Origin of the sequence: Methylobacter sp., from assembly GCF_036845245.1 — a bacterium.
Taxonomy (GTDB): Bacteria; Pseudomonadota; Gammaproteobacteria; order Methylococcales; family Methylomonadaceae; genus Methylobacter_A.
Map to the genome: position 1 here is coordinate 1 of NZ_DAIUEH010000024.1, position 82,810 is coordinate 82,810.

Sequence of the window (82,810 nt, forward strand, 5' to 3'; positions counted from 1 at the left end):
GCCAATAGCTATATCACAAATTATCGCTTCGCTTCAATATGACTGACTACTAGGCCGTTTATGTTTATTTTGATTACTCATATCCACCTCTGATGACATTATAAATCTATCTTTAGAAGTGTCCGGTTTAATTAAACCATTTCACAGAACTGACGCCTCAGCCGTTTAATGATTTCAATTCCTGTTATTAAGCAGTTAAGACTATAAACCGGCAATCACCCAAAGTAAGCGCTTTACGACCTGTACAGGCAGATTTTTCGCTCCAATTTACATAACTAAAGCGCTATAAGACTAATACGACTTTTCCGATGCTATGACCGGTTTCCAGCAATTGGTGCGCTTTGGCAGCCTCTGCCAATGGAAACTGTTGGCTAATATGAGTTTTTAAAAGCCCTTTATCAATCCATTCCGCGCATTGATTTAGGATTTCAACGTGTTTATCCCTGACGTCAAGTAAATCTCTCAACATCGGGGTTAACATCAGTTCAAAGCCTATCAATAAATTACGCATTCGAGCTTCAGCCAGACTCAATTCACCCGGATCGAGTAAGGTTACGAGGCGGCCGAAATGCGCTGTTGCCGCAATACTTTCTTTGAATACCGCAGCGCCCACTGTATCGAAAACCAGGTCCGCGCCTTTGCCGTCGGTCAATTTATTAACCGCATCGGCGAAACCGTTTTGTGTATAGATGACCGCTTCATCGGCGCCCATCGCTTTGGCAAACTCCGCCTTTTGCCCGGAACTCACCGTAGTAATAACTCTCGCGCCTTTTAGTTTTGCCAATTGTATTGCTACATGTCCCACACCTCCGGCTCCGGCATGGATAAGCACGGTTTGCCTGGCTTGCAATCCGCCGCGATCGTACAGTGCGCCCCATGCGGTAATCAACACCAGCGGCAATGCGGCGGCCTCGACAAACGAACAAGTCTTTGGCATCAAGCTGACCCAGCGTTGATCAAGCACCGTGTATTCGGCGTAATTACCCTGTTCCCGGCCTAGCCCGCCATTACAAAACCAGACTTTATCGCCCGATTTAAACTGGCTGACTGCACTGCCTGTTTCGATAACCTCCCCTGCCCCATCACAGCCCAATACCGCGGGCAAGGGGTTGTCATAAAGCAAGCCGTTACGCCTGACTTTAGTATCGACAGGGTTGATACCTGCGGCTTTCAGCCTGACTTTAATTTGCGTAGCTGTAGAAATTTCCGGCTCGTCAATATCGTGTAATTCCAGAACGTCAGGATTCCCGATTGCTGTCATCGTTATTGCTTTCATGTTTTTTACCTTGTTGTAAATAAATGAATGTTCCTTACACCGCCGATCTTTAATCAACCAGCCATTGTTGTCGATAATCCTGGTAATCGTAATGTTTCAATTTTTTTACCAGCAGGGAATTGCTCATGTAAATATCCGGCAGGTTATAGCCATTAAATCGATTCGCCTTAATCAGGGTGTAAGCGCCGACATTTTTAAAAACCACTCTATCTCCTATTTCCAAAGGTTCTTTAAAACAGTATTGACCGAATACATCGCCGGCCAGACAGGTGCAGCCGGCCAGGATAGCGGTGTATTGTCCATTCGGGTCATGTTCATGTAATTCAGGCTGACGCTGGTATTCAAACACTTCGGGATTATGGTTGACCGAGGTATCCAGTATGACTACGGTTTCACCGTCGCTGACAAAACGATCAAGCACAGTCGCCACTAAATATCCGGCTTGACCTACGATCGCTTTGCCCGGTTCGATGTAAACCTCAAGGCCAAAATCATGAGTTAGTTTATTGACCAGCTCAACAAATGGGCGATGATCATCAATTTGACCAAACAAGTAGCCGCCACCGATATTCAGCCATTCAAGTTGAGCCAATCCTGGCCCCAAATATTGCTGAAGCTTTTCGATAGTTTTAATAAGTGGGCTGAAGTCTGTTGCGGAAAATATGTTGTGAACATGCAATCCTTCAATTTGATCCAGGCAAATCGAGCCACTCAATTCATCAATAGCCACGCCCAACTTTGAATATTGGCGACAAGGATCGAAGCGCTCGTCATGCAGAAAAGACAACTTTGGGTTCACTCTTAAGCCGATTGAAAACTGCGCCCCGACCGCCTCTGAATACCGTTGATATTGGGTCAAGGAATTAAAGCTAATGTGCGAACACAACAAGCTTAATTCATCCAGCTCATCGTGCCTTATACCGGGCGTGGTCAAGTGAATGCTGCCCTGACCTGCCAAAACCTGTGTTGGATCCTGTCGAAGCATCTCATCGGCCAGCCGCGCTTCAAATAAGGAACTGACTGAAAAACCATCCACAAAAGGTTTCGCGATGTCCATGACGGCTGAAAAAGGCAATGATTTTATCGAATATAAAACCTTGCAGCCGCATTGGACTCTCAGCTCGGCTAGCGTTTCCAGGGTTTTGGTGATCTCTATTTCATCGAAAACAAAAGCCGGAGAGGAATAGATACTGTCTTTCAGTACTTGAAAATCCATCAGTTAAAAAACTGCCGTCCTTTACCGGCATAAATCGTTTTTTCCGTCATGACCATATCCATAACCACATCATGAGCATCCATAGCGACTTGCTCAACCAGCTGCGATTCAAAACAAACGCCGATTAATGTGGCGTCGGTTCTGACACTCTTCAATAAACGGTCATAATAACCGGCTCCATTACCCAAACGCCCCCCATTCCGATCAAATGCTACACCCGGCGCCATGATGCAATCGAGCTGTTCCGGGGCAACTTCTTTCCCCAACTCGCCCCATCGTTGTTTGGGCGGCTCTAAAATTCCCCATGTTCCCGGAACCAATTCTGCAAAATCCTCCAACCGCCATAAACCCAATTTATTGTCTCCTTGTTGATCTTTAGTGCAGTATGGAATAACTACCTGCTTACCGGCTTCCAGTTCGCTTAATAATGCCGCTTGAGTTCTTACTTCCGAACGGCAATGGATATACCACAGCACCATTTTGGCCTGCCGGTAAGCCGGTTGCGCTACAAATTGTTCGCAAATGATCAGACTCATAGCATCCTTATCGACTTGTCGATTGCGCGCATCATAAGCTTTGCGTCGTTGCCGATCTTTTGAGTCATTCATGTGCACCAACTTTTAACTAAAACAATATGCATTGCAACCCCAAAAACATAAAACCATTTCAATAATACACAGGTTCAACATTGGTTTAAAACTCAAATATGCAAGGGTATTTTTATTCTGAGGTGTTTTCTTTTATACTTGTCGGATAAATAAATAAAGGAGATACCATGGAAAAGCCATTCATTTTACATATGCTAACCACAGCTAAAAATCTTAGCCCATTTGATGTCAACATGGCATTGGATGCAGGCTGGGTTTCCGCATTACCCTATATCAATGTTGAGCCCAGTGAAGTTCAAGGCTTAGTGCAGGACGCTATTTTTTCCCGCAGCCCTAAAAATCTAAAACGTACAGGGATATTCATCGGCGGGCGTGATACAAAACAGGCCATGGATATGCTGAACACGGCCAAACGTTCAATGTTCGCACCTTTTGAAGTGTCCGTCTTTGCTGACCCTAGCGGAGCTTTTACCACAGCGGCCGGTATGGTTGCTGCTGTTGAACGTGAATTAATGACCAAATTCGACACGACCCTGGAAGGAAAAAATATTCTGGTATTGGGTGGAACCGGCCCTGTCGGCCAAGTGGTCGCAGTAATCGCCGCTCAAAACGGAGCACACGTCAAACTCATCGGCCGTCAACTCGATAAAGCTCAAGCTATTGCCAACATGTGCAACATTGAATTTGGCGAAGGTAAAATCACTATTGAAGCCGGCGCAGATGCGGATAAAGCGGAATACATCAAAACAGCCGATGTTGTCTTTGCAACCGGCGCCGCAGGTATTGAATTATTAAGCGCAGAACTTATCGCATCGGCCTCGCAACTCAAAGTGGCTGCCGACGCAAATGCCGTACCGCCGGCAGGTATCGCAGGTGTTGACGCTTTCCATAACGGCACACTGATTGAAGGCTCAAAAAGCGGCGCTGTCGGCTTGGGCGCCATGGCAATCGGTAACATTAAATTCCAGACTCAGGTTCTCTTGTTGAAAAACATGATCAATACCGACAAGCCTGTTTATCTGCATTTCGAACATGCTTTTGAAACCGCAAGAGAATATATTAAATCAAACTCTTGAGTCTAAATTTTCGGATTAATCTGCATAATAAACAAGGAACTCTAATGGCAAAACGCAGCATTCTTCATATGCTTGACCCCATGCCGAACAATAGTCCATTCGACATTAACATGGCTCTGGATGCAGGATTTGACGTGCTTATTCCCTATAACAACGTCAAATTGGATAGTGTTTATGGGCTTACTCAAGATGCTACTTTTTCGCGCAGTCCATCGGGTGTTAAACGTACCGGAATTTTTATTGGCGGCCGTGATTTGGGCCTAGCCATGGACATGCTGAACACAAGCAAACAAGCCATGGTTTCGCCTTTTGAAATCTCAGTTTTTGCTGACCCCAGCGGCGCTTTTACTACGGCTGCGGCGCTAGTTACTTGCGCTGAGAAAGAACTGAAAACAAAACATAAAAAAGAACTGAAGGACTGCTCAATTGTAATTTTTGGCGGAACAGGTCCTGTAGGTATCGCTACGGGTGTTATTGCTTCATTAGCCGGCGCGGATGTGACATTAACCGACCACTTATCAGCTGATACAGCTATGGATGTGTCTAAAGCATACAATCGTCGTTTTAATTGCACGCTTAAAGGAGCCTTGGCTCATTCTGAGGCAGACAAAACACGACTGGTGGCCAATGCTGATATTATTTTCTGCACAGCCAAAGCGGGCATTCAGGTTTTAAGTGCAGGCGTATTAAAAGGGGCGACACAACTGAAAGTGGCCGGCGATGTTAATGCCGTTCCACCTTTCGGTATAGAGGGTGTCAAAAATAATGATTGTGGCGCGCCATTGATCCATGCAGTTAACGCGCAAGGCGCAGTAGGTATTGGCGCTTTAGCAATCGGAAATGTTAAGTTTCAACTCCAACATGAGTTATTAAAAGCGATGTTGGGGCCTGGACAGCCTCTGTTTATTGACTTTAGATATGCATTTAACAAAGCCAGGGAAATGCAGTTCGGTTCTGGAGTGAACTAAGATAATACGCCCGTGTGAAGTCAAACTTCATTTCCGATTCAGGTTTCCGCAATCTAATGTGGGAATCTGAACCTCTCCTTCCTTGTTAAATCAAGGCATTATCAATATAGCTGAATTTAATCGCCAGGCGGATTAATTCAACATCATTTTTTACATGCAGCTTGCCGTAAAGACGATAACGGTAAGTGTTGACTGTCTTGTCACTCAAAACCAACATTTCCGACATTTCCTTGATAGTTTTTCCCTGAAGAATTAGAGTAACAACTTCCGCTTCTCTCTGGGAAAGCAATGCAAATGGCGATTCATTACTTCCAGGCAAGCCTTGGAAAGCCAGGTTATTAGCGACTTCGGAACACAAATAACGCTTACCCTCCATTACTTTCCGAATTGCATGAACCATCTCATCTACCGGAGATCCCTTAGAAATAAAGCCTAACACACCAAGCTTGAGTAATTGATGGGGAATAGGGCCGTCGTTGTGAACGGATATCGCAATGATTTTGACTTCAGCATTCTGCTGCAGGATTCTACGACAAGCTTCTACACCACCGATCCCTGGCATGTTAACATCCATTAATACAACATCTGGTAACAGGGCAACAACTGTATCAACAGCTTCTTCACCCGATTTAGCGACACCGACAACCGTAATATCTTCAGCATCATTCAATAATGATTCAATCCCGGTTCGAACAAGCTCATGATCATCAACAAGCAGAACACTAATCATAACTTTTTTCATCCCTTTATCGGTTAATTATAAAACAGCCAGTTACAAAAAACTGTCACATTACTACTTTCAAAGCTTGCTAATATACATTATATATCCGTATTTATACATAAGTAGATTTACCTGTATTGATGTAATATGATTTTATTAAACAGCAAGTCATCAACATCCACATAATCAGCATGTTCCGATATTTTTCTAAAATGAAATTCAACAAGCCATTGATAAAAGCGTTGCCAAAAAAAGTGAATTACTCAACAGCCTTAGGTATTTTGCTAAGCATCATGTTATTCATTTTTATTATTATATTCGCTGCAAATGATCCGCTTTCATTCATGAATCCAACAGGACTTGTGATTGTCATTGGCGGTACCATTGCCGCTATTTTTTTAAGCTACCCTTTAAGAGATATCAAACATAGCTTGAAATCACTTAAGCTTATTTTCTTTTATGAAAGCTTAAATCCACAAAGGGAAGCTAACGAAATTATCGCAGTTTCTCAAATGTGGTTTAACAAGGACAAGCTTGCAATAGAAAACATTATCGATAATATCAATAACCCCTATTTAAAAACAGGCTTTCAGCTTGTCGTAGACCATACGCCGGTAGAAGATATTTTGTCGTTACTTAAATGGCGTATTGCTCGTTTAAGGGCAAAAGAAAAAGCCGAAGCGAATATATTTTATAGCTTAGCCGCATATTCCCCTGCATTTGGCATGCTCGGCACCCTGATAGCCATGATAAACATGCTACAAATCATTGAACTTAAAGATATAGCAGGCATAAGCTACAGCATGGGCACCGCCCTAATTACAACCTTTTACGGCCTGATCATGGCTAATCTTATCTTTAATCCTATTGCTATAAAATTGGAAAGACGCACTGAACAACGCATTATGATCATGAGCATGGTCATGGAAGGCATTACGCTGATAGCAGATCGTCGCAGTCCGTCATTTATCCGAGAGACACTCAAGTCATTCATTATGCACTATGACAATGAATTAAAAGATTAAAGAGGCAAGCCTTTTTAATCGAGTCTACATATAACTCTCAACAAGCCGATCAAACACTGCGATGAGTAAAGATCCATTTTTAAAATTACAATCCTCTCTGTCTTTAGAGGATTTACTTGCCCAACCGAGCACACGCAACTCACAAAACTGGCTATTAACCTATCTTGACGTATTTGTGCTGATCGTTATGCTGGTAATCACATTAATTACTGTAAGCGATATAAATACGGAACAGCAACAAACAGCCAAATCTAAGAAAGCACCCGCCGCTATATGCCCTCCCGCTACCCCAGCTGCTGTCATAAATTGTCCGCCGCCTGTTGTTGTTAAAAATGAATCCGTACAACAAGCCACACCTAACGAGCATAAAGTCGAAATCCCCTCCGACATATCTAACATTAAAGCTGACCCCACAAAAACCAACAGCATGACCCCTACTGCAACAGAAATTAAAGCTACGCCCGAAACAGTTGTTAATTCGACCGACACCAATCAGGCTGCGGTCAACTCAACGGAAGAAAACAAGTTACAACAACAATTAATAAAAGCAATTGATGAATTTGGTCTTAATAAAATCGTTAACATAAAAGTTGCCCAAGGTTATACACAGCTTGAAATTCAGGACAAAGTACTGTTTAAATCTTCAGAAGCTGGTCTAACAGCCTCCGGCGGAGCTTTACTAAAGCGTCTTGTACCCTTATTAAAACAATCTGTAGGCCTCGTTCTGATTGAAGGACATACAGACAATATCCCGATCAAAACGCCCCAGTTTACTTCCAACTGGGAACTGGGAGCGTCGAGAGCAACTAGCGTTTTACACTTTCTTGTCTTGCAACAACTAGACAGTAACCGTTTGCGTGCTATCACTTACGCCGATACCATGCCTATTGCCGATAATTCAACGCAAGAAGGAAGAGAAAAAAATCGGCGGGTTAATATCTTAATAAAACTATCCGGACAATGAACCTCATTTTTTGAAAACCGAAGAACCATTTTCTCGATTATTTAACAAGTCTGTGCCTGTGATGTATCATAAAACATCAATAACTTAAAAAACGCCTACTTTTTACCCTTTAAGTCAAAAAGAGGCTATATCCTAAATAACAAATAATCGGGGGAAATTAATGACTGTTGGCGTTGATGATTTTAAAAAGGCTATGCAACTATGGGCCAGCGGTGTCACCGTTGTTACGACAAATTCTGAAAAATTCGGTCTTCAAGGAATGACAGTAACCGCATTTTCAAGCGTTTCAGTTAGTCCACCACAAATATTGGTTTGTATTAATGAATCTGCTGACACCGGCACCGGAATTCAGGAAAGCCACTGCTTCGCTGTTAACGTTTTAAATTCAACTCAACAAGATGTGTCCAACCAATTTGCCGGCGGCAGTAGTCAAAAGCAACGGTTTGAAAATACACCATGGACACCAGGTATTACCGGTTCCCCTATTTTGGACAACAGCATCATGTCTTTAGAATGCAAAGTCGTAGAAAAAATTCACGCCGGTACGCACTGGATCATAATTGGCGAGGTACAAAACAGCGTTTGTCGGGCGGGAGAACCGCTTTTGTATTTTCAAGGCGCTTACCGCAACTTATAATTTAGATTAAAGACCACTTAACGCCTTTCACCTCACTATATCGCATTAATAAACCAAATAAGTTTTGCAATAACTCCCTCTCGCTTAAAGCTTTTTTGGTTTTAGTATTATGGTTGTGATGGAATTATCTTTGAACCTAGTTGAAATATTTTGCCCTGCTCACATTTTTAATGCTATTATCTGCCACAGTTAAAAGTTTGAGCCGGCTTTGTTATAAAGCTGGGATTTGTAACGCCGACAAAAATTGGCGAATTTTTTTAAGTAAGAGTGTGATATGTCAGAGCAAGTTGTAGGTACCGTTAAGTGGTTCAATGATGAAAAAGGTTTTGGATTTATTGAACAAGAAGGTGGAAAAGATGTTTTTGTTCACCATAGTGCAATTAACGGCTCCGGTCGCAAGACCTTAAGGGAAGGCCAAAAAGTTACTATGGAAGTGACCCAAGGCCAAAAAGGTCCGCAAGCCGAGAATGTGACCCCAGCGTAACAAACTCATAATCTTGATCCAAAAGTCGATGATTTTTGGATCAAGCTCATTTTTAGTTAACCTCATAATAAAGAGTTTTCTTAAACTTATTGTTTGAGTGTTCGCTTAATTTAAGCGTATCGATTGTATACAGCGTATAGTTAGCTTTAGCTAATCCCGTCAATGCAAGTTCTGATTAATGATTTTGATCGACTAGCGTTAAATTATTATGCAAAACTCAAAATAGGATTTTCATACACAGGGCTAGCCCGGAGCCTTTTACATCCTATGCTCTCATTTTCTTCGTTTTATTATTAACTTCTTCCAACACCTTTGCTAATAAATCTGGCTGACCGGTCTGGAAACTTGCTGCATCGATTTCCTTACGCAACCAAGTAAACTGACGCTTAGCCAGTTGCCGGGTGGCGATAATGGCTTTGTCTATCATGGTTTCGAAGTCGTACTCACCCTGTAGATAAGACCAAGCCTGCCTATAGCCGACAGCCCTGATCGACGGCATTTTTCCGGTCAAATCCCTGCGATTATAAAGCGCTTCCACTTCATCAATAAATCCCTGCTCCAGCATTTGTTTAAACCTCCAAGCGATTATGTCGTGCAATACAACCCGGTCTTGCGGGGCAATAATCAATTTTATTTTTTGATAGGGAATATCTTGCGTCTGAGCTGCCGTAAAAAAAGACGTTAACGGCTTGCCGCTGATTTCATAGACTTCTAAAGCCCGTTGTACGCGCTGAGGATCATTCGGGTGAATTCTCGCCGCCGATTCGGGATCTATGTCGGCCAATCGCTGGTGCAGCGCTTCTTTGCCTAATTGCTCCAAATCCTGGTCGAGTTTTGCCCTGATGACAGGGTCGGCCTCTGGCAATACTGCAAGACCACTATTCAGGACATTAAAATACAACATCGTGCCGCCGACCAGTATCGGGATTTTTCCGTTTCGGGTTATATCGTCCATTAAGGCCAACGCTTGCTTCCTGAACTGACCGGTAGAGAAAGATTCTGCGGGGTCGAGTATATCTATCAAATGATGCGGAATACCGCCTCTTTCTTCCTGCGTGGGTTTAGCCGTGCCTATATCCATGCCTTTAAAGACAAGAGCTGAATCAACACTGATAATCTCGCCGTTAAGCGCTTGAGCGAGCTGCACGGATAAAGCTGTCTTTCCCGAGGCAGTGGGACCCATCAGAAAAATAGCGGGGGGATTCGGTCTATCTAACATATTTGAAATAATTTTATTATAGAAGCGGCGACTAAAAGATCTCGCTTACAAGAGTATAAGTTTATTGGCCGCGCAGAAAGAATTTATCGAGCTCATTAGTCGATAATTCTACCCAAGTGGGTCTGCCATGGTTGCATTGCCCTATTCTTTCGGTTTTCTCCATGTCCCGCAGCAAGGCGTTCATTTCGTCGATGGTCAGGCGGCGATGCGCGCGCACAGCACCATGGCAGGCGACCGTAGCTAATATTTCATTGGTTTTTTCCTGAATACGCTGACTCATGCCATGCTCGGTTAGGTCCGCCAGCACATCGCGAATCAGGGTTTCCATATCGTTATTGCCCAATAAAACCGGTATTGAACGCAGAACAATGGTTTCCGGCCCGGCACGATTGATTTCAAATCCCAATGTATTAAAAAACTCATGCTCATCTTCGGCCAAATCCGCTTCCGCAACGCTGACCTTTATCTTAATCGGCAACAATAAGGGCTGACTGGGCACCGCGCCATTTTGGTATTGTTGCTTTAAGCGCTCATAAGTGACCCTTTCATGCGCGGCATGCGCATCGACCAGGATGATACCGTTGGGGGTTTCTGACAAAATGTAAATATTATGCAGATGCGCAATCGCTTGGCCTAAAGGCCTTACTTCCGATTGCGTCGGTTGTAATATTTGCTCGGTTTTTGGATACAACGACGCATAAGCTTGTATGGCTTCTTCTACATGCAGAGGCAGTGATGCTTGCTGTGGCGGCCTTGAGTTGTACGTCGGTTTAGCGCCAAAGTCAGGCTTTGATTGCGTGGCTTCACTATCGTTTAGCCAAACCACATTGTTTGGTTTTACGTCCGAAGCGGATGGTGTCTGCGGCAACGATTCGGGTTCAGATTGCTGGGTTACGCTATCGCTAACCCAGCCTACAGGTCGAACATTGTGCCCAGGCCTTAAATCGGCGAGCGAACGATGCAGCGCCGAGAACAGGAAATCATGCACCAGACGGCCTTCCCTGAACCTGACTTCAAGCTTTGCCGGATGGGCGTTGACATCGACCAATGAAGGGTCGAGCGTCAGGTACAAGACAAAAACCGGATGCCGCCCATGAAACAAAACATCTTGATAGGCCTGTTTGACAGCATGAGACACCAGCTTATCCCTGACCAATCTGCCGTTGACATAGAAAAACTGCATATCCTGTTGACTGCGCGAAAAGGTCGGCAAGCCGACCCAGCCGGTTAATTGCAGACTTGATGCCGCAAAATCGATTTTTACCGAATTCTCAATAAAAGCCGAACCGCAAATACCGGCAACTCTTTGCTCCTGCTCAGCGTCCGTGATCGCAGGCTTCAGGTTGAATATTTCTTTTTGATTATGTGAGAGGGTAAAACCTATATCAAAACGGCTCAACGCCATACGTTGAATTAAAGTTTCTATATGCGAAAACTCGGTCTTTTCGGTTTTTAAAAATTTGCGTCTGGCAGGAGTGTTGTAAAACAAGTCACGCACATCAACCGTGGTGCCTTGCGGATGCGGATCGGGTTGCGGATCAAAATCCTGCTCGGAGCCGTCAGCATTAACTCGCCAAGCGCAATCGGCATCGCTGATGCGTGAAATCAGTGTGAGCCTCGAAACAGAACTGATGCTCGGCAACGCTTCACCGCGAAAACCCATGCTGACCACCTGTTCCAGATCTTTTAAGCTGGCAATCTTGCTGGTTGCATGCCGGGACAAGGCCAACGGCAAGTCTTCTTTGACGATGCCGCAGCCGTTATCCCTGATTTTTATCAACCGAGCGCCACCCTGCTCTATCTCGATACTGACTTGACTGGCACCCGCGTCAAAACAATTCTCAACCAGCTCTTTAACTACGGACGACGGTCTTTCGACTACTTCGCCTGCGGCAATCTGATTAACAAGTTGAGTGGGAAGTGAATGAATACGCATCAACAGACCTAAAGCAAAACACGTATTTTATATGACTGGAAGTAATTAATCATACTTCGTTACGGAACGCGACAATCTGCCGCCTCTGCAAAATCGCCCTATATCACATTTCTAAAGCCGCCACCTTGCTTTCCGTAGGAATATCTTTACTGAAATAACTTCGCACGCCATTAAAAATAGCACCGGCTATTTTCGCCTGGTGTGCGGTATTAACTAACTTAAGCTCTTCCGACGGATTGGAGATAAATGCCGTTTCTACCAGAATAGACGGCACATCAGGCGACTTCAACACCAAAAATCCGGCTTTTTGCACTGAGGCGTAATGCAACTCACCGATCTGTTCAAAATTTCTCAACACTTTCCTGGCCACATTCACACTCGCATCTTGCGTAGCGGTCTGCGATAAATCCAGCAATACCGAAGCCAACACATCTTCTTTATCATTAAGGCTGACACCGCCAACCAAGTCCGATGCGTTCTCGCTATCCGCCAACCATCGCGCGGCCTCGCTGGTTGCCCCCTTGTTAGATAAAGTAAACACCGAAGCGCCTTTAACTGTTGAATTCTGAAAAGCATCGGCGTGAATTGAAATAAACAAATCGGCCTTGGCTGCTCGGGCAATTTGCATTCTTTTTCTAAGGTCCACATAATAGTCGCCCTTGCGAACCAAAACAGCCTTCATTCCAGGCTGTTGATTGATTAAATCTGCAAGTTTCTTGGCAATAGCAAGAGTGATCTTTTTTTCCTCGGTACCATTTTGTCCATGAGCACCGGGATCGTCGCCACCGTGTCCAGCATCAACAGCAATAACTATATCTTTGTCTCGTTTGGCAACTTTTGTTGATTCAACCGGACTGGCCGTAACTTTTCTGGTAGCTATTTTTGGGGATTCTTTAACGGATTTTTCTGTATTGGATTTGCTGTCGACCATTTTGGCAGTAGCCGTTTTATCGCCCGTCGTTTTAATCTCCGCCTTCTCTGCAACTTTTGCAGATGTATTCGATCCTTTGTCCAATAATTCGATAACCAAGCGATGACCATGGCTACTCATGGTATTGGTTCTTAATGACATGCTTTGAGGGCTAATATCTCTTTTTAAATCAACTACAATTCTTATATCGGTTTTATTTTTTGCTGCAACACGTACTTGGGAAAACAGCGGGTGAGACGGCGCCGGCTGGCTTAATCCCTGCTTTACGTTGGTGTTGCGCATGTCAATCACTAAGCGCGACGGATTATTCATCAAAAAAACCCGGTGTTCGGGTGAGGATGTCACATCAAACAGCATTTGCGTTTGATCAGGCGTATTCCAATAACGCAATGCACTAATATTGATCTGCTCCGCATAACCGGGTACAGCTAAAAACTGTAATCCAATAATAAACAAGACCTTCCAATAATTTCCCATCGGCGCAACTCACAAAGTGATAATCTGGTTTAGATTATAGCAGTATGTAATTGTTTTTGTAGGGTGGTTTTATAACTATTTTCAACATTTAAGGGGTAATAAGTATTTCTACTGATCGACCGACTCCATCCGTAGCCAAACTGATGATCCTATCCGGTTCGGGTAGAAAGCCTTTGCCCATATCGGGCCACTCGATAAAGCAGATGCAATCCTGGTCGAAATAATCTCTTATGCCTATCCATTCCAGCTCTTCGGGATCCGAAACCCGATATAAATCAAAATGAAATATCTTGCGACCGTCTATCGTATATTCTTCGACCAACGTATAGGTTGGACTTTTAACCGCCCCGGTGTAACCTGCCGCCCTGAGAAATCCTCTGACCAGCGTTGTTTTTCCTGCGCCCAGATCACCGTGCAAGAATATCAGACATTTTGACGGCAACTCTGCCCAAAGCTTCGCACCAAACTGCTCGGTCGCGTCTGTGTCCTTTAAATATGTCTTCATTAATTTACCAATTGTCTAAGATAAGGCATTAAATCACTGGCCAGCAAGCCTCTTTCCCCGTCTTTTTCTACGGCCAAATCCGCCGCCAGACCATGATTATAAACTCCTTGTTGCGCCGCATCCTGCATAGATAAACCCTGGGCCAGCAAACCGGCAATCACACCGCTAAGTACGTCGCCCATACCGCCGGATGCCATGCCTGGATTGCCGGTGTTGGAAACCACAAGCTGACGCCCGGATGCAATCAAAGTCCCTGCACCTTTAAGAACGGCAACTCCGCCATAACCGGCCTGAAGCGATAAGGCAGCCGCAAACCGGTCTTGTTGTATATCAGCAGTAGAACATTTTAATAGCCGTGCCGCTTCGCCGGGATGCGGCGTTAAAATCCAGTCCGGCTTTGTTGTCTGTGCGGAGGCTAAAAGATTCAAACCGTCCGCATCGATTACCATGCGTTTCCCAGCACTTATCACAGCATTAAATAAGGCTTTTGCCCAATCGCTTTGCCCTAATCCAGGCCCTACAACAACAACATCGACTTTTGCCAGCAACGTGATCAACTGTTCCGGAGTTTCCACGCCATGACACATTAACTCGGGCCTGTTCAGGTTCATCAGCCCGGAATGCCCAGCCCGTGTTGCTATAGTGACCAAACCGGCTCCCACGCGCAAAGCCGCCTCGCCTGCCATCCTGACGGCTCCGGAGTAGCCTAGCTCACCGCCTACTATCAGCACATGACCGCAGTTACCTTTATGTGCATCACGGCTACGACGCGGCAACGGCACTTTGACGACTCGTGTCGCACTAGCTTCAAGGCCTTTATACACATCATCAGGCACGCCCAGTTGAGCATAAAAAATCCCGCCGCAATATTCGGCCGCCTGTCCGGTAAACAAGCCTTGCTTCAAGCCGATAAACGTAATCGTACAATCGGCTTTTACCGCGCAACCCATTACGTTGCCGGTATCGGCATTTAAACCGGATGGAATATCCACGGCAATGACCGGGGCCGAATGGGCATTAATGGTCTGTATAGCCTCCGCGTAAAGCCCGGCTACCGGCCTATCCAGCCCGGTACCCAACAACGCGTCAACCAGCACATCGGCATTGATAACCTGCTCGGCCTGAAACGGAATAACAGCGCCGTTGTAATGTCGATATGCCGTCAATGCGTCGCCTTTGAGCTTCTCAGGCTCTGAAACTGTATAAACGCACACGTTTAAACCCGCGTCCATTGCCAGCCCGGCAATAATATAGCCATCGCCTGCATTATTGCCGGAGCCGCAAAACACCGCCACAGACCGGGCATCAGGCCATTGCTTTTTCAGGCGTAAGAAAACCTCATGCCCCGCCCTGCTCATTAACTCAAAACCGGGGATACCGCGTTTTTGAATAGCGATTCGATCCAGTTCCCTGACCTGTCCAGCGCGATAGAGTTTTATTGGTAAATTTTGCATGGTATTGTGATGTCGTTCCTCCTTACTTAATAAACACATTATATCCTGTCATCAGCTATGGACATAAGCAGTCAAAAAATGGCCAGCCTCGCCGTGCAAATTAAACAGTGGGGGCAAGAACTAGGCTTTCAACAAGTCGGCATCACCGACACTGCTTTGCCTGAGGCGGAAACTCATCTGCAAAACTGGTTGGACAATAATTTCCACGGTGAAATGGACTATATGCAGCGCCACGGCCTTAAACGCAGTAGGCCCGAACTATTGCATCCGGGCACTATGCGTATTATTTCGGTGCGCATGGATTACCAGACCGAATCGACCGCTGCAATGAATCAATCTTTGGCTGATCCAACTTCCGCCTATATTTCCCGCTATGCTTTAGGACGCGACTATCACAAACTGATGCGCAACCGCCTGCAAAAACTGGCCGACAAGATTCAATCCGAAACCGGCTCCCTGCTCCCGGACGCCATGCGGGCTTTTGTCGACAGCGCCCCGGTTCTGGAAAAAGCCTTGGCCGAAAAAGCAGGTTTAGGCTGGATAGGCAAGCATTCCAATGTCATTAACCGCAAAGCCGGATCATGGTTTTTTCTGGGCGAGCTGTTCATTAATCTGCCGCTACCCATCGACAACCCTGCCACAGCCCATTGCGGCGACTGCCGCGCCTGCCTGGATATTTGCCCGACCCAGGCCATTATTGCACCTTATCAAGTCGATGCCAGACGTTGCGTATCCTACCTGACTATCGAACTGCACGGCTCGATTCCGGAGAACTTAAGGCCGCTGATCGGCAACCGCATCTATGGCTGCGACGATTGCCAGATCATCTGCCCGTGGAACCGTTTTGCCAAAATAACCGGCGAACAAGATTTCAATCCCAGGCATCGGCTCAATACTCAACAATTACTTGAGGTATTCGCTTGGACTGAAGCGGAATTTCTGGCAAAAACCGAAGGTTCGGCAATACGCAGAATCGGCCATCAGCGCTGGCTCAGGAATATCGCCGTGGCTCTGGGCAATGCGCCTGCCTCGGCGCTTATTATCGATGCTTTAAAGCCTATGCTCGATCATGACTCCGATATGGTTAGGGAGCATGTACGATGGGCTTTGGCTCAACAAAGTGCCGCAACTTGAAATAAAGCCATTTATATGAAATCGAGCTTGCGTTCCCAATATTGCGAAATAATCGGGATTATTTGTATCATCCTTTTAAAGCACACTGATCGGGTATTCAATTATGAAAAAAATATTTTTTATTCTATTGATCCTACTCACTGCGTCAGCCCAAGCTGAGGTTTTCAAATGCCAGCTTAAATCGGGTAAAACGGTTTACCAATCTACGCCATGCGAATCCGCTGTAAAACAGAAAAAAATTGAGATTCAGAAAGTTGATCCGCGCAAAGTTGCCGAAGAAGCCGCAAAGCTAAAGGCCTGGGAGGAAGATTTTGCAAAACGGGAAGCGGAAAGAGCCGAGACCGAAAAAGAACTTCAAGCCGAACAGGACAGAAAAGCGTCTATCGAGGCGTTGCAAAGAAGCGCGGAATATCAACAACAGCAAGCCTATGAAGCAAAGCGGCAGGCAGATGCACTGGAACGGCAAAATATGTCGGGACCATTGCAATATCAGTTTCCTTCCTATTACCCGACTTATCAATCGGTTCCTGCTTTCCCTCTTTTTCAATCATTCCCTGCTTATCCGCCGGTAGTGCCTCATCAGCATAATTTTAAGGATAGAACCCAACAACCGAAATGAAATCCGGTAAAGATCGAGCTGACGACAATGACCGTAAAAAATTTATTTTTAAATTGAGATAGGTCGCCGAAAGATATCATCCTGATACCAAAATCATTAAGATGGAGCCCTCTCTGTAGATTACCCTAAATGAACTACAATAGGCGCAACATAAACCACCCAGCAGTGACCGGAAACGATGGAAGCTAATACAAAAACAATAAAATCTTTGGCTGTACTGTGCAGCGGCGGCGATAGTCCGGGCATGAACTCGGCGGTACGATCGGTAGTCAGAACGGCTATAGGCCTCGGCATTGACGTTTACGGTATTTATAAAGGTTATTCAGGCTTGCTTGAGGGCAATATCCATAAGCTCAGCCTGTCGTCGGTCGGCAATATCATCCAGCGCGGCGGAACCATTCTCGACACATCGCGTTGCCTTGAGTTTCATACCCCTGAAATCAGGCAGGAGGCCGCACATATTCTAGCCAGGAAACATATTGAAGGCTTGGTTGTGATAGGCGGCAACGGTTCTTTCGCCGGTGCGATGACGCTGCATCAGGAACACGGCATTCCGGTAATCGGCATTCCCGGCACCATTGATAACGATATTTCCGGCACCGAATACACGATCGGTTTCAATACCGCAGTACAGACCGCCGTCAACGCGGTAGACAACATCAGGGATACCGCTTCGGCGCATGCGCGAACTTTCCTGGTCGAAGTCATGGGCCGCAAATCGTCTTTCATTGCCCTGCAAGTCGGCGTATGCACCGGCGCAGAGCATGTTGTCCTGTCAAACCAGACCGTTGATTACGAAAAAATCGTCAACGGTATCAACAAAGGCACGGAGCGGGGTAAAACATCATCGATTATTATCGTCGCCGAAGGCGAAAAAGCCGGTTTATCCTACGAAATTAAAGACACGCTTATGAAGCAATACAACCTTAGCGTCCACGCCTGCATTTTGGGACATATCCAACGCGGCGGCAGCCCTACCGCAACGGATCGCCTGATTGCTTCGAATATGGGTTATGCCGCGGTACGAGGCCTTCATCAAGGATTACGGGCTCATGTGACTGCTTTTAATAAAGGCGAAATTGAAATGGTTCCCTTGTCTGCATGTTTGGAAGGAAAAAATGAGTCTAATGATGCGCAGCTTGAATTAATCCGGGCTCTGGCTATCTAGCGATTTCAAGATGAAAGCGCAACTAGGCCAAAAAGCCCCGTTATTATCCGTTTCCGACTGGGTTCAAGGAGCTGAGTCAAATTTCGACCGCTTATTAGGCCAAGTTGTGCTGGTCGAGGTATTTCAGGTAAATTGCCCGGGCTGTTTTTTATACGCTTTGCCTCAAGCGGTAGATTTATTTCGCAAGTACTCAGAAAACGGCTTGGCGATATTGGGCGTCGCCACTGCGTTTGAGGATTTTGATAAAAACAATCTGGAAAATCTAACCCGTCTGGTTGAAAACGGCGAAGTGGTAGGCGAAACGCTACGTGTGTTAAGTCAACAAGGCCGGCTAAACGCAGGCCGCCTGCCCTATCCCATTCCGTTCCCTCTGGCGATGGACCGTTTAAACAAACGCCGACATGAAGTGAGCGATGACGTTATCGCAAGCTTTATCAAAGACCGCATCCCAAATTTCGAACAGCGGCCGGAAGCCGATCAACAACAGATCAGGCAGCAAGTGCAGCATTATTTTCAGTCGCTTGATTATCACGCAGAAACATTTGAACGTTTCGAGTTAAAAGGCACACCCTCGCATATCCTGGTGGATAAGCAAGGCATACTCAGGGATTGCGCATTTGGCGCTTATCCCGATTTAGAAATGCGGATATTGGGGTTATTACAGGAATAAATGCGCAGTTTAAAACGGGACCCTGGCGATGACAAAACAAACCTGAGCCAGGATTTGATAAAACAATCAATAAGGACAATAAAATGCCAATCCATGTCAACATACCCGAACTATCGAGCCGCAAGACAAAAATCATTGCCACGCTAGGCCCGGCTTCAGATACGCCCGAAGTTATCTATAAACTTATTAAGGCCGGCGTGAATGTTTTCAGGCTGAACATGTCCCATGGCGAACATCAAAGCCACCGCGAGTTGTACCGGATAATCAGGAAATCGGCTGAAGCATTGCATCAGCACATTACTATTTTTGCCGATCTGTGCGGCCCCAAAATCAGGACCGGACGATTTAAAAACGGCTCCATTATCATTAAAACCGGCGACCAAGTGATAGTAACGACCCGGAATATTGTTGGCGAACAAAACCTTATCCCATGCCAATATCCCGGCTTGGCTGATGACGTTATAGCCGGAGACCGCATCCTGCTGGACGATGGAAGATTCGAGCTCAAAGTTATTGAAAAAGCAGATCAAGACATTACCTGCAAAGTCATTTACGGCGGCGAGTTAAAAAACAACAAAGGCATCAACTTACCCGGCGTCAATATATCCAGCCCTTCATTAACCGACAAAGACCGGGCAGACGCCCTGTTTGCATTGGATTTGGGTGTCGATTACCTGGCGCTGTCATTCGTAAGAAAAGCCGAAGACATTACCGACCTGCGCCAATTAATTACCTCCAACGGCTACGACACGCACATCATTGCCAAAATTGAAAAGCCGGAAGCCTTGATTAACGGTCAGGAAATTATTAACGCCTCCGATGCGATCATGATTGCCCGAGGCGATCTGGGTGTAGAACTGAACCCGGAAGATGTGCCGATTGCCCAGCACCAGCTCATTAAAAGCGCCAGGGCATTGAATAAGCCGGTCATCGTCGCCACTCAAATGCTCGAATCGATGATAGAAAACTCCAGGCCCACGCGCGCCGAAGTAACCGATGTTTCCAACGCGGTTTATTGTTCTACCGACGCGGTGATGTTGTCCGGCGAAACGGCAGCCGGGCATTTTCCGGTCGAAGCGGTTGAAATGATGTCCCGAGTCATCAAACAAACCGAGGCATTCATGAGAGAACAGGATGTTTTCGGTAAATTGGCGCACCGGGATAATCAACAAAAACCGCTGCCCTTCGGTGACGCAGTTGCCGATGCGACCGCCCAGCTTTGTTTTGACCTGAATGCAAAAGCAATCGTCAGCCTTACCAGCGGCGGAATGTCGGTGGCTACTTTGAGTTCTGCAAGACCCGCTGCGCCGTTGATAGCCATCAGCGCCAACAAATGGGTTTGTCAGCGAATGAATTTGTATTGGGGCGTTATACCGATACATGCAGAAGATGCCGGTCATGCCCATCCCAATAAACTGGCCCGTCATCATGCAATTGAAACAAAGCTGGCAAATGAGGGCGATAACGTCATTGTTGTCCGGGGATTTCATCAGGACGACCAGCTGAACTCACCGACCATCACTATGCTGACGCTTTAATTGATATTTTCATCTAGCCGCGCCGGAGATGCTCCTTGCCATTTTACGGACTATGTATAAACAATCCTGGTAAAAATCCGGCATTAATATTCTTTTCAGATTGCCTCAAATCCATTCGTCCTTAGCAAAAAACAATCTCATCAATAAGCGACTCAAGGCTTATCTCTGATGCAGAGTTCCATGAAGAACTTGTTCTCAAGCGACTGGATTTTTATTGACTCCAAAATATCCAAATGTAATATTGTCTATATGTATAAGTTGTGAGGATTAAGGGTTTGAACCCATTTTTTTGACGGAGGACATGGATCATGAGCAAATCGACAGGAACTTTAACGATCGTAGTTATTCTCGTCTTTATAATCGCATGCGTATTTTTTATCTGGTTTGTCCGGAATAAAAACGTAAATGCATTAAACGAAAATACATTATATGTTGCCAATAATGGTATAGACAGCAACACCTGTGGCGATCGAAACAGTCCTTGTCGCTCGATCAGTCAAGCAATTGCTCGCGCCAACGCCGGCTATACAATCGAGGTAGGACCCGGACGCTATGGCGACCTGAACAAAAACAATATATTGGGAGAGCCCGGCGAAGAGTTCACACAAGGCTTCAGTATGATCAATGTAGACAAACCTGTGACGATTATCTCAAGCGACGGGCCTCTTATGACAGTGCTGGACGCGAATAACTCCAGCCTGATGGCGGTATCCGTCTCGGCTAGCAACGTCATATTCGGCCAGCCGAAGCACGGATTCTTGATTATCGGGGCAAAGACCAATGGACTGAGTACCGGTATCGCCACCGTATCGAATATAACCGTGGCAGGCAACATTGCCCTTGCCAACGGACAGGGCGGTCTCGTTGTCAACGGCAGCGCCAGTCTGATTCAGGATAACTTCGTCAGCGGAAACCTGGCCGCCGGGATTGCCGTGTTCGGGAATGGTAACGAAGTCAGTAATAATGTGGCTAACAGTAACGGCTCTCAAGGCTTCGTTATAGTCGGAACCAAACACCTTATACGCGACAACGTAGCCGGCAATAACGCCACCGGTTTTGGTATTCAAGGCACGGATATCAAACTCTTACAAAATGCCGCGCTTGGCAATAAATTCTTTGGAATTAGTGTCGATATCGCAGGAGCCAGCGCCACCATCAGCAATAACAATATCTACGGCAATAATAGCGTTCCGCTTAATGGCGTGACCAATTGCGGCATTCAAAACGCTTCGGGAAACACGATCGTGGCTAATGACAACTTTTGGGGCATGCCTAGCGGTCCCGGCGCTGATCCTGCCGACAATGCCGGTAAGGACAGTGGCTGTGATACTCAAGGAAGCGACACAACCGTTATACCGTTTGCCAAAAAAACTTTTTCAATATCCGGCAATCAATAGCAGAGCCGGCGCAATTACTTAAAGCGATAACCCCGCCAACCATAATAAGCGATATAGCAATAACAAAGAACCGGGATAAAAAAAGCCTGTTGAATGCCTATCCTGTCGGCGAACAGTCCCTGCACAACCGGCAGGATAGCGCCCCCGACTATGGCGGCGCACAATATCCCCGAACCTTGCCCCGTGTGCTTGCCCAAGCCGCTAACCGCCAGTGAAAAGATGGTTGGGAACATAATCGAATTAAACAGCCCGACCGCAAGAATCGTCCACATTGCAACATGACCGCTGCCGATCATAGTCATTAAAACCAACACAGCCGCCGTTACCGCGTTAAAAGTAAGCACCTTACCGGGCCGGATTTTTTGCATGACTGCCGCGCCGATAAAGCGCCCGATCATAGCGCCGCCCCAATAAAACGATACATATTTTCCGGCATCTTGTTCCGCCAATCCGGCAATCGAAGGCTCACCCAGAAAATTGATCAGAAAACTGCCTATCGATACTTCACCGCCGACATAAACAAAAATACCGATAGCGCCTAATACCAAGTGTTTATAACCCCAGGCGCTATCATATACATCGTCTTCAACACCTTGAACCTGGGCTTTTTCAACTTCAATTTTTGGCAATTTGATCAGGGCAAAAATGACCGCAATAAAAAATAAAACCGCAGCCAGCAACAAATAAGGATTCTGCACGGCTGCGGCTTGCGCCGCTTGGTATGCTGATAATTCATCGGCATTGAGCAGCTTAATTTCATCCGCCGTTTTAACAGCAGCTGCAAGGATAAATAACGCGCCCAAATAAGGGGCGATAGTCGTGCCCAGCGAATTGAACGCCTGAGTCATGGTCAATCGACTGGAAGCGGTTTCCGGATTGCCCAAAATAGTGACATACGGATTTGCGGCAACCTGCAATAGAGTAATACCTGAAGCCAGCACAAAAAATGCCGCCAGAAATAAAGGATAAGAATGCAAACTTGCGGCCGGGTAAAACAGCAAGCAACCAATGCCTGCAATGGCTAATCCGGCAACGATGCCGCCTTTGTAATCTATTTTTTCAACCAGATATCCGCTGGGAATCGAAACGACAAAATACGCGGTAAAAAAGCAGAACTGGATCAACATTGCTTCCGCGTAATTCAGCGTAAACACCGATTTCAAATGCGGGATTAAAATATCGTTTAAAGAGGTTATAAAACCCCAGATAAAAAACAGAGAAGTTAATATCGTTAACGAGCCGAGATAAGGATTCTTATCGGAACTATTTGTCGAGCCGGTTACATTGATCATAAATTTATCGGCATGTCAGTTTGAAAAATTAAAAGATTATTACCACGAAGACACGAAGAGCACGAAGAAATAAAACTTCGTGCTCTTCGTGTCTTCGTGGTGAAAAAGGCTTTCAATCGTCTGTTTATGTTGTTATTTCGCCACCGTAAAACCGACTATTTCATTGCCGACCATCACCTTAAAATCTCCCGGCTCTACAATCCGCTTAAGATCAACGCCAATAAACGACAAATCCTGCGGCGTTAAAGTAAAGTTTAAGCTCTCGGTTTGCCCCGGATTCAGCTCGACTTTTTTAAAGGCTTTAAGTTGCTTGTTGGGACGCGTCACCGAAGCCGCCACATCATTGATATAAAGCAACACAGATTCCTTGCCTTTTAACGAGCCGGTATTTTTAACATTAACGCTGACATTGATATTTTCGTCCATCTTGATTTTATCTTTTTCCACCTTCAAGCCGCCGGTTTCAAACGTGGTATAGCTCAAACCATGACCAAACGGATAAAGCGGGTTGTACATATTCAGTTCAAACGACTCCATAGGTTTGTAATCATACGGAGTAATACCGTTGGTATTTCTGGGATAGGAAATGGGCAGTTTACCGTTGGGGTTATAATCGCCGTACAAAATATCGGCAACAGCCTCGCCGCCTTCCATACCCGGCAAAAAGCCCAAAATAACGCCGGAAGCCCGTTCTGCAATTGACGTGATAATTCGCGGACGGCCGCCGAAGGTCAGTAAAACTACCGGTTTCCCGGTTGCAATCGCGGCATTGGCAAGATCGACTTGGGCCTGATCGAGATTTAACGACTCAATATTGCCGATAGTTTCGGTATAAGGATGCTCGCCCAGGCTGAGCAAAATAACGTCGTGGTCTTTAGCCTCATCGACGACTTTTTGAATATCGATTGGGGTAAAAAAAGAATTTCCTCCGACATAAGTCACCTTGCCGGTGGCTTTTTGCTGTATGGCTTCAAGAACCGTTAGTTTTTCCTGCGGATATAAGTTTTCCGCTAAACCTTGCCAGGTAATCGTCCAGCCGCCATTCATTACGCTCAACAAATTCGCGGTAGGCCCGGTCACCAAAATATTGGCGTCTTTTTTTAGCGGCAGGATGTTGCGGTCGTTTTTGGCAAGAACAATCGACTCCCGGGCCGCTTGGCGATTGGTTTCTATCGCTTCCGCAGTAGCAAAATTGCCTTCTACAGCAGGCAGCGGTTTAGGATCGAATAATCCGGCCTGATACTTGACCGTTAAAATCCTGGTCACCGCTTCATTGATCCGTGATAACGGCACTTCGCCGGATTTGACCAAGTCGATCAATAAGTCATAAAAAGAAAAATCGAACGGCACCATGCTCATGTCGATACCGGCCATCACCGCAATTTTTACCGCTTCTTTGGGTGAGGCGGCCATCTTGTCGCGGGTATAAAGACGTTTGATGTCTTCCCAGTCGGATACGGTAAAGCCTTTAAAACCCAGTTCGCCGCGTAAAATAGTGGTCAGGTAGTAATGGTTGGCGTGTCCGGGAATCCCGTCAACTTCCGCCGAATTGACCATCACGGTCGGCGATCCGGCTTTTATGCCAGCTTCGAATGTCGGCAGGAAATATTCGCGCAGCATTCTTTCGCCAATCCAGGCCGGTGTCCGGTCTTTGCCGTTAAGGGGATAACTGTAACCGACATAATGTTTCAAACATGTCGGCAGTTTATCGGCAGCGGAAAAATCATCGCCCTGATGGCCTTTAATATAAGACGTACCCATGACCGTCGCCAAATGCACATCTTCGCCGAAAGTTTCCCATAAGCGTGACCAGAGCGGCTGACGGCCGATATCCATTACCGTGGAAAAATTCCATTGCAGACCGGAAGCGCGCACTTCCCTTGCGGTGATTTCACCTTCCTTGAAAGCCAGCTCCGGATTGAACGTTGCCGCCATGTTAATGGCCTGCGGAAACAACACCGAGTTTTGCGTGTAAGTTGCGCCATGAATCGCATCAATCCCGTACATGACAGGGATTTTCAAGCGGGTTCTTGCCGCCGCATCCTGCACGGTGCTCGTCAATTTGCGCCATGTTTCAATCGATTGCGCCTTGTTTTCCGGCGTAAAAGGCGTGTTAAGGATAGAGCCCACATGATGATTTAATATCGCATCTTCGAGCTTGGCCTGATCGATTTGTCCCTCAGCGTTTTGCTCTTTCGGAATACCGATAACCGTAAAATCAACCTGCGTCATTTGCCCTATTTTTTCTTCAAGCCTCATTTTGGACAGCAGATTTTTGACTTTATTTTCTATTGCTTTGCTAGTTTCTTGTGCACTCACAGAACGCTCCGCCATGAAAGATAAGATAATAATTAAAATGATATGTTTTGCTCGCAACTTAATATCCCGTATGTTGGTTGTTTAAGACTCATGGTTCGTCAGGCACAGCCGAAAGGTAGCCACGAACGGTATTGAATTTAAACCTGGCTGTATTTTAAGCTGCACCCGAGCTTTTCCATAAAAAACATTATCGATCAGGTTTCCTGTAGCTTGCTATCTTCAAATTGTAGATCTGGAAATATAGCGATGATCACTGATTGCCTCAAGGTGAGTTCATCCATGTCTACGAATTAATCATTTGACATATAGACCTTTGCAGCGTAATTTTTTGACTAGGAAGTGGAGTTGAAAATTTTCATTCATTAACAAGGCCTTTAAGGAGGAACTGTGAGCTTTACAAAATTAATCGTATTAATGGTGATTTATAGCGCGGGCTTGCTGGCTCCTGCAATGGCGGTTGCAGATACTGATTCGGCTGATTTTCAGGCGGATAAAGATCGCCAAATAGCCAATGTTGTGGAAAAGGTGCAAATTGCTCAGAAACATCTAAGTTGTTTGCAAGCCGCTCAAGATCATGCGGCTTTAAAAACTTGTGATGAGGCCTTTAAACAAGAACAGGATGATTCAGATACAAAAGTAAAAGCACAGACCGCAGATAAAAAAACGCAAAAAGGTGTAAAAAAATAAGGACTAGCGGCAACGTCCTCAGTGACTAAAGTTCCGCTGACTCCCGTTATCTCTAAACCATCTAAAACACCAGTCGTTCACACGGCTGGTGTTTTATAGCTTTACCGCTAAGCAGTGTACATAGACTTACCGTCATTAAGCCGCAGCCACCCTTTAACAATACGGTAGATAATCCAGATACCGTTAGCTGCAAGTATCAACCAGCCGATCATGAATACCATCGTGATTGTTCCCAGCATGCCCCACAGCACTCCGAACCAGAACGTCCTGATTTGCCAACGAAAATGACTTTCCAGAAAGGTTCCGGCCACATCATCCTGTTTGACATAGTTCATCACAATAGCAACGATGGCGGTGACACCGACAAAATAAGACGCGGCATATAGCGCGTAAATAACTGTGGTCAGGGTTATGGCTGATTTTTCAGTTTCTGTGGTTGCTATGTTATTCATCAATGTTCTCTCTTTTAAAATTATTATTTATCGTTCATGCTTCGGAATAGAGACGATATATTGTACTGGTTCCCAATCTCCAGATTGGAAGCCGCGAAGGCGAAGCTCTTGCTTCTCAAACCATATTCCCAAGCTTGACGAGGGAACTCATAGTACAGACAGGAGCCATAATGCAAGACCGAGGATTAACAGAATTCAAATCATTCACGGGCCATCTTCAGGCAGGTGGCGACATCATGCCTATAACTTTCCTCACTCTTATCGATATGTCTGGCGAGGTCAAGTTTGATTTTAGCGCGATTGCTTTGACGAAGGAAACCAGCTTCATAATGAAATACTGGGACGGCGAAGGATCGCGTCCCGGATACTTCTCTCTTTCTGGAAAAGCGGAGGATGGTACTGAATTCAAGACCGAAGACCTACACTTTATTAGCCTATCGACAGAAAGTAATGAAGAAACAGGGAGTCGAATGATTCCTATCGGAGGCTGTTTGCGAGCTGAATTTCGCCGCAAGCTAGCGACACCGACTCCTAAGCCATTGCTTCGTATGTATATAAAAGGATTTCAGAATTTTGGACAGCTAAGCTCTACATGCTGCCTCGGAAGAGTCGAAATGGACGGATATAAAACAATCGAAGACCCTGATTTCATCACTGGATATATCACAATACAGTCCGATAATGAACCTATCGGTCTAGCAGTATGGCATGCGGAGGCTGATAAGCTGCTTGAGCACATTCGGCGGTTGATGTCCTTCGCTTCGGGAGTAATGCTCCTCAGCCCTATTATCAAGTTTTACTCGGGAGATCACTTGGAAGTAATCGCTTTGTCACAATCTCGTCAAGCATCAGCACATTCCTCCACTTTCCATTATCTCAATCAGCAACCTATTTTCGATGCGGCTGTTGCCTCCTTCTATAACCCTCCATTCGAAATAAAAAACCTTTTCTTCGCTATCGAATGGTTTGCCATGGAATCTAGCTATAACGAAATTCGTTTGATAAATGCTATGACTGCACTTGAAAACCTTATCGCATCTAATCTTGAGAACAACGACAAATTTATTCAGTCAGAAAAAGAATTTGAAAAGACTAGAAGAAAGCTTCGTACTGTAATTAGACAATGTATTGAAAAATGGCAGACGGATGATAGTAATACGATTAGTGAAATTGTAAAGGAACTTAATGAAAAGCTTGCCGACTTGAATCGACGATCAATCCGCCAAAAGCTCAGTATTCTCGTCGGGCATTGGCAGATACCTCTCGACGGGATTGATGAAGACAAGATCAAAGCGGCCATAACTGCTCGTAATCTCATCGTGCACCGAGGACACTACTACGATGCGGACAAAGAGAGTAGCGGTGATGATCTATGGGATCACGCCACAGTCGTACGGGAAATCGTAGTTCGATTCATATTGACGGCTATCGGTTATCGTGGTGATTACATTTCATATGTCGGTGGGTATCACTACGCGCAGTTTCCTCCGCAATCGGATGTTAGTGATGCAAATTAGATAGGCTCAAAAAACCATAAACCGGAGTTGTTCTGTTTTTTTTAACTGTGTATGTTATTTTGTTTCCATTCCCCTAGTTATTAACCCATCAATCCCCATGAAAGCAAAATATCGACAGTTCAGTTTATTACTGTTACTGCTTATATTAATAGGCTGTAGCAAAACCATCACCTCGGCGCCGGATGTAACTTTCACCACCCTCACCGGCCAAAAAATCGCACTAAAAGATTTACGCGGCAAGCCGGTTATCGTCACGTTCTGGGCGACTGACTGCCCCGCTTGCATACAAGAAATCCCCGATTTAATCGATCTTTATACCCAGTATCATGCATCGGGTCTTGAGATGATTGCCGTTGCGATGTATTACGATCCGCCGAATCACGTCGTCGATATGACTAAGGCCAAACAACTGCCCTACAATGTGGCTCTGGATGTAAATTCGGAACACGACCACGCTTTCGGCGGCGTCATGTTTACGCCCAGCACATTCTTAATTGCCCCGGACGGTTCGGTTGTTAAAAAAGAAATCGGCCTTTTTGACTTGGCAAAAATGAAAACGACGATTGAATCACTATTAAAAGGCTAGCCCATGCTCTGGTTAAAAGCGTTACACCTGATTTTTATGGTCACTTGGTTTGCCGGTCTGTTTTACCTGCCGCGCCTGTACGTTTATCACGCGATGAGCGATGATGAGATTAGCAACGAACGCTTTAAGGTGATGGAGCGCAAATTGTTCTTCGGCATTATGACGCCGGGCATGATAGCGACTTTTTTATTCGGCATCTGGATGCTGGTTACTTATGACTGGGCTGTTTACGGTCATTCCGGCTGGCTGCATGCAAAGCTGGCGCTGCTGGCGCTGACGCTTGTTTATCACTATTTTTGCTATCTGTGGCTGCTTGATTTTAAACATGACCGCAACCTGCGCAGCCATGTGTTTTATCGCTGGATGAATGAAGTGCCGGTTTTGTTTTTAGTTGGCATCGTAATTCTGGCCGTTGTTAAGCCTTTTTGATACATTTTGAATTAACCGACAATCAAACAAGACTGACTCCATACTCAAGAACCCGGCTATTTAAAATACTCAACATCTAAAAAACATGAATCTATCCGACTTCATCCAAAGTTCCTATATTGCAGGCCTCTCCGGCGGCTTATTGATCGGCATAGCCGCGGCAATGTTTGTGTTATTGAATGGCCGAATCGCTGGCATTAGCGGAATCTTGGCCGGTCTGATTGATGCCGACAAGGGCGATAAAATCTGGCGCGTGCTGTTTCTGCTCGGCTTGATGATTTCACCTTTTGTTTATCAAATTGCCTTCGACCTGCCGGCTGTGACTATCGATGCGGGAACCGGGCAATTGATCATTGCTGGTCTGCTGGTGGGCCTGGGTACCAGCTATGCGTCAGGATGCACCAGCGGCCATGGCGTCTGCGGCATTTCCCGCGGATCAATGCGATCCATTGCCGCTACACTGTGCTTCATGCTGGCGGGCTTTATCACCGTTTATCTGACTCGCCATTTGTTGGGACTTTAACCATGTTGAATATTAACGCATTTATTGTTGGATTATTGTTCGGCTTGGGCCTCATCGTCTCCGGCATGACCAATCCGGCTAAGGTGATCGGCTTTCTGGACTTGGCCGGAAACTGGGACCGGTCTCTCGCATTCGTCATGGGAGGCGCTATCCTGATTGGAGCAGGAGCCTTTGCTATCGCTAAAAAACGTCAGCGCAGTTTGTTGGGCACGCCTATGCAACTGTCCTCAATAACCGGTCTTGATAAAGGTTTGATAATAGGCAGCCTGGTTTTTGGAATCGGTTGGGGACTTTCAGGTTTTTGCCCAGGACCGGCTGTTGTAAGTGCTGCCGCAGGACAACCCAAAGCATGGATATTTTTTGTGTCGATGATGGCTGGGATGACTATATACAACATGATCGAGCGGCGCGGGAAATGACGGCGATTGTAATCAGCTACGAACAAACTTTTACAAATGAACACATGGGATCAAATCATGACCTTTAAAAAAAACCTCCTAAGCTTGGCATTTATTCTTTTAAATCTTTTTAATATTCCGGCACAAGCCGCTCCGTCTGCGTTTATCTCGGGAAGTTATCAGCAAATACTAGCCGCCAATGCCGATCGGCCATTCATGTTGGTGGTCTGGTCTATAAACTGCTCCTCCTGCCTGAAAGATATGGAGCTGTTAAGTAACATCCATAAGAGCAGGCCTGAACTTAAAATGATCATGCTGGCCGCGGATGAGCCGTCCGCAACCGAACAAATCCAGCAAATCCTGGATAAAAACCAATTATCCGGCATTGAAAACTGGGCTTATGCCGATGACAACACCCAAAAACTGCAATTTGAAATCGATCCCAAATGGTATGGCGAATTACCAAGAACCTATTTCTTCGATAAGGCGCATCAACGCACCGGAGTCAGCGGCGTATTGTCAAAAGACGATTACGATGCGATGTTTGCCAAAATCCTGAACTAATTCATTATCTATTACTTCACCACGAAGACACGAAGGGCACGAAGTTTTTTTCACGTCCTGGGGTCACCGCTCTCAGATGGATAATGTGCGGCAGAACAAATACGGGAGCAAAATACCTTCCTATGCATTTGTTTTATTAGCGGAGTTACATTTTTAACCCCCAGACAATAAAGTTACGTTAAAATGGCCGGTATGTGTAGAAACTACAGGTCATTTTTTATGTTTAAAAAAATATTCCCCGCTTTGGTCACAGCTTGCCTATTAAGTGCCTGCATCACTAGCCCTACAGGTAGAAGCCAACTTGTTTTCATGCCTGATACTCAAATCGATCAGATGGGCTTACAGGCTTTTGACGACTTAAAAAAACAAAAACCTATCAGCACCAACAGCAAATACAATCAAACTGCAAGCTGCATTGCCGGGGCAATCACCCAGCAAACAGGCGGCAACTGGGAAGTTGTGGTCTTTGAAGATGCCACGCCTAACGCTTTTGCCTTGCCTGGCAATAAAATCGGCGTGCATACCGGAATGCTCGCATTGGTCGACAATCAGGATCAATTGGCTGCGGTCATCGGACATGAAGTCGGGCACGTACTCGCCAAGCACAGCAATGAGCGGGCATCGCAAGAATTCGCGGTCAATCAGAGCATGAGCATCATCCAAGCGGTCAGCGCGCCGCAAACCGCGCTTGGACAAACAGCGCTAGGCATGCTCGGCGTCGGTGCGCAGTACGGCATATTGATGCCTTACAGCCGTACCCATGAAAGCGAAGCCGACACGATCGGCGTGGATTTAATGGCGAAAGCCGGCTTTGACCCACAACAAAGCGTTACTCTGTGGCAAAAAATGGAACGGGCTTCGCAAGGTCAGCAGCCGATAGAATTCATGTCGACTCACCCTTCGAATGCCACACGTATTCAACAATTGGAACAACACATGCCGCAAGCACTGGCTTTATTCCAACAAGCCCAATCTGCGGGTAAACAACCGCATTGCAACTAATCGATGACCCCTAATTTAAAACACTTACATCCCTACCCGTTTGAGAAACTGGCGCAGCTTAAGCAAGGCATCGTTCCGCCCGCAAACCAGCCGCATATCGCCCTGTCTATGGGCGAGCCGACGCATGCCACGCCGCATTTGATTCAGGAAGCACTGTTAACTCATTTGCATGGCTTGGCTAACTATCCAACCACTAAAGGCATACCGGAACTTCGGCAAGCGATAGCCGGATGGATCAACCGACGTTTTCAGATTCCGGCTGATGCGGTTAATGCTGAAACCCAGGTTTTACCGGTCAACGGTACGCGCGAGGCGTTGTTTTCGTTTGCCCAATGTATCATTGACCCGACCAAGGCCGCGCCTGCTCCCGACAGGCTTGCGGCATACACACCATCCCTGGCGATACCCACGCCTGTCGTGATCATGCCGAATCCGTTTTATCAGATTTATGAAGGCGCGGCTTTGCTGGCAGGGGCTGAACCCTATTTTCTGAACACATTGGAAGATTCCGGCTACTTGCCGGATTTTGACGCGGTGCCGGATGAGATATGGCAACGCTGCCAGTTGATTTACATTTGCTCGCCCGGCAACCCGACCGGCTCGGTGATCGATCAAGCGAGCCATGAAAAACTGCTCAATCTGGCCGAAAAATATGATTTTGTGATTGCCTCCGACGAGTGCTACACCGAAATCTACGACGACGAAAGCAACCCGCCGCCGGGCTTGCTGCAAACGGCTTATAACATGGGCAACACGGCTTTCAAACGCTGCGTTATTTTTCACAGCTTATCCAAGCGCTCCAACGCGCCGGGTTTGCGCTCGGGTTTTGTTGCAGGCGACGCCGAAATTTTGAAACATTACTTTCAATACCGGACTTATCACGGCTGCGCTATGCCTTTACCTACCCAGCATGCCAGCATTCAGGCTTGGCAGGATGAGCATCACGTTGTCGAAAACCGTCGTTTATACCGTGAAAAGTTCGCGGCGTTCATCGATATTCTTGGCGATGTTTGCACTGTTATCAAGCCTCCAGCCAGTTTTTACGTCTGGTTGAAAACGCCGATTTCAGACACCGACTTCGCCCGGCAGCTGTTTGCCGAGCAAAACATCACCGTGTTGCCCGGCAGTTATCTGTCCCGCGATTTTGGCGACATCAATCCCGGCCTTAACCATGTCAGGATTGCGCTGGTCGCGCCATTGGATGAATGCATAGAAGCCGCGCAACGTATAAAAAATTTCCTTAACTCTTTATAAAAAGAAACCATGTCACAATTAGAAAAAATCATTAACGACGCCTTTGAAAACCGTGCCGACATCTCACCAGCCAGCGTTTCCGCTGAAGTGCGTTCAGCTGTTGAAGAAGCGATCAATTTATTGGACAGCGGCAAAGCCCGTGTCGCTGAAAAAACCAGCGGCGAATGGGTCGTTAACCAATGGTTGAAAAAAGCCGTATTATTGTCGTTCAGAATCAACGAAAACCGCGTCATGGAAGGCGGCAACACCCGTTATTACGATAAGGTTGAAGCGAAATTCAGCACCTATTCGCCCGACGATTTCGCCCAATCCGGCGTGCGCGTTGTGCCTAATGCCGTTGTCCGTCACGGTGCTTACGTTGCACCCGGCGCTATCCTGATGCCTTCATTCGTCAATATCGGCGGCTATGTCGACAGCGGCACAATGGTTGATACCTGGGCCAGCGTCGGCTCTTGCGCGCAAATCGGCAAGAACGTGCATCTTTCCGGTGGCGTCGGCATCGGCGGTGTTTTGGAACCTTTGCAAGCAGGCCCAACGATTATTGAAGACAACTGCTTTATCGGCGCACGTTCGGAAATCGTCGAAGGCGTTGTCGTTGAAGAAGGCTCGGTTATTTCAATGGGCGTTTACATCGGCCAAAGCACCAAAATCTACAACCGCATGACCGGCGAAATTAGCTACGGCCGCATTCCGGCAGGTTCGGTTGTTGTTGCCGGCAACCTGCCTTCAGCAGACGGCAAGTACAGCCTGTACTGTGCGGTTATCATCAAACAGGTTGATGAAAAAACCCGTAGCAAAACAGGTATTAACGAGTTGTTGAGAGATTAATTATTGCAGGGTGCAAAAGCCTCGCTGATGCACCCTTCTCCCACTTCTCTCGAGGATGACGCAAGTATCATCCCAACAGTAACCCAATCAATGACAAACAATGATTAACAATGATGTATTACGCCGAGTACGCTACGCTTTAGAGCTTAAAGATCCGACCATGATCGAAATCTTTGCATTAAGCGGCGTAGAAATGAGCCGGGACGAGTTGCTCAAGCTGCTGAAAAAAGATAATGAAGCCGATTTCGTCGCGCTTAACAATAAGCTGCTGGAACAGTTTTTAGACGGCCTGATTATCTATAGAAGAGGCCGGCAGGAGAATTCGCCCGCACAGGAAAAAAAGCCGGAGCCGTTAACCAATAACACCATACTCAAAAAATTGAGAATTGCGCTGGAATTTAAAGAAGAAGACATGCTTAATACCTTGAAACTGGCTGATTTTGAATTATCCAAAGGCGAACTCAGCTCTTTTTTCAGGCAAAAAGGCCATAAGCATCACCGCGAATGTGGGGACCAGATTTTAAGAAACTTTTTACAAGGTCTTACCATTCGTTTTAGAGAACAGGACTGATAGCAGTTCTTTTATATTCTTCCAACAACTTAACGAGGCCAATACCATGAGCGACACTATATCAAACAATGCAATCATTTATGCCACGCTCGCTTTAAACAGCGAAGTCGCCCTGCAACACGAATACTTGGATTCCCCCGACGTTCCCGATGATGAGCGTGAAAACGAAGAAGAAATCCTGGCCGACCTGGAACAAGCTTTTATGGAGTTCGTCGATCTTTATAAAAACCGCTGCAAAACAGATAAACAATTACCCAGCATTGACGAACTGCTGAACAGCCAATTGTAAAATCACTATAGAGCCAACGATGCCGATCGTCAGAATACTGGCTATTTCAGGTAGCCTTCGCGCCGCATCGTTGAACTCTGCACTGCTGAGAGCGGTTGCTTGCCTGACTCCTTCCGATATTCGCGTCGAGCTGTTTACCGGGTTGGGTAATCTGCCTCTGTTCAACCCCGACCTTGAAATAACCGATTCACCCGCAGTTGCTGATTTTCACGCTCGTCTTGTTGAATCCGACGGCGTCATTATCGCCAGCCCGGAATACGCGCATGGAGTAACAGGCGTTATGAAAAACGCCCTGGACTGGATGGTCGGCAGTGAAGCTTTTGTAAACAAGCCGGTTGCATTGCTCAATGCGTCACCACGAGCCACTATTGCTCAAGCGTCTCTGAAAGAAACGCTGACCGTTATGTCGGCTCAAGTTGTTGAAGCAGCCTCAATCACTTTACCGATTATCGGCTCCAACCTTGATGAACTTGGGATTGTTAACCACCCTTCCATTTCAACATCCATTCGCGAGGCGTTATGCGCCTTTTATACGGAGATTGTAAATTTGCAAAGTTCAAAAACCCATACGCTTTACGGTATAAAAAACTGCGATACCGTCAAAAAAGCGCGCAACTGGCTGGATCAAAACGGCGTAACCTATCAATTCCATGATTTTCGTACCGACGGCTTGACGCCTGAACTATTACAGCATTTCGTCGATCACTTGGACTGGAGCAAACTGCTCAACCGCAGCAGCACAAGCTGGCGGCAACTCAGTGCCGAGCAGCAAAGCGACCTGACTCAGGAAAAAGCCCTGCAACTGATGCTGACCACCCCTACCCTGATTAAACGCCCGGTTTTAGACACCGGTGACAAGCTGATTCTTGGCTTTAATGCTAAGGATGGTGGATATACCGCCGATTTGTCCGAACAGGCGTGACACAACCTGCGCCACTGCCATTGAAATAGTTACAGTTGAATGCCGTGGGCGCGAATTTATTCGCGCAACAGAAACTAAAAAGCGCGAATAAATCCGCGCCCACGGCAAGCTTCAAGAAATAAATCATAAACACGGAACGCAACGCGTCAACCATGACATTCTCATACGATATGAGGGAACGAGAACATTATTATGAGCGATACACTAGAACTGCTAAAAGACCTTATCAGCCGCGAATCGGTAACCCCAAAAGACGCCGGCTGCCAGGATGTGCTGGCCGCACGTTTAACCAAACTGGGCTTCAAAGAAGAACGCCTGGACTTTGACGACACCCAAAATATCTGGCTGAGACGCGGCGATCAAAAGCCGCTGCTGACCTTCCTCGGCCACACCGATGTCGTGCCTACCGGCCCGTTGGAGGCCTGGGTTTCACCGCCATTTGAACCGACCATTCGTGACGGCAAGCTTTACGGCCGCGGCGCCGCCGATATGAAAGGCGGCATCGCCTGTTTTATTACCGCCGTCGAGCGCTTTATTGCCAGGCATCCGGACCATCAAGGCTCTATCGCGGTGCTGATGACCAGCGACGAAGAAGGCATCGCCACCAACGGAGTAGTTAAAGTCGTTGAAGTGCTGGAGCAGCGCAACGAGAAAATAGACTGGTGCCTGGTCGGCGAGCCGTCCAGCGATAAAAAAATCGGCGACGTGATTCGCGTCGGCCGTCGCGGCTCTTTATGCGCTAAACTGACCATTGCAGGCATACAAGGCCACGTCGCTTATCCCGAACTTGCCGACAACCCGATACACAGTTTTGCCCCGGCGTTAAAAGACCTGACCGAAGAAGTCTGGGATCACGGCAATGAGTTTTTCCCGCCGACCAGTTTGCAGGTCTCCAATATCAATGCCGGAACCGGTGCGGAAAACATCATCCCCGGCAGCGTAAACGTACAGTTCAACCTGCGTTTTTGCACCGAACTGAACGAAGAAACTATCAAGCTACGCACCCACGCAATACTGGACAAATACGATTTTAAATACGAACTGGAATGGCGCTTGTCCGGCAATCCTTTCTTAACCCAACCTGGCGCATTAATCGATGCAGCCCATGCCGCAATCAAAACCGTAACCGGCGTTGAAACTTTGGACGACACCGGCGGCGGTACCTCGGACGGACGCTTTATCGCGCCAACCGGTGCACAGGTCATCGAACTCGGCCCGTTAAATGAAAGCATTCATAAAATCAACGAACATATCGGCGTTGATGACCTTAAGACTTTGTCCGATATTTATGAACAGTTGTTGGTTAATTTGCTGGTGTAGGTTGAGTTACGACTGCATGGATGCAGAGCAATTGCCGAGGCGCTAGCCGCCGCCCAACACTGCACTCGAAAAATATTGGGTTACACTACGCTAACCCAACATATGACCTTACCTGCAGCCCCGAATTTGTAAACAGGAACCTTACCATGCTTGAGCATTTACGCTTATTGAGTCGTTACAACCAATGGATGAACGACAAGCTCTACAACACCGTAGCCCAATTGCCTGCCGATGCGCTTGCCAGGGATCGCGGTGCGTTTTTCGGCTCGGTGCTGGGTACCTTGAACCATATCATGGTGGCCGATATTATCTGGCTGCAACGCTTTTCCGAGCACCCTTCTCAACATCCGGCGCTGGATGAGGTTCGTTCAATGCAAAAACCGCTGGCTCTGACGCAAACCCTGCTTGATGACTTTACCGTATTAAGCGAGGAACGTCGAAAATTGGACATCACGATAATAAACTGGTGCGAACAACTCGACGCATCCGATCTGAACCATAAACTCGCATATCGCAATATGAAAGGCGAAGCAGCGGTAAAAAAATTCGCCAGCCTGATGCTGCATTTCTTTAATCACCAGACCCATCACCGGGGTCAAGCGACGACTTTGCTGTCGCAACAAGGATTAGACGTTGGCGTCACCGATTTGGTGGCGCTGATAACGTCGGAGTGACTGGTAACGGTTTACTAAGAATCTGTATTCTCTTGATTACTGTATTTGCGGGTTAATACGGTAATGCCTATAGCCGTCAACACCGCCACGGATATGACAAAAAACAAATACTTACCCCATGGGGTTTTCGCTTCTTCAGCGCCCACGACAAACGGTAAATGCGTATCCAATTTCTCTCCGTCATGACCGATAGTCACATGCGCAAGATAATCCCCGGCACCGTATTTGGAAAAATCGATATCCGCTTTAATTGTTCCTGTTTTAGTTTTTTGCGGCTCCAGATAAAAAATGCGCGTCCCTTCGGGCTCTTTAGTTACTTCAAACTCTACTGAGACATCCCTGAGTTTTTTGCCCTCATAATCGAAAACCAGGTTGGTCAAACCCACATTCCGGATAAAGCGGCAATAGCCCTCGCTTTGGGTAAATGTCGGCGTATAAGCGGTAAAGTGGATTTTTCCGGTACCAACCCTGATGCGGCAAACATCGACCTCATCAAGCGCTCCTCTGTGGCTGTAACTTGGTGCGGAAAACAACAGCGTTAAAAATAACGCCGATAAAACGGTCCAAAACCGGGATATTTTAGTTGTTGAACGTTTATTGTTGTTGTGAATCTTATCGGGTAAAGCTGATAGAAATTGTGTCTGCATTTCTAAATATCTCTCTTTTAACCGGCCGGAAGATAGCGTAAAAAAACGCTGTGAATAAAGGCGAAATAAGCGAAAAGGTCACATTAAACGTTATAAAGGGTTTATCGTCAAATCGTAGTAAACTTAGCCAGCGGAAAGAATATACTCATTCCCACGCGCTGCTTCTTAAGCGGATTTTGCTAGGAAATGGCAAGACACTCTCTACATTCATGCTTCTTTTTATGCTCAACCCAATTCAAAGGTGGTAACACCAAAAAGCCTGTTTAGCGGCAAATCAGGAAAGGCGCCTGTATACATTCTTGCTGTTTCAAAAACCAAATGCATATTATGCTTTTTAGCCAAGGCAACCGCATCCTGATTCAATTCAGAAACATCCAAATATATTGGTTTTTCCGGCTCAACCCTGGATTTTAAAACACTAAAAAGAGCTTCCGCCAACTCCGGGCTGTCCGCAAAAAGCGGTCCGATTTTATATCCCGACCGACAAGGTCTAACCACTCCATAGCCTGAAAGCTTACCTTTTTGCATGATACCCAATGCAATGCTCTTGGGTTGATTTAGCCATGGTTTAAGAAATTGAGCTCTTTGATCAGGAAAAAATGGCTGATCATAAGCTTTGACAGTGTCAAAAGACAGGTGTGACAAATCAATAATTTCCGGATTTACAGTTTGGCCGCCCCCGCTCAGCCCTTCGTAGCGCATGTTTCGATACGCGAGTTCAAAACCTGATTTTTTATAATTGTCCAATTGCGCAACAACGCCATCAAGCCCAACATTTCGTCCTGATAGCCGTTCAAGACCGGCATTCCATATTTGAATGCCATAGCCTTGTCCGCGATACTCAGGCTTAACAATATAAAACCCCACAAAGCCGAATGTCTGACCGTATTTCACTGAGGAAATAGTTGCAATCGGTTCATTATTGAGTTCCCCCACAAGAAAGCCTTCCGGGTCTGTTGCATAAAAGCAGTCGGCATCATACAAGCCCGGATTCCATCCTTCGGTTGCCGCCCAATCAATAGCCATATTGATTTCGTCACGGGACATTGTTCTGATTTTGTAATTGGGTGATGTCATAAAATGGCCTCATGCTTTACGATCAAATAGTGACTCACTTGGAGCGGTCCAGTCGAAGGCCCAATCAAGAACAGCTATGCCGCCTTGCACAAAAGGATGGCGATATTCGCCGTAGCCGGCATGAGCGCCTGTTCTGCATTGGCTTCCATCTCGACACAAAAACTGGTTTCATCTACCGCTTCCAGACCTTCGAAAACGCTGGGCGTCATCCATTTTTCAAGTACCAGCCATACGCCCAGATTAACGCCACGTAGTTTTTTGCCGCATTTATTAGCAAAGTCATGCTTTAATTTTATCCTTGTTAAGCAGGCTGGGACAATTACAGTACAATCCGCCGCTGATGAAAGCCCTCAGCCATAGGTTCGTTGGTAATCGTCAGTATCGCCGCATCAGGAAGTTTTTGGGCGATCAATCGCAGCATTTTCATTTCGCATGAAGAATCAAGCGAGTCCATCGACTCTTGCAACAAGATCCACTTGGGTTGCTGTAACAACAATCGAACTACACCCAGGCGCTGTTGTTGCTCACGGGAAAGCGCTCCCGCCCAATTATCTATATGATCGAGTTGCTCCTGCAATTCTTCCAAATCTACCAGCTTAAGCGCCTCCGCAAGTGCAGAATCGGTATATTCTCCATGGGTTGACGGATAACAGATTGCCGCTTTCAAGGTTCCAGTCGGCAAATAAGGTCGTGGCGGCATAAAAAATACAGGATCTTGCGGTAACTCAATAACACCTTCTCCCCAAGGCCAGAGACCGACTATCGCCTTAAACAACTTGGAGCCGGTAAAGGCATTGCCGGTAATCAGTACGCGCTCTCCCGGCTTAATTTCGGCATTAATCGAGTGCACGCACACCACGCCGTCCAGCCTGATAATACACAGATCGGAAAAACGTAAAACAGCCTGTTCTGTTTTTTTCAGATGAATTCGATGCGGATCATGAAGGGCGATTTCCTGTTCCAGTCGCTCTAGTCCGTTAGACAAGCCCAATACCCGCTCGACTGAAGCCCTCCATTCTGCGACTCTGGCCATATTATCAACCGGCCAGGACAATGCTCCAGCCATTTGCTGGAATGCCTGAGCTGATTGCATCAACGCGCCGAGCGGGATACTACCTAGAATATAGCGAGGCGCAGACACCAGAATGGGGAACGCCATCGACAACACCGAATAGCCGGAAGTCAGCATGAATAAATGCGACCAAGCAAGGGTTTGCCGTTGCCAGGCGTGGACAATATCTTTAAAAAGAATGACAAAACGACTCTGCTCATTGGCCTCACCATGAACCAGGGCAATCGCAAGGGAATTTTCTCTGGCAGTTACCAAGCCGAATCTGAAATTAGCTTCTACGGTTTGTCTGGCATCAGTGGCAAGCGTATAGGGCCGACCCAACCACCACCCCAAAGCGGAAGCACAAGCCGCATAGATAATAGCCAGCCAAACCAAATGCCCGTGAATCGGAATCTCAATAAACCACAAATTGAGGGTAACGGTGCCGGAAAGCGTCCAGAGAATTTTGGTAAAACTGATCAGCACCAGCGAGCAATAAATTAACGAGTGAGAAAGTTCGATAGCGGATTCAGTTGCAATACGGATATCTTCGGCGATTCGGCCATCAGGATTATCATGCGTTCCTTGAATATGGGTAACCAGGTAATGGCGGCCATCGGTCATCCATTTACTGATCAAATGGTGCGTTAACCAGCTCCGCCAGTCGAGTTGCAGGCGCCGCTTGACTTTAAAATGCGCGGTGGTGACCGCTATATTGGCTGCAAAAATCAGTACGATAAGGCCGATCTGTGTAAATAACCCACTCATTGAGCGTTGTTCAAGCGCATTAAAAAGATCGGCACTCCATACCGTGATAACGACAGCAATGCCGATCTGCATCACGGTGAGCATAAATAGAGCCAATGCCAGACTGCGAATAGCGGATTTATTTTCAGAATGCCAAAAAGGCCCCGCTAACCGAATGAATTGAATGAAAAACCCGTTTGAAAATTGCAAAGGAAAACTCCGCGTTAGGCTGGAATTAATAACACATCAAGACGCGGCTTTTTATTTTTATAGTATGCCTCGTCTCTACCAGCCGACAATTCTAGTGGAATTTTTCCGGTTTTCACAATTTTGTAACTTAATTAATGTCCGCGGTAATTCATAACCCGTGAAGATATGATGAATACAAAGCTTTTAGCCTGGCTTTTTTCATGGTTTGACTCTTTAAATTAGCGCTTAGGAGCGTCGGTTGTTAAACCGATCAGATTCATGTAATACGACGCCCTATTCAGTTGCACTCCATGCAGACCATTTACTATTAATAAAATACCGCACCACTGTTTTTAGCATTAACAAAGTCAATATAATCCTGCTTTACCTGTGCGGTATAACTCAAGGCATAGCTCAGCGTTTCCGCTTTTAAGCCGGACACGTCACCATTGATAACATCGGTGATTTCTTTGTCCATACTGTACGGAATCAATACGGCGTCATAATCCTTATCGGCCAAAGCGTGGTTTTTTGCCACAATCTTACCCATGTAAACTACTGCATCATTGAACTTGGTATAGCCGGTCAACAGCGTGTAGTCAAAATCCTCCTGATAAGGTGAACGCTCATGCAAGAAAAACGATAAGCCATTCAAAGGCGTATAACCGACTAAAACATCAGTATTATTCAGCATAGCTTTCATGCTTTTAGTAACGCGCGAACTATTATCATAATCATAAGTCCAGGCCGGCATGTTGCCCGGCACGGCGATAGCAACCGCACTATCGGTTTCTTGTTTCATTTCCAGAATAACATCGTCATTGATATCTGTTGACGGGCCATCAATCAACAGATAATAACGATAACGACCTAGACTGCCGGTGCCGGAGCCTAAGCGCAATGCGGCATCTTTCAGTACATAATAACCGTTACTTTTACGTTTGGATGAAGCGATGGAATTGATATAACCGGGCATTGCGGCATTAATGGCTGTCAAGGTAGTGCTATTTACAGGTTGCAAAGAACCGCTGATCGCCGAAAAATAGCGTTGATTACCACTGACCACCGTGTATTTGGATAGCAGGCTGGAGCGCGTTTTATCGTCAGCGGCCTGAATAGTATCTTTAACAACACCGTTAGTATTGCTGGTAGTCAAACGATAGCTTAGTTCGTTATCATTTCCTTTAAACGCAGCAATCTGACTTGCATAGCTATCGATAAAGTTTTTTACCAACGATTGGCGATCCGTGCTGCTGATACCGTTTTCCTCGGCAGCTAACAGAATGGCAACCGCCATACGGCGCAAATCCCAAGTATAAGATCCCCAGTAACCTTCATCGAAGTCGTTGGTATCAAATACCGCATTATCATTGGCATCGCGTAAGCCGCCCATGTTTTGCATGTGCATATCGCCCTCTAGCCAGACACTGTTGGTAACGGCATTGGTATACCAGGAAACGGGCCATACCGCCGTATTCTTGACATCTTGGTAAAACAGATGCGCCGTACCCCGGTAAAAATAAAAAGCGCTGGTGGCCATTTTGGTCATTTTAGTGGCCAATTCACCGGGAAGATTTGCCGCAAAGGGGTGATTGTAATTATAAATTTGTTGAACCAGCCAAGATTGACGGCTGGTCGCCGCTTCAGCCGAAGTAGTTGTCATAGTTACTGAAAAAGCTGACAGGACAAGACCTGTAGCGAATATTGTGCGTAATTTCATGGGAATATCCTTTCGCAATTGTATGACTGTCAAAATTGTACATCACGCAGGATTATAGTCAGGCTGTATGATTATATGATGACAGTGCAAACACGGCACAGACTAACTGACACATCTTTTTCATACTGTTGCAATTTTTAGCCACGCTTGCCATACGGCCAGCAGGACGGCCAGAATCACCGGCCCCAAAAAAAGCCCGACAGCGCCGAAAGCTGAAAGTCCGCCAAGAACGCCGAATAATACCACTAAAAAAGGTATCTGCCCTGCCCCGCTTATAACCAACGGCCTGATCACATTATCTACCGTACTCACTACCAAAAAACCCCAGAGCAAAAGCCCTATGCCTTGCCAATGCTGATTTGTCAGTATCAGCATGATACCTAAAGGCATCCATACCAATGTTGCCCCCATCGGAACCAGCGCTAACAGCGCTGTCACCGCACCGAACAGCACGGGCGCTTTGATACCGGCAACGTAGTAACCCAATCCGGCCAGCATGCCCTGCCCCAATGCGGCGAGCACCAGACCGTAGACCACGGCCCGGGTAGTGTTTCCGGCCGCTTGCAGATAGATATGTTGATATTTGCCCAAAAATCGCACCAAACCTTGATGCAGCTGCCTCACCGCCTTGTCACCGTCGCGCAAACAAAAAAACACCGTAACCAGGATAACGCCCAACTTCATAATGTAGCGGCCGATACCGCCGAGGAACTTGGCAAACTCACCTGACCATTGCTGCGCCCAGCCCGCAAACTGCGACATCACTGCCGCTTGGTCACCCGATAACCTGTTCAGCCATTGCTGCGCCGTATCGCCCAACCAGGGAATGCGATTGATAAAATCCGGCAAACGATAAGGATCCTGACCAAAGCCGCTCACTAGCGTTTGATAAGCGATTCTCAGCTCATCTTGCAACATCGCAACCAGCCAGAAGACTATCAGGAAGATCATCACTGCAATAATCGCTGTCATTACCGCTGCGCTGAGCGTTGCATTACCTTTGAGTTGCTGCCTTAAGTAACGGTAAGGCGGCCATACTACATAGGCGATAATCAGCGCCCAGGTCAAGGTAAGCAAAAACTCACGCAGTACCATAAAGCCGAGCAATAAAAGACCGACCAATAAAATACCGGGAATAAGCTGTCGTATTTCTGTATTACCTAGATAATTATTCATGTCTGCGACTCAAAAAATAAAAGTAATGATCAACACGATATTTAACCAACATTGTATGCCGTAGTCGTTTAATTATCAGCAATATACGTAATAAGTTTTATCCTGATAGATTGTAATTATTCAGTTCTGTCATTATGGACCGTCTGCTATATAATGAAATGGTTGCATTATCGGCAACAGAACATATCAACCTACATCGCTACACCTTCATAGGTCGGCAACTTATGCTGGAAATACGCAACACCTTGTGGCACCGACCGTAATTAGGATTATTGTGCACATTCAATTTAAGATTTCCGCTAATTATCGGATGACGTAATGAATCTCGACTCTCGCACGATGTTGGTGATGATGTCCGCGCTGATCCTGCTGTTTTCCGGTCTGTTGACATTAGCTGGACTGCATGCCGGCAATACCCGCGGAGTTCAGCATTGGGCAATAGGCGGTTTATGCATAGGTCTGGGTTTGGGCTTTTCCTATTTTCAACAGGAATTACCCGGTAGTACTTGGGTTCTAGTAATCGGCTCTACGTTGGCAGCAGCAGGGATGGGCTTGCAATTCAACGGCATTCAAGCTTTCAAGACCGGACTCTGCAACAGGTACATTCCATGGTCGTTGGCCGGACTGGTGTTTATTCAAAGCGTTTGGTTCGTCGCCCTTCATCCTGATATTCATGCTCGAGTCGTCTCCAATTCGTTCGTGTTCGCCTTATGCAATGCAGCCTGCGCCCGTGCCTTGTTCATCCGCATAGAGCAACCGTTACGTACCGCGTATTGGTTTACCGGTGCATCATTCGCGGTGGTTGCGGTGACGCTACTGTTAAGAGGGATAATCGTTTATCTCGCTCCGGCCAATAGCTATGGTCTTTATCTGCAGATTCCCATCAATCCGGCAAGTTTTTTTATTGGCAGCATGGCGCAAATGTGTCTGGCCTTCGGCTTCGTGCTGATGCTGAATTACCGGCTTTCTGCGGATCTGCAAAAATTAGCATTAAGTGATGCGCTGACCGGAGCACTGAATCGACGAAGCCTGGAACAGGAAGCGGCCCGCTTGTCCGCACGATGTACCCGTACCGGAGATGCGCTGGCAATCATGATGATTGATGTCGACCACTTCAAATCTATCAATGACCGTTACGGTCACCCGGTGGGAGACGAGGTATTGAGGCGTCTGGCTACAGTGGCGCAAAAAACCATTCGTATCGATGACTACTTTGCCCGCTACGGAGGTGAGGAATTCTGTATTTTGCTGCCGTCCACCATCGAAAAGGATGCCTGGATACTGGCTGATCGCTTACGTCAAAGCTATGCTGCGCTGGTAATGGAATTCGGCGGGGAAACCCTGCATAGCACCATCAGCATCGGGGTGTCTGATTCAATATATGCCGGAGTGGAATTCGACTCGCTAGTAGCCGCCGCCGACCTGGCAATGTACCGTGCCAAGCAGGAAGGCCGCAACCGGGTAGTCATGCATTCATCTTGCTTAAATCAGGTTAATGTCTAGCTTTCCAATAAGCAGGCTTTTTGTATTAGTTTTTGTTCCGCTAATAATCGCAACTAACGGCATGAGCATTTTTCAACAAAACCGGATTCCAATGCTCAATCGCCCAGCCAAGTAACTCTGTTACCGGGGCTTGTTGTAGTTCAATCGGTGGATTTTGTTTTAATAAAACCAGCAACTCAAAAATAACGCGATCAGGCGAAGTTAAGTCAACCGCCATTGCCTGTGTCTGTTTGCTGAGCTTATAGCCTTGTTCGTCAATAATAACAGGAACATGCATATAGCCCGGTGTAGGAAATCCCAGCAGTTGTTGCAGGTAAATTTGTTTAGGTGTTTCATCCAGCAAATCAAAGCCGCGGACGATATGATTGACGCGCTGCAAGTCATCATCAATCACCACCGCAAATTGATAGGCAATAATCCCGTCTTTGCGCTTTACGATAAAATCGCCATCTTGCTCGGCAAGATTATGGGAAATACGGCCTTGCAGTTCATCCTGAAATGTAATGATGCAATTATCGGCTTTAATGCGCAGTGCATGAGGGTCATGTCTGGGCAACTGCTCCCTGAGTTGCTCTACCTCCTGCATCCCTACAGTTGTACCGATTGCGGCGCTTCCGTCATTTCTGGCAGCCGCAGGAAGGGTTTGTCGGTCTCTACAAATACCGGGGTAGATACCGGACTGCGATTGCCCTCTATTGCTAGCTGCCAGCGTTTTTCTGCTGCATGTGCAAGCATAGATCAGTTTATTATTTTGCAAGCCGTTGATAATATCGTTATAAATATCGATATGTCTGCTTTGATAATAAACCTCACCGTCCCAAAACAGGCCGAAAGACTCCAGGGTTTTTAATATCCCATCGGCAGAGCCTTTTACGTTTCTGGGGATATCGAGATCGTCAATGCGTAACAGCCACAAACCTTGCTGTGAGCGAGCGTGAAGAAAACCGGCAAGAGCCGTATAAAGCGAACCGAGGTGTAAGGGGCCGGTAGGCGAAGGTGCAAACCGGCCAATGGGGGGGTATTTATCCAGAATTAACCCATTTGTTTTTCACGAATTTCATCGAGCGTCTTGCAGTCGATGCACAAGCTGGCAGTGGGTCTGGCTTCCAATCGACGTATGCCGATTTCAATGCCGCAAGACTCACAATAGCCATAATCCCCTGATTCAATTTCTTTAAGGGATTCATCAATTTTCTTAATCAGCCGCCGCTCACGATCACGAGTTCTTAACTCCAGACTGAATTCTGACTCTTGAGATGCTCGGTCATTAGGATCAGGAAAATTAGATGCATCATCCTGCATATGGTGCACGGTGCGATCTACTTCATGCATTAATTCGCCTTTCCAGTTTTTAAGAATAGTCTCAAAATGCTCTAATTGAGCACTATTCATATATTCTTCGCCCTCTTTTTCTTGATAAGGCTTAAAACTGAAAGGTGATGCGCCAGTTTTAGAATTTTCGGTCATCCATTAACTCCTAAGACAAGATTAAATAAAACCGCGCATTTTTAGCAGAATAGCAACCGGATAGCAAGGTTTATTGGTATGATTCTGCTCTTTTGTGATTAGTGTCAATTTTATGAGCGTACGACTGGCAAAACGGACTCAGGGAATTTCACCCTTTTATGTGATGGAGCTACTGCGACGCGCAAAACAATTGGAGATGCAGGGTAATGATGTCATTCACATGGAAATCGGCGAACCTGACTTTGCTACACCGCAGACCATTGTTGAAGCGGGCATCAGACAGCTTGAAACCGGTGAAGTGAAATATACCCCGGCAGCCGGATTACCGGAGCTGCGAGAAAAAATAGCGGAGTTTTATCAACAGCGTTACGCGGTGACGGTAGACAAAAAACGTATTTTTGTCACGCCGGGAGCTTCCGGGGCGTTTTTATTGGCGCTTGGCGTCAGCCTTAACCCAGCCGAAGAACTGCTGATGGCGGACCCCTGTTATCCGTGTAACAGCAATTTTGTTAAATTGTTTGACGGTAAAGCCAGAACCGTTCCGGTCGATGCCACAAGCCGCTATCAGCTGACAGCGGCGCATATCAGACAACATTGGACCCAAGCCACTAAAGGCGCGTTGATTGCATCGCCGTCAAATCCTACCGGCACCATCATCGCTCCGGATCAATTAAATCAGGCCATTCACACCGTGAATGAATTAGGCGGCTGTTTTTATTCCGATGAGATTTATCATGGACTGGTTTACGATGAAAGCGCCTCGACCGCACTGGCTTTTAGCGACAATGTATTTGTTATCAACAGCTTTTCCAAATATTTCGGCATGACCGGCTGGCGCGTCGGCTGGGTGATAGTGCCTGAGGAATTTGTCGAGGCAACCGAAAGACTGGCGCAAAATATATTTATCGCCACCGCAACCCATTCGCAATATGCCGCATTAGCAGCATTTGATGAGAGTACGTTAGCCGAGCTTGAACATAGGCGTACTGAATTTGAAGCCAGACGTAATTTCCTTTATGACGCATTGTTGCGCCTGGGTTTTGAAATCCCCATTAAACCAGATGGCGCATTTTATATTTATGCCAACTGTTCCAAATTTACCGATGACAGCTATCAATTCGCCCTGGATTTATTAGAGGCTGAAGGCGTTGCGATAACACCGGGCAAGGATTTCGGCACCCATGAAGCTAATCACTATATCCGCTTTGCTTATACAACATCCATCGATAGAATGGCGGTCGCCATGCAACGTTTAGAAAAATTTATTAACAAAGGATAAGCCATGTCCATAAGACAAATATCAGCGACAGAATTAAAAGCCAGAATTCAAAATGAAGAACATCTATTTTTGCTGGATGTCAGGGAACCCAACGAGTTTCAATACGCCCGCATAGAAGACAGTGTTTTAATTCCGCTTAATCAGATTCCGGAAAGACTCAGTGAGCTGGACCCGCAACAAGAAATGGTAGTCATTTGCCATCATGGCGTGCGTAGCCGGCAAGCCTGTATGTATCTTGTTAATTCTGGATTTAAGAATGTTTTAAATTTAGAAGGCGGAATCGATGCATGGTCATCTAATTGCGATAATTCGGTGCCGCGATATTAAATAGCGGCTTTGTCAATTAACAAAAAACCGCATAAGCGCAAAAACCGCACTTTTTGTTTAATTCACAGTTGTTGCGATGAATTTAATCAAACTTCATCGCAACCAAAAATAAAGCAGTCCGACGATTACCTTGGATAACCGTATCATCAAATATTGAGCTACTGACGTAGCGCTGATCCGTGATATTTTCAACTTTTAAACGAAAGTCGATCTGATCAAATTGATAATGGGCAACAAGGTCTGGCCTCACATAGCCGGGCACTTCAAAACTATTCGCATCATCGCCAAATCGTCTGCCTACAAATACCAAACCACCTCCGATCTTAAACTGACCAGGCAAACCGACGATAGGTAATTGATAATACCCCCATAGAGTACCGCTATGCTTTGGGGTGCTACGAAATACATTACCTTGATAGACTGGATGCCGAATGAGCTCAGTATCCATCAAACTGTAGTTGGCGACTATTTGCAAACGCTCAGAAACTTGCCCGCTGACATCCAACTCAAAACCGCGACCGCGTACCGCTCCATTAGCAATCGAATAATCAGGGTCAAGCGGATCGCGAGCAGGAAGATTATTTTGAGTCAATTGGTATACGGCTGCAGACAGGTTCAAACGCTTATTGAGCCATGCCGATTTGACACCAAACTCATACATATCGCCTTGTTTGGCAGGTAAAAAATTGAGATTCCGGTCTGTTCCCGAGTTGGGTTGAAACGACTGACTATAACCAAAATATCCGGCAACATCATCAATTGGAGTAAACGACAGGCCAGTATTATAAGTAAATGCATTCTGGTCGGTTACAGGCACAAATAGATCATTTTGAAAGCTGTTACCATTAAACGAGCTATAACGCATGCCACTCGTTACATGCCAAAACCGGGTTATATCAATCTGGTCGTTTAAATAAAAGCCGTATTCTAACTGAGTTAAATCTTTATCTAACCGGGTCGTTGCCGGAATGGGATAATTGAAAACAGGATTATAAACATCGAGTGTATAGCCTCCAATACGACGATCGCTGTTCAGGCGATCGTCAGAAGCATTCCGCTCGACACCGCTAATCAAATGATGCTGGCTTCCCCATATTTCAAGCTGGCCATGAATTTCGGTGCGCAAACTATATTGATCGTAATGATCATGAATATTACGATAATAACCGCTAAGCGTCGTTGGCGTTTCAAAGGTAAAAAACCCGAACAATAAGTCTTCACGCTCAACATGAAAGTAATGGCTGGTAAAATGCAATGACCAGTTATCCGACAACGCTTGTTTTAGCGCGGCACTAAAACGCCAATAGTGCCTGTCTGAACGAGTGCGTGGATCGACATATGACCGGTCGTAAACCACATGATTCTGAGTAAAAACATTGTCGAACCGATAAGGTTGATTTTGATTACTGTACTCAAAACCAACATCCAGAGAACTGCCCGGCTGATAAATCCAGGTTAACGACGGCGCAACAGTTACCCGGTCATTAGTGATATTTTTACGGAAATCATCGGCCAACTGTCCGGCGGCAATAACACGATAAAGCACTGTCTTATCTTCATTCAATGGACCGGTGCTATCGGCGACCGCACGATTAAAATCATAACTGCCAGCCTCATAACTCACCGAATGTTTAAACTGCTCCAGCGGCTTTTTGCTGATGTAATTGACAGTGCCGCCCGGCGAACCGGAACCGTACAATACCGAAGAATGGCCTTTTAAAATCTCAATTTTCTCAACCAAAGCCATATCCCTGACTTGAAAATGCTGGTTATCCAGCACACCATCGAGATAAGCGCTACCGGCGGTGGTAAAACCACGTATCCGCAAATCGGTATTAAACCCGGAATCGGCAGAACTTGGTTGAACTCCACTGAAAAACATTGCAGTGTCTTCCAGCCGCAAAGCCATACTGTCTTGCAACAATGCTTGGTTAACCACGCCTACTGAAAATGGGGTTGCCAGTGTCGATGCTTGGGCTCGGGTAGCTGTATCGGCAGTCGCGTTGTAATACTCTGAAATACGTGGCGCTGTAACGACCAAAGAATCTAACGTCAGCGTGGATTCAGCCGCATAAACCGGACAGCTCAATAACGCGCACAGAAAAAATAAAAGTTGGAACATCAGAAAAATTATTAATGGATCAGTTTTCAAGCTCCAGCTTGAAAGTTTAAATGTGCTTTGTCGCAAGGCTGCAATTTCCTATTTCGCGAAACTATAAGCTTCGCCTTCAAAATTCCCCTTCTGGAAATTGGAGAACCAACAATAATTTACAAACTAACCACTCGCACCATACAAGACAGACCCTCGGTTTCTGGAAAACAAATTGCCTCATGTTCATCGGTCATTTTCCAATAAGAAAGTACTGAACACGGATAAGAAGGCGCCTTAAACTCCACACTTAAAATCACGGAATCGCCCGGCAACGTTTCGGGAATATCGATAACACGCCGACTGGGTATTAACCCGCGTCGGAGTTCAGGAGCAGAAATATGACCGGGAACAGAAGGAACATTCACCATCTGATCCATGCAAACCAATTTCCGCCCCACCCAATCGACATGACCGATATTCTGGATCTCCCACACCTTGGTAAACACCTGATCGGTCACCACCGTTGTGTTATCGGGAATCGTCACATCCTGTACAAAGCCGCTAGCGTCAAATTGATACTTCGCCCCAGTCGTGGAAAACTTAGACAACTCCAGTTGATGCATCAAATGCCGAAACAACACCATTGGATGCACCTGCAGAGCCTTTGCCAAAGCAATCAACGTTGAAATTTTTGCCTGTCCTGTCGTTCCATTCAACATGCTATACAAGCCTTGTCGGGATATACAAGTTTGTCTAGCCAGTTCGGACATGCTCAGGCCAAGTGCATCAGCACGTTGTTTAACATATTCAGAAAATTCGTAAAGAGACATGAAAAATAATTTAGGTTAATAACGCAGCACAAAAAATTCTATTTTAGATCAAAAACTTAGCATTAAAAATTAAAACCTACTCCAACAAAGAGATCCTCTAAAACCATCTCGCTATAAATGTCTTACATTCATTTAGGGAAGCGCTGATTAAATTACCCCGTGCATTCTAAGCCTGTCGAATTTCTTTTTAAGTTACTTGTTTAATTGGATTTATTCCGATCATGGTTCGACAAGCTCACCACGAACGGAATAAATCAGCGATTCCTTAGCGACTTAAAAAATAAGCTTTTACCTCACCGCCCTGCAATTCGATCTCAATTAACCAAGAGAAAATATAGAACAACCATGAACCTGTCAACCTAACTTGACAGATAAGCTGCCATAATAGCGCTCAATATTGAAACAATTGCTACTCGATTCGAACAACTAGTGTTCCCCAATAACATTAAAACTGAATCGAATTCACTAAAATGTAAGAAGTGGCGACATCAACTACTAAATTTTTTAACTCTATATTTCAAACAAAACTGCTCAAATACTCAGAGGCATTACCATGACGACTCAAACCAATACCTTCAGCTTCAACGCCGACAACCTTAACATGTGGAATTCGGATAAAAGCAGCTGGCTTTGGAAACTTGGCGATCCTTATTCGGTGAGCGGCAGCATAGACACAACCAGTTTCAGCGCCGATTACACACTCTCGGCGACCGCCACCATCGGTGCAAATTTAACCGCCACCGGCGGCTCGGTAGACTACGGTTGCGATATGACAGTCAACGCCTCCCTGCCTAGCGTGGTGCGTAGCGGCGAATGCTTCGTCATCGACACCTCTCAATGGACTGCCCATAGCCAGCTCAATACCGTCAGTCCCAACCTAAGCGCCGAGTTTTATGCCGCTTTCGGTGCCAACGCCAGCCTGAGCAATATACAAATCGGCCCCATGGGCGTTGCTTCCACCGATTTTTCCTACAGCCTTCCTACTCAAAAATATAACTTCCTGGACATTAGCTCGTCGTCTCCCGATACAACAACCAGCTATGGACCGTTCACTGTTTCCGGCCGTCTACCGGTCGTCAGCGCCTCCGGAACCGGCACCACATCCGTCACCGCGCAAGATCAATCCGACTCGCCAATATTATCCGCCTCCGCCGACCTGGACCGGCTTGTCGCCATGCTTGCCGCAAAGCAAAGCCTCGCGCCTCAAGCCAAAGCCGCCGGTCTGGCTTATTTACTCGGAGACACGAACGGCAATAAGGATATGCTGGAAAACACCCTGGGCAGCGAAGACGGTATACATCTAGATTACACCCTGTTTGATACGGAACTGACGGCGGCGCTGTACGCCATGCAGAAATTCACCTTCGACATCACCTCCGTCGGCGTTACCATGGTATCGAGCTATAACGGCGAAACCGTCACCGGCCAGCTCGGCGACGCCTTTATTTTCTCCACTCCCGCCACCGGCAATGGCGCCATCAACATCAATGCGAGCTATACCCTCAACGGCACGCTACGCAACGATACCGGCATCGTCGGCAACTGCACACTGGATTTAACCGCGCTGAACTTCGATTTAGCCGGGGCCGGCCCATTCAACACCACCATCCCCGGCTTTACTACATCATTTGGCGAAGACGCATACACTGATCTGTACTCACTGTACGACAACACGCAAACCTACAATGCCTTGGCTAACGCCACCGGCAGCTACATCGTCAACTATTCAACCACGGCCACCGCCGCCGGCGCCGGCACTTTAACCAGCCGGCCCAGCCAGGAACAAATCGAATTCAACGGCACCAGCGGCAACGATTATCTCTATGGCAATGCGTTGAACAATACGATCAATGGTTATAGCGGCAGTGATGTTATTTTTGCGGGAGATGGCAACGACACCATCACCGTGGTGGCGAACTGGAATGAAGGTAGCGGGGACACAATCAATGGCGGCGCAGGCACGGACAGCCTGACGGTGGATGCTTCAACTTATAACGATCCTTTTTACCATGCCAATGCAATTTACTGGAACGGAGTTGACGCGACCGGTAAGGAATTAACGGCTGTTAGTACTGGTAGCAGCTTGGCACAAATCCAGACTTTACTGAGTAATGCCGTAAAGCTTGGGCTAAGAGGGGTAGGGGCTGGCGTTACTTTCAGCGACATTGAGAACCTGAACATCATTGCATCGGCCGCCACTTCTCACGATAACAGCGTTTACAATTCTAATGATCTGCTGATTGTGCGCGGCACCGGAAGCTATAACGGCAGCATCGGTACAGACACCTTGTACGCCGACTGGAGCGCAGCCACTCAAGCGATCACCTGGAATAACACTGCCAACACCACCACGCAAACCGTCAATGGCTCCAGCATTACCGGCATCGAACGCTTGCTCATCCTATCCGGCAGCGGCAACGACAATTTCAGCAATACCGCCGTCAGCACTAACGACGAATTCATCACCGGCGCCGGTAACGACACCATTAACGCCGGCGCCGGCAGCGATGCTGTTGACGCGGGAAATGGCAACGATAGCATCACCGTGGTGGCGAACTGGAATGAAGGTAGCGGGGACACAATCAATGGCGGCGCAGGCACGGACAGCCTGACGGTGGATGCTTCAACTTATAACGATCCTTTTTACCATGCCAATGCAATTTACTGGAACGGAGTTGACGCGACCGGTAAGGAATTAACGGCTGTTAGTACTGGTAGCAGCTTGGCACAAATCCAGACTTTACTGAGTAATGCCGTAAAGCTTGGGCTAAGAGGGGTAGGGGCTGGCGTTACTTTCAGCGACATTGAGAACCTGAACATCATTGCATCGGCCGCCACTTCTCACGATAACAGCGTTTACAATTCTAATGATCTGCTGATTGTGCGCGGCACCGGAAGCTATAACGGCAACATTGGCACAGATACTTTGTACGCCGACTGGAGCGCAGCCACTCAAGCGATCACCTGGAATAACGCCGCCAACACCACCACGCAAACCATCAACGGCTCCAGCATTACCGGCGTCGAACGCTTGCTGATCCTGTCCGGCAGCGGCAACGATAATTTCAGCAATACCGCCGTCAGCACTAACGACGAATTTATCACCGGCGACGGTAACGACACCATTAACTCCGGCGCCGGCAGCGATGTTATCAACGGAGGCGAAGGCATTGACACGTCGATTTATGCAGCCGCAGCGGCAGACTATACCATCCGCCATACAACCACAGCCTGGACCGTGCAAAGAAATGCGGAAGGTCAAGACACCCTGAGCAACGTCGAGCGCCTGAGCTTTTCCGACACTCGTCTGGCCTTGGATCTTGATGGCAGCGCCGGAGCAGTCGCCAAAATATTGGGCGCGGTTTTTGGTCGTAATAGCGTGAGTAATACTGCCTATGTCGGTGCAGGATTAAACCTGTTAGACAATGGCATGAGCAATGCCGACCTCATGCAACTTGTCTTAAAGACCAAACTTGGCGAAGGCTTCTCGACCACCGATGAAGTTGCTCTACTCTATCAAAACCTGTTTGGGCAACAGCCAACGACCGGCACTATTTCCCAACTATCCGATTTGGTCAACTCCGGTCAATTCACCCAAACTTCTCTAGCTATGCTGGCGGCCAACCAAGACGTCAACATTGCAAACATTAATCTTGTCGGTTTGGCGCAAACGGGATTGAAATATATTCTTGTGTAATTGAATGAAAGAAAACGGCGTCTCTAATTTTGCGAAAATCTATCTTGAACAAAGCAAGATTAAGGCGCGGCTTGTCGACCGGTTTCATGACACAACAAACCACCAGCAGAAAAAAATGACTAACTATTTGATCGGTAAAAAAATCTTGTTTAGTAACTTGGATAATAAAATGAATGAAAAAAGCACAACTAAAAGGTTAATCGCATTCTTAACGGCCTGTATTTGCCTTTCGATTTCATTGCCTGCGCTTGGCGCAGCTCCAACGCATTCAATCCCCATCACTGCATATAACAAACCTGTCAATCAAGTATTGGCTGACGGAAATACGCAGTGGTACTCAATGAACCTGTTATCGGGACAGGGGATCAGCATCGCATTAACGGAACACCTGAGTTTCGGGAGTTTATCCATCTATTTAACCGACAGTGTGGGAAATACGCTGAAAGAAGCATTGAACCAAACCGGCCATGCGGAGATAGAGCACACGGCCCAGACGGCCGGGGTGTATTACCTGAAGGTGGTCGGGTCGCTCTCGGCTTCCGGAAATTTTGATGTAACGATTTACAACGCCTGGTTTAACGCCGGGGTTAGCGATACCAACCGGGATTACTACACAACTCGCTCGACAGCGGCTTACCTGCAAAATGGCAATTCAGTATTAACGCCGGGAGCGACAAAATGGCTGCGGTTTTCCGCAGCCGCTGGTTCAGCATTAAACTTCAACCTGACCGGTCACTTGAACTCCGGAACTTTGAATAGCTATTTGACCGACAGCGCCGGAAATGTATTGAAAGAGGCTCTGGGCTATAGCGACGGGCAAACCGCAGCGATAGAACATACCGCCGCATCGACCGGAGTCTATTATCTGAAATTGACAGGGTCGCCCTCCGCTTCCGGAAATATTGACCTGACAGCCAGAGGATTCGCCGCCGATACCGATACCGATGGCGACGGTCTTTTCGATGCGGCGGAATATTATCATGGCATCGATATAAGCAAGCCGGATAGCGATAGCGACCAAATCAAGGATAACGACGAACTAGCCCAAGGACTTGATCCAAGGACCAATCAAGCATACAGCTATACGTTGAAACAACTTACCAAAGCCGATACACCAGCCGCCTCCCTGGCCCTGCCGGTCTACGATCAACCGGCCAATCAGCCGCTGGTCAGCGACAGTGCGACCTGGTACTCGATGAACCTGTTAAAAGGACAAGGGATCAGCATCGCGCTGACGAGCCGCTTGAATTCCGGAAACTTGTACAGCTATTTGACCGACAGCAAAGGCAACACGCTGCAAGAAGCCGTAGGCGACGGTCAACGCTCGGAAATAGAGCATACCGTCTCGGCAGCCGGCGATTATTACCTGAAAGTAGTGGGATCCGCGGCGGCTTCCGGCAACTACGATATGGCGGTTTACAACGCCTGGTTCAATGACGGCGTGACCGATAACGGTCGGGGCTATTACGCGACGCGTTCCACAGCGGATTATCTAAAGACCGGCAACTACGTATTGTCATTGGCGGAGACAAGGTGGCTGCGGTTTACTGCAAAGTCGGGTTCATTGTTGAGCCTCAAGCTGACTGGGCATTTGAACGATGGGGTTTTAAATAGCTATTTGACCGACAGAGCGGGAAGTCCGCTGAAAGAAGCTTTAGGCACTAGCGACGGACAAACGGCGGTGCTGCAACATAGGGCTTCGTATACCGGCGTGTATTATCTGATGGTGGTCGGATCGCCTTCGGCTTCTGGGAATATTGACCTGACCGCTAGCGGCATTGACGCTAACGCGGATGCAAGCGGCAATGGTGTTAATAATGGCAACGGACTTGCTCTGGGACGCGATCTAATGATGGGCCAGGCTCAAAGCTATCAGCAGGAGCGACTTGCCAAGGCGACGGAATCAGCTGCTCCAATTATTGGTGGTGGCACAGCGAGTAATCAGGGATTGGTAGGCTATTGGAATTTCGATGAAGGCAACGCGAACTTGACATCAGGTACAGCCAGCAATGGTCTACCGACTAGCACAGTGACCTTTGGTCCAGGAAAAAGTGGAACGGCAGCGATTTTTCGCGGAGTTGATAGTCCCGGCCACATCCGAATTCCAAATTCGTCAGCCTTACAATTTACCGATGGAGCCACATATTCTGTTTGGGTGAGACTAGACGCACTCAAGAGCATGAATGGGTATGGCAGTTCAGTTACCAATGCGGGCGGCGGTGCCGTTCTCGCGAAAAGCCATGATCGCAGCGGTGCAGGATTCATATTTTGGTTAAATTCAGCAGGAGAAGTAAATTTCGGACTAGCAACCTTTGACTCGTGGGCGCAGGACCAGAGCACACCATTGTGGACTCCGCATAAAGGAGTGGGTGATTGGACGCATCTGGCTATTACCCTATCCGCTTCAACCGGAATCAAGGTATATATCGATAACAAGTTGTACCGGACATCAACGAAGCCGGTATCTTTCTCCGCGATGAATGGACAGGATCTTTATATAGGGAAGTATTCAGACTATTGGTATCCTTTTTATGGGGCAATTGATGAGCTGCGTATCTACAACCGGGTACTGAGCGAAGCCGAGATTGCTAACCTTGCGGGTGCAACCACTTCATTATGGGGGAGCTGGAATTTTGATGACTGTACCGCGACAGATATTTCCGGTAATGGACGTAATGGTGTGCTACACAAGACGCTTTGTGCAGCTATAGGCAGCGGCCACTACCTTCAATTCAATAATTCCAACAACAGCGGCTATTTTGATCAGAAAGACTGGGTAACTCTTCCAAACTTTACAGGAAGTTCACTTGATTTCAAGGCAAGGGTAAGGTGGCAACAAGCTAACAATTATGACGCTGGTGCTGCTATATGGTCGGTTGGAGATGATAGTGGCTCTGACTTTCTGGCTCTATTTGTAAATTCCAATCTAGGCAAAATTTGGGTTGATCATGGTCAACATAACACGCCTGAGGCGGATATAAGCGACGGGGCTTGGCACGATGTGGAGGTGGTGACGAACGAGGTCACTTCTACACTCTATGTAGACGGTCAATCAATTGGTTCTGCCACTACACAAACCAAGTTGAATTTCAGCAATGCCCCCCATTACTTATCTATGCATCAATGGTATGGTGGCGCTGGGTCATCATCCCGGTTCTACGGTGCTATCGATTCTGTGTCCATTTCGACACCGCTATCAGAATCAACTTCTTCGGTTCAGAGTATTACGCCAGGAACTGCCCGCCTCGATGTCCTGCAAGAATTCGTCGTAACCGGCTCTGGCTTTACCTCCAACAGCACTATTGCGGTAGATAACTGCACCCCAGACGGAACATATCCTCCGGTCATTACAGCAACCTCCGTAACTTTCCGTTGCACGCCCACTCTGTCGGGCAAAATGGCGGTGAGTGTCAACGGAATACCTGTAGCTGGCAGCACCGTCAACATCGACCATCCCGCCCGTCTCGGCAACGCCGCAACACGCAATATCCCTTCCGTTAATGCAGTATCGCTGTGGAACGGCAACGTCCACTTGGAAGCCACCGACCTTGCCGTGCCCGGCAAGGGCGTTTCTTTTGCACTGACCCGTAGCTACAACAGCTACAGCTGGGTCTACGAAGCCAGTCGCGGCAGTGTTTCCGATGCCGCGCCCTGGCGTTTCAACTGGGATTTGCAGCTCGGTTACGTCGCCAATACCGGTAACAAGCAAATTTGGGTGCAGCGCGAGGACGGCTCGGGCGAAAACTTCTTTAAGGATACCGATGGCGTCTGGTACCCGATGGATCAAGGTAATTTCGACCTGCTCAAGGGCGATACGCCGGTAGCAGGCCAGACTACGCTTTTAACTCGCGAAGGCTTGAAATACGTCTTCCAGAATCCCGACCTGGGCGGCAAATTGATTAGTATCGCCGACCACGACGGCAACGGCCTGACTATTACCCGTAACGGCAGCGGCCAGGTCGGCACGGTAACCGACGCTTCGAACCGCAACTATACCTTCACTTACGACGGCAACGGCCGTCTGGCGCGGGTGACCGATTTCTCCGGTCGTTACGTCGAATACACTTGGGAGACCGGCGCTTCCAGCGTACGCCTTAAAACCGTACGCGATGTGCGCAACCAAATCACCACCTATAACTACACAGCCTACACCTCGACGCTCGCCCAGAATAAACCGACCGCTCAAACCTTGCTGACCGGCATTGTCGATCCGCGCAGCAATACCGCCCGCAGCTTCACGTATGTCGATACCGTATACGGCAACTGGGGGGCGAGCAGCGTCAAGGATGCGCTGAACAACACATGGAACTTTTCTTACTGCGCCAAACAGTCGAACGGCAGTTGTGCGAGCGACCCGACGGCGGCAGTAAGTTTTCAGACCATGACCACGCCGCCGCTCGGTGCCGCGACGATTGCCCGGTTCGACACCGCAGGCCGTTTGATCGAACAGGTTGACGCCAACGCCAAGCTCTCCAAAACCACGCCGATGCCTCTGACCGGATTAGCTGGCAAAAATTACAACCTTGCAGCACTGCCGATCCAGGAGCAAAGCGCGCTCGGCGTAACCGGCAGTTACGGCACCAGTTATGCCTATACACCGGATAATGCCGGTAATCTCGCTACCAAGACCGACGCCGAGAACGCGACCACCACGCGCAATTGGCTGAGTAGCGCCACATTAACGGCTAAAAATCTGTACCGGGTCTCAACATTCGCCAGTGCGACAGGCGCCGAACACAATTTTGCCTACACCAACACCGGCAACGTTCAAACCTACACGCCGCCCGGCCTGCCCGCCATCGCGCTGGCTTACGATAGTGCCGGACAAGTCACCGCGACCACCGACGGCCGTAACAACACCAGCCGCCGCGAATACGATACACACGGCAACCTGGTTAAAGCGACCGCTCCCGACGCAAGCTTTGAACAATACACCTACGACAGCCTCGGCCGGGTGCTGACCAGCACCGACAAACGCAATCACGTCACTACCAACACTTGGGATGACGCCGGCAATCTGCTTTCCGTGACCGACGCCCTGAACGGGCGGGTCGCCTACCTCTACGATGCGAACGGCAACCGCACTAAAATGACCGACGCCCTCGGCAACGTCACCCTGTACACCTACGATGCCGACAATCGCCAGAAAACAGTGAGCAAAGTTATCGGTAACCAGACCTTAACCACCACCTACAACTACGATGCTCTGGGTCGCGTCACATCCACGGTCAATGCCAACAGTCATGCCGACAGCACCACTTACGACGGCGAAGGCAATGTGCTGACCCAGGCCAATGCGCTGGCCTACACCACGCAATACCAATACGATGCCGATAACCGGGTCGTCAAAACCATCGATCCCGAAAACCGCGTCACCGATACCACCTACGACAAGGTCGGGCGTGTTAAAACCGTAACCACGGCGGCGGGAAAAACACTTTATGACTACGATGGCGAAGGCCGCATGATCCGCAGCATTGATCCGCGCGGCAAAACGACTCAGTATGCTTACGACGCCGCCGGTCGTCTTACTGCGCTGACCGACGCCAACAGTCAAGTCACGCGGGCGACTTACGACGCCAACGGCAACATGCTGGCGGTGACAGACCCCGGCAACCACATCACCAGCTACACCTACGATAAGCTTAACCGTCCGTTGACGCGCACCGATGACAACGGTCAGCAGTGGGTCACCAACTACGATGAAAACGGCAACGTAAAAACCAGTACCGTGCCGGACAATAAAACCACAAGCTACAGCTACGACGAACTCGACCGGGTGAAAAGAATCGATTACCCCGATGCCGGCTTTGTCACCTATAGCTACGATGCCAACGGCAATCGCCTGACTATGACGGACAGCACGGGCACTACCCGCTACACCTACGATGCCCTCGACCGTATGGCCAGCAAGACCGACCCGTTAGGCAAAACAGTCAGCTACAGTTACGATGGTATCGGCAATGTCGTCACCTTGGGTTATCCGGACGGGCAGACGGTCAGTTACAGCTACGATGCCGCCGAACGGCTGGTATCGCTGAACGACTGGCTCGGCAAAACCACCGCCTATACACTTAACAAGGCCGGACAAGTTACCTCCGCACTGTTCGGCAACAACAGCCGCGCCGAGATGGTGTACGATGCGGCCGGTCGGCAGACCAGCCTGATCAACAAAACGGCTAGCGGTTCGGTTATCTCCAGCCATTTGATGACGCTGGACGGTAATGGCAACATCACCAAAGCCGAAACGCAGCTGCCGCTCGAACCCAGTCTGCCGAACGTCAATCGCAGCTTCACTTACGATAAAGCCAACCGGCTGAGCACCTACAACGATAGCGCGGTAAGCCATGACGATGCCGGACGCATCACCGGCCTTGCCGGAGCCACATACAGCTACAATGACCGCGACCAGATCACCGCTATGAGCGGTAACAAAAGTGCCGGCTATGCCTACAACGGCGACGGCCATCGAATCATGCGCAATATCGGTGGCAATATCACACGTTTTGTAATCGATCCTAACCGCGAGCTGCCGGAAGTGCTTGCCGAAACCAATAACGCCGGGATCGTGCAAAGAAATTATATCTATGGCTATGGCTTGGTTGAGCAGATCGACAGCGCCGATGCGGCTAGTTATTACCATTATGATCCGACCGGCAGCACGTTGGCGCTGACTAATGCTGTTGGCATAATAACCGATAGTTATGCTTATACGCCTTATGGGGAAACCACGGCGAGCGGTTCCACGGTTAATCCGTTCCGCTATGTCGGCAAGCTGGGGGTTATGGATGACGGTAACGGCATGCAGTATATGCGGGCAAGATATTATCGGCCGGATGTGGCTAGGTTTATGAGTTTGGATGCGCTGGCGGGGTCGACGGATAAGCCGCAGTCGTTAAATCGGTATGCTTATGTGCAGGGGAATCCGGTTATGGGGGTTGACCCTAGTGGGCTTTCGAGAGAAGCAATTCTAAAACACAGGCAGGAGGAGAAATTTAAAAAACTCCGAGAAAAGCAGCATTATGTCCAAGGACGAGATTATCAGATACTTAGAAACTCAAAGAGGAATATCCAAACGCAACGGATGGTCGTCGAAGGTGGCTCAAAGGAGGCCGGTGAGGATAAAGGAGTTGTTGGGTATTTGAAGGGCAAGATATTTGATATCTCGGGAAAGACTTTGGATGTAACTGTGAAGTTTGTCAAATACTTGCCAGGTGATGGAAGAAAGCACCCGGCCATCGACTTAAAAGGCTCGTTGAAGTTTGGCAGTAAGTTGATAAGCGGAGCTGTAGATGCGCAGGATCTGTCTGAGATTTACTCCTTGGCTGTGAAGAAAGATGTCAAAGGTGCAATTGCGAAGACAGGTGGGTTTATAGGTGGGAAAAGCGCCGAGATTTGGTGCGCGCCTGTTGCTGCGGTCAGTGGGGCTGGCGCACCATATGTTGAGATGTCATGCTCTTGGGCTGGAGAGTGGGCTGGAGAGACTGCGCTCAAAATTCCCGATGTCGGTGGTGACTGCATCGACCCAGTGAGTGGGCAAGACACTTGTGGATATGCTGGCCAATAATGGTTTCGTGAAAGCTGTAAGGCGGCTTCGCGTAGCAATCCGCCATGAACGGAGCTTTGAACCTGTTTTTCTGCTCGGACTTTTCCAAGCGATGGATGTTAATTGATTTGGATGTTGTGTGTCGCCTCAAGCGCCTACTGTGGGTGATTGGCGGTTTGCTACGCGAAACCGCCCTACGCTGTTTGCTATTTTATTTTCCAAATGCGGACCGCGTACCGAATACTTAAGGGAAGCTCCAGCTTCCTATTTCGCGAAGCTAGAGCTTCGCTTTCGAGGCTTCCAATCTGGAGATTGGGAACCAATGCAACAAAGGCGGGATCAATGAATGTAATCAAAATTAGGCAGTCCCTTTTCGCTGTAGCCTTCCTATGTCTGAGCGCCTGGGTCGGCGCCGATACTTACACCTATGATAATCTGAACCGCCTGACGTCGGTGGTTTTCGCTAACGGGACTACACAGACTTACAATTACGACGCGGCCGGCAACCTAATTTCCATGGACAGTACAGCCGTGACAGCGACACCCATCTCCGACGCTCGCGTGTTTGCCTTTGCGCAAGCGAATTATCCCAGTATTTTTGCCGGCACGCCCACGGCCGGGCAAACTACCTATCAAAACAAGCAATACGACTATAGCTACTATCCAACCAGTGGGAACTATTTAGCAATCGACAATAACGGTATGATTTCAATTCTGGGACCTTATACAGCCAATGTGTTAACCGCCGTTGGCTCTGTGGAATCTTTCAGGAGTTACATCGTTACTTGGGAATCAACAACAAAGTAAGGCGAGATCACCAACGGAAGTGTCGCAACGCGCCATTCAAAAAACAATGCTTTCAAATAGTTTTATATTTTTAGTTGTAGGTATTGGCAGTCTCCAAGCGGCTTTCCGGTCTATATCGCCGACCCGCCTGGTTTTTTGCTTAAACTTCTCCATCCGCCTCTTAAAGCCTTGTCAATAAACAGGCCAGACTCTGAAGTATCCCCATAAATTATTAATGAAGGTAACCCTCCGGCTATGCTGGAGGTAATTGAACTATGCATGGATTTATTTGAAAAAAGAAAAGTAAAGGGGTCAAAGTAAAGGGGTCAGACCCTTTTTAAAATACACATATTGTCGTCATTTATTGCTTTTATGCTATATTTATATGCTGTTTTATATGCTGTTTTTAATTGGGAGATTAATTTATGCGAACCACTGTAGATATTGATGATCAATTGTTACTTTATGCAAAGCAACAGGCAGTCCAACAAGGCTGCACGTTAAAGCAGGTTTTAGAAGATGCATTGCGTGATTTTTTTGCGCATCAATCTCTTCCTCATGAGCCGGTGCGGCTGGAAACTTTTTCCGGGGCAGGTTTAAAGCCGGGTGTTAATCTTGATAATGGTCGAAGTTTGAACGATATTATGGACGGCTATTAATGTTTTTAATGGATGTTAATGTCTTGGTATATGCGCATAGAGAGGATGCGACGAATCACTCAGCTTATCGCCAATGGTTAGAGTCGGTTATTAATGGCCCTGCCTCTTTTGGTTATTCAGAGTTGGTCTTGAGTGGCTTTTTGCGAGTTGTGACGCACCCTAAAGTCTTTGAGGTGCCTTCCACTTTATCAAGTGCCATTCGTTTTACTGAACAAATCAGAAATTTGCCTAATGCCATTTGTCTTGCGCCTGGCTCAATGCACTGGAAAGTTTTCGTGGGATGCTTGGAACAAATCAATGCGATAGGTAACGATATACCCGATGCTTATCATGCTGCGCTGGCGTTGGAATGGAATTGTGAGTGGGTGACAGCTGATAAGGGGTTTAAACGCTTTAAGGGGCTAAAGGTGAGACACCCTTTAACGCTGTTGAATTCCTGATGCCCAGAAAACCACGATTTTATCAACCGGGCATGCCTGTACATGTGTTTCAGCGCGGGCACAATAAAGAGCCGGTCTTTTTTGATGATGAAGATTATTTAGTCTATTTACGTTGTTTAAAAGAGTCGGCGGAAGGCTGCGGCTGTCTGATTCATGCGTATGTTTTGATGACTAATCATGTGCATTTATTAGTCACTCCTGAAACTTCAGGGGCTATCAGTACGTTGTTTCAAGGTATCGGGCGGCATTATGTGCCGTATATGAATAAAACGTATCAGCGCCGAGGCAGTCTGTGGGAAGGTCGGCATAAAGGAAGTCTTGTTGAGTCGGAAGCGTATTTTTTGGTTTGTATGCGCTATATTGAGATGAATCCAGTACGTGCTGGCATGGTCGATCATCCTGCTCGGTATCGTTGGTCAAGTTATGCCGCTAATGCGCAAGGGGTTGATAATGCTGTTATCCATGTACACGAACAATATTTGGCGCTAGGCAATACGCCTGAAGCGAGGCAGGCGGCGTATCGCGGGTTATTTGAAATAAAAGCTGATGACGATGAGTTGGATATTATTCGTGCAAGTTTGCACTCTGGTACACCACTGGGTAATGAGTATTTTAAAAAACAGGTTGAAGCGATGGCGGGGCGAAAAGTTGGTTTAACCAAGCCAGGGCGGCCCTGTCAATCCGGTTAGCCGTGAATTTCTGCTTTTAGTTGTGAACAATAGTAACGCATCAGTCGGCTTTACCGGGCGACAAACCCGACTGATGCGTTTAGAGATTTATTTAAAACCGTCTTGTTTAAACTTCTCCAGCTGTTTCTTGAAGCCTTTCCTGTCAAACAAATAGTATAAGAACACCAGTAAAAACGGCCAAAGCATATAGCCCAGCAATTTACATGCAGTTCCAATATCCATAGCTACCTCCCTTATTCTGTTTATATATTCAATGATTTAACCTTGCTACCGATTGGTTGATCGATTGATCAAGATTAACAGAAAAGTTTATCCTGGACGCTTGGTTTTCCGCTTTAAGCGCATTCCAGCATTTCCAACGCCAGCCGTGCCATATTTTTCGAACCTCCGCCCTGCCCCAACTGCTGCTTAACCTGATCCAGGTTTTCGCGCATTTCATCGGCGTAAACTTTATCAGTCAAAATTCGCGTCACTTCTGCCGTCAGATTTTCGGCTGTCGCCTCGTGCTGAATCAGTTCCTTTATGATGCTTTTGCCCAACACAATATTCGGCAAGCCTATAAAAGGCGTATTGACCAGCCATTTGCCCAACCAATAGGTTATAGCCGAAAGCTTGTAGGCGATGACCATCGGCACGGTTAACAAGGCAATTTCCAAGGTTGCGGTACCCGATGTGGTCATCACCGCATCACAACATTGAATCACATCATAAGGCTGGTTTTTTATGACTGTAACAGCAAGCGGCGACTGGCCAGTATATTGTTCAAGCAATGCATCGCTGATTGAATCGGCTTGCGGCAAAATAAACTGGCATTCCGGCAACCCGGCCTGCACTTTTTGGGCGGCAGCCAACATGACCGGCAACATTCGCTTGATTTCGTTGGCGCGGCTACCGGGCAATAAGCCGACTATCGGTTTGCTTTTATCCAGCCCGAAACGGGTCAAATCTTCATCTTTGCTGTAGTGGGCATGGACTTTATCTACCGAGGGATGGCCCACGTAGCGCACCGGCACATTTTCGGCATCGTAATAAGCGGTCTCAAACGGGAAGATCACCGCCATCATGTCGATGACCTTGCCGTAAGCTTTTACCCGGCCCGGCCGCCATGCCCACACCTGGGGGCTGACGTAAAACAAGACTTTAATGCCAAGCTGTTTGGCGTAACGCGCCAGCTTGAAGTTGAATTCTTTGTAGTCAACGCAAACCAATAAGTCGGGCCGTTCGGCTGCTACCAACTCTTGCATCAGTTTTAGTGCGCGGCGGATTTCGGCATAATGCTTGATGACTTCAACCACGCCGATGACCGCGATATTGGCCGAATCGTAACGAATGTCGATACCCGCCTGGGCCATTTTTGCGCCGCCCATGCCGAGGCCCTTAATATCGGGATGCAGCTGGCGCAACTCAATAAACATATTGGCGGCATGCTGGTCGCCGGAGGATTCTCCGGCGCTGAATAGGATTTTTAAGGGTTTATTTTGAGGCATGGGAAAGATGCATAATAATAAGGCATCAACTTAAGCAGAGTGATTGATGCACCACGAAGACACGAAGATCATGAAGAAACAGCTAAGATACAACTTCGTGTCTTCGTGGTGAGATATGTATTAAATTGATACCTATGGAATTAAAACAGTTTGTTACGCAGTTAAAACACCCCGGATAACCGCCACAATCTCACAGATAGTATCATCCTCAAGCGACGGACAAATCGGCAATGACAAACAGTTGGCCGCAACAAACTCGGTCACCGGCAAACTGACAGCTGCATATTCCTGTTTAAACACATTCTGCCGATGCAAAGGTACCGGATAATAGATAGCGCAAGCAATTTGCTTATCCTGCAAGGCTTTCATCACCTCATCGCGGCGGTCGCATAGCAAGGTGTATTGGTGATAAACGTGCTCACCCAAACCGTCTTCAAACGGCGTGGTCAACGGTAAATCGGCCATCAACTCCGAGTAAAGATGCCCGGCATGACGGCGGCCTTTATTGTATTGATCGATACGTTTTAATTTGGCTCTTAAAATAACCGCCTGCATTTCATCAAGCCGACTGTTGTAGCCGATCACATCATGGTAATAACGGACATCCGAGCCATGATTGTGCAACATTTTGAGCTTTGCCGCAGTCTCGTCGGAATTGGTGACAACCAGACCGCCATCGCCAAATGCTCCCAGATTCTTGCTCGGAAAAAAACTGAATCCGGCCGAGTGACCGATAGCACCGGTTTGCTTGCCGTCGATGCTCGCGCCGAAAGATTGGCAGCAATCTTCAATCAACTTTAGATTATGTTGGTCGCATAGCTGCTTAATGGCCGCCATATCCGCCGGTTGACCGAACAAATGCACCGGCATGACCGCTTTGGTCTTCGGAGTAATGGCTTTTTCTATCGCTTCCGGTGAAATATTGAAAGTCTTAGGATCTATATCAACGAAAACAGGAATCGCACCGACATATTTGATGGATTCCGCGGTAGCAATAAAGGTGAATGCGGTGGTGATTACTTCATCGCCGGCACCGATGCCTTCGGCAATCAAGGCCAGATGCAGCGCATCGGTTCCTGAAGCCACCGCAATCGCGTGTTTAACACCCAGATAGTCAGCCGCTTCTTTTTCAAAAGCCTGAACATTAGGGCCTAATATAAACGAACAATTTTCGATTGTTTCAGCCAGACCTCGCTCAATTTCGTCTTTAATTTCAATATATTGAGCTTTCAGGTTTACCATTGGTATCATGTTTTATTGCCTTTGTATTTATCGATTGTTTGTGTTGTAAGGCGATGCGTTCTATTCGCCTAATAAACGGGTGATGGCTATCGCAGTTTCCAACGCTCTTTTCCCCGCTTCACCGGAAACCAGCGGATTGTCGCCGGTACGAATGCAATTAACGAAATGCTTGATTTCTTCAAGCAATGCATCGCCGCTTTCAAAAACGGATTCTTCCGTTTCTATTTCCGGAATGCCGGGGAACATTTCTTTTTTACCGGTGCAATGCTTGGTCAAAACACGGTTCTGGAAATCCACAGAGACATAGGAAGACGGTCTGAACATGCGCATTTTGCGCTCCATCTTCATGCTGATCCGGCTGGCCGTCACGTTAGCCACGCAACCGTTTTTAAACAGCAGCCGGGCATTGGCAATATCGGTGCCTTGCGTTAACACCGCCGTGCCGCTGGCATCGATGCGTTCCACCTCGGAATCGACCAAGGCTAAAATAATATCGATGTCATGTATCATTAGATCCAGCACTACGCTGACATCATTAGCGCGCGGATTAAAAGGCGCCAAGCGGTGGGACTCGATAAACAGCGGTTTTTCTTCCTTGTCCAATCCTAATACCGCCGGGTTAAATCGTTCCAGATGGCCCACCTGAAAAATTAAATTTCTTTGCTTGGCAATGGCGATCAATTCATCGGCTTCCTCGACCGTCACGGTAATCGGCTTTTCAACCAGCACATGGGCGCCGGCATTGAGAAAATCTTTGGATACTTGGTAATGCAGTGTCGTAGGTACGACGATGCTGACTGCATCGACGTTACCTAGCAAGGATTGATAGTCTGTCAGCGCTGTGGCGCCGTGCTTTTCGGCGACGTCTTTGGCTGCGGCCTCATTAATATCGACAACGGCAACCAGCTCGCAATCCGGTAGTGACGCATATTTTTCTGCATGAAATTTGCCCAAATAACCGGTACCGATAACAGCGCATTTTAATTTTTTCATTTGATAATGTTACATCCTGTCTATTTGCAATCCCGCCCTGGAGGCGAACTTATTCGCCAGTATTGTAAACCATCGCTATGTATTCAGAAAACTTTGTACTTGGCAGCCGGTACGACTGATTTTTGATGTTATGCTTAATGCATATGAAGATATTGATCGATAATTCTCATAATCTTTTATAAAAAATCATTAGACTTTTACAGCACAGAAATAAAACCTAGCCATAGAGCAGATATCATGAATGATGAAGATAAGGCCAACACCGTATTAATAAAAGAAGCGGCGCGATCAATTCTTAAAGATGAAATAAAACATCTTAATCTTGTACCTTCTGTCGCTATCAAACTGTTAAAGCTCACCAATGACGACAACGCCAGAATCGAGAGCTTGTCATTAATCATAGAAACAGAACCTGTACTGGCCGCAAAAATACTAAAGCAGGTTAATTCTGCCGCATACGCCTTACCCAACAAAATAACCTCGATTCATCGTGCTGTTAACATGTTGGGGTTTTCGACCGTGCGTCAGCTGGCGATAAACCTGCTGCTTTACAATAAGCTGGTTCATCAAGACTCAAAACAAGCCTTCGACTTATTATTTTTTTGGCAGCATTGTCTTTATGTAGCCTCATTAAGCAGAAGAATAGCCCTCGCACTAGGGCATCAAGATCCTGACCTGGTTTATACCGGAGGTCTTTTACATGATATAGGTAAGATAGTTATGGAAACCTATGGACGCGTGACTTACAGCGATTTCATTACGTCCATGGATAAAAGCGGGAATTCAAGTATTGAAGAAGAACGTCTTTTTTTTGGAATAACACATGCCGAGATGGGACATATTTTTTGCCTGGAATGGCAGTTACCGACATCAATCATGGCAATCGCCGCTTGCCACCATAACCAGCCGGCTGAAACATCCCCCTACGCTAAATACAAGACAGAAATTGCCATTGTTTCGTTCGCAAACTATATTGCATGGATTCAAGGCATTGGCTCGGCTACCCATGATAGCCACTCAAAATTACAAAGTGCTGTACTCGAAGCTATCAATATTGACCAACTAAATCTTGAAGCTCTACTGCAACAGGTAGATCAGGATATGAAAATTACTCGAGAATTTTATGACATCCAACTGCCCGGTTTAACTACGTTACGGGCCACGCTGGTTAAAGCGACAATTAATCTAAGCCAGATCAGCACGGATAAGCCTTATGTAGCCGCAGATACATCCGGCAGGAAGTCGTCATCCTGTTTAACAGCGCCCCATCACAGCCTTAACCCTGATGAGTTTATACCCCGGACACTGGAAGCCATACAGGGCGAATTTTCTTTTGATCGCAGTATTATGTTCACCATCGACCCTAAACGCCGCTGCCTGATCGCGTCATACGGGTGGCCGGAATCAATATTACAGGCACAACTGCAACCTTTTGAGATCGACATGAGCGGCATATTCGGTCTGCTATTAAAATGTCTGCGCGAAAAAAAAGCCGTTATCATCAATACCAAACTGGAACCCCACAACCAGATCATTCAACGTTTAAAGACTAATGAATTTATCGCGGTACCCGTATTGCATCACAACAGACTGGTCGGTGTGCTTTATGCCGATAATTCACTATCAAAAAAAACAATGCATGAACAATTGCTGCCGGAAATCATGCCCATTGCATACGAACTGGGGATCGCTATGTTTAATGCCAAACAATACAACCAGCAGAAAAAACACGCGCAGCTCGACCACTTAACACAGCTTTTCAATAAACGAATGGTCAACAATGTCTTGACCGACATTTTCCAAGGGGATGAATCCAAACTGGCAAATATCGCTATTGGTTTTGTCGATATAGATAAGTTCAAGCTGTTTAATGATACCTGCGGGCATCAGGCTGGAGACGATGCGTTGAAGATTGTTGCCGATATTTTGCGCAGCTTAACCCGGCCCGGAGACTTCATCGGCCGCTATGGTGGGGAAGAGTTTTTATTTATCCTGAGAAATACCGATCAAAAAGGCGCCTACGGTTACGCCGAGCGCTTAAGATCCGAAATTGAGCGTCGCGGCAAGATTATGAGCGGGCGATTTCATGGCCATCTACTGACCGTTAGCATTGGCGTGTCGATGTATAGTACCGACTATACACATTACAACGACATGATCGAAGCGGCCGATCAAGCCATGTATCGTGCAAAAAATGAAGGCAGAAACAGAATTGTGATGCAGCCCGAAATTGTCGCTGACAAAAATAAACTTGCCTCATCTTATGACACTACCGTTTCAGGTTGATGACGATTCCCGCACCATCAAACGATTTTCTCTTATCCCCTTCCGGTTCTTGCGACATCAACATCTGACCATCTAAATATAAAGGCCGCGGCATTTTATTCTTTCCGGAAGAAAATATATTTAAAGATTCTTCCTGAGCGGCCCTGTTCTGTTCAATCGTCAACCCGGCACTTTCAGAATCTTTAAACGGCATGGAAAGATCCAGCGGTTTTTGAAGCTCTGCCTCTTCAGCAGCCAAATTTTTGGCATTCGGCACCGCTTTTTGTCTATTTTTTGTTTTTTTCTCTTTTGGTTTAATGAAGTTGGACTGATCTTTTTTTACTTCTGATGCAGCCTGCTTTTCTGCTGAAGAAGAAAGAACCTTATTAACATCGGACTGTTCAAATCCCGTTAGCAGAATAAATGAAGCCACCACAAAGCCCAATATAAACAAGCGATAATTTTTTATCCTCATGTTGTTCCTCAGCTATATACAATAACCTTTAAGTTAATTTATTTGATATCCCTAGAACGGAGCTGCCTCCCCAAACGCCGTTCGGTTTCCAGCACCAGTTGCGTAGTCTGTAACACGGTATCGGGATTCAAACTCATCGAATCAATACCGATTTCTACCAGGAATTCCGCCATCTCGGGGTAATCCGACGGCGCCTGCCCACAAAGCCCGCAATGCCTGCCGTTACTCCGTGCACCATCAACGGCAAGACGAATCATTTCTTTAACGCCGGGATCACGCTCGTCAAAATCCTCAGCGAGGATAGCCGAGTCACGATCCACACCCAAGGTAAGCTGGGTCAAGTCATTGGAACCGATAGAAAAGCCGTCGAAATGTTCGGAAAAAGCATCGATTTGAATAACGTTATTCGGAATCTCACACATCACATAAACTTCCAGTCCTTGCTCGCCGCGCTTCAAACCAAACTGCGCCATATAGTCGAGCACACGCCGGGCTTCTTCCACGCGGCGGCAAAAAGGAATCATCAAAATAACATTGGTTAAGCCCATCTCTTCGCGCACCCGTTTCATGGCCTTACATTCCAATGCAAAACCTTCCGCATAAGCGGGATGTATGTAACGCGACGCGCCGCGAAAACCGATCATTGGATTAGCTTCATCAAATTCAAACCAACTCCCGCCAAGCAAAGTGGCGTACTCGTTGGTTTTAAAATCCGACATCCGCACAACTACCGGTTTGGGATAAAACGCGGCAGCAATGGTTGCCACACCCTCGGATAGTTTCTGGATAAAGTAATCTTCGCCGCTGGCATAATTGCGCGTCAATTGGTCCAGCTGTTCCCGCTCGTTGGCATCCTGCACTCGTTCGGGGTGTATCAGTGCCATGGGATGCGCCTTGATGTATTCGGTAATGATAAACTCCATCCGCGCCAATCCCACTCCGTCATTGGGCAGAAAGCTGGTTTTAAAAGCCAGTTCGGGATTGCCGATATTGAGCATGATCTTGGTTTGCGGACGTTGCAGATTCGATAAATCGGTGCTGATAATCTTGAAATCGAGCATGCCGGAATAGACTTTGCCGACATCGCCCTCGGCGCACGATACGGTAACAGGGCTATTGTGTTTAATCATCGTCGTGGCATTATCGCAACCGACGACGGCAGGAACACCCAATTCACGCGAAATAATGGCTGCATGACAGGTGCGGCCGCCACGGTTAGTGACTATTGCCGAAGCTATTTTCATGACCGGCTCCCAGTCCGGCGTCGTCATATCGGCTACCAATACGTCACCGGGATTAAAACTGTTCAGCTGTTCGACATTATCGATAATCCGTGCATTGCCGGTCGCAATCTTACTGCCCACAGCATGCCCGGTGACAATAGGTTCGGCTTTGCCTTTAAGACTGTATTGCTCCAAAACCATGCCGTGCAATTGGGACACCACCGTTTCCGGGCGCGCCTGAACGATATACAGTGTGCCGTCAAGGCCGTCTTTCGCCCATTCAATATCCATCGGTTTGGACTGCCCGGCTTTGGCGCTGTAATGTTTTTCTATTTTTATCGCGTAATCGGCTAGGGTTAGCGCATCGGCATCGTCAATGCAAAAGCGGTTACGTTCTTCTTCGGAAGTTACAATATTACGGGTAGGTTCACGGGTGCGCCCTTCGCTATAAACCATTTTTATTTTCTTTGCACCGAGGACGCGTCTTAATACCGCCCGATGGCCTTGCTCAAAAGTGGGTTTGTGCACATAAAACTCGTCGGGGTCTACCGCGCCTTGCACGACATTTTCTCCCAGTCCGTACGCGCCGGTAATGAACACCACATCCTTGAATCCCGATTCGGTATCCAGCGAAAACATCACGCCGCTGGCATCCAGGTCAGAACGCACCATTTTCATGATGCCTATCGATAAAGCCAGTTTGAAATGGTCGAAACCCTGATCGACGCGGTAATGTATCGCGCGGTCGGTGAACAGGCTGGCAAAACAGCGTTTACAAGCGTCCAGCAAGGCCTGATCGCCGCGTATATTCAGGTAAGTATCCTGTTGTCCGGCAAAACTGGCGGTCGGCAAATCTTCGGCAGTGGCGGAACTGCGTACCGCAACGCTTAAATCATCGCCATACTGTGCTTTTAATTGACTGAAAGCTTCGATAATTTGCTGCTCAAGGTCTTTGGGGAAAGGCGCGGCGTAAATGATTTCCCTGGCTTTAAGCGCACGCTTGGCAAGATCGGCGACATCGTCCGGATTCAAATCATCCAATACCTGATGAAGTTCCTCCCAACCGTTCTCCTGATCCAGTACATAACGGTAAGCTTCGGCAGTCACCGCAAAACCGTTGGGAATTTGAATGCCCTGCGACGTTAACTCCTGATACATTTCACCTAACGAGGCATTCTTGCCGCCGACGAGCGGTATGTCGTCAATCGTTAATTCATTAAACCAACGAATATAGTTTGCTTGCTCGGCCATCGTAGCTCCTTAAACCAATTATCAATTATTCGGGATCTGGTGATTGACAGGTTATCAACCTTTATCCATGTCATTCAGCCGGTTAAAACATAACCATACCAAATCATTTTGCCTTTGTGCTGATAGCATATCAATTTGCGCGCTTACTTACCTTCTCTTAATCTGAATTTAACGGCTGAGCCTCTGCACTCAGCAGGCTATCAGACATCTCAAAACATAAAGAACGGAGCCGTAAAATCCACACAACGTGAAAGAATTTCTCTAAAAACCATACTGATTATATGTGACAACATGTCGCATTATCATTTTTTCCGGGCATTGATAGCATATCGATCTGCGCTCTTACTTACCTTCATTGGGTAAGGGGAGCTTAATCGTCTATTAGGCTCCCTTTTTTTAGCCCTGTAGGTTTACGCTGTATTATCCTCTCTAATTCCAAGCTCTATCCATCCACTTTACCGAAACCGGACAAACTGTTTTTAACACAGACAATTTAAGTATATCGCCTGTACGAAAACTTTTGCGTTGGTTAACGGTTACCTCTAAGATCAAAACATGGTTGAGACCTTGAAAAGGTCGGGCTCGGCTAGTTGACCACGTTTTGCCTTGATATTAACAATCCACTCATAGAAAACAGCGAATGCGCAGATGAAAAAAATACTGGTAACCGGTGCGAACGGGCAAGTCGGCTCGGAGTTAACAATAGCCTTGCGCAACAAATATGGCCCTCAAAATGTGATTGCTGCCGATAAAAAGCCTGTTTTGAACAAGCTGACGCAACCGGGTCCTTATTACTACCTGGATGTGCGCGATGTATCGGCACTCAATCAAATCGTAGAAACTAACGACATCGATACCATCTTTCATCTCGCCGCATTGCTTTCCTCGGTTGCGGAACAAAAACCGCAACAAGCTTGGGACGTCAATATGAACGGCTTAATCAATGTCCTGGAGATTTCCAGAGTACATCACTGTGCGTTGTTCTTTCCCAGCTCGATAGCCGCTTTTGGCACGGAAACCCCGTCAATGGATACGCCGCAGGATACTATTCAGCGGCCAACAACCCTGTACGGCATTAGCAAAGTTTCAGGAGAACTGCTTTGCGATTATTATTATCATCGCTTTGGCGTCGATGCCCGCGGCTTAAGGTATCCGGGACTGATTTCCAGTAAAACCCCGCCCGGCGGAGGCACGACCGATTATGCGGTGGATATTTTTTATGCGGCAATAAAGTCGCGACATTACGATTGTTTCCTTCGGGCCGATACGCAACTGGATATGATGTACATGCCTGACGCTATCGATGCCGCTATCAACTTGATGACAGCGGACAGTCAGCAGCTAAAACACAGAAACGCATTTAATGTGACGGCCATGAGTTTTACCCCACAGCAGCTGGCGGCGGAAATACAAAAACATATTCCTGAATTCACTATCGCTTACAACGTCGATCCTTTGCGGCAGGCGATTGCCGACTCCTGGCCGAAGCATATGAACGATAGCGCCGCCAAAGTCGAATGGGGGTGGCAGGCCCAATTCGATTTGCAGGCAATGGTCAAAGATATGCTGGAGAATCTGCGTTCAACTCAATAAACGGAGGCGTTTATGTCACTGAAAAAACTGGAACCGTTGTTAACCGACAAATTAACCCAATTGCAACAACAGGGTCTCTGCAAAGGTAATGAAAAAGTCATTACCGGCATCAAAGCCGCCGTTGATAGTTTCGGCCCCCGGTATTTTCTTGAAGGATACGGCAATAGCGCTTTCTTACGTATGAATTCAAATTCCTACTTGGGACTTTCTACGCATCCGCAGGTTATTAAAGCCGAGGCTGAAGCCGCTGAAAAATTCGGCACCGGCCCCGGAGCGGTTCGTTTTATCAGCGGCACTTACCGGCCGCATGTTGAACTGGAACAAAAACTGGCCAAATTTCATGGCCGTGAATCGGCTATGCTGTTCAGTTCCGCTTATACGACGATGACGGGGGTATTGCCCCAGTTTATTTCCACCGACACCTTAGTCGTCAGCGATGCACTGAATCATAACTGCATTATCAATGCGATTCGATTATCCCAACCCGCGAGCAAAGAAATTTACCCACACGCAAACATTGACGCGCTGGACAAGATTCTTGAAGCTTACAAAGGCCGGGTCAAGCGCGTTTGTGTGGTTACTGACGGGATTTTCAGCATGCGCGGCGACTACGCCGATCTCGATCAATTAAACGTCTGCTGTAAACGGCATGAAGATGCGTATGAACAAGGAATTATCAGCATTGTTGACGACTCTCACGGCGTTGGCGCTTTCGGGCAGACCGGCCGAGGCACAGAAGAATATACGCAAGGTAAAGCGGATATTTTAATTGCCACACTCGGTAAAGCCTTTGGCGTTAATGGCGGCTATGTCGTTTCCAGTTCGACAGTGATTGATTATTTGAGGGAAACCTCGCCGTCTTATATTTATTCAAATCCGGTTACGCCTGCCGAAGCGGCCGCGGCCAATGCCGCTTTAGACATTGTTACTTGTGATGAAGGCCTGCGTCTGCTGGAAAAGCTGCGGGTATTTAGCGTCCGTCTTAGGGCAGGTCTTGAGAAACTGGGCTTTGAAACGCTACAAGGCGAACATCCTATCGTGCCCATCCTGACCAGGAATACAGAAAAAACAACCGCGTTGGTAGCGCATTTATTGGCGAATAATATTCTGGCTACCGGCCTGAATTACCCGGTTGTCCCTCAAGGTGAGCAGGAAATCAGGTTACAGGTATCGGCTGAACATACCGAAAAAGATTTAGACTACTTATTGGCTAAACTGGCTGAGTTCAAGTAATACTTACACCTGTTGATTTACCCGAATGCGCCAGCTAAATCATGATCTTGCAAAATTATCATGTTTGAGAATATGATTTCTCGAATGGTTACAAGATAAAGTTGGAGGTATTTTTTTACTATGTCAGCTATTTATCCCGTACTGGGTTTTACTCATCCCTTGAGTTCAATAACTCACTTTTTAGGCGCAATATTCTTTACTTATCAGGCCATCTTTATACTTCAACAAGGAAAAGGGTCGAGCATTCGCGTCGTCTCATTGGCTATATTTTCCGGTTCCTGTATTTTTTTATTACTGGTCAGCGGTATTTACCATCTGTTGACGACGACAGGTACCGCACATACGGTTTTTCAACGGCTCGACCATGCCGCCATTTTTCTCGTCATTGCCGGCACCTTCACGCCAATACACTGCATTCTTTTTACCGGTTTTTTACGATGGGGGTTTCTCGCTATTGTTTGGGTTCTGGCCATTAGCGGCCTTATCGTAAAAACAATTTTTTTTACCACAATACCGGAATGGCTGGGTTTGTCTTTCTATTTGGGCCTCGGCTGGATGGGGCTGTTAATGGGATTTCATCTTTGGCGAAGATACGGCTTTGCTTTTATCCGGCCGCTGGTACTCGGCGGGATTTTCTATACGGTAGGGGCAATTATTGAATACCAGCAAAAATTGACAATACTTCCCGGCATAATCGGCCCTCATGAAATTTTGCATATAGCCGTGCTTTTGGGCATAGGTTTTCAATGGTGGTTTATTGTCAAGGTATTGGATCAGGTTCCGACTACTCAATAACGAGATTATCAGCTAAACGAAGCTACACAAGTCATCTGGCTTCCATAAAGTCATGCCGGAACGACGGAAGAGTTATAAGCTATGAATCGGCTGCATAACGATCATTAAAAAACCGCATTTTCCAGCAATACATAATAAACCGCTGTTGGTTCGGGCGTTTACGGCGCATACTTGACTTGGATACGAAAGTATCGAACAGCGCTTTCACGCTTGGCGCGTCCAAAAGTGATGGGATCGTTTGATACGCGATATAAAAGCTTTAGTTCTTCACAGTGCGTAAGCCTGTCCCTTATCCTCAAAAAATCATTTGGCATTAAAAATACTTGGAACTTTGGTAATAAGGCATTCGGCTCAATAGCGGATTCACCTGATATAGGTAATAGTGCTTATTGATCGAAGAAATTGAACTTCCTATCTTATAGATACTCGTACAACACCAGCCGATTTTTTAGGGTTATTTAAATTAAAATAGGAAAGTGAATATGAAAAGAATAAATCTAGCGGCAATATTATTGGTTTTATCGGCATTCACCAGTGCTGTTTATGCCGATATTACCCTGCAATCCAAAGAAGAAGTAGAGGGCACCTGGAAGTTGCAATCCACTAAAAACTCTTTAACCGATAAAGATGCCATCCCAAGAGAAGATACCTGGGTATTTAAAGACGGCAAAGTAACGATCTTGCATATTCCGCGCGACGGAAAATTCTACGATCAACCGCCGGTAAATTACGAAATAGAAGACGGTAAATTAAAAGTTGCTCTGGTGGGTAATAGCAGATTCGACGTATTTTCTTTAGTGGAAAAAGACGAAAAGAGCATGACCTTAAAAGGAAAATTCGGCGGCTATTATTACTTTGTTAAAAAGTAGTCTTTAGGAATTTGAGGTGGCGATGGATTATCCCTTCGCCACAATGCATAGATGTTCGTCATGAGGATTCAACGCAAAACCTCCCGTACAAATCCCTCCTGCTTACCGCGTTAAAGCGCCCAGCGATAAAGTTAAAACATATCCTCCGTGACATAAACTTCGTGCCCCGAAATAGCGACCCCAATGCCTTGTAGGTCGTAGTTCGGCGACAGAATATTTCTTCGATGCGGCGGGCTATCCATCCAGCCTTGCACGGTTGATTGCACGATTTCTTCCTGCGTTTTCCAGAGATATTCTTTTTTTACCGCGATACCGTTTTCTTTAATCGTAACGACTTTGTCGTAAAGATTATTCATAAATATATTTTCACCCGGTCCGATTGCCCAGGTTTGAGGATCGTGTTGCTTTTTCTTGTTCCATCCCAGACTTTTAGCCCGTTCAACGGGATCTTCCTCCTGCAAATTCGTGTGGCTGAAAAAATGATAGCTCGCCATATCGCTGCTATGTTTGCGGGCGATCGCGGCGAGTAGCTCATCCCTATCCAATTGGGACAACCCGTGGCTTTGCCGCACCCGGTTTATCTGTTGATGAATTTGGCGTTCAATTTCAGCAGGAGTTATCTGCGGCGGCGCACCCGTATCGGCGGCTACCGGATAATGAGAAAGGCCGAGGCAAAAAATGAGCATGGATAAAATTCGTTTCATAATTTTGATACAGGAATAGTGGTGTAAATAAAGAAACCGTCGCGAGGCATTCGGTATTCGGAAAAAAAGCAAGAAAGTGTCGGTCTTTCCTTGCGCATAATTAAGTTTATTGTTTAAGGAAGGTACAATGCAAGACCTGGAGCCTTTTTGTAGGAACCTTTTTATAATCATGAAATGGGGAAGCTGCACCAATGCATGATCCGTCCATTTCACCATACTTGAATATCTCTGAGCACATTTCCAGCGGATTGGGTTTTGCCTTGAGCGGCGTCCTGTTGTCCGCGTCGGATGTTTTCCAGCACATAGAGCCGGTACATGATCTCTTCCATGTTGGCGTCTTCCGGGAGCCGGTCGATAGTGTCCAGAGCTTCTTGTTTACCGCTTGCATAATAATGCCCTCGTTGTGGTTGTGGACTGGCGTCACCTGCTGGGACATCTGATCATCACAAGTCCGGCAGGTCGGCTTAGAGATCAGACTGAAAGAGGTTCTCGTAATCTTGTCCCCCGTAGAACACGCCAATGATTGATACCAGATTGGCGCTCACGTCGTAAGCAATTACGGTTCGTCCTTTGTAGTTGGTTACACGCAGACCTTGCCGTATGTCACCACGGCAGACACCCCGATGAGGAAAAGTACTCAACCCTTCGCAATACGAGATAATTGCGCTGGTATAACGTTCTGCAATATTGGGTGATGCTTCGGCGGCGATGTAGCGATAGAGTGCTGCAAGCTGTTCTTCAGCTTCTGGTGTGAAAATGACGGTGTACTTCAACAAGCTTTTGTTTTGGCTATTTCGTGTTCAGCTGCTAGCCTTGCCCGCACTTGACCGACTGAGACGGCTCTTGACGGATCAGCCTTTAGCGCATCATAGGCTGATCCCACTTGATCATTGAGCCAGCTTTCCACGGCGCAGTCATGAGCTATTAGGGCGCACAATCCATCCCGGATCATTTCGCTTTCGCTCGCATACTCGCCAGCTTCGACTTTGGCCTTCACAATATCCGCGATATCGCTTGGTAGCGTGATGCTAAGTTGTCTGGTTGTGCTCATGACGAATCTCGATTGAATCATTGAAATGAAATCCTACTCCACAGATAACTCCGATGCAATGAACAAATCAACCAAGTCTTAAATGGCCGCGCCATTCAGCGCAAATCGAAATCAATTTAACCTGACCCCATTGATTTCTAAAGCCGGACGCTTAGCTCAAACATCCCAGAAATGTTAGGGACGGGGTTGCAAACCCCATTCCTCTTGGTTTTTTTGTGTTAACCAAGTAATTTATCGTACTCTGCATGACTGCCAATCCAAAACCACTGCACACCTTGATCAACAGGAACTCCAAGTGCGCGATAACCCAGGCTAACGCGAACGCTACGAAAGGCTCCATTTTTAACGGGTTTGAATTGTAACGAGGGATGATTCGGATTTTGTTTGAGCAGCTCATAGCTGTCACGCGCTTGCTGCTGAATATTAGTCGGCAAAGCATCGAAATATTGCCAGAACTTTGAAGAGGTAAAATGCCTCAAAGCTCACGCGCCGTGCCATTGTGATATTCAGCCAGAGCTTCAGCAGCTAGGGCATCAAGCTTTCCTGCATCAGCATCTGCTTCAATCTGTGCGTCCCAGACAGCTTCATCAAACTGAGCAAACCACCGGCGAAATTCAGCCAGCTCGTGTGCAGGTAACTGCTGGACCGCCTGTTCAATAGCTTGGATAGAAGCCATAAATCACTCCAAAATGTTTTCGTTAAAATATTACAAGACCGCATCAATCGAGAAACACTAACGGTGCGTTTTGTTCCTTACCTTACCGCGTTATTCTAAAGCATTCAAACGAACAATCCATTTCCGTATCAAGATTTCCAGTAAGGTTGGATATCGATAAGGGCGGGTGCGCCCCTTGGCTTGTTTTTTGAATATAGAATTAGCTGTTTTTGGGCCAACGACTCGGGTTGCGGGCATCATTCAACACCGCCAAAATATGTACAAGATCACCCCGCACCGCATAAAACAAACCGTAAGGGAATCGTGGAAGGAAAGCTCTGCGAACACCGGTGATTACCTCGGCATAAAGCAGAGGCGCTTGCTCTAACCGTTTTATCTGTAACTCCATTGCCGCAATAAATTCTTCACCGAGACCGGGGTTCTGCAATTCGTACCACTCTTGAGCTTCACCAATTTCACGCAATGCTCGCGAAGAAAATTTTAGGCGGAACGCCATGAGCCACCTTGAAGGCGTGATTTAACTTGATCCCAGGAATAACCTGCTTCCGGATTTGCGTCGAACTCCTTCATGCGGACTTCGAGCTCGGCCTTTAGCGCAGGCGAAATTTCCACGGCTTCAGAAACTGCTGCAACGCTGTCCCAGATGAGCTCAACGAGACGAATGCGCTCCTGTACTGGAAGCTCAAGAATGGCGGGAATATTGATATTGTTCATATTGAGGGTATGTCCTTCTTCAAAACAAGCAATCGGAAACAAACGTTACTGCATTATATCTTTACTCCAGTTAAGTGCAATGTTGGGCCGATGCCCTACCGGGTTGCTTTCACTGGTTCCCAAGCTCCAGCTTGGGAACCCAGTCTCGGAAACTCCAGCTTCCCGAGTAACTCACCACGCCCTTATCACCTCAATTAACCCGACTTGTCCGGCATAATTACGCGCACTGGAATAGCGCCAATGCTCAGCTTGATCGACATAGCCGCGTTTCACCGGATTTTGATGAATGTAATCCAACTTCTGATGCATAACCGCCTCGGATTCGATGATTTGCGGATGATTGCCTTCTTCCCAAACCTGATACGTAGTTTCTTGTTTATGAGCACGCTTGAAAAATACCGGCTGTTCCAACAACTTAACCGAGCGGCATTGCTCCAGATGCGCGATGATTTGCCTTGCGGTATAAGATTTAAATCGCTGCATATCATGGCTTAAATCTTCCGAAGCGGCGATAAAGCTGAGTTGAGCAGCTTGTCTGCTCAAACGAAACTTATGCCCTTTGGGTATAAGATGCAGGTGATTTTCAAGGATGACATAACCGTATAGCTGGAAAGTAAGCGTCCGCTTTCCCCACCTATGTTAAATGCCCGGAATGATCGATCCTTAG

Annotated in this window: 77 protein-coding genes; 41 read left to right on the forward strand and 36 right to left on the reverse strand. The window is 47.0% G+C overall.

Going from position 1 to position 82,810, the window contains the following annotated elements; translation table 11 throughout:
* Positions 1–283: 283 nt before the first annotated feature.
* The 3 genes from V7051_RS11840 to V7051_RS11850 are packed head-to-tail and all read right to left on the reverse strand — an operon-like array spanning position 284 to position 3,100.
* Positions 284–1,276: a zinc-dependent alcohol dehydrogenase family protein gene (locus tag V7051_RS11840; RefSeq protein WP_333875173.1), complete on the reverse strand. Its 993-nt coding sequence runs from the start codon at positions 1,274–1,276 to the stop codon at positions 284–286.
* Positions 1,277–1,325: 49 nt separating this feature from the next.
* Entirely contained in the window at positions 1,326–2,492 is a 1,167-nt protein-coding gene (locus tag V7051_RS11845; RefSeq protein WP_333875174.1) for a carboxynorspermidine decarboxylase, read from the reverse strand.
* Entirely contained in the window at positions 2,492–3,100 is a 609-nt protein-coding gene (locus V7051_RS11850; protein ID WP_333875175.1) for a 5-formyltetrahydrofolate cyclo-ligase, read from the reverse strand. Before V7051_RS11850 ends, V7051_RS11845 begins: the two co-directional genes overlap by 1 nt.
* A 167-nt stretch (positions 3,101–3,267) precedes the next feature.
* On the opposite strand from V7051_RS11850, the gene V7051_RS11855 reads away from it, so the two are divergent.
* Complete coding sequence (locus V7051_RS11855) at positions 3,268–4,176, forward strand: NADP-dependent methylenetetrahydromethanopterin/methylenetetrahydrofolate dehydrogenase (RefSeq protein ID WP_333875176.1); 909 nt, start codon at positions 3,268–3,270, stop codon at positions 4,174–4,176.
* A gap of 44 nt (positions 4,177–4,220) precedes the next feature.
* Positions 4,221–5,144: an NAD(P)-dependent methylenetetrahydromethanopterin dehydrogenase gene (locus V7051_RS11860; protein WP_333875177.1), complete on the forward strand. Its 924-nt coding sequence runs from the start codon at positions 4,221–4,223 to the stop codon at positions 5,142–5,144.
* A gap of 85 nt (positions 5,145–5,229) precedes the next feature.
* Here the strand turns inward: V7051_RS11860 and V7051_RS11865 are convergent, their stop codons facing one another.
* Positions 5,230–5,874 (reverse strand): response regulator, encoded by a 645-nt coding sequence (locus V7051_RS11865; RefSeq protein ID WP_333875247.1) that lies wholly within the window; start codon positions 5,872–5,874, stop codon positions 5,230–5,232.
* Between the two features lie 203 nt (positions 5,875–6,077).
* Here V7051_RS11865 and V7051_RS11870 point away from each other — a divergent pair, with 203 nt between their 5' ends.
* The 4 genes from V7051_RS11870 to V7051_RS11885 all read left to right on the forward strand — a co-directional run bounded on the left by V7051_RS11870 (position 6,078) and on the right by V7051_RS11885 (position 8,975).
* Positions 6,078–6,890 carry a motility protein A gene (locus V7051_RS11870; protein WP_333875178.1) on the forward strand — a complete coding sequence of 271 codons (813 nt, stop codon included), beginning with the start codon at positions 6,078–6,080 and terminating at the stop codon, positions 6,888–6,890.
* Positions 6,891–6,951: 61 nt separating this feature from the next.
* Positions 6,952–7,854, forward strand: coding sequence for an OmpA family protein (locus V7051_RS11875; RefSeq protein ID WP_333875179.1), 903 nt, complete (start codon positions 6,952–6,954; stop codon positions 7,852–7,854).
* Between the two features lie 160 nt (positions 7,855–8,014).
* Complete coding sequence (locus tag V7051_RS11880) at positions 8,015–8,491, forward strand: flavin reductase family protein (protein WP_333875180.1); 477 nt, start codon at positions 8,015–8,017, stop codon at positions 8,489–8,491.
* A 274-nt stretch (positions 8,492–8,765) separates the two neighbouring features.
* On the forward strand, positions 8,766–8,975 hold the full coding sequence (locus V7051_RS11885) for a cold-shock protein (protein ID WP_333875181.1): 210 nt from the start codon (positions 8,766–8,768) through the stop codon (positions 8,973–8,975).
* Positions 8,976–9,240: 265 nt separating this feature from the next.
* On the opposite strand, the gene miaA is transcribed toward V7051_RS11885, so the two are convergent.
* The 5 genes from miaA to V7051_RS11910 all read right to left on the reverse strand — a co-directional run bounded on the left by miaA (position 9,241) and on the right by V7051_RS11910 (position 15,497).
* Entirely contained in the window at positions 9,241–10,194 is a 954-nt protein-coding gene (miaA, locus tag V7051_RS11890) for a tRNA (adenosine(37)-N6)-dimethylallyltransferase MiaA (protein ID WP_333875182.1), read from the reverse strand.
* Between the two features lie 61 nt (positions 10,195–10,255).
* Positions 10,256–12,130 carry a DNA mismatch repair endonuclease MutL gene (gene mutL / locus V7051_RS11895; protein ID WP_333875183.1) on the reverse strand — a complete coding sequence of 625 codons (1,875 nt, stop codon included), beginning with the start codon at positions 12,128–12,130 and terminating at the stop codon, positions 10,256–10,258.
* 103 nt (positions 12,131–12,233) lie between these two features.
* Positions 12,234–13,538, reverse strand: a complete 1,305-nt coding sequence (locus tag V7051_RS11900) for an N-acetylmuramoyl-L-alanine amidase (RefSeq protein WP_333875184.1) — start codon at positions 13,536–13,538, stop codon at positions 12,234–12,236.
* A gap of 88 nt (positions 13,539–13,626) precedes the next feature.
* Positions 13,627–14,043: a tRNA (adenosine(37)-N6)-threonylcarbamoyltransferase complex ATPase subunit type 1 TsaE gene (gene tsaE, locus V7051_RS11905; RefSeq protein WP_333875185.1), complete on the reverse strand. Its 417-nt coding sequence runs from the start codon at positions 14,041–14,043 to the stop codon at positions 13,627–13,629.
* Positions 14,043–15,497 (reverse strand): NAD(P)H-hydrate dehydratase, encoded by a 1,455-nt coding sequence (locus V7051_RS11910; RefSeq protein WP_333875186.1) that lies wholly within the window; start codon positions 15,495–15,497, stop codon positions 14,043–14,045. The genes tsaE and V7051_RS11910 overlap by 1 nt, the downstream gene beginning before the upstream one ends.
* A gap of 78 nt (positions 15,498–15,575) precedes the next feature.
* On the opposite strand from V7051_RS11910, the gene queG reads away from it, so the two are divergent.
* From queG to V7051_RS11940, 6 genes are all read left to right on the forward strand, one after another.
* Positions 15,576–16,631, forward strand: coding sequence for a tRNA epoxyqueuosine(34) reductase QueG (gene queG, locus V7051_RS11915; protein ID WP_442919654.1), 1,056 nt, complete (start codon positions 15,576–15,578; stop codon positions 16,629–16,631).
* 103 nt (positions 16,632–16,734) lie between these two features.
* Entirely contained in the window at positions 16,735–17,250 is a 516-nt protein-coding gene (locus tag V7051_RS11920) for a DUF4124 domain-containing protein (protein ID WP_333875188.1), read from the forward strand.
* A 178-nt stretch (positions 17,251–17,428) separates the two neighbouring features.
* The gene (gene pfkA, locus V7051_RS11925; protein WP_333875189.1) at positions 17,429–18,418 is read left to right on the forward strand and encodes a 6-phosphofructokinase; all 990 of its coding nucleotides are present in this window, start codon (positions 17,429–17,431) and stop codon (positions 18,416–18,418) included.
* Positions 18,419–18,428: 10 nt separating this feature from the next.
* Complete coding sequence (locus tag V7051_RS11930; RefSeq protein ID WP_333875190.1) at positions 18,429–19,088, forward strand: TlpA family protein disulfide reductase; 660 nt, start codon at positions 18,429–18,431, stop codon at positions 19,086–19,088.
* Between the two features lie 83 nt (positions 19,089–19,171).
* Entirely contained in the window at positions 19,172–20,626 is a 1,455-nt protein-coding gene (gene pyk, locus V7051_RS11935) for a pyruvate kinase (RefSeq protein WP_333875191.1), read from the forward strand.
* Between the two features lie 308 nt (positions 20,627–20,934).
* A complete protein-coding gene (locus V7051_RS11940) occupies positions 20,935–22,023 on the forward strand; it encodes a right-handed parallel beta-helix repeat-containing protein (RefSeq protein WP_333875192.1) in 1,089 nt (362 codons plus the stop codon).
* 14 nt (positions 22,024–22,037) lie between these two features.
* Here the strand turns inward: V7051_RS11940 and fucP are convergent, their stop codons facing one another.
* Positions 22,038–23,315, reverse strand: a complete 1,278-nt coding sequence (fucP, locus tag V7051_RS11945; RefSeq protein ID WP_333875193.1) for an L-fucose:H+ symporter permease — start codon at positions 23,313–23,315, stop codon at positions 22,038–22,040.
* Between the two features lie 132 nt (positions 23,316–23,447).
* Positions 23,448–25,634, reverse strand: a complete 2,187-nt coding sequence (locus V7051_RS11950) for a glycoside hydrolase family 3 N-terminal domain-containing protein (RefSeq protein WP_333875194.1) — start codon at positions 25,632–25,634, stop codon at positions 23,448–23,450.
* A gap of 387 nt (positions 25,635–26,021) precedes the next feature.
* Between V7051_RS11950 and V7051_RS11955 the strand changes: the two genes are divergently transcribed.
* Complete coding sequence (locus tag V7051_RS11955; protein ID WP_333875195.1) at positions 26,022–26,321, forward strand: hypothetical protein; 300 nt, start codon at positions 26,022–26,024, stop codon at positions 26,319–26,321.
* A 107-nt stretch (positions 26,322–26,428) separates the two neighbouring features.
* On the opposite strand, the gene V7051_RS11960 is transcribed toward V7051_RS11955, so the two are convergent.
* Positions 26,429–26,773 (reverse strand): DUF4870 family protein, encoded by a 345-nt coding sequence (locus V7051_RS11960; protein ID WP_333875196.1) that lies wholly within the window; start codon positions 26,771–26,773, stop codon positions 26,429–26,431.
* Positions 26,774–26,943: 170 nt separating this feature from the next.
* On the opposite strand from V7051_RS11960, the gene V7051_RS11965 reads away from it, so the two are divergent.
* From V7051_RS11965 to V7051_RS12030, 14 genes are all read left to right on the forward strand, one after another.
* The gene (locus V7051_RS11965) at positions 26,944–28,290 is read left to right on the forward strand and encodes a hypothetical protein (protein ID WP_333875197.1); all 1,347 of its coding nucleotides are present in this window, start codon (positions 26,944–26,946) and stop codon (positions 28,288–28,290) included.
* 97 nt (positions 28,291–28,387) lie between these two features.
* The gene (locus tag V7051_RS11970; RefSeq protein ID WP_333875198.1) at positions 28,388–28,876 is read left to right on the forward strand and encodes a peroxiredoxin family protein; all 489 of its coding nucleotides are present in this window, start codon (positions 28,388–28,390) and stop codon (positions 28,874–28,876) included.
* Positions 28,877–28,879: 3 nt separating this feature from the next.
* Positions 28,880–29,305, forward strand: coding sequence for a protoporphyrinogen oxidase HemJ (gene hemJ, locus V7051_RS11975; RefSeq protein WP_333875199.1), 426 nt, complete (start codon positions 28,880–28,882; stop codon positions 29,303–29,305).
* Between the two features lie 85 nt (positions 29,306–29,390).
* Positions 29,391–29,828: a YeeE/YedE family protein gene (locus V7051_RS11980; protein ID WP_333875200.1), complete on the forward strand. Its 438-nt coding sequence runs from the start codon at positions 29,391–29,393 to the stop codon at positions 29,826–29,828.
* A gap of 2 nt (positions 29,829–29,830) precedes the next feature.
* Positions 29,831–30,247: a YeeE/YedE family protein gene (locus V7051_RS11985; RefSeq protein ID WP_333875201.1), complete on the forward strand. Its 417-nt coding sequence runs from the start codon at positions 29,831–29,833 to the stop codon at positions 30,245–30,247.
* A 57-nt stretch (positions 30,248–30,304) separates the two neighbouring features.
* The gene (locus V7051_RS11990) at positions 30,305–30,790 is read left to right on the forward strand and encodes a TlpA family protein disulfide reductase (protein WP_333875202.1); all 486 of its coding nucleotides are present in this window, start codon (positions 30,305–30,307) and stop codon (positions 30,788–30,790) included.
* A 219-nt stretch (positions 30,791–31,009) separates the two neighbouring features.
* Positions 31,010–31,792, forward strand: coding sequence for a M48 family metallopeptidase (locus V7051_RS11995; protein ID WP_333875203.1), 783 nt, complete (start codon positions 31,010–31,012; stop codon positions 31,790–31,792).
* Between the two features lie 3 nt (positions 31,793–31,795).
* A complete protein-coding gene (dapC, locus tag V7051_RS12000) occupies positions 31,796–33,046 on the forward strand; it encodes a succinyldiaminopimelate transaminase (RefSeq protein WP_333875204.1) in 1,251 nt (416 codons plus the stop codon).
* A gap of 9 nt (positions 33,047–33,055) precedes the next feature.
* Complete coding sequence (gene dapD / locus V7051_RS12005; protein ID WP_333875205.1) at positions 33,056–33,874, forward strand: 2,3,4,5-tetrahydropyridine-2,6-dicarboxylate N-succinyltransferase; 819 nt, start codon at positions 33,056–33,058, stop codon at positions 33,872–33,874.
* A 100-nt stretch (positions 33,875–33,974) separates the two neighbouring features.
* Positions 33,975–34,445: a DUF1456 family protein gene (locus V7051_RS12010; RefSeq protein WP_333875206.1), complete on the forward strand. Its 471-nt coding sequence runs from the start codon at positions 33,975–33,977 to the stop codon at positions 34,443–34,445.
* Between the two features lie 46 nt (positions 34,446–34,491).
* A complete protein-coding gene (locus V7051_RS12015; protein WP_333875207.1) occupies positions 34,492–34,734 on the forward strand; it encodes a hypothetical protein in 243 nt (80 codons plus the stop codon).
* Between the two features lie 19 nt (positions 34,735–34,753).
* Positions 34,754–35,656, forward strand: a complete 903-nt coding sequence (locus V7051_RS12020; RefSeq protein ID WP_333875208.1) for an ArsC family reductase — start codon at positions 34,754–34,756, stop codon at positions 35,654–35,656.
* Between the two features lie 192 nt (positions 35,657–35,848).
* Positions 35,849–36,976, forward strand: a complete 1,128-nt coding sequence (dapE, locus tag V7051_RS12025) for a succinyl-diaminopimelate desuccinylase (RefSeq protein WP_333875209.1) — start codon at positions 35,849–35,851, stop codon at positions 36,974–36,976.
* Positions 36,977–37,122: 146 nt separating this feature from the next.
* A complete protein-coding gene (locus V7051_RS12030) occupies positions 37,123–37,650 on the forward strand; it encodes a DinB family protein (RefSeq protein ID WP_333875210.1) in 528 nt (175 codons plus the stop codon).
* Positions 37,651–37,664: 14 nt separating this feature from the next.
* Here V7051_RS12030 and V7051_RS12035 read toward each other — a convergent pair whose 3' ends face one another.
* From V7051_RS12035 to V7051_RS12060, 6 genes are all read right to left on the reverse strand, one after another.
* Entirely contained in the window at positions 37,665–38,297 is a 633-nt protein-coding gene (locus V7051_RS12035; protein WP_333875211.1) for a hypothetical protein, read from the reverse strand.
* A 225-nt stretch (positions 38,298–38,522) separates the two neighbouring features.
* Entirely contained in the window at positions 38,523–39,374 is an 852-nt protein-coding gene (locus V7051_RS12040) for a GNAT family N-acetyltransferase (RefSeq protein ID WP_333875212.1), read from the reverse strand.
* A 74-nt stretch (positions 39,375–39,448) separates the two neighbouring features.
* Complete coding sequence (locus V7051_RS12045; RefSeq protein WP_333875213.1) at positions 39,449–39,583, reverse strand: hypothetical protein; 135 nt, start codon at positions 39,581–39,583, stop codon at positions 39,449–39,451.
* Positions 39,584–39,693: 110 nt separating this feature from the next.
* Entirely contained in the window at positions 39,694–41,382 is a 1,689-nt protein-coding gene (locus V7051_RS12050) for an ABC transporter ATP-binding protein/permease (protein WP_333875214.1), read from the reverse strand.
* 307 nt (positions 41,383–41,689) lie between these two features.
* Positions 41,690–43,081, reverse strand: a complete 1,392-nt coding sequence (locus V7051_RS12055) for a DUF2252 domain-containing protein (RefSeq protein WP_333875215.1) — start codon at positions 43,079–43,081, stop codon at positions 41,690–41,692.
* Between the two features lie 120 nt (positions 43,082–43,201).
* On the reverse strand, positions 43,202–44,257 hold the full coding sequence (locus V7051_RS12060; protein WP_333875216.1) for an AI-2E family transporter: 1,056 nt from the start codon (positions 44,255–44,257) through the stop codon (positions 43,202–43,204).
* A gap of 318 nt (positions 44,258–44,575) precedes the next feature.
* Here V7051_RS12060 and V7051_RS12065 point away from each other — a divergent pair, with 318 nt between their 5' ends.
* Positions 44,576–45,760, forward strand: coding sequence for a GGDEF domain-containing protein (locus V7051_RS12065; protein ID WP_333875217.1), 1,185 nt, complete (start codon positions 44,576–44,578; stop codon positions 45,758–45,760).
* 40 nt (positions 45,761–45,800) lie between these two features.
* On the opposite strand, the gene gluQRS is transcribed toward V7051_RS12065, so the two are convergent.
* Entirely contained in the window at positions 45,801–46,793 is a 993-nt protein-coding gene (gene gluQRS, locus V7051_RS12070; RefSeq protein WP_333875248.1) for a tRNA glutamyl-Q(34) synthetase GluQRS, read from the reverse strand.
* Complete coding sequence (gene dksA, locus V7051_RS12075; RefSeq protein WP_333875218.1) at positions 46,793–47,227, reverse strand: RNA polymerase-binding protein DksA; 435 nt, start codon at positions 47,225–47,227, stop codon at positions 46,793–46,795. Before dksA ends, gluQRS begins: the two co-directional genes overlap by 1 nt.
* A 112-nt stretch (positions 47,228–47,339) precedes the next feature.
* On the opposite strand from dksA, the gene V7051_RS12080 reads away from it, so the two are divergent.
* Together V7051_RS12080 and V7051_RS12085 are read left to right on the forward strand one after the other, a co-directional pair.
* Entirely contained in the window at positions 47,340–48,506 is a 1,167-nt protein-coding gene (locus V7051_RS12080) for a pyridoxal phosphate-dependent aminotransferase (RefSeq protein WP_333875219.1), read from the forward strand.
* A gap of 3 nt (positions 48,507–48,509) precedes the next feature.
* A complete protein-coding gene (locus V7051_RS12085; RefSeq protein ID WP_333875220.1) occupies positions 48,510–48,833 on the forward strand; it encodes a rhodanese-like domain-containing protein in 324 nt (107 codons plus the stop codon).
* 82 nt (positions 48,834–48,915) lie between these two features.
* Here V7051_RS12085 and V7051_RS12090 read toward each other — a convergent pair whose 3' ends face one another.
* Both V7051_RS12090 and V7051_RS12095 read right to left on the reverse strand, forming a co-directional pair.
* The gene (locus V7051_RS12090; RefSeq protein ID WP_333875221.1) at positions 48,916–50,955 is read right to left on the reverse strand and encodes a TonB-dependent siderophore receptor; all 2,040 of its coding nucleotides are present in this window, start codon (positions 50,953–50,955) and stop codon (positions 48,916–48,918) included.
* A 146-nt stretch (positions 50,956–51,101) separates the two neighbouring features.
* Positions 51,102–51,755, reverse strand: coding sequence for an NBR1-Ig-like domain-containing protein (locus V7051_RS12095; RefSeq protein ID WP_333875222.1), 654 nt, complete (start codon positions 51,753–51,755; stop codon positions 51,102–51,104).
* A gap of 553 nt (positions 51,756–52,308) precedes the next feature.
* Here V7051_RS12095 and V7051_RS12100 point away from each other — a divergent pair.
* From V7051_RS12100 to V7051_RS12125, 6 genes are all read left to right on the forward strand, one after another.
* The gene (locus V7051_RS12100) at positions 52,309–55,452 is read left to right on the forward strand and encodes a beta strand repeat-containing protein (protein WP_333875223.1); all 3,144 of its coding nucleotides are present in this window, start codon (positions 52,309–52,311) and stop codon (positions 55,450–55,452) included.
* A gap of 4 nt (positions 55,453–55,456) precedes the next feature.
* A complete protein-coding gene (locus V7051_RS12105; protein WP_333875224.1) occupies positions 55,457–63,019 on the forward strand; it encodes a LamG-like jellyroll fold domain-containing protein in 7,563 nt (2,520 codons plus the stop codon).
* Between the two features lie 321 nt (positions 63,020–63,340).
* Positions 63,341–63,805, forward strand: coding sequence for an RHS repeat domain-containing protein (locus V7051_RS12110; protein ID WP_333875225.1), 465 nt, complete (start codon positions 63,341–63,343; stop codon positions 63,803–63,805).
* A 404-nt stretch (positions 63,806–64,209) separates the two neighbouring features.
* Positions 64,210–64,443, forward strand: coding sequence for a hypothetical protein (locus V7051_RS12115; protein WP_333875226.1), 234 nt, complete (start codon positions 64,210–64,212; stop codon positions 64,441–64,443).
* The gene (locus tag V7051_RS12120) at positions 64,443–64,883 is read left to right on the forward strand and encodes a type II toxin-antitoxin system VapC family toxin (RefSeq protein WP_333875227.1); all 441 of its coding nucleotides are present in this window, start codon (positions 64,443–64,445) and stop codon (positions 64,881–64,883) included. The genes V7051_RS12115 and V7051_RS12120 overlap by 1 nt, the downstream gene beginning before the upstream one ends.
* Positions 64,883–65,572 carry a transposase gene (locus V7051_RS12125; RefSeq protein ID WP_333875228.1) on the forward strand — a complete coding sequence of 230 codons (690 nt, stop codon included), beginning with the start codon at positions 64,883–64,885 and terminating at the stop codon, positions 65,570–65,572. Before V7051_RS12120 ends, V7051_RS12125 begins: the two co-directional genes overlap by 1 nt.
* A gap of 87 nt (positions 65,573–65,659) precedes the next feature.
* Here V7051_RS12125 and V7051_RS12130 read toward each other — a convergent pair whose 3' ends face one another.
* From V7051_RS12130 to V7051_RS12145, 4 genes are all read right to left on the reverse strand, one after another.
* Positions 65,660–65,794 carry a hypothetical protein gene (locus V7051_RS12130; protein WP_334181144.1) on the reverse strand — a complete coding sequence of 45 codons (135 nt, stop codon included), beginning with the start codon at positions 65,792–65,794 and terminating at the stop codon, positions 65,660–65,662.
* A 113-nt stretch (positions 65,795–65,907) separates the two neighbouring features.
* Positions 65,908–67,059: a lipid-A-disaccharide synthase gene (gene lpxB / locus V7051_RS12135; RefSeq protein WP_333875229.1), complete on the reverse strand. Its 1,152-nt coding sequence runs from the start codon at positions 67,057–67,059 to the stop codon at positions 65,908–65,910.
* A gap of 153 nt (positions 67,060–67,212) precedes the next feature.
* A complete protein-coding gene (locus V7051_RS12140) occupies positions 67,213–68,310 on the reverse strand; it encodes a DegT/DnrJ/EryC1/StrS family aminotransferase (protein ID WP_333875230.1) in 1,098 nt (365 codons plus the stop codon).
* A 51-nt stretch (positions 68,311–68,361) separates the two neighbouring features.
* Positions 68,362–69,294, reverse strand: a complete 933-nt coding sequence (locus V7051_RS12145; RefSeq protein WP_333875231.1) for a Gfo/Idh/MocA family oxidoreductase — start codon at positions 69,292–69,294, stop codon at positions 68,362–68,364.
* Between the two features lie 237 nt (positions 69,295–69,531).
* On the opposite strand from V7051_RS12145, the gene V7051_RS12150 reads away from it, so the two are divergent.
* Positions 69,532–71,580, forward strand: a complete 2,049-nt coding sequence (locus V7051_RS12150; protein WP_333875232.1) for an HDOD domain-containing protein — start codon at positions 69,532–69,534, stop codon at positions 71,578–71,580.
* Here the strand turns inward: V7051_RS12150 and V7051_RS12155 are convergent.
* Both V7051_RS12155 and ppsA read right to left on the reverse strand, forming a co-directional pair.
* The gene (locus V7051_RS12155) at positions 71,564–72,034 is read right to left on the reverse strand and encodes a hypothetical protein (protein WP_333875233.1); all 471 of its coding nucleotides are present in this window, start codon (positions 72,032–72,034) and stop codon (positions 71,564–71,566) included. The genes V7051_RS12150 and V7051_RS12155 overlap by 17 nt on opposite strands.
* 38 nt (positions 72,035–72,072) lie before the next feature.
* Positions 72,073–74,508 (reverse strand): phosphoenolpyruvate synthase, encoded by a 2,436-nt coding sequence (ppsA, locus tag V7051_RS12160; RefSeq protein WP_333875234.1) that lies wholly within the window; start codon positions 74,506–74,508, stop codon positions 72,073–72,075.
* Between the two features lie 648 nt (positions 74,509–75,156).
* On the opposite strand from ppsA, the gene V7051_RS12165 reads away from it, so the two are divergent.
* The 4 genes from V7051_RS12165 to V7051_RS12180 all read left to right on the forward strand — a co-directional run bounded on the left by V7051_RS12165 (position 75,157) and on the right by V7051_RS12180 (position 78,998).
* Positions 75,157–76,101 carry an NAD-dependent epimerase/dehydratase family protein gene (locus V7051_RS12165; RefSeq protein WP_333875235.1) on the forward strand — a complete coding sequence of 315 codons (945 nt, stop codon included), beginning with the start codon at positions 75,157–75,159 and terminating at the stop codon, positions 76,099–76,101.
* Positions 76,102–76,113: 12 nt separating this feature from the next.
* Positions 76,114–77,334, forward strand: coding sequence for an aminotransferase class I/II-fold pyridoxal phosphate-dependent enzyme (locus V7051_RS12170; protein WP_333875236.1), 1,221 nt, complete (start codon positions 76,114–76,116; stop codon positions 77,332–77,334).
* A 120-nt stretch (positions 77,335–77,454) separates the two neighbouring features.
* A complete protein-coding gene (trhA, locus tag V7051_RS12175) occupies positions 77,455–78,129 on the forward strand; it encodes a PAQR family membrane homeostasis protein TrhA (protein WP_333875237.1) in 675 nt (224 codons plus the stop codon).
* A gap of 482 nt (positions 78,130–78,611) precedes the next feature.
* Positions 78,612–78,998, forward strand: a complete 387-nt coding sequence (locus V7051_RS12180) for a hypothetical protein (protein ID WP_333875238.1) — start codon at positions 78,612–78,614, stop codon at positions 78,996–78,998.
* Between the two features lie 131 nt (positions 78,999–79,129).
* Here V7051_RS12180 and V7051_RS12185 read toward each other — a convergent pair whose 3' ends face one another.
* The 8 genes from V7051_RS12185 to V7051_RS12220 all read right to left on the reverse strand — a co-directional run bounded on the left by V7051_RS12185 (position 79,130) and on the right by V7051_RS12220 (position 82,686).
* Positions 79,130–79,702 carry a CAP domain-containing protein gene (locus tag V7051_RS12185; protein ID WP_333875239.1) on the reverse strand — a complete coding sequence of 191 codons (573 nt, stop codon included), beginning with the start codon at positions 79,700–79,702 and terminating at the stop codon, positions 79,130–79,132.
* A gap of 464 nt (positions 79,703–80,166) precedes the next feature.
* Positions 80,167–80,478 (reverse strand): type II toxin-antitoxin system RelE/ParE family toxin, encoded by a 312-nt coding sequence (locus tag V7051_RS12190; protein ID WP_334181145.1) that lies wholly within the window; start codon positions 80,476–80,478, stop codon positions 80,167–80,169.
* Positions 80,472–80,753 carry a ribbon-helix-helix domain-containing protein gene (locus V7051_RS12195; RefSeq protein WP_333875241.1) on the reverse strand — a complete coding sequence of 94 codons (282 nt, stop codon included), beginning with the start codon at positions 80,751–80,753 and terminating at the stop codon, positions 80,472–80,474. The genes V7051_RS12190 and V7051_RS12195 overlap by 7 nt, the downstream gene beginning before the upstream one ends.
* A gap of 218 nt (positions 80,754–80,971) precedes the next feature.
* Positions 80,972–81,232 carry a ParE family toxin-like protein gene (locus V7051_RS12200; RefSeq protein WP_333875242.1) on the reverse strand — a complete coding sequence of 87 codons (261 nt, stop codon included), beginning with the start codon at positions 81,230–81,232 and terminating at the stop codon, positions 80,972–80,974.
* Entirely contained in the window at positions 81,229–81,429 is a 201-nt protein-coding gene (locus V7051_RS12205) for a hypothetical protein (RefSeq protein ID WP_333875243.1), read from the reverse strand. The genes V7051_RS12200 and V7051_RS12205 overlap by 4 nt, the downstream gene beginning before the upstream one ends.
* A 199-nt stretch (positions 81,430–81,628) precedes the next feature.
* Entirely contained in the window at positions 81,629–81,925 is a 297-nt protein-coding gene (locus V7051_RS12210) for a type II toxin-antitoxin system RelE/ParE family toxin (protein WP_333875244.1), read from the reverse strand.
* Positions 81,910–82,185, reverse strand: a complete 276-nt coding sequence (locus V7051_RS12215) for an addiction module protein (protein ID WP_334181146.1) — start codon at positions 82,183–82,185, stop codon at positions 81,910–81,912. The genes V7051_RS12210 and V7051_RS12215 overlap by 16 nt, the downstream gene beginning before the upstream one ends.
* 129 nt (positions 82,186–82,314) lie before the next feature.
* Positions 82,315–82,686 (reverse strand): transposase, encoded by a 372-nt coding sequence (locus tag V7051_RS12220; RefSeq protein ID WP_333875246.1) that lies wholly within the window; start codon positions 82,684–82,686, stop codon positions 82,315–82,317.
* Positions 82,687–82,810: the final 124 nt, after the last annotated feature.

Excerpts from the sequence above, each read along its gene's own strand:
- V7051_RS11840 (WP_333875173.1), bottom strand. The coding sequence starts at position 1,276 with ATGAAAGCAATAACGATGACAGCAATCGGGAATCCTGACGTTCTGGAA.
- V7051_RS11845 (WP_333875174.1), bottom strand. The coding sequence starts at position 2,492 with ATGGATTTTCAAGTACTGAAAGACAGTATCTATTCCTCTCCGGCTTTT.
- V7051_RS11850 (WP_333875175.1), bottom strand. The coding sequence starts at position 3,100 with ATGAATGACTCAAAAGATCGGCAACGACGCAAAGCTTATGATGCGCGC.
- V7051_RS11855 (WP_333875176.1), top strand. The coding sequence starts at position 3,268 with ATGGAAAAGCCATTCATTTTACATATGCTAACCACAGCTAAAAATCTT.
- V7051_RS11860 (WP_333875177.1), top strand. The coding sequence starts at position 4,221 with ATGGCAAAACGCAGCATTCTTCATATGCTTGACCCCATGCCGAACAAT.
- V7051_RS11865 (WP_333875247.1), bottom strand. The coding sequence starts at position 5,874 with ATGATTAGTGTTCTGCTTGTTGATGATCATGAGCTTGTTCGAACCGGG.
- V7051_RS11870 (WP_333875178.1), top strand. The coding sequence starts at position 6,078 with ATGAAATTCAACAAGCCATTGATAAAAGCGTTGCCAAAAAAAGTGAAT.
- V7051_RS11875 (WP_333875179.1), top strand. The coding sequence starts at position 6,952 with ATGAGTAAAGATCCATTTTTAAAATTACAATCCTCTCTGTCTTTAGAG.
- V7051_RS11880 (WP_333875180.1), top strand. The coding sequence starts at position 8,015 with ATGACTGTTGGCGTTGATGATTTTAAAAAGGCTATGCAACTATGGGCC.
- V7051_RS11885 (WP_333875181.1), top strand. The coding sequence starts at position 8,766 with ATGTCAGAGCAAGTTGTAGGTACCGTTAAGTGGTTCAATGATGAAAAA.
- miaA (WP_333875182.1), bottom strand. The coding sequence starts at position 10,194 with ATGTTAGATAGACCGAATCCCCCCGCTATTTTTCTGATGGGTCCCACT.
- mutL (WP_333875183.1), bottom strand. The coding sequence starts at position 12,130 with ATGCGTATTCATTCACTTCCCACTCAACTTGTTAATCAGATTGCCGCA.
- V7051_RS11900 (WP_333875184.1), bottom strand. The coding sequence starts at position 13,538 with ATGGGAAATTATTGGAAGGTCTTGTTTATTATTGGATTACAGTTTTTA.
- tsaE (WP_333875185.1), bottom strand. The coding sequence starts at position 14,043 with ATGAAGACATATTTAAAGGACACAGACGCGACCGAGCAGTTTGGTGCG.
- V7051_RS11910 (WP_333875186.1), bottom strand. The coding sequence starts at position 15,497 with ATGCAAAATTTACCAATAAAACTCTATCGCGCTGGACAGGTCAGGGAA.
- queG (WP_442919654.1), top strand. The coding sequence starts at position 15,576 with ATGGCCAGCCTCGCCGTGCAAATTAAACAGTGGGGGCAAGAACTAGGC.
- V7051_RS11920 (WP_333875188.1), top strand. The coding sequence starts at position 16,735 with ATGAAAAAAATATTTTTTATTCTATTGATCCTACTCACTGCGTCAGCC.
- pfkA (WP_333875189.1), top strand. The coding sequence starts at position 17,429 with ATGGAAGCTAATACAAAAACAATAAAATCTTTGGCTGTACTGTGCAGC.
- V7051_RS11930 (WP_333875190.1), top strand. The coding sequence starts at position 18,429 with ATGAAAGCGCAACTAGGCCAAAAAGCCCCGTTATTATCCGTTTCCGAC.
- pyk (WP_333875191.1), top strand. The coding sequence starts at position 19,172 with ATGCCAATCCATGTCAACATACCCGAACTATCGAGCCGCAAGACAAAA.
- V7051_RS11940 (WP_333875192.1), top strand. The coding sequence starts at position 20,935 with ATGAGCAAATCGACAGGAACTTTAACGATCGTAGTTATTCTCGTCTTT.
- fucP (WP_333875193.1), bottom strand. The coding sequence starts at position 23,315 with ATGATCAATGTAACCGGCTCGACAAATAGTTCCGATAAGAATCCTTAT.
- V7051_RS11960 (WP_333875196.1), bottom strand. The coding sequence starts at position 26,773 with ATGAATAACATAGCAACCACAGAAACTGAAAAATCAGCCATAACCCTG.
- V7051_RS11965 (WP_333875197.1), top strand. The coding sequence starts at position 26,944 with ATGCAAGACCGAGGATTAACAGAATTCAAATCATTCACGGGCCATCTT.
- V7051_RS11970 (WP_333875198.1), top strand. The coding sequence starts at position 28,388 with ATGAAAGCAAAATATCGACAGTTCAGTTTATTACTGTTACTGCTTATA.
- hemJ (WP_333875199.1), top strand. The coding sequence starts at position 28,880 with ATGCTCTGGTTAAAAGCGTTACACCTGATTTTTATGGTCACTTGGTTT.
- V7051_RS11980 (WP_333875200.1), top strand. The coding sequence starts at position 29,391 with ATGAATCTATCCGACTTCATCCAAAGTTCCTATATTGCAGGCCTCTCC.
- V7051_RS11985 (WP_333875201.1), top strand. The coding sequence starts at position 29,831 with ATGTTGAATATTAACGCATTTATTGTTGGATTATTGTTCGGCTTGGGC.
- V7051_RS11990 (WP_333875202.1), top strand. The coding sequence starts at position 30,305 with ATGACCTTTAAAAAAAACCTCCTAAGCTTGGCATTTATTCTTTTAAAT.
- V7051_RS11995 (WP_333875203.1), top strand. The coding sequence starts at position 31,010 with ATGTTTAAAAAAATATTCCCCGCTTTGGTCACAGCTTGCCTATTAAGT.
- dapC (WP_333875204.1), top strand. The coding sequence starts at position 31,796 with ATGACCCCTAATTTAAAACACTTACATCCCTACCCGTTTGAGAAACTG.
- dapD (WP_333875205.1), top strand. The coding sequence starts at position 33,056 with ATGTCACAATTAGAAAAAATCATTAACGACGCCTTTGAAAACCGTGCC.
- V7051_RS12010 (WP_333875206.1), top strand. The coding sequence starts at position 33,975 with ATGATTAACAATGATGTATTACGCCGAGTACGCTACGCTTTAGAGCTT.
- V7051_RS12015 (WP_333875207.1), top strand. The coding sequence starts at position 34,492 with ATGAGCGACACTATATCAAACAATGCAATCATTTATGCCACGCTCGCT.
- V7051_RS12020 (WP_333875208.1), top strand. The coding sequence starts at position 34,754 with ATGCCGATCGTCAGAATACTGGCTATTTCAGGTAGCCTTCGCGCCGCA.
- dapE (WP_333875209.1), top strand. The coding sequence starts at position 35,849 with ATGAGCGATACACTAGAACTGCTAAAAGACCTTATCAGCCGCGAATCG.
- V7051_RS12030 (WP_333875210.1), top strand. The coding sequence starts at position 37,123 with ATGCTTGAGCATTTACGCTTATTGAGTCGTTACAACCAATGGATGAAC.
- V7051_RS12035 (WP_333875211.1), bottom strand. The coding sequence starts at position 38,297 with ATGCAGACACAATTTCTATCAGCTTTACCCGATAAGATTCACAACAAC.
- V7051_RS12040 (WP_333875212.1), bottom strand. The coding sequence starts at position 39,374 with ATGACATCACCCAATTACAAAATCAGAACAATGTCCCGTGACGAAATC.
- V7051_RS12045 (WP_333875213.1), bottom strand. The coding sequence starts at position 39,583 with ATGACGCCCAGCGTTTTCGAAGGTCTGGAAGCGGTAGATGAAACCAGT.
- V7051_RS12055 (WP_333875215.1), bottom strand. The coding sequence starts at position 43,081 with ATGAAATTACGCACAATATTCGCTACAGGTCTTGTCCTGTCAGCTTTT.
- V7051_RS12060 (WP_333875216.1), bottom strand. The coding sequence starts at position 44,257 with ATGAATAATTATCTAGGTAATACAGAAATACGACAGCTTATTCCCGGT.
- V7051_RS12065 (WP_333875217.1), top strand. The coding sequence starts at position 44,576 with ATGAATCTCGACTCTCGCACGATGTTGGTGATGATGTCCGCGCTGATC.
- dksA (WP_333875218.1), bottom strand. The coding sequence starts at position 47,227 with ATGACCGAAAATTCTAAAACTGGCGCATCACCTTTCAGTTTTAAGCCT.
- V7051_RS12080 (WP_333875219.1), top strand. The coding sequence starts at position 47,340 with ATGAGCGTACGACTGGCAAAACGGACTCAGGGAATTTCACCCTTTTAT.
- V7051_RS12085 (WP_333875220.1), top strand. The coding sequence starts at position 48,510 with ATGTCCATAAGACAAATATCAGCGACAGAATTAAAAGCCAGAATTCAA.
- V7051_RS12090 (WP_333875221.1), bottom strand. The coding sequence starts at position 50,955 with ATGTTCCAACTTTTATTTTTTCTGTGCGCGTTATTGAGCTGTCCGGTT.
- V7051_RS12095 (WP_333875222.1), bottom strand. The coding sequence starts at position 51,755 with ATGTCTCTTTACGAATTTTCTGAATATGTTAAACAACGTGCTGATGCA.
- V7051_RS12100 (WP_333875223.1), top strand. The coding sequence starts at position 52,309 with ATGACGACTCAAACCAATACCTTCAGCTTCAACGCCGACAACCTTAAC.
- V7051_RS12105 (WP_333875224.1), top strand. The coding sequence starts at position 55,457 with ATGAAAGAAAACGGCGTCTCTAATTTTGCGAAAATCTATCTTGAACAA.
- V7051_RS12110 (WP_333875225.1), top strand. The coding sequence starts at position 63,341 with ATGAATGTAATCAAAATTAGGCAGTCCCTTTTCGCTGTAGCCTTCCTA.
- V7051_RS12115 (WP_333875226.1), top strand. The coding sequence starts at position 64,210 with ATGCGAACCACTGTAGATATTGATGATCAATTGTTACTTTATGCAAAG.
- V7051_RS12120 (WP_333875227.1), top strand. The coding sequence starts at position 64,443 with ATGTTTTTAATGGATGTTAATGTCTTGGTATATGCGCATAGAGAGGAT.
- V7051_RS12125 (WP_333875228.1), top strand. The coding sequence starts at position 64,883 with ATGCCCAGAAAACCACGATTTTATCAACCGGGCATGCCTGTACATGTG.
- V7051_RS12130 (WP_334181144.1), bottom strand. The coding sequence starts at position 65,794 with ATGGATATTGGAACTGCATGTAAATTGCTGGGCTATATGCTTTGGCCG.
- lpxB (WP_333875229.1), bottom strand. The coding sequence starts at position 67,059 with ATGCCTCAAAATAAACCCTTAAAAATCCTATTCAGCGCCGGAGAATCC.
- V7051_RS12140 (WP_333875230.1), bottom strand. The coding sequence starts at position 68,310 with ATGATACCAATGGTAAACCTGAAAGCTCAATATATTGAAATTAAAGAC.
- V7051_RS12145 (WP_333875231.1), bottom strand. The coding sequence starts at position 69,294 with ATGAAAAAATTAAAATGCGCTGTTATCGGTACCGGTTATTTGGGCAAA.
- V7051_RS12150 (WP_333875232.1), top strand. The coding sequence starts at position 69,532 with ATGAATGATGAAGATAAGGCCAACACCGTATTAATAAAAGAAGCGGCG.
- V7051_RS12155 (WP_333875233.1), bottom strand. The coding sequence starts at position 72,034 with ATGAGGATAAAAAATTATCGCTTGTTTATATTGGGCTTTGTGGTGGCT.
- ppsA (WP_333875234.1), bottom strand. The coding sequence starts at position 74,508 with ATGGCCGAGCAAGCAAACTATATTCGTTGGTTTAATGAATTAACGATT.
- V7051_RS12165 (WP_333875235.1), top strand. The coding sequence starts at position 75,157 with ATGAAAAAAATACTGGTAACCGGTGCGAACGGGCAAGTCGGCTCGGAG.
- V7051_RS12170 (WP_333875236.1), top strand. The coding sequence starts at position 76,114 with ATGTCACTGAAAAAACTGGAACCGTTGTTAACCGACAAATTAACCCAA.
- trhA (WP_333875237.1), top strand. The coding sequence starts at position 77,455 with ATGTCAGCTATTTATCCCGTACTGGGTTTTACTCATCCCTTGAGTTCA.
- V7051_RS12180 (WP_333875238.1), top strand. The coding sequence starts at position 78,612 with ATGAAAAGAATAAATCTAGCGGCAATATTATTGGTTTTATCGGCATTC.
- V7051_RS12185 (WP_333875239.1), bottom strand. The coding sequence starts at position 79,702 with ATGAAACGAATTTTATCCATGCTCATTTTTTGCCTCGGCCTTTCTCAT.
- V7051_RS12195 (WP_333875241.1), bottom strand. The coding sequence starts at position 80,753 with ATGAGCACAACCAGACAACTTAGCATCACGCTACCAAGCGATATCGCG.
- V7051_RS12205 (WP_333875243.1), bottom strand. The coding sequence starts at position 81,429 with ATGGCTTCTATCCAAGCTATTGAACAGGCGGTCCAGCAGTTACCTGCA.
- V7051_RS12210 (WP_333875244.1), bottom strand. The coding sequence starts at position 81,925 with ATGGCGTTCCGCCTAAAATTTTCTTCGCGAGCATTGCGTGAAATTGGT.